General features: G+C 72.1%; 75 protein-coding genes and 4 pseudogenes (1 of these 79 running past the window's edge). 28 read left to right on the forward strand and 51 right to left on the reverse strand.

Annotated elements, in window-relative coordinates; translation table 11 throughout:
- Positions 1 to 153: 153 nt before the first annotated feature.
- The 3 genes from ACH4D5_RS04600 to ACH4D5_RS04610 form a co-directional block, all read right to left on the reverse strand.
- Positions 154 to 2,184, reverse strand: coding sequence for an ATP-binding protein (locus tag ACH4D5_RS04600; RefSeq protein ID WP_398298563.1), 2,031 nt, complete (start codon positions 2,182 to 2,184; stop codon positions 154 to 156).
- 254 nt (positions 2,185 to 2,438) lie between these two features.
- Positions 2,439 to 2,903, reverse strand: a complete 465-nt coding sequence (locus ACH4D5_RS04605; RefSeq protein ID WP_398298565.1) for an SRPBCC family protein — start codon at positions 2,901 to 2,903, stop codon at positions 2,439 to 2,441.
- Between the two features lie 41 nt (positions 2,904 to 2,944).
- A complete protein-coding gene (locus ACH4D5_RS04610; RefSeq protein WP_398298567.1) occupies positions 2,945 to 3,745 on the reverse strand; it encodes an SDR family NAD(P)-dependent oxidoreductase in 801 nt (266 codons plus the stop codon).
- 284 nt (positions 3,746 to 4,029) lie between these two features.
- Here ACH4D5_RS04610 and ACH4D5_RS04615 point away from each other — a divergent pair, with 284 nt between their 5' ends.
- Positions 4,030 to 4,722 carry a TetR/AcrR family transcriptional regulator gene (locus ACH4D5_RS04615; protein ID WP_398298569.1) on the forward strand — a complete coding sequence of 231 codons (693 nt, stop codon included), beginning with the start codon at positions 4,030 to 4,032 and terminating at the stop codon, positions 4,720 to 4,722.
- Positions 4,723 to 4,924: 202 nt separating this feature from the next.
- Entirely contained in the window at positions 4,925 to 5,902 is a 978-nt protein-coding gene (locus ACH4D5_RS04620; RefSeq protein ID WP_398298571.1) for a VOC family protein, read from the forward strand.
- A gap of 200 nt (positions 5,903 to 6,102) precedes the next feature.
- On the opposite strand, the pseudogene ACH4D5_RS04625 reads toward ACH4D5_RS04620, so the two are convergent.
- Together ACH4D5_RS04625 and ACH4D5_RS04630 are read right to left on the reverse strand one after the other, a co-directional pair.
- Positions 6,103 to 6,808 (reverse strand): annotated as a pseudogene (locus ACH4D5_RS04625) (IS5 family transposase); the annotation flags it as partial.
- A 101-nt stretch (positions 6,809 to 6,909) separates the two neighbouring features.
- Entirely contained in the window at positions 6,910 to 7,374 is a 465-nt protein-coding gene (locus ACH4D5_RS04630) for a Crp/Fnr family transcriptional regulator (RefSeq protein WP_398298573.1), read from the reverse strand.
- Positions 7,375 to 7,645: 271 nt separating this feature from the next.
- On the opposite strand from ACH4D5_RS04630, the gene ACH4D5_RS04635 reads away from it, so the two are divergent.
- The 4 genes from ACH4D5_RS04635 to ACH4D5_RS04650 all read left to right on the forward strand — a co-directional run bounded on the left by ACH4D5_RS04635 (position 7,646) and on the right by ACH4D5_RS04650 (position 10,863).
- A complete protein-coding gene (locus ACH4D5_RS04635) occupies positions 7,646 to 8,629 on the forward strand; it encodes a universal stress protein (protein WP_398298575.1) in 984 nt (327 codons plus the stop codon).
- A 305-nt stretch (positions 8,630 to 8,934) separates the two neighbouring features.
- Positions 8,935 to 9,804 carry a universal stress protein gene (locus ACH4D5_RS04640; RefSeq protein WP_398298577.1) on the forward strand — a complete coding sequence of 290 codons (870 nt, stop codon included), beginning with the start codon at positions 8,935 to 8,937 and terminating at the stop codon, positions 9,802 to 9,804.
- A 45-nt stretch (positions 9,805 to 9,849) separates the two neighbouring features.
- The gene (locus tag ACH4D5_RS04645; protein ID WP_398298579.1) at positions 9,850 to 10,194 is read left to right on the forward strand and encodes an STAS domain-containing protein; all 345 of its coding nucleotides are present in this window, start codon (positions 9,850 to 9,852) and stop codon (positions 10,192 to 10,194) included.
- 144 nt (positions 10,195 to 10,338) lie between these two features.
- On the forward strand, positions 10,339 to 10,863 hold the full coding sequence (locus tag ACH4D5_RS04650) for a pyridoxamine 5'-phosphate oxidase family protein (protein WP_398298581.1): 525 nt from the start codon (positions 10,339 to 10,341) through the stop codon (positions 10,861 to 10,863).
- Between the two features lie 24 nt (positions 10,864 to 10,887).
- Here the strand turns inward: ACH4D5_RS04650 and ACH4D5_RS04655 are convergent, their stop codons facing one another.
- Together ACH4D5_RS04655 and ACH4D5_RS04660 are read right to left on the reverse strand one after the other, a co-directional pair.
- Positions 10,888 to 12,585, reverse strand: coding sequence for a GAF domain-containing protein (locus tag ACH4D5_RS04655; protein WP_398298583.1), 1,698 nt, complete (start codon positions 12,583 to 12,585; stop codon positions 10,888 to 10,890).
- 217 nt (positions 12,586 to 12,802) lie between these two features.
- Entirely contained in the window at positions 12,803 to 13,519 is a 717-nt protein-coding gene (locus ACH4D5_RS04660) for a response regulator (protein ID WP_398298585.1), read from the reverse strand.
- Positions 13,520 to 13,861: 342 nt separating this feature from the next.
- On the opposite strand from ACH4D5_RS04660, the gene ACH4D5_RS04665 reads away from it, so the two are divergent.
- Entirely contained in the window at positions 13,862 to 14,443 is a 582-nt protein-coding gene (locus tag ACH4D5_RS04665) for a CBS domain-containing protein (RefSeq protein ID WP_398298587.1), read from the forward strand.
- A 234-nt stretch (positions 14,444 to 14,677) separates the two neighbouring features.
- Positions 14,678 to 15,292: a hypothetical protein gene (locus tag ACH4D5_RS04670; protein ID WP_398298588.1), complete on the forward strand. Its 615-nt coding sequence runs from the start codon at positions 14,678 to 14,680 to the stop codon at positions 15,290 to 15,292.
- Here ACH4D5_RS04670 and ACH4D5_RS04675 read toward each other — a convergent pair.
- Entirely contained in the window at positions 15,255 to 15,695 is a 441-nt protein-coding gene (locus tag ACH4D5_RS04675; protein WP_398298590.1) for an OsmC family protein, read from the reverse strand. The genes ACH4D5_RS04670 and ACH4D5_RS04675 overlap by 38 nt on opposite strands.
- A gap of 49 nt (positions 15,696 to 15,744) precedes the next feature.
- Complete coding sequence (locus tag ACH4D5_RS04680) at positions 15,745 to 17,034, reverse strand: DUF6777 domain-containing protein (RefSeq protein WP_398298592.1); 1,290 nt, start codon at positions 17,032 to 17,034, stop codon at positions 15,745 to 15,747.
- Positions 17,035 to 17,219: 185 nt separating this feature from the next.
- Between ACH4D5_RS04680 and ACH4D5_RS04685 the strand changes: the two genes are divergently transcribed.
- Positions 17,220 to 18,518, forward strand: a complete 1,299-nt coding sequence (locus ACH4D5_RS04685) for a streptophobe family protein (RefSeq protein WP_398298594.1) — start codon at positions 17,220 to 17,222, stop codon at positions 18,516 to 18,518.
- A gap of 83 nt (positions 18,519 to 18,601) precedes the next feature.
- On the opposite strand, the gene ACH4D5_RS04690 is transcribed toward ACH4D5_RS04685, so the two are convergent.
- From ACH4D5_RS04690 to ACH4D5_RS04700, 3 genes are read right to left on the reverse strand one after another with little or no spacing between them, the layout of a single operon-like run.
- Positions 18,602 to 19,618 (reverse strand): serine/threonine-protein kinase, encoded by a 1,017-nt coding sequence (locus ACH4D5_RS04690; RefSeq protein ID WP_398298596.1) that lies wholly within the window; start codon positions 19,616 to 19,618, stop codon positions 18,602 to 18,604.
- Positions 19,618 to 20,535, reverse strand: a complete 918-nt coding sequence (locus ACH4D5_RS04695) for a hypothetical protein (RefSeq protein ID WP_398298598.1) — start codon at positions 20,533 to 20,535, stop codon at positions 19,618 to 19,620. Before ACH4D5_RS04695 ends, ACH4D5_RS04690 begins: the two co-directional genes overlap by 1 nt.
- An 11-nt stretch (positions 20,536 to 20,546) precedes the next feature.
- Entirely contained in the window at positions 20,547 to 22,913 is a 2,367-nt protein-coding gene (locus tag ACH4D5_RS04700; RefSeq protein WP_398298599.1) for an FHA domain-containing protein, read from the reverse strand.
- 230 nt (positions 22,914 to 23,143) lie between these two features.
- Between ACH4D5_RS04700 and ACH4D5_RS04705 the strand changes: the two are divergent.
- A pseudogene (locus ACH4D5_RS04705) lies at positions 23,144 to 24,023 on the forward strand (alpha/beta fold hydrolase).
- Here the strand turns inward: ACH4D5_RS04705 and ACH4D5_RS04710 are convergent.
- From ACH4D5_RS04710 to ACH4D5_RS04725, 4 genes and pseudogenes are all read right to left on the reverse strand, one after another.
- A pseudogene (locus ACH4D5_RS04710) lies at positions 24,017 to 24,354 on the reverse strand (glycoside hydrolase family 6 protein); the annotation flags it as partial. The pseudogenes ACH4D5_RS04705 and ACH4D5_RS04710 overlap by 7 nt on opposite strands.
- Positions 24,355 to 24,475: 121 nt before the next feature.
- Complete coding sequence (locus ACH4D5_RS04715) at positions 24,476 to 25,057, reverse strand: snapalysin family zinc-dependent metalloprotease (RefSeq protein WP_398298601.1); 582 nt, start codon at positions 25,055 to 25,057, stop codon at positions 24,476 to 24,478.
- Positions 25,058 to 25,224: 167 nt separating this feature from the next.
- Positions 25,225 to 25,464: a hypothetical protein gene (locus ACH4D5_RS04720; RefSeq protein WP_398298603.1), complete on the reverse strand. Its 240-nt coding sequence runs from the start codon at positions 25,462 to 25,464 to the stop codon at positions 25,225 to 25,227.
- 49 nt (positions 25,465 to 25,513) lie between these two features.
- Positions 25,514 to 25,678 (reverse strand): hypothetical protein, encoded by a 165-nt coding sequence (locus ACH4D5_RS04725; protein ID WP_398298605.1) that lies wholly within the window; start codon positions 25,676 to 25,678, stop codon positions 25,514 to 25,516.
- Between ACH4D5_RS04725 and ACH4D5_RS04730 the strand changes: the two genes are divergently transcribed.
- From ACH4D5_RS04730 to ACH4D5_RS04745, 4 genes are all read left to right on the forward strand, one after another.
- Positions 25,662 to 26,975 carry an RHS repeat-associated core domain-containing protein gene (locus tag ACH4D5_RS04730; RefSeq protein ID WP_398298607.1) on the forward strand — a complete coding sequence of 438 codons (1,314 nt, stop codon included), beginning with the start codon at positions 25,662 to 25,664 and terminating at the stop codon, positions 26,973 to 26,975. The genes ACH4D5_RS04725 and ACH4D5_RS04730 overlap by 17 nt on opposite strands.
- 24 nt (positions 26,976 to 26,999) lie before the next feature.
- Positions 27,000 to 27,470, forward strand: coding sequence for a hypothetical protein (locus tag ACH4D5_RS04735; protein WP_398298609.1), 471 nt, complete (start codon positions 27,000 to 27,002; stop codon positions 27,468 to 27,470).
- A 16-nt stretch (positions 27,471 to 27,486) separates the two neighbouring features.
- Positions 27,487 to 27,954 (forward strand): hypothetical protein, encoded by a 468-nt coding sequence (locus tag ACH4D5_RS04740; protein WP_398298611.1) that lies wholly within the window; start codon positions 27,487 to 27,489, stop codon positions 27,952 to 27,954.
- Positions 27,955 to 28,211: 257 nt separating this feature from the next.
- On the forward strand, positions 28,212 to 28,595 hold the full coding sequence (locus ACH4D5_RS04745; protein WP_398298613.1) for a hypothetical protein: 384 nt from the start codon (positions 28,212 to 28,214) through the stop codon (positions 28,593 to 28,595).
- 463 nt (positions 28,596 to 29,058) lie between these two features.
- Here the strand turns inward: ACH4D5_RS04745 and ACH4D5_RS04750 are convergent, their stop codons facing one another.
- Both ACH4D5_RS04750 and ACH4D5_RS04755 read right to left on the reverse strand, forming a co-directional pair.
- Positions 29,059 to 29,589 carry a VOC family protein gene (locus tag ACH4D5_RS04750; protein ID WP_398298615.1) on the reverse strand — a complete coding sequence of 177 codons (531 nt, stop codon included), beginning with the start codon at positions 29,587 to 29,589 and terminating at the stop codon, positions 29,059 to 29,061.
- Positions 29,590 to 29,894: 305 nt separating this feature from the next.
- A pseudogene (locus ACH4D5_RS04755) lies at positions 29,895 to 30,609 on the reverse strand (hypothetical protein); the annotation flags it as partial.
- Between the two features lie 162 nt (positions 30,610 to 30,771).
- On the opposite strand from ACH4D5_RS04755, the gene ACH4D5_RS04760 reads away from it, so the two are divergent.
- Together ACH4D5_RS04760 and ACH4D5_RS04765 are read left to right on the forward strand one after the other, a co-directional pair.
- A complete protein-coding gene (locus ACH4D5_RS04760; RefSeq protein ID WP_398299938.1) occupies positions 30,772 to 31,569 on the forward strand; it encodes an IS5 family transposase in 798 nt (265 codons plus the stop codon).
- A 132-nt stretch (positions 31,570 to 31,701) separates the two neighbouring features.
- Positions 31,702 to 32,532, forward strand: a complete 831-nt coding sequence (locus ACH4D5_RS04765) for a nucleotidyltransferase domain-containing protein (protein WP_398298617.1) — start codon at positions 31,702 to 31,704, stop codon at positions 32,530 to 32,532.
- Between the two features lie 610 nt (positions 32,533 to 33,142).
- On the opposite strand, the gene ACH4D5_RS04770 is transcribed toward ACH4D5_RS04765, so the two are convergent.
- The 5 genes from ACH4D5_RS04770 to ACH4D5_RS04790 all read right to left on the reverse strand — a co-directional run bounded on the left by ACH4D5_RS04770 (position 33,143) and on the right by ACH4D5_RS04790 (position 39,940).
- Complete coding sequence (locus ACH4D5_RS04770) at positions 33,143 to 33,790, reverse strand: LuxR C-terminal-related transcriptional regulator (RefSeq protein WP_398298619.1); 648 nt, start codon at positions 33,788 to 33,790, stop codon at positions 33,143 to 33,145.
- The gene (locus ACH4D5_RS04775) at positions 33,778 to 35,016 is read right to left on the reverse strand and encodes a sensor histidine kinase (protein ID WP_398298621.1); all 1,239 of its coding nucleotides are present in this window, start codon (positions 35,014 to 35,016) and stop codon (positions 33,778 to 33,780) included. The genes ACH4D5_RS04770 and ACH4D5_RS04775 overlap by 13 nt, the downstream gene beginning before the upstream one ends.
- Positions 35,017 to 35,087: 71 nt before the next feature.
- The gene (locus tag ACH4D5_RS04780; protein ID WP_398298623.1) at positions 35,088 to 37,607 is read right to left on the reverse strand and encodes an FtsX-like permease family protein; all 2,520 of its coding nucleotides are present in this window, start codon (positions 37,605 to 37,607) and stop codon (positions 35,088 to 35,090) included.
- Positions 37,604 to 38,350 carry an ABC transporter ATP-binding protein gene (locus ACH4D5_RS04785; RefSeq protein ID WP_398298624.1) on the reverse strand — a complete coding sequence of 249 codons (747 nt, stop codon included), beginning with the start codon at positions 38,348 to 38,350 and terminating at the stop codon, positions 37,604 to 37,606. The genes ACH4D5_RS04780 and ACH4D5_RS04785 overlap by 4 nt, the downstream gene beginning before the upstream one ends.
- 624 nt (positions 38,351 to 38,974) lie before the next feature.
- Complete coding sequence (locus tag ACH4D5_RS04790) at positions 38,975 to 39,940, reverse strand: pirin family protein (RefSeq protein ID WP_398298626.1); 966 nt, start codon at positions 39,938 to 39,940, stop codon at positions 38,975 to 38,977.
- 122 nt (positions 39,941 to 40,062) lie between these two features.
- Between ACH4D5_RS04790 and ACH4D5_RS04795 the strand changes: the two genes are divergently transcribed.
- Positions 40,063 to 40,410, forward strand: coding sequence for a tetratricopeptide repeat protein (locus ACH4D5_RS04795; RefSeq protein WP_398298628.1), 348 nt, complete (start codon positions 40,063 to 40,065; stop codon positions 40,408 to 40,410).
- 43 nt (positions 40,411 to 40,453) lie between these two features.
- Here the strand turns inward: ACH4D5_RS04795 and crcB (ACH4D5_RS04800) are convergent, their stop codons facing one another.
- The 4 genes from crcB (ACH4D5_RS04800) to ACH4D5_RS04815 all read right to left on the reverse strand — a co-directional run bounded on the left by crcB (ACH4D5_RS04800) (position 40,454) and on the right by ACH4D5_RS04815 (position 43,530).
- Complete coding sequence (crcB, locus tag ACH4D5_RS04800) at positions 40,454 to 40,828, reverse strand: fluoride efflux transporter CrcB (protein WP_398298630.1); 375 nt, start codon at positions 40,826 to 40,828, stop codon at positions 40,454 to 40,456.
- Positions 40,825 to 41,250 (reverse strand): fluoride efflux transporter CrcB, encoded by a 426-nt coding sequence (gene crcB / locus ACH4D5_RS04805; protein ID WP_398298632.1) that lies wholly within the window; start codon positions 41,248 to 41,250, stop codon positions 40,825 to 40,827. Before crcB (ACH4D5_RS04805) ends, crcB (ACH4D5_RS04800) begins: the two co-directional genes overlap by 4 nt.
- Before the next feature lie 245 nt (positions 41,251 to 41,495).
- The gene (locus tag ACH4D5_RS04810) at positions 41,496 to 42,569 is read right to left on the reverse strand and encodes a M20 family metallopeptidase (protein WP_398299940.1); all 1,074 of its coding nucleotides are present in this window, start codon (positions 42,567 to 42,569) and stop codon (positions 41,496 to 41,498) included.
- A gap of 130 nt (positions 42,570 to 42,699) precedes the next feature.
- Positions 42,700 to 43,530: a PAS domain-containing protein gene (locus ACH4D5_RS04815; RefSeq protein WP_398298634.1), complete on the reverse strand. Its 831-nt coding sequence runs from the start codon at positions 43,528 to 43,530 to the stop codon at positions 42,700 to 42,702.
- 220 nt (positions 43,531 to 43,750) lie between these two features.
- Here ACH4D5_RS04815 and ACH4D5_RS04820 point away from each other — a divergent pair, with 220 nt between their 5' ends.
- Positions 43,751 to 47,032: a cytochrome P450 gene (locus tag ACH4D5_RS04820; protein WP_398298636.1), complete on the forward strand. Its 3,282-nt coding sequence runs from the start codon at positions 43,751 to 43,753 to the stop codon at positions 47,030 to 47,032.
- Between the two features lie 28 nt (positions 47,033 to 47,060).
- Here ACH4D5_RS04820 and ACH4D5_RS04825 read toward each other — a convergent pair whose 3' ends face one another.
- Both ACH4D5_RS04825 and ACH4D5_RS04830 read right to left on the reverse strand, forming a co-directional pair.
- Positions 47,061 to 49,151, reverse strand: a complete 2,091-nt coding sequence (locus tag ACH4D5_RS04825; RefSeq protein WP_398298638.1) for a UvrD-helicase domain-containing protein — start codon at positions 49,149 to 49,151, stop codon at positions 47,061 to 47,063.
- 74 nt (positions 49,152 to 49,225) lie between these two features.
- Positions 49,226 to 50,650, reverse strand: coding sequence for a dihydrolipoyl dehydrogenase family protein (locus ACH4D5_RS04830; protein WP_398298640.1), 1,425 nt, complete (start codon positions 50,648 to 50,650; stop codon positions 49,226 to 49,228).
- 122 nt (positions 50,651 to 50,772) lie between these two features.
- Between ACH4D5_RS04830 and trxA the strand changes: the two genes are divergently transcribed.
- The gene (gene trxA, locus ACH4D5_RS04835) at positions 50,773 to 51,198 is read left to right on the forward strand and encodes a thioredoxin (RefSeq protein ID WP_398298642.1); all 426 of its coding nucleotides are present in this window, start codon (positions 50,773 to 50,775) and stop codon (positions 51,196 to 51,198) included.
- A gap of 42 nt (positions 51,199 to 51,240) precedes the next feature.
- Here trxA and ACH4D5_RS04840 read toward each other — a convergent pair whose 3' ends face one another.
- The gene (locus tag ACH4D5_RS04840; RefSeq protein ID WP_398298644.1) at positions 51,241 to 52,323 is read right to left on the reverse strand and encodes a LacI family DNA-binding transcriptional regulator; all 1,083 of its coding nucleotides are present in this window, start codon (positions 52,321 to 52,323) and stop codon (positions 51,241 to 51,243) included.
- 163 nt (positions 52,324 to 52,486) lie between these two features.
- On the opposite strand from ACH4D5_RS04840, the gene ACH4D5_RS04845 reads away from it, so the two are divergent.
- The 5 genes from ACH4D5_RS04845 (at position 52,487) to egtD (ending at position 58,435) form a co-directional block, all read left to right on the forward strand.
- Positions 52,487 to 53,917: an amidase gene (locus tag ACH4D5_RS04845; RefSeq protein WP_398298646.1), complete on the forward strand. Its 1,431-nt coding sequence runs from the start codon at positions 52,487 to 52,489 to the stop codon at positions 53,915 to 53,917.
- Positions 53,918 to 54,040: 123 nt separating this feature from the next.
- The gene (egtA, locus tag ACH4D5_RS04850; RefSeq protein ID WP_398298648.1) at positions 54,041 to 55,381 is read left to right on the forward strand and encodes an ergothioneine biosynthesis glutamate--cysteine ligase EgtA; all 1,341 of its coding nucleotides are present in this window, start codon (positions 54,041 to 54,043) and stop codon (positions 55,379 to 55,381) included.
- Positions 55,378 to 56,721: an ergothioneine biosynthesis protein EgtB gene (egtB, locus tag ACH4D5_RS04855; RefSeq protein WP_398298649.1), complete on the forward strand. Its 1,344-nt coding sequence runs from the start codon at positions 55,378 to 55,380 to the stop codon at positions 56,719 to 56,721. Before egtA ends, egtB begins: the two co-directional genes overlap by 4 nt.
- The gene (gene egtC, locus ACH4D5_RS04860) at positions 56,721 to 57,476 is read left to right on the forward strand and encodes an ergothioneine biosynthesis protein EgtC (RefSeq protein WP_398298651.1); all 756 of its coding nucleotides are present in this window, start codon (positions 56,721 to 56,723) and stop codon (positions 57,474 to 57,476) included. The genes egtB and egtC overlap by 1 nt, the downstream gene beginning before the upstream one ends.
- Positions 57,473 to 58,435 carry an L-histidine N(alpha)-methyltransferase gene (gene egtD / locus ACH4D5_RS04865; RefSeq protein WP_398298653.1) on the forward strand — a complete coding sequence of 321 codons (963 nt, stop codon included), beginning with the start codon at positions 57,473 to 57,475 and terminating at the stop codon, positions 58,433 to 58,435. Before egtC ends, egtD begins: the two co-directional genes overlap by 4 nt.
- A 54-nt stretch (positions 58,436 to 58,489) precedes the next feature.
- Here the strand turns inward: egtD and ACH4D5_RS04870 are convergent, their stop codons facing one another.
- Positions 58,490 to 59,770: an extracellular solute-binding protein gene (locus tag ACH4D5_RS04870; protein WP_398298655.1), complete on the reverse strand. Its 1,281-nt coding sequence runs from the start codon at positions 59,768 to 59,770 to the stop codon at positions 58,490 to 58,492.
- 245 nt (positions 59,771 to 60,015) lie between these two features.
- Between ACH4D5_RS04870 and ACH4D5_RS04875 the strand changes: the two genes are divergently transcribed.
- On the forward strand, positions 60,016 to 60,228 hold the full coding sequence (locus ACH4D5_RS04875) for a dodecin (protein WP_398298657.1): 213 nt from the start codon (positions 60,016 to 60,018) through the stop codon (positions 60,226 to 60,228).
- 246 nt (positions 60,229 to 60,474) lie between these two features.
- Here the strand turns inward: ACH4D5_RS04875 and ACH4D5_RS04880 are convergent, their stop codons facing one another.
- Positions 60,475 to 60,963, reverse strand: a complete 489-nt coding sequence (locus ACH4D5_RS04880) for an HAD family acid phosphatase (protein WP_398298659.1) — start codon at positions 60,961 to 60,963, stop codon at positions 60,475 to 60,477.
- 141 nt (positions 60,964 to 61,104) lie between these two features.
- Between ACH4D5_RS04880 and ACH4D5_RS04885 the strand changes: the two genes are divergently transcribed.
- The gene (locus ACH4D5_RS04885; RefSeq protein ID WP_398299942.1) at positions 61,105 to 61,644 is read left to right on the forward strand and encodes a hypothetical protein; all 540 of its coding nucleotides are present in this window, start codon (positions 61,105 to 61,107) and stop codon (positions 61,642 to 61,644) included.
- Here ACH4D5_RS04885 and ACH4D5_RS04890 read toward each other — a convergent pair.
- From ACH4D5_RS04890 to ACH4D5_RS04900, 3 genes are read right to left on the reverse strand one after another with little or no spacing between them, the layout of a single operon-like run.
- Entirely contained in the window at positions 61,526 to 62,872 is a 1,347-nt protein-coding gene (locus ACH4D5_RS04890) for an MFS transporter (protein ID WP_398298661.1), read from the reverse strand. The two genes, ACH4D5_RS04885 and ACH4D5_RS04890, sit on opposite strands and share 119 nt — an antisense overlap.
- On the reverse strand, positions 62,869 to 64,878 hold the full coding sequence (locus tag ACH4D5_RS04895; protein ID WP_398298663.1) for a PEP/pyruvate-binding domain-containing protein: 2,010 nt from the start codon (positions 64,876 to 64,878) through the stop codon (positions 62,869 to 62,871). The genes ACH4D5_RS04890 and ACH4D5_RS04895 overlap by 4 nt, the downstream gene beginning before the upstream one ends.
- Complete coding sequence (locus tag ACH4D5_RS04900) at positions 64,875 to 66,263, reverse strand: acetyl-CoA carboxylase biotin carboxylase subunit family protein (RefSeq protein ID WP_398298665.1); 1,389 nt, start codon at positions 66,261 to 66,263, stop codon at positions 64,875 to 64,877. Before ACH4D5_RS04900 ends, ACH4D5_RS04895 begins: the two co-directional genes overlap by 4 nt.
- 227 nt (positions 66,264 to 66,490) lie before the next feature.
- Here ACH4D5_RS04900 and ACH4D5_RS04905 point away from each other — a divergent pair, with 227 nt between their 5' ends.
- Complete coding sequence (locus tag ACH4D5_RS04905; RefSeq protein WP_398298667.1) at positions 66,491 to 67,522, forward strand: PAS domain-containing protein; 1,032 nt, start codon at positions 66,491 to 66,493, stop codon at positions 67,520 to 67,522.
- Between the two features lie 12 nt (positions 67,523 to 67,534).
- Here ACH4D5_RS04905 and ACH4D5_RS04910 read toward each other — a convergent pair whose 3' ends face one another.
- Entirely contained in the window at positions 67,535 to 68,050 is a 516-nt protein-coding gene (locus ACH4D5_RS04910; RefSeq protein ID WP_398298670.1) for a lytic polysaccharide monooxygenase auxiliary activity family 9 protein, read from the reverse strand.
- 206 nt (positions 68,051 to 68,256) lie between these two features.
- On the opposite strand from ACH4D5_RS04910, the gene ACH4D5_RS04915 reads away from it, so the two are divergent.
- Positions 68,257 to 69,261 carry an LLM class flavin-dependent oxidoreductase gene (locus ACH4D5_RS04915; protein WP_398298672.1) on the forward strand — a complete coding sequence of 335 codons (1,005 nt, stop codon included), beginning with the start codon at positions 68,257 to 68,259 and terminating at the stop codon, positions 69,259 to 69,261.
- A gap of 180 nt (positions 69,262 to 69,441) precedes the next feature.
- Here the strand turns inward: ACH4D5_RS04915 and ACH4D5_RS04920 are convergent, their stop codons facing one another.
- The 15 genes from ACH4D5_RS04920 to ACH4D5_RS04990 form a co-directional block, all read right to left on the reverse strand.
- Positions 69,442 to 70,692 carry an ABC transporter permease gene (locus tag ACH4D5_RS04920; RefSeq protein ID WP_398298674.1) on the reverse strand — a complete coding sequence of 417 codons (1,251 nt, stop codon included), beginning with the start codon at positions 70,690 to 70,692 and terminating at the stop codon, positions 69,442 to 69,444.
- The gene (locus tag ACH4D5_RS04925; RefSeq protein WP_398298676.1) at positions 70,689 to 71,453 is read right to left on the reverse strand and encodes an ABC transporter ATP-binding protein; all 765 of its coding nucleotides are present in this window, start codon (positions 71,451 to 71,453) and stop codon (positions 70,689 to 70,691) included. Before ACH4D5_RS04925 ends, ACH4D5_RS04920 begins: the two co-directional genes overlap by 4 nt.
- Positions 71,450 to 72,868, reverse strand: a complete 1,419-nt coding sequence (locus ACH4D5_RS04930) for a peptidoglycan-binding protein (RefSeq protein ID WP_398298678.1) — start codon at positions 72,866 to 72,868, stop codon at positions 71,450 to 71,452. Before ACH4D5_RS04930 ends, ACH4D5_RS04925 begins: the two co-directional genes overlap by 4 nt.
- Positions 72,865 to 73,455: a hypothetical protein gene (locus tag ACH4D5_RS04935; RefSeq protein WP_398298680.1), complete on the reverse strand. Its 591-nt coding sequence runs from the start codon at positions 73,453 to 73,455 to the stop codon at positions 72,865 to 72,867. The genes ACH4D5_RS04930 and ACH4D5_RS04935 overlap by 4 nt, the downstream gene beginning before the upstream one ends.
- Before the next feature lie 170 nt (positions 73,456 to 73,625).
- Entirely contained in the window at positions 73,626 to 74,996 is a 1,371-nt protein-coding gene (locus ACH4D5_RS04940) for a cation:proton antiporter (protein WP_398298682.1), read from the reverse strand.
- Between the two features lie 5 nt (positions 74,997 to 75,001).
- Positions 75,002 to 75,529, reverse strand: coding sequence for a flavin reductase family protein (locus tag ACH4D5_RS04945; RefSeq protein WP_398298684.1), 528 nt, complete (start codon positions 75,527 to 75,529; stop codon positions 75,002 to 75,004).
- Positions 75,530 to 75,538: 9 nt separating this feature from the next.
- Complete coding sequence (locus ACH4D5_RS04950) at positions 75,539 to 77,101, reverse strand: tryptophan halogenase family protein (protein ID WP_398298686.1); 1,563 nt, start codon at positions 77,099 to 77,101, stop codon at positions 75,539 to 75,541.
- Between the two features lie 88 nt (positions 77,102 to 77,189).
- Positions 77,190 to 77,402 carry a ferredoxin gene (locus tag ACH4D5_RS04955; protein WP_398298688.1) on the reverse strand — a complete coding sequence of 71 codons (213 nt, stop codon included), beginning with the start codon at positions 77,400 to 77,402 and terminating at the stop codon, positions 77,190 to 77,192.
- Positions 77,403 to 77,442: 40 nt separating this feature from the next.
- On the reverse strand, positions 77,443 to 78,648 hold the full coding sequence (locus ACH4D5_RS04960) for a cytochrome P450 (RefSeq protein WP_398298690.1): 1,206 nt from the start codon (positions 78,646 to 78,648) through the stop codon (positions 77,443 to 77,445).
- A gap of 8 nt (positions 78,649 to 78,656) precedes the next feature.
- Positions 78,657 to 79,772: a cytochrome P450 gene (locus ACH4D5_RS04965; protein ID WP_398298692.1), complete on the reverse strand. Its 1,116-nt coding sequence runs from the start codon at positions 79,770 to 79,772 to the stop codon at positions 78,657 to 78,659.
- Between the two features lie 71 nt (positions 79,773 to 79,843).
- Entirely contained in the window at positions 79,844 to 81,049 is a 1,206-nt protein-coding gene (locus tag ACH4D5_RS04970; RefSeq protein WP_398298694.1) for a cytochrome P450, read from the reverse strand.
- 65 nt (positions 81,050 to 81,114) lie between these two features.
- Positions 81,115 to 92,403, reverse strand: coding sequence for an amino acid adenylation domain-containing protein (locus ACH4D5_RS04975; protein WP_398298696.1), 11,289 nt, complete (start codon positions 92,401 to 92,403; stop codon positions 81,115 to 81,117).
- A complete protein-coding gene (locus ACH4D5_RS04980; protein WP_398298698.1) occupies positions 92,400 to 106,511 on the reverse strand; it encodes an amino acid adenylation domain-containing protein in 14,112 nt (4,703 codons plus the stop codon). Before ACH4D5_RS04980 ends, ACH4D5_RS04975 begins: the two co-directional genes overlap by 4 nt.
- A 50-nt stretch (positions 106,512 to 106,561) precedes the next feature.
- Positions 106,562 to 111,190: an amino acid adenylation domain-containing protein gene (locus tag ACH4D5_RS04985; protein ID WP_398298700.1), complete on the reverse strand. Its 4,629-nt coding sequence runs from the start codon at positions 111,188 to 111,190 to the stop codon at positions 106,562 to 106,564.
- On the reverse strand, positions 111,187 to 115,343 hold the final stretch of the coding sequence (locus ACH4D5_RS04990; protein WP_398298702.1) for an amino acid adenylation domain-containing protein. It continues 7,147 nt past the right edge of the window; only the last 4,157 of its 11,304 coding nucleotides appear in the window; its start codon lies beyond the right edge, outside the window; the stop codon is at positions 111,187 to 111,189. Before ACH4D5_RS04990 ends, ACH4D5_RS04985 begins: the two co-directional genes overlap by 4 nt.

Genomic DNA, 115,343 nt, shown 5'->3' on the forward strand with positions numbered 1-115,343 from the left:
GCCGGGGGGCCACCGCCCCCCCCCGCCGTGGCCCCCGGCCCCCGTATGGGATGGGGGGTGGGGGGGGGGGGGGGGGGGGGGGGGGGGGGGGGGGGGGGGGGGGGGGGGGGGGGGGCCCCCGGGGGGGGGGGCGCCCCCCCGACTGTCACGCCGTCATGGAGGAAGCAGCGGCAGGCCATTCTCCTCGTGACGCCACATGATCTCCTCGATCCGTGAGACCGCGGTGGTCAGGTGCCGCCGGTACGTGCTGTACGGCATGTCCAGGCGCCGGGCCGCCGCCTCCTGGGTGGGCGCTCCCTCGATGAAGGCGAGCGTGGCGACGCGGAGCGCCTTGTCTCCCCCGCGTTCGGTGACGAGGCCCGCGACGGCGTGGGCGAGCACCTCCCGCAGCGTCATGCCGTGGTCGGTGACCAGGCGGCTGCGGCGCAACGGGTTAGCCTCCAGGGCCCGCGGCTGGTTCAGGTCGCGCAGCGCGGAGCGGACCGCGGCGGTGAACTCCGGGCGGCTCAAGGCCGGTGGGGCGAGGGGGGCGCGGGGCCGGGGAAGAGACGTACCGGAACCGTCCGAGCCCTTGTCGGCGGCGGACAGCAGTGTCTGCTGCTTGGCCGTCAGCCACGCGCGCGGCGGCAGGTCACGCCAGTCGTGGGCGAAGACGCGGTAGGCCGCTCCTCCGACGGTTACGGGCCGCGCCAGCGGTGTCATGTCGCAGAACTCCATGTGCGCGTTCCAGAACCCGTCGTCGCGCAGCACGATGAACGACCACGCCGGCCCGCTGTCCCGCAGGAGCTCGCCGAGCATGCGCCAGAGCATCAGGTCCATCACCGGCGAAGGCCGCTGATAGTGGCGCGGGTGGACGTGGAAGCGGCCGAGGGCGACGTGCTCCCCGGGGCCGAGCGGTCCGTGGGAAGCGACGTGGTCCCAGACCGCGGCGGCGATCGGGTCGTGCTCGCGGCCCTGACCCGGCTCCGGCCGCAGCCAGGCGGAGAACGCCACGGCAGGCGCTGTGCCGCGCAGCCGCTGCACCCGGAAGTCCTGTGGCCGGCCGCGGAGCCAGAAGCGGACCGCCGCTGCCGAGTCGGTGCCCTCCGCCTCCTCGGCGAGGGCCAGCACGTGCTCCTCGTCCGACGGCAGGTACGGGTGGTCCTCGACCAGCCCGGGGAGATGCCACAGGTGGCTCTGAGCCATGTGGCCCTCGCCCCGGTAGAGGAACTGCAGCGAACCGACCTCGTGCAGCAGCCGTTCGGCGGGTACGGAGCCGATCCGTTCCAGCAAGTGCTCGTGCAGGCGCCGGTACAGCTGGTCGTATCCCTCGGGGTCCCGCCACCGCAGGTCGGCCGCGAGTGCCTTGCGGACGATGTCGTGGGGGAAGACCCCTTCGGCGCAGTAGTCCACGTACGGCTGTTCCCGGAGCCACGCGAACAGTTCCGGGGCGTCGTCACCGACCATGGCACGCAGGAGTGCCCCGGTCGTCACATGGGCCTGGGAACAGACCTCGAGAGCCAGGCGGTGCCGGGGGCCCGGCAGATCACCCAGCATCCGCCGCAGCAGCGACGTGACGACGTCGGGGGCGGGGCTCCAGCATCCGGAGTCCGGCAGGTCGCTCCCCTCCGTCCCGGCCACCTGAGCGGCGAGCGCCAGGACGAGCGGGTGACCGGAGGCGAAGGCGAGCAGGGGTCCGCGCCGGGCGGGGGCAACTCCCCGTCGCTCCAGGAAGATCTCCGCCTCGCCCGCGCTGAGCTGCTTCAGCGCCACCACCTTGAGCAGGTCGCTCCAGCCGGGGTCCGCAAACCAGCCGACGTCGGGCGCGTGTCGGCCCGCGACGACCACCAGCACGTCGTCGGCCAGGCTCGGCAGGAACTCCTCGCGCAGCCAGCCCTCCAGGCTCTGGCAGTACTCGAAGGTGTCGATGAGCAGCAGGGCACCGGGCGTGTGCGCGACCGCGGCGGCCGCCTTCTCGAAGGCTTCCGGCACGGCGGGCAGGGCCCGGCCGTCCACGTGGACCACCGGTCGGCCGACGCCGCGCGCCTCCTCGGCGTACCGCCGCATGAGTGTCGACTTGCCGATGCCGCCGGGGCCGTGCACGTACAGCACGGAGGCGGCACCGGGCCGCCCGGCGAGGGCGTCGCGCAGCAGGGCCAGTTCGGTCTCCCTGCCGACGAAGGCGCTGCCTCTCGCCTTGCTCACACGCTCGGCGAGAGTGCGACGTGGCGGTGCTTCCATGTGTGGTCCTGCCCTCTTTCACGGCAGGTGCGTGCCGCATCACTTCCCCGGACCGTCACGACGGCCGGTCCTCCCCGGGCAACCCTAGCCAAGGCCCGTCACCCAGAGGTGAGCGGGCACGGGCGTCCGGGGCGGGTCGGCGAGTCCGAGGGCGGCGCTCTCGGTCAGGTCGTCCAAGAGGGTCCGCTCAGATGGGCCGTCGTATCGTGAGGGCCCGGTCAGCCGACCGGCGCCTCGTGAGAGGGCCGGGAGGCGGCGAAGTGCCGCCGCAGCGCGGACAGTCCGCTGCCGTACAGCTCCTCGACGAGCGTCTGCGCGGCGGCGGAGTCCGCGGCGTCCTCCTCCGACTCGGCCGACCACTCGACGAAGGTCTCGCCGGTGTCCGTCACGGGCAGCACCCGGAGCGTGGAGACGCTGCGCCGGACGGGGAAGGGGTGTTCGACCAGCTCGTAGGTGAAGGTGCGTGCGGTGTCGTCGAACGCGGTCAGGCGTTCCAGCACCGTGGTGTCGCCTCCGGCGAAGCGCAGGCGCCGCAGCGCACCGACCGTCGTGGCCCCACCTTCCTCCAACTCACTGGCGGCGATGGCCGGGTGCCACCGCGGGAGACCGTCGAAGGGGCGGACGAGCTGCCATACGGCTTCGGCGGTGGCGGGAAGGACTGCGCTGACGTACGTGCGTGCCATGGATGCTCCTGTGAGAGGTGGGAAACCAAGAAGGCGAGTGGTCAGACGCCTGCGGCCGTCAGCAGGCGCCGGGTGAGCGCGGCGAGGCGGTTGCGGTACGCGGGGGTGAGGGCGTCCGGCTCCGAGGGGTCGGCCCTCTCCTGACTGTGGAAGTAGGCGCCGGTCACGCCGGCGAGGTCGGCGGCGTCCACCAGTCGGCGCGTGGCGGCCACCCCCTTCTCCAGTGACTCCTGGACCGGCATGCCGGAGGTCTTCGTCATGGTGGTCGCCATGAAGGTCGCGGGATGGATTGCGTTCACGGTGATGCCCGAGTCGGCCAGTTGCTCCGCGAGGTCGACCGTGTGGCTGATCAGAGCGAGCTTGGAGCGGCAGTAGGCGTCGGCCTGAGTGAAGTGGTGTTCGTGCTGCGGGTCGTCGAAGTCGAAGAGCTGCTGGCCGACCGAGGCGACGTTGACGATGCGTGCGTGCGCGGCCTCGCGCAACAGGGGAAGGAGTTCACGGGTGAGCAGCACCGGCGCGAGGTAGTTCACGGCCAACCGGAGTTCGTAGCCGTCCGCGGAGACCTCCCGCGGGGTGTTCCCGCCCTGGAAGCCCACCCCCGCGTTGTTCACGAGGACGTCGAGACTGCGGTGCCGGGCGCGGACGTCGGCTGCGAGCCGCTTCGTCGCGGCGAGGGACGACAGGTCGGCGGGGAAGACCTCTCCGCCTGTGGTGGCGGCGACCTCGGCCAGCCGCCCCGGGTCGCGGCCGTGCAGCAGCAGGCGGTGGCCGTCCGCCGCGAGATCCTCGGCCAGCGCGCGGCCGAGGCCGTCGGACGCTCCGGTGATCAGGATGGTTGCCACGTGGGCCCCTTTCGATGGGATGCGGTGGTGCGTGCGCACAGATATGCGCACCTTGCGAGCGGCCACCGCCCAACAGGTGTCACTTTAACTCAACACCTGTTGATTCTTGGCTCCTGCCTGTGTCCCTGCGTCTGTGCCCCACCGCCCCGGCCCCTCCCCCGCCCCGCCGCGACCGCCGACCAGGAGCCGGAACGGCCTCTCCCGCTGGCTACCCTGAGCAGGGCTCCTCACCGTCTGACGCCGTTCTTCGTGGAGACAGGAGCCGCAGAAGGAGAGGAAGCCGCGTGGCAGCCCGACGCACCGACACGAGCACACCTGAAGAGCCGGCCCAGGCCGCCCCGCGCAGCTGGTCGCGTCCCGCCAGTCGGGGGGACCGTCGCTTGGAAGGGCTGCTCTCCGCCGCGGAGACGTTGCTGACGGAGAAGCCGTTCGCTGAGATCTCCGTAGGAGAGGTCGCCGCCAAGGCGGGCATCTCACGGCCGACGTTCTACTTCTACTTCGACACCAAGCACTCCCTGCTGGCGGCCCTCCTGGAACGGGTCATGCAGGACAAGCTGGAGATCGCGCTGCGCGGCTTCGGCACCACCGAGGCGGATCCGACGCCGCAGCGGACGTTCGAGGCCAACTACACCGAGATCCTGGCGCTGTGGCGGGAGCACGCACCGGTGGTGCTGGCCGCGTCCGACGCCATGGGGGCGGACGCGGAACTGCGAAGCGTCTATACCGGGCTGCTCAATCTGTTCATCGAACCGGCCACGGCGTGGATCGAGCACGAGCGGGCCACGGGACGTGCCCCGGCGGGCACACCCGCCGGCATCCTCGCCACCACACTGGTGTGGATGAGCGAGCGCAACCTGTACGCCGCTCTGCTGGGCATGGAGCCCCGCATCCCCGACGACCAGCGCGTCGCCGCCCTCGCGGAGGTCTGGATCCGCAGCGTCTTCGGCGGCCAACCGCCCGCTCCAGCAACGGCCTGACGCGGCTTCGGCGGATGGCATGGCCAGATCTCCGCGCCATCCTCCTTGAGGAGGGGGTTGCAAGGAGGAGACGGCACACCCTTTTCCACCTGGAGGACCAGGGCCAGGCGGGTTGTCCGGTTCTAGTGTTTGACGAGTCGACACGCTCGGATACACCCGCGGGCTTCTTCACGGAGATGCCCCGCAAAAGGAGAGAGAAAGCATGCCCGACATGGCCGACCAGGTGGCGGAAGAACTGCCTCCTTCGTTTTCCCACACCGCCTTGATCGTGGAAAGCATCGAGAAAGCGGCAGACAGGTTCCGGGAAGTATTCGGTGTGTCCTTCGGAAGCGCCGAAGAATATGCCTTCTCCCGCACCGACGCCTCTGGCCGTACCACACATTCCACTCTGCGCATGAGTGTGTCCCTCACACGGGAGCCCTACTTCGTCCTGGTCGAGGCGGTGGACGAGCAGGACCGTGTGTTCGACCGGGAGCAGTTGGGTTCGCTCGCCTACTGGGGCTGGTGGGAGGAAGACCCCGAGGATCGGTTGCGAAAGCTGCGTCAGGAAGGCGTCGGGATCGCCGCGACCTACGCGACGGCGCCGGGCTGCTCACCAGAAATGATCATCACGGAGCCCGATCTGTACGGAACCCGGATCTGTTACGTGGCACCGGCCTTGAAGAACCGTATGACCGCGCAAGCCGGGCTCGCGGAGGAGGGTTCGCTGCCCGACTCCTATTACCACGTGGGGATGGTCGTACCGGACATCGACGAGGCGATCCAGCGGTGCGCCACGGTGTTCGGCGTATCCTTCACCGCCGCGGCCTGGACCGAATCCCCGCATCAGCAAGAAGGGGATGTCACCCACATACCGTTCCGGCAGCGTCAGGCAATATCCCGTACCCGCGAGCCGTACGTCGAACTGATCGAAGCCACTGGCGACGGCGTCTTCGGTCCTTCCCGCGCGGGCACCCTGCTGTATTACGCCTGTTGGGAACGCGATATGAAGGCCCGGCTCGCCCGGCTCAGGTCCCAGGGCTTCGGCATGGATGCCGTCATACGCATGGACGCCGCATCGGATCCGATCGCCGCCATCACGTCGTACGACCACCACGGCATCAGGCTGGAATTGGCCGACCCCGCCGTGAAGCCGGTGATGGAGCAGTGGGCGAGGGCAGGACAGCTTCCCGGTTCCTGACACCGAGGTCCACCGCCTGCGGCAAGCAACGAGAACACCTGGGCCCGGAAGCACCTTCGGGCAGTGCGCCAACATACGTCCCCACTGATGTCGTCCAATCTCATCATCTCTTGCGCGCCTAGAGAGCCGGAGGACAAGTGAGCCTCGATCGGCCGCAAAACGCCGGCACCACGTCGGCGGCTGAGCCTGGCTCCGCGCGCCCTTGATGTCGCCTTGCGCGGCGGCATCAAGGGCGCGGCCTTGAGCGCCCAGCCGGTGCCGTGCGGCTGGCCGCGTCCGGCGATCGCTGGGCGGATACCACGGACTCGCAGCAGGCGCCGGTACTTGTCATGATCGTAGCCACGGTCGGCGAAGAGCATGTCCGGCCGACACCGGGGCCGGCCGACGAGACCAGCCACGGCCGGGATCTTGACCAGCAGAGGCAGAGGCTGGGTGACGTCGTTGCGGTTCCCGCCGGTCAGCGAGACCGCGAACGGGATGCCCTGCCCGTCGGTGAGAACGTGGCGCTCGCTGCCCGGCCGCGCGCGGTCGACCGGGCTGGACCCACCTTTAGGCCTCGCCGAGCGGCCCGGATGTGCGAGGAATTGATCACCGTCCGAGTCCAGTCCAGCTGGTCGGCCGACCGCAGCTTCTTCAGCAGCGCGACGTGCAGTTGGCCCCAGGCGCCAGCCTCGTTCCGGGCCGCCAGACGTCGCCAGGCGTCGCCAGCAGGTCACGCCCGAGCCGAAGCCCAACTCCCCTGGCAGGCACACCCATTGGATGCCGGTGTAGAGCACGAACAAGATCCCGCACAACGCCTGCCGGTCCGGCACCCGCGGCCTGTTCTGCCCTCTACCTTCTTCGGACCTCGCTCGGCAGCAACGGCTCGACCAGCGACCACAGTTCGTCCGACACGATCCGATGCACCGCCGCCCGCGACGCCGGGCACAGCGTGCTGCGACTACCAGCACGCGCGTGGCCCCGCCACGCCTGTGATCAGTCGCAAGGCCCGCGCGCTCCCTGGCGAGTCACCGATTGCCTCCACTGCCGTACGGCGCATACAGGTCGAGGAGCCTCGTGCGGGCGGCCTGCAGCCGGTGGGCCAGGATTTTGCCGACCCACTGACCCACGTCCCTGCCGAAGGCGGGATCTCGTCCGCACATGCGGCGGACGGCAGCGGCCTCGAACTCGTGGGCGCACACCGGAGATACGGTTTCGGCCCCCAGTTGCCAGACATGTGGCGGGAACAGCCAGGACCAACCGACGAGTTCGTCGAAGCCGAGTCGCTCGATGACGGGTGCCCGGTAGCCGGGAACCCGCATGTCCAGGGCGATGGTGCCGGAGCGGATGATCCAGAAGCGGTCGGCGCGGCCGCCTTCATTGAACAGGCGGGTGCCCGCCGGGAAGGTGACCTCGCGAGCCAGGCTCATCAGCCTTTCCCGGTGCTCGGCCGAGAGTGCCTGCACCATGCGCGGGGTGGTGACGGTGGTCATGGGAATCTCCTGGAGGCCGTGGTCCCGTACTGCCGTGGTCCCGGTACTGCTTACTCACAGCGTCGTACGTCGCGGGCGCCGGAGCGCAGGGGCCGTCCGGGCACCCGCAAAGGCCGACCGGCCCCCTTGGCCCGCCCCTCGATTCCCCCGGATGCTGCAGGGCACCCGGGAGCCGTGACGTGTGAGGCGGCGGCCCGAGGGCCGGCGTGACGTACCAGCGAGCGGGGGCGCAGCCAGGCAAACAGACCGCGGAGCAGGGGAGTTGCGAATCGTGGGGCAGCATCCGCTGGTGGTGGGCGTGGACGGTTCGCAGGACAGCTCGCGGGCAGTTGACTGGGCGCTCGACGAGGCCGTCCGGCGCGGCGGCGGGCTCCGGATCGTGCACGCGTCGAGCTGGGAGTGGTACGAGGGTCACGAACCGTCGATGGGGATCAGCGGTGACTCCGTGCAGGCGTACGCGGAGCGGATCGTGACCCAGGCGGTCGAGCACGCCTCTCGGCGCACCGTGGCCGCGAAGGTCACCTGTGTGGAAGTCATCAGTCAGGTGCCGCCTGAGGACCCCGCGGCCGCCCTGATCCGCGAGAGCCACCGGGCGAGCGCCGTGGTGGTCGGCACCCGGGGGCCCGGCAGTCTCGCCGGGCTGTTGCTCGGGTCGGTGAGCCTGTCGGTGGCCGCACACGCCGCCGCCCCGGTGATCGTGGTGCGCGGCAGCGGGGAGAGCCACGGCAGCCGCTTCGGCCGGGTGGCGGTCGGTGTCGACCTCGCGGAGCGCTCGACCGCGGCACTCGACTTCGCCTTCCGGGCGGCCGAACTGCGCGGCGCCGCCCTGCGGGCCGTGCACGCCTGGCGCTGCCCGGCTCATGAGGTTCCCGACCACTCCCGCGGCGACGATGTCGTCGAGGGCAGTGCCCGCACCGCCCTCCTTGCGGCCGCGTCGGACGCGGACCTGCTGGTCGTCGGTGCCCGTCGGCGCAAGGGGCACGTCGGCATGCAGCTCGGGCCGGTCAACCACGCGGTTCTGCACCACTGCGCGTCTCCGGTCGCGATCGCGGGCACCGGGCCTCCTACCGGCCTTCCACCCCAACTGGCCTCGGACCGGGGCCGTTCGGCCCCCGCACCAGGGCCGTGTGCCACCAGCCATGACGCCCGGTCAGTGAGACATTCAAGGGGCAACAGGCAACCCCTGGCCCTCCTCGGCGCGACGACCGCGAGGCACCACCACGCACAGCGAGGGATACAGACCTCAAGGTCCTGACGCCCGGTAAGCGCCGACGCGGCGCCAGGACCCTCCCGGGGCGGCACGTCCGAGCGCGTCCGCGCTCGGAGGCCGCCCCGCCCGCCCGCGCGACCGGAGGGGAGCCGGTCGCGCGGGCGGGCCAAACCCGAGCCCGCCCCCACCCCCCACCGGGTACGCCCGGTCCCGGCACGGCCCCGAACGGCCACGTCGAGAGGGCCGGTCGGCCCTCCCCCGCCCCCGGCCGACGACGCCATGCTGAGTCGACGGAGCAGCGGCCGACACGGTCGCACCACGCCCCATGAAACCTTTGAGGAAGGTATGCGATGACCCCCGCGATCACCGTAGGAGTGGACGGCTCTCCCGAAAGCCTCGCGGCTGTCGACTGGGCCGCCGACGAGGCCGCGCTCCGTGGAGCACCGCTGCGTCTGGTGCACGCCTGGCTCTGGCAGCCCCTTGAGGTGCCCATCGTGCAGGACCCGGAGGAGCAGGCGAAGTCCGCCCGCGGCATCCTGCGGGAGGCCGAGACGCGTGCGGCAGGCCGGCACCCCGAGCTGCGGTGCGCCTCGGAAGTGGTGTCGGACACCGCCGTCGCCGCCCTGCTGCGCGAGGCCGAGCGCGCCGAAACGCTGGTACTGGGCTCGCGAGGGCACGGCGCCCTCCTCGGGTTCCTGCTGGGCTCGTACGGACAGCAGGTGATCGCCGCCGCCTCCTGCCCGGTCGTCTCCGTCCGTGTCCCGCAGGACGGAGCCCTGCCGGACAGCGGTGACGTCCTCGTGGGGCAGCAGGGGTCCGCGGAGGACAGCGCCGAGGTGCTGGGCTTCGCCTTCCGGGCGGCGGCGGCGCGGGGTGCCGCGGTACGCGCGGTACGGGCATGGAGCCTGCCGTCCGTCTTCGCCTACAGCCCCGGATCACTGCGGCTGGCGGACGAGGCGGGCGGCCTGGTGCAGTACGAGGAGAAGGCGCTGCGGGAGGCACTCGCGCCCTGGCGCGACCGGTTCCCCGACGTGCCAGTGGTCGAGCACGTCGAACTGGGCAGCGGCGGACAGGTACTGCTCGCGGCGGCCCCCGGCGCTCGGCTCCTCGTCGTCGGCCGCCGGACCCGCCGCTCCCCTGTCGGGACCCGCATCGGCTCCGTCGCGCACGCCGTCCTGCACCACGCGCCCTGCCCCGTGGCCGTCGTACCCCACGCCTGAGGCCCCCGTCGCGCCCCGCCCCTCCTTTCTCGTGGAAGGCAGCCCATGACCAGCACCTCCATCGCCCACATCACTCCCATCCACGTGACGACAGAGACACAGTGCGACGGAGTGAGGGGCCTGGCGCTCGCCGGTGAGCTCGACCTCGACACCGTCGCGCGCATCGAGCCCGAGCTGATGCTGGTGTCGGCGGGGGGCGGGACGGAGGTCGTCCTGGATCTGGCGGGCCTCACCTTCTGCGACACCTCCGGGGTGAAACTGCTCCTGCACCTGCACCGGCGGTGCGCGGCGGACGGCGTCCGGCTCCGCCTGTGCCGCATTCCGCGCCGGCCGGGCCGGGTGCTGCGCTCTCTCGGCGTGGACCGCGCGATCCCGTGCTCGTTCGCCTGAGGGTGGCCACGTCCGGGGTGCGGCCGATCCGCGAGGGGCCCGCCGCAGGGACCATTCGGCCCTGGCCCCGTGAGACGCATACAGGAACGCTTGACGTCAGGCCGGGACGGATTGGGCGGACAGCCGCAGTGGAGGGTGCGCACGATGAACGAGTACGCGGACCAGGCGAAAGGTTCCCGCGAAGTGGCGCCGCGGCACCTGACGCCCCTGTCCCGGACCGACGCTCTGAGGCTCCTGGGCGGCGTCTCGCTGGGACGCATCGTATTCACCCACCAGGCGCTGCCCGCGGTACGTCCCGTCAACCACTGCCTCGACGGCGACGACGTCATCGTCGGTCTCCACGACGGCACGACGCTCGCCTCACTCACGGCGCCCTCCGAGGGGCCGGGACTTGTCGTGGCGTACGAAGCCGATGTGATCGATGCCGAGACCCACCTCGGCTGGAGCGTGGTCGTCACCGGATACGCGCGCCTGGTGACGCATCCCGACCAACTGGACCATTACCGCTCCGTCCTGCGGCCGTGGGTGACGGGGGCCATGCAACACGCCCTGCGCATCCAGCCCGACATCGTCACCGGCTTACGGCTGACCGTTCAGCCCTGGACGGCGACTCCAGCGCCCCTCAACGGGACACCCGGCACCGCGGCCGCGAATTCACCCTCCGCGTGAAGGCAGGCGCACAGCCGCCAGACGTCACGTGTTGCCGGAGACGTCCAAGGGGGCACGCCACACGAGTCGCGTGCCGTTCCCGGCCGCCCCTTCGATCTCGAACGTGCCTCCGACCGCATGCGCCCGCTCCGCGAGGTTCCCGAGGCCACTGCGCCGGCCTCCCTCGGGGATGCCCTTGCCGTTGTCCGACACCGTCAGGACGACCTCGTCGGCGGTGGCCTGCACACTGACCTCCACCCGCGTCGCCTGCGCGTGCCGCGCCGCGTTGCTCAGCGCCTCCGTGAGCGCCGCCATGATGTGGTCGGCCACCTGCGCGGGCACATCGGTGTCCAGGAGCCCCTCCATACTGAGCCGGGGCGGATAGCCGAGCGCCGGCGCGGCTTCCCCGACCGCTCGGGCGACCTGGGCGCGCAGGCTGGGGCCGATGTCCTCGTCGCGGGTACGGAGGCCGAAGATCGTAGAACGAATGATCTTGATGGTCTCATCCAGGTCACCGACGGCCCGCTCGACCCTTTCCGCGGCGCCCCTGTGCTCGACGAGACGCGCGGCGCTCTGCAGGGTCATGCCGGTCGCGAAGAGCCGCTGAATCGCCAGGTCGTGCAGGTCGCGGGCGATGCGGTCCCGGTCCTCCAGCAGGGTGAGCTGCTCGGCGTCGTGACGGCGCTCGGCGAGCTCCAGGGCCAGGGCCGCTTGTCCGGCGAAGGCGAGCAGCGGGGCGAGCTCCTCGTCGGTGAACGGCTGGCCGTCCAAGGAGCGCGCCAGGAGGAGGACGCCCCGGGTGTCCTCGCCGCCGGTGCCCAGCGGCACGGCCACCGCGGGGCCGAGGCCGTCGAAACGGCGAGGCCCGGCGTGGTACCGCTCGTCGGCCGCGAGGACGGCGGAGGTGACCGGCGTGCCGGTCTTGTAAGCGGCGCCGGACAGGGTGCCGACCACGGGGACGACCAGACCTCGCCGCTCGCTCTCGTCCGCCCCGATCGCCAGCTCGACTACGAGGTCGTCGGTCCCCGCGACGGGCACCGACACGTCCGCGAGGCGGGTTCCGGTGATCTCCAGGGCGCGGCGGGCGATCAGTTCGAGCACCTGGAGCCGGGGGCTGCCGGAGAGCAGGTGGTTGGTGATCTCCGCGCTGGCCTGCAGCCAGCGCTGCTGGCGCTGCGAGTTCTGGTACAGCCGGGCGTTGTCGATGGCCACGCCGGCGGCCACGGAAAGGGTGGAGATCACGGACTCGTCCTCGGCGTCGAAGTCCTGCTCATCCCGCTTGTCGGTGAGGTAGAGGTTGCCGAAGACCTGGTCGCGGACTCGGATCGGCACGCCCAGGAACGTGCGCATCGGCGGGTGGTGCGCCGGAAAGCCGTACGACGCCTCGTGAGCGCTGAGATCGCGCAGCCGCAGCGGTTCGGGGTTGTGGATGATCTCGCCGAGCAGCCCGTGTCCGGCAGGCAGGTGGCCGATCTTCGCGATCTCCTCCTCCGACAGCCCCGTGGTCAGGAACTGCGAGAGTGTGCGGCCGTCGGGACCGATGACGCCCAGCGCGCCGTACCGCGCGTCCACGAGCTGCGCGGCGGCCTCGACGATGCGGCGCAGCACCTGTGCCAGGTCCAGCTCGCGGCCCACCGAGACGACGGCTTCCAGCAGACTGTGCACGCGGTCCCGGGTGCCGCGAGCGGCGTTGATGCGCGCCTGCAGCTCCTCCAGCAGCTCGTCGAGCCGCATCTGAGGCATCCGGGACAACGGTTCCTCAACGCCCACAGACCCCTCCTCGATCCACCACGCCCTGCCCTTCTCCAGCCTATCCACTCGTACTGCCGCCGAGGGAAACCAACGGGGGAACCAGCCGGGACTTACGGGGAGCCCGCGGTCGGTGGACAGGACGGCATGGGAGGGGAGAAGGGACGGCAGGGTACGGCGTGCCAGGCCCCCCGGGACGCTGCCGGGGGCTCTACTTCGGCGGGTTCGAGGCGTCGTTGTGGGGACGGTCGGTCAGCTGGGTGGCAAGCACGGCGGCCTGCACACGGCGTTCCACCCCCAGCTTGGCGAGGAGGCGGGAGATGTTGTTCTTGACGGTCTTCTCGGACAGGTAGAGCCGCTTGCCGATTTCCCGGTTGGTCAGCCCCTCCCCCACCAGCGCGAGGATGTCCCGCTCCCGCTCCGTCAGTCCGGCGAGGCCGGACGGCTGCTCCTCCTTCTGCTGGCCGCCACCCCGCAGCCGGGCCATCACCCGCGCGGTCGCTCCGGGGTCCAGGAGAGACTGCCCCGCGGCCACGGTGCGTACGGCGGAGACGAGGTCCGTGCCGGTGATCTGCTTGAGGACATAGCCCGACGCACCGGCCATGATCGCGTCGAGAAGCGCTTCCTCGTCGTCGAACGACGTCAGCATCAGGCAGGAGAGTTCCGGCATCCGGGAGCGTAGTTCGCGGCAGACGCTCACTCCGTCACCGTCGGGAAGCCGCACGTCCAGCACGGCCACATCGGGACGCAGGGCAGGGACGCGTACAAGGGCCTGTTCCGCGGTGCCCGCCTCTCCGACCACGGTCAGGTCGGGCTCGCCGTCCAGCAGGTCGTGCACCCCTCGACGTACGACCTCATGGTCGTCGAGGAGGAAGACCTTGATCGGCTCTGGCGCCGAGCCGTCGGCGCCGGCGGTGTTGTCCGTCATCAAGCAGCTCCGTGATTCCTGATCGCCCCCGGAGGCGGGGGCCGACTTGCAGCATGTACCGGACCAGGGTCCAAGGGCCAGGGCCGGATGGCCCATTTCCCGCTCCGCATGCTCCGCTCGGCGCGATCCTCCTGTCCGGCGCCCTTCCGCTCATGGCCCCTGTGCTGTCGAGCGCCGATGGGCCGAAAGGCCCTCCCTGTGGGCCCTGACCGGATCTGCCACGTCGCCCGTCCGAGCGGAAGGGTGGTGCTGCACGACACGAAGCCTCCGGCCGACACGGCCGTACGCCAGTACGACGGAAAAGAGGTGATCGCGGTGAGGACCCGCACCGTAGGTGAAGTGATGACCGACGAGGTGGTCCAGGCACGGCCGGACACCTCCTTCAAGGAGTTGACTGCCCTCCTCACGACACACCGCATCAGCGGGCTGCCGGTCGTGGACGAGGACGACAAAGTGATGGGCGTGGTCTCGCAGACCGATCTCACCCGGCGCCAGGCAACCCGGCACGGCCGTTCTCATCCCGCCTCGCCGAACGCCCCGACGGCACGGACTCTGATGACCACTCCGGCAGTCACCGTGCATCCCGAACAGCGCGTCGTCGACGCCGCTCGCATCATGGAGCGGCGACATGTCGCCCGGCTTCCCGTGGTGGACGAGGAGGACCGACTCATCGGCATCACCACCCGCCGGGACCTCTTGACGGTTTTTCTGCGGACCGATGAGGAGATACACAGGGACGTCGCCGCGGAGCTCCGGGCGCGGACGCCGCTGGCCGACCGGGACGACATCCGGCTACGAGTACGTGACGGGGTGGTCCAGCTGGAGTGCCCGTCTCACGGAGCCGTAGACGCGACGGCGCTCTTGCGAGCCGCCTGGCAAGTGGATGGCGTGGTCGGGGTCGTGCGCGTCACGCATGACGCATGACACCAGCTCAGCGCACCCGCCTCCGCGGTTTCAGCGGCACGTTCGGCAGTTCGGGGGCGGGGAGTGGGTCCCCGTCGCATCCCTTCACCGAGCCGCCTTGTTCGCTGCGAGGGGTCAGCAAAAGGTCAGCATCGCCCACTTGATGTTCGCGCGACCCTGGCCGTGTGGCGGCGATACCCCTCGGGCGGCGAGGCGGGCATCAAGGGGTTCGCCGCCCAACCGATCGAGCCCGGCATGAGGTGGCGAGAATCGCTGTTGCACCCGGGCTGCGCCCGATGGATCTCGATGGCCGAGGCCCTCGGCTGGGGCGCCTGGAAGCCGCACCCGCCCGCCAACTCGACTGTCGGAGTGGCGGGCGGCCGGGCGGAGAGAACCGTCCACGCCGAACACCCCACCGCCCAGGCGACGCCCACCGCGTGGCGCTGGACCCTGCGCAGCAACAACCAGGCCCACGCCGCCGAGCACCGTCCCGGCACCGGATCCGATTCGGGTCACCGCCGCCGAGGCCGGGAACCTGCAGACCTTCCCCGCCGAACTACCCCGGGCAGGGCAACAAGGGTTGGGAAGTTCAATTGGCTCGGGGAGCGCGGCCGCATCCAAGAGCTGAGCCGCCTTGAGGCGCTGTCCGACCGGCTCGTGCTCGCCGGCGGCGAGGACGCCCGCGGCGAACTCCCCTACCGCACAGCCGCGTTCCTGGCAGAACGTCTCGGTACGGAGCTGCTGCGCTTCCCCGGCGGACACACCGGCCTGACCACGTACCTGGCGGCCTTCGTCGAGCGCATGGCGAAGGCGCTGCGCGCCTCACGGTGTGTCAGGCGTCGCCGGTGCCGTCGGAGACGGTCACGGTGACCGGGGTGCCCGCCTCGACCGTGCGGCTGACCGTGCACAGCCGGTCGTGGGACGTCTTCACGGCCCGGGGCAGGATGGTGCGGGCGCGCTCCCCCGACGGACCGTCCGGGAACGTGACGTGGAAGGCGACCCCGAGGTCCGACATCCGGTTGCCGCCCTCGTCCTCGACCTTGGTGCCGGTCACGGTGACGGTGAACGCGGCCGGTTCCTCGTGACGGCTCGTGGCGACCTCCACGTCGGCCGCGCTGCAACCGCCGATCGCTGCGAGGAACAACTCGACCGGCGTGAAGTCGGCACCCCCGCCGGTGCCGAAGGTCAGCGTGCTCCCTTGGGCGTTGGTCGCGGTGAACCGGCCGGGGCCTGCCCGCTCGATGGTGACGGAACGCAGTGCATTGTCAGTCATGCGAGGAGAGTACTGTCCCGCCGTCGCCGGCCCGGCGACATCCACTCGCTCACGGGCTCCCGTCCGCCTCGGGGGACGACGGCGGCGGTGCGGGCCCGGACGCGGGCGACTCTTCCTCGACCGAGGAGGGCGGCTGCGTGGCGGGCGAGGAGGGCGGCGCCGATGAGGAGGGCGGCAGGACCGACGAGGGCGGGCACGAGCTTGCCGGGGGCACCCCGGGGGACCGCGCGTCGCACGGCGGCGTACTGGCCGTCGAGGTCGACTCGTCGGGGGACGGGGTGTCCGGGTGCCGTGAGGGAGGCCTGGTCGCCGGAGGCTTCGTCTTCTTGTCGCCGGTGCCCGTGTCGCCCTTGTCCCGGGTGAACCAGTCACCGCTGTCCGGGTCGTACACGACGAACTGGTTCACGACCTGGGTGGCGGGCGCCACGACCACGACGTTCGAGGGCCGGTACCCGGGCCACGCGTCGCCCGTCTGCCGCGGTGTGCTCTTCTGCGCGACGGGTGGCAGCAGCGGGTTGCCGCAGGCGCAGCGCACCCGCGGCACGCCATGGTCGTCGACCAGTACCGCGGTGCCGGTCTGCAGCACGGCCTGGTAGCCGGTGGCACGGCCGTCGCGGTAGCCGTGGTTGGTCACGCGGGTGTCCAGCCGCAGGTGCACGGGCGTGAGCGAGCGCAGGTAGCGGGGGACGCCGGACGGTTCGATGTCGAGGACGGAGGCGAACGCCTTGTTCTTCGCCGGGTCCTTCTGGAGCGCGCCGACCTGCTTCTCCACGTCGCAGCTGCCGACCTTCCGCGTCCCGCCGTAGAGACCGGGCGCCGCGCCGTCGACGCCGCGCGTCACGTTGGCCGAGGCGGACGAGCTGGGCAGCTCGCTCGGGGAGGGTGGCGTGGAGCCCTCGCGGGCCGTCGACTGGGTGAAGGGGTCGGGCCCCGACTTGCCCGCGGGCTGGAGGAGGACCTCGCCGCCCGACTCCGACGAGCCCTCGGGGCGGGTGAGGACGACGGCCAGGATCACCGCGGCCACCACCGCGGCGGAGATCGCCGCGACGCGGGGCGCCGACTTCCACCACGGGCGACCTCCTCCGCGACCGGCACCGTGGCCGCCCCCGCCCGTGCCGTCGGACCCGCCGCCGCGGCCCCCGCCACCGGCCGGACCGCTCGGCGGGCCGTCGCTCGGCGGGCCCGAGGGCCGCGCACCACCCGGAGGCGGCGTCGAGCCGGCGGCGCTCGCGCCCGCCTGGGTCTCGCCCGGCCCCGAAGGGGTCGGCTGCGAAGGACCCGAGAGCGGGCCCGAAGGGGGTCCTGTGGGGCGTCCTGACGACGGCGGTTCGACGCTCACGAACACTTCCCTGTGTGGGGGGGGGATCGGCGACGTACCTTTTATTCCGGTACGCGCCTATTGTGTGCCCCGACGTCCGGGGCCCCGCAAGCCGACGCCGGTCGGCCCTCCCGAAAGCCCTCTCGAAGCCCTCCCGAAGTCCCTCTCGAAAGGCGGACCGGTCCCGCGCTGCTTAGCGTGGCACCGTGAGCGAGCAGACACCGCCGCGGCGGGCCGGGGCGCAACGCGCGGAGCAGGGCCGACGGGCCCCTCATGGCTGGCCCCATGCCCTTGCGGCCGTGCTCGCCTCCTTGGCGGCCATGGCCGTCGTCGCCGGGCTCGGCCTGTGGGCCGCGGGCGCCGCCGACCTGCCCGGCGGGGCGTTCCCGAGTGTCGTCGCAGCCGTCGTCGTGATGGCGGTCGGCGGTTCCGTCGAGCTCTCCGGCGACGCCGGGATGATCGCCGAGACGGACGCGGGGCTCTCCGTGCTCCCGCTCTCCGTCAGCCTCGTCGGCGCTCTGGTGGTCGCCGCCGGGTTCCTCCGGCCGCTGCGGCACCGGGCCGTGGCCGACGTGCGGGAACTCGCCGGCTGGGCCGCCCGGATCGCGGTGCTGTGGCTGCTGCTGCTCACCGGCCTCGGCCTGCTGGCCCGGCACCGCTTCGCGATCGCGCCCGGCGACGGGCCCGCCGGGGAGATCGGCGATCTGCTGGACTCCTCGCCCGAGGTCGGATTCAAGACGGATGTGCCGCTGACCCTCGTCTTCGGACTGCTGTGGCTCACGGGCGTCCTCGTCGTGGCACTGTCCGTCTCGCGCGGCGCCCCGCTCCCCGCCCGCCTGCTGCGCTTCCAGGAATCAGTGCGTCCCGCGGCGTACGCCATGGTGTTCCTGCTGCTGTCGTACGCCGCCCTGGGGCTCGCCGCCGGCCTCGTCGTGGCGGCGACGCGCGGCCATGCCGCCGAGACGTTCGCGGTGCTGCTGCTCGGGTTGCCCAACCTCGTCTGGCTCGCCTTCACCCTGGGGCTCGGCGCGTCCTGGGAGGGCCGGGTCGACGGGCCGTTCGGGCTGCCCATGCCGCGGGTCCTCGACGAGGTGCTGCGTACGCCGGCCGATTCCACGCTCAGTTTGCGGACTCTCGCCGAGCACGACGGGCGGGTGTGGTGGCTGCTGGTCGTCGCGGCGGTCCTGGTGCCGACGGCGGCGTTCCTGATGGCGGCCCGCTCCCCGGCACGGATGCGGGCCTGGCAGCATGCCGTACACATGGCGGTGGCGCTGGCCCTCACCGTGCTCGCCGTCTGTCTCCTGGCGGGCGTGTCGGCCCACTACGGGCTCTCGCTCCTCGGCATCGGGGATCTCGGCGGGGGTCTGTCCGGCCTCGTGGAGCTGCGGCCGCACCTCTGGAAGGCGCTGCTCCTGGCCGTTGCCTGGGGTCTGGTCTCGGGGTTCCTCGGCGGGGTGCTGGCGCGGCGGGTCCATCGGCGGGGCGAGGTGCGGCCCGGGGCCTGACCTGGCGCGGGCTGTCCTGGCCTGGAGCGGGCTGTCCTGGCCTGGCGCGGGCTGTGCGGTCGGCCGTCGGGAGACCGGCCGCTCTATTCGGTCAGCCGCCGGAAGACCGGCTGGGCCCAGCGGGGCGGGTCGGGGGGCGCGTCCGGGTGGGCCGGAGCTTGCTCGACGCGGCGGTCCACCCACGTCGGGGGGTGGCCGTCCGTACTGCTGCCCATGGCCGCGGCCCGCAGCGTGGCGGCGAATTCCAGGCACGACCCGTACCGGTCCTCCGGGCTCTTGGCCAGCGCCTTGGCGAGGACCCCGTCGAGGCCGGGGGCAACACCCGGCCGCTTCTCCGTCAGGCGGGGCGGCTGGTCGTACTGATGGGCCCAGAGGAGGGCGAAGTCGTCGTCGCGCTGGAACGGCGGCCCGCCCGCCATGGTCTCGTACACGACGCAGGCGAGGCTGTAGACATCGCATCGGCCGTCCACCGGGCGGCCCGATATCTGCTCCGGCGCCACGTAGTCGAGGGTTCCGACGAACTGGCCCACGGTCGTGAATCCGGTCAGCGACAAGGACTTCTTCGTGAGGCCGAAGTCCGTGAGGTAGGCGTGCTCGGGGTGGTCGCTGTCCGTGCCCTTGGCGATGAGAACGTTGCCGGGCTTGACGTCCCGGTGGACCAGGCCGTGGTCGTGCGCCGCGTCGAGCGCGGACGCGACCTGGGTGGCGATGCGGAGCGCAGCCGTGACGGAGAGCGGGCCGCCGCGGTCGAGCAGGTGGCGCAGATCGCTCCCGGGGACATACCGCATGGCGATGTAGAGCACCCCGTCCGTCTCGCCGGCCTCGAAGACGGGCACGATGTGCGGGTGTTCGATCGCGGCGGCGACACGTGACTCGTGCGTGAAGCGCCGCCGGAAGGTGTCGTTGCGGGCGAGTTCGGGGGCGAGCAGCTTGAGGGCGACGGTCCGGTCGAGGCGCAGGTCCCTGGCGCGGTAGACCACGGCCATGCCGCCGCGGCCGATCTCGCCCTCGACTTGGTAGTCCGCGATCCGCTGTCCGATCAGCTCGGAGGGCCGCCCGGAGTGCGGGCTCGGGCCGCCCTCGCCCGGCGCGGCCGCCATCAGGCGTCACCGGGCCGGAGCGGCTGATCGGGTTCGTCCCCCTCGGGCGGGAGAAACGGGGCGGGGTGTCCGCCGTGCGGGGTGTGCAGTTCAGGGGTGTGCAGTTCATCGACCACCTGAGTCTCCCCAGGCCCTACCGCCTCGCCCACCACCCGCGTCGGCTCAGGCCCTACCGCCTCGCCCACCACCCGCGTCGGCTCACGCCCTACCGCCTCGCCCACCACCCGCGTCGGCTCGGGCCCTGCCACCTCATGTATCACCTGCGTCTCCCCCGGCCCCGTCCCGGCGGTCGAACCGTCGGTTCCGTCGGTCGGTTCCTGCGCTGCGGGGACGAGGCGGGTCGGTTCCTCGTCAGGCGGAGGGGAAGCGCCGGGGCCGGTGGCGGCTGCCCGTGGGGGTTCGGCGGCATCGTGGTCATCGCCGTTCCCCTCGGCAGCGGGCCCTTCCGTCGCCGCGTACGTACTGAGCCTCGTTCCGTCGCAGTACACCCACCGCTCGTGGTCGGCGTCGTAGAGCCACAACGATTCGCCCTCCACGACCACGCCCACCCGCAGCCCGTGCGTCCCGCGCCGGAAGGACTCCCCGTCGCCGCCACCCGCCAGTTCCTCCACCGCACTCCGGTAGCGGCCGAGGGCGTCCTCGGTCCTGGTCAGCAGCGGACGCGGGTCCGCCGTGCGGGTCAGGGGGCCGCTCGCGCCCGGTGGATCGCGCGGCACGGCGAGCAGGAGCCGGCCGTCGACCCATGCCGACCAGCCGTTGGCGCACACGATCCGGCCCCAGTCGCCGAGGCGGTCGACCAGCTGCACGGGCAGCAGCGCGTCGAGGGGGGTCGTCGGACGCTCCACGTCGGGTGCCTCCCAGGCGGGCATTCCGTCCTGGGGAACCACATGGGTGGGGCGGAAGTCCGCGGGGGTCATCGCCGGCACTCCTACTTCCGCATCACGGCGGGTTCATGGCGGCGCAGCAGCCTGGCGACCACGTATCCGAAGACGGCCGACAGGACCACCAGCATCCCCATGTCGAGCAGCCAGACCCCCGCGGAGTGCCGGAACAGCGGGTCGGTGGTCAGTTCGCCCGGGACGATCCTGCCGAGGCCGATGGTGCCCGCCATGGCGCCCAACGCCCAGCGCGAGGGCACCAGCCACGCCAGTTGTTCGACGCCGGGCACGCCGTTCAGCTTGAGGAGTGCGCCGCAGAAGACCACCTGGACGATGGCGAGGAACACGAGCAGCGGCATCGTCACCTCTTCCTTGCGCACCAGCGCCGATACGAGCAGGCCCAGCATCATGGCGGTGAACGCCAGCAGGGCCACCGCGAGGGTGACTTCCACCAGCGGTGGCAGCAACACCCCGTCGCCGCCGGGCGCGTTGAGGTCGACGCCGAGGAGAGCGACAAGGGCCAGCACGACGGCCTGGAGCACCGTGACCGTGCCCAGGACGACGACCTTGGACATCAGATACGCCGATCTGGAGAGCCCCACCGCCCGTTCCCGCCGGTAGATGACGCGTTCCTTGACCAGTTCGCGCACCGCGTTGGCGGCACCGGTCAGGACTCCGCCGACGCAGAGGATGAGCAGCGCGTTCATCGCCGTCTCCTGCGTGAGCCGGCTTCCGGCCAGCGCGCGGGCCATGGCGCCCATTACGAACGGCAGGGCGATCATGATGGCGAGGAACGTGCGGTCGGCGCCGAGCGCGGCCGCGTACCGCCGCACCAGCGTGCGCAGTTGGGATCCCCAGCTCTGCGGCTTCGGCGGCGGCGCGAAGGAGCCGGGCGTGGCCGTGCCGTCCTGCGGGAGGGACATCAGGTACGGCTGCGCGGAGGAGTTGACGATGTAGCGCTGGTGCAGCGGAGAGAGGCTGTAGTCCCGTGCCCAGTCCCGGTCGCGGTCGCCTTCGAAGGCCTCGAACGCCTCCGGCCACTGCGGGAAGCCGAAGAACGGCAGCGCGTCCCGCGGCGGCCCGTAATAGGCGATCTTCCCGCCCGCGGCGAGGACGAGGAGCCGGTCGCACACGTCGAGGCTGAGCACGCTGTGCGTGACGACGATGACCGTGCGGCCGTCGTCGGCGAGGCCGCGCAGCATGTGCATCACCGAGCGGTCCATGCCGGGGTCGAGCCCGGACGTGGGCTCGTCGAGGAAGAGCAGCGAGGGCTTGGTGAGCAGTTCGAGTGCGACACTCACGCGCTTGCGCTGGCCGCCGGAGAGGCTGTGGATGGGCTGGTCGGCGCGTTGTTCCAGGCCGAGTTCGCGGATGACCTCGTCGACTCTGGCCCGGCGTTCCGCCCGCTCGGTGTCCTGGGGGAAGCGGAGTTCGGCGGCGTAGCCGAGGGCGCGGCGCACGGTCAGCTGGACGTGCAGGATGTCGTCCTGCGGTACGAGGCCGATGCGCTGGCGCAGCTCCGCGTAGTCGCGGTAGAGGTCGCGGCCGTCGTAGAGGACGGTGCCGCCGTCCGCGGGGCGCAGCCCGGTGAGGGCGTTGAGCAGGGTGGACTTCCCCGCGCCGCTGGGTCCGACAACGGCCAGCAGGCACTTCTCGCCGACGGGGAACGAGACCTGGTCGAGGAGTGTCTTGCGGCCCCGGTCGACGGTGACCGTCAGGCCCTGGACGTCGAGAGACACCTCGCCCGTGTCGACGTACTCCTGCAGCTGGTCGCCGACGAGGCAGTACGCGCGGTGGCCGACGCCGACGATGTCCCCCGGCGCCAGAGGGGCGCGGTCCACCGGCTGGCCGTTGAGGTAGGTGCCGTTGTGGCTGCGGAGGTCGACGATCTCGTACGTACCGTCCGGGAGGACCCTCAGTTCGGCATGCCGGCGGGAGACGACCAGGTCGTCGATGACCACGTCGTTGTCGTCGGCGCGGCCGATGCGGATGGTGCGGGTGGGCAGCGGGCGCACGGTCGTCGGCTGCCGGAAGGTGCCGGTGGCCGAGGGCGTGCTGACGGAGGAGGGGCGTTCGGGAGCGCGGGGTTCGGGCGGAGTGCGGCCGACGACCACCGCGCGCGGGCCGTCGGTGACGCTGCCGAAGCGGATGACGCTGCCCGGCCCGATCTCCCCCTCCTCGACGCGCCGCCCGTCGGCGTACGTTCCGTTGGTGCTGTGCTCGTCCTCGATGGTCCAGTGATCGAGCTCGGCGTGGAGGACGGCGTGATGCCACGAGACGCGGATGTCGTCGATGACGATGTCGCTCAGCGGGTCGCGGCCCACGTGATAATCCCGGCTCGGACTCATCACCGTGGAGCCGGTGTCGGTCTCCAGCACGAGTTCGGGCGCAGTCGGCGCCACAGGCCGCTTCCCCATGCCAAAATTCTACCCATTCGCCCGAATCTCCGCCTGAGGTCGCCGCCACCGGCCTCCGCCGGGCCGGTGAGCACGAGGGCGATCAGCGCATGGGCGATGAGTTCGGCAGTGGATCGGCTCTGCCCAGGCAAGATCTGCCCAGGCAAGAGGCGAATGCTTGAGGTGGCTGCCGCGCCCGACCTCGACCGCGCGACGTGGCCGTCCCACGACGACGTACTCCCGGCGACCCGATGACCACTGTGACCACTGTGACCACGGTCCACACCAATGGGGTCGCCATCGGCATCGAGTCGTTCGGTGACGACGACGCACCCCTCGTCCTGCTCGCGGGCGGGACGACGATGCTTTCCTGGCCCGACGCGCTGTGCGAGCGTCTCGCCGCCGGCGGGCGCCGCGTGGTGCGCTACGACCTGCGCGACAGCGGGGAGTCGACCAGCGCGGACCCGCAGGCACCCTCCTACACCTTGCGCGACCTCGCCGCCGACGCGGTGGCCCTCGCCGGCGCGCTCGGCGGGCGGCCCGCGCACCTCGCGGGCATCGGCGTCGGGGGGATGGTCGCGCAGGTGGCCGTGCTCGATCATCCGGCCGTGTTCTCGGCGCTCACGCTGGTCGGCACCCGCGCGGTGGCCCCCCGGCCCGCCCGACGCCGACCTGCCCGACCATGACCGGGCGACGATGAGCCGGCTGTTCGCCCGCCCGCAGCCCGACTGGACCGACCGCGAGGCGGTCGCGGAGTTCGCCGCCGCCGGCGCGGAGATCCGGGGCGACGACCCCGTTGCCGCGCGCGAGATCGCCGCGCGCGTCTGGGACCGCACGCCCGACACCACGCCCCCGGTCCAGACGGCCAACCAGCTGGGCATGGTGTTCTCCCGGCTCGACTGCGCCCCCCGCTGGCGCGAGCGCCTGCCCGGCATCGACATCCCGACGCTCGTCGTCCACGGCCGCCGCGACCCGTTCTTCCCCGTCGGCAACGGCGAGGCGATCGCGCGCGAGATCCCCGGGGCGCGGCTGCTCGTCCTCGAGGAGGCCGCCACCGCGATCCCCGGGGCGGCGGCCGGTGAGATCGCCGAGGCGATGCTCATCCTCGGACAAGGGTCCCCGGATCAGTAGCCGTAGATCATCTTGTAGGCGACCACGGGGAGGAACTGCCCGGCCGAGGAGCCGATTCCGACGCCGCAGTTGCCGTCGGACTTGCCCGGGGCCTTGATCCACAGGAGCATCTCGGCGCCTCCGCCCAGTTGGGTGGGGTGCCGATGCGGCGGCCCGAGGGGTCGCACCACTGACCGTTGGAGCCGTTGCCGTTGCCGTTGCGGCTGGTGTCCACCACGAACGGTTTGGTGCAGCCGTACCGGGCGCCGAGTTCGCGCGTGATGGCGTTGCCGTACGCGGTGTTCTCGGCCGTGGTCAGGCAGTTGGAGACGTTGAGGGAGAAGCCGTGGGCCTATCGGAGGCCGGCCTTCGTCGGAGGCGTGATCGCTTACCGCCGCACACGCGCGGGTGACGATGCCTGACCGCGATATGGCTGGGGTCAGGCATCGTCACGTCGGGGTGGCCCTCGCCGACTAGGGCGCGTCCACCAGCACGCGGCCGCCGGTCCGGGTGTGTGCCTCGGCGCCGCCCGCGTACGCGTTCTCGACTCGCGTGCGCTCGGCCGCGTCGGGCACCGCGTTACGGCAGCTCGTACCGGCGCTGGAGCCCGACATCAGCTGCGAGCAGGGGCCGGGCTTGGTGTCCGGCAGGCCCAGATTGTGGCCGAGTTCGTGGGCGACGATGCGGGTCTTGTCGTAGCCCTGGGAGACCGCCTGGCTGCCGAGTTCGACCCGCGCCCGGCCGCCCGGCCGGACCGGTCCGAGTGTGGCCTGCGGCCAGCCGGTGGTGGCCACGATCTGGATCTCCGCTCGGCTACCAGGGGCGGCTTTGACCAGCTTGACGTTGCCGACGTTGCCGTTCCATGAGGCGACCCCGGCAGAGATCGCCTGCTCCCAGCCTGCCGCTCGGCTGGCGTCGTAGCTGAGCGTGACCTGCGCGGCCACGCGCTTCGGCATGGTGGGCTCGGCCGCGGACACGGCGTGTGCCGCCGGGACCGCGGTCAAGAGCATCCCTGCTGCGGCACCGGCTATACCCAACCGTAAAAAGTGCACCATCACTGTCCTCTCACACGTGGGGGCTCTCGGACCCTGGGGGGACCGAAAGAGGGGACCAAGACGAGTGTCGCGAACATGCCAACCGTGTCAACTGGTTGGTTGCTGGCCCGTGACGACGACGCAGCACCGAGCCAAGGCGGCGGCGCATGCTTACCCGCTGTCTGTCGTCAGCTGTTGGAGGCGGCGGACTCTATCCAGTCGGTGTACGCGGCGGTGGCCGTGCAGTTCGACTTGGACTGCCGGTCGCTGGTGGAGGCGACATCGAGCAGGGTGCCGCCTACCATCGCGGGCCCGCCGGAGTCACCGCCGTCCGCGACACCGTCGACGCCCTGCATACCGATCGCGGTGCCGCCGTAGTAGTCCGTGGTCAGGCCGGTCACGCGCATGGTGACGGTCTTCAAAATCATCCCGGCACACGTGCGCTCACCCGTCGGACTGCTGACGCAAAACCCCAGCTCAGCGCACCCGGCCCCGCGGCTTCAGCAGCACAGTCGGCAGTTCGGGGGCGGGGAGTGGGCCCCCGTCGCATCCCTTTACGACGCCGAAGCGGTCGCCTGTCATCCAGTCGTCGCGGGCCTGCGCGATGTCCTCGTGCTTGCGGCCGATGAAGTTCCACCACATCTCACTGTCCGGCGCCCGGACCTTCGCTCTCGACCCGGTCGGCCGCGTCACCCGGGTGTCGGCCGCCACCTGGACCGAGACCTACGCCTACGACGACCTCGGCAACCTCACGGCCGCCGAGCACCCGGCCCCCGCCGGCCAGGAGGCGCAGGGTCCGGCACATCACTCCGGGACACGGGTCACCGCCGCGGGCCGTTCGACGTACGAGCACGACGCGCAGGGGCGCCTGGTGCGGGTGATCCGGCGGACGCTGTCCGGCCTCCGCCGGATCTGGACGTACGCCTGGGACGCCGATGACCGGCTCGCGCGGGCCGAGACGCCGGACCGCGGAGTGTGGGCCTACCGCTACGACGCACTCGGCCGCCGAACGGCCAAGATGCGCCTGGCCGACGACGGTTCGGTCGCCGAGGAGACCCTCTTCACCTGGGACGGCGCCAACCTCGCCGAGCGGCAGTCGACGCGGGATGGCGTGGTGGAGACCGACACCTGGGACTGGGAGCCGGGTACGCACCGCGCGGCGGCCCAGGTGCGCAGCCGGTGGCGTACGGCCGACTCGGACGAGGTCGACAGGCGGTTCTACGCGATCGTCACCGATCTCGTCGGCACGCCGAGCGAACTGGTCGGGGAGGACGGCGAGTTCGCCTGGCGGTCCGCCACCACCCTGTGGGGAAGGCGGCTGGGCGGGGTCGACCGGGACGACTGGGACGACGGCGGCCTGTGCCCGCTGGCCTTCCCCGGCCAGTACCGCGACCCGGAGACGGGCCTGCACTACAACCTCTCCCGCTACTACGACCCGGACACGGCGAGCTACCTCACCCCCGACCCGCTCGGCCTGCTCCCCGCCCCCAACCACCACGCGTACGTCGACAACCCGCTGCGCTGGAGCGACCCGCTCGGCTTGGAGGGCGACGAGCCGACCCGCATCTACGACGACTCGACCTACGACAAGCACGGCTCGGGCAGCAGCTCGTCGGCCAAGGGCGAGATCGGGCGAGCACCCGCGAACGGACAGGCGGCGTTGGACCGGTCGATTCCGTTGGGCGACGGGGACAACCCGGATAAGTTCCGGCGCATCGGCGTGGACCACGTGAACAACGAGATCGTGGTCCTGGACCGGCACGAGTACCACACCGACAGGAACGGCAAGATCGTGAAGGAGATCTACCATGGCCACGTGCAGGCGTCCTACCCGTCGAAGAGCGTCGGCGAGAATGACCTGACCAAGCTGGTACGGGCCAAGATGATCAACAACAAGAAGAAGCAGAAGGTGCTTCCGCCGCCCGCGTGCGACGGCTGACGGGTGCGGGAAGGAAGAGTGGCCATGACGGCCGGGTGGAACTGGGAGACCGGAGAAGGTCTGCTGGGAGTCGACGACCCCGCGGACTGGGACGCGGCGTACGAGCGCGGTGAGAACGGTCTGGGTACGGCGGCCATCGGCCTGGCCCGCAACTGCCCGCTGGCCGCGGCCTCGCCGCGCATCATCAAGGCGATGCGGCTGCCGGACCGCGGCCAGCGCGGCTTCGCGTACACCGCGGCCGGCACCGCGGCCCGCCTGAACGGCACCCTCACCCCCGAGCTGTACGCCGCCCTGCGGGCGGAGGGCCACCGCGGCCTCGCCGAAACCGCCGTCGACGACACCCTCGACTACGTGCCGTTCCGCGAACTGCCCCTGTGGTTCAAGTGGCGCACGGTCGCATCGAAGGTAGAGGACAAGCTGAAGACCTGGCGCCTGAACATCACCTACGCGGCCGAGGACGCGCGCGCGGCCCTCCGCCGGCTGCGGCGCCGCTGACGCAAGGGGTACGGCGATGGCGACGGACTGGGACCGGCCGGGCGAGGAGAGCCTGCTCCGTTTCGACGACCTCGCCGCTTGGGACGCGGCGTACGAGCGCGGCGAGGGCTCGCCGGGCTCCGCCGTGATCGGCCTGGCCTTCCACTGCACCCTCGGGGAAGCCTCGCCGCGCATCATCAGGGCGATGCGGCTGAGCGACCCGAACCAGCGGGGATTCGCCTTCACCGCGGCCGGGACCGCCGCCCGCCTCCACGGCCGGCTGACCCCCGAGCTCTACGAGGCCCTGCGGGCGGAGGGCCCGGGCGGTTTCGCCGAGCACGCCATCAGGGACACGCTGACGTTCGTTCCGTTCCGCGAGCTCCCGCCATGGTTCAAGCGCCGGAAGATCGTCACCGGGGTGCGCAACAAACTGGAGAGCTGGTGGCTGCGCTCCGGGGAGTCGATCAGTGATGTCTGGTCGGCCTTGCGGCGGCACCGCTTCTGAAGAGTCAGTGGGTGCAACCCAGCGTGCGGTGGTCCTCCAGCGGCGCACGGCCCAAGTCCCGTGGTCTCCTTCATCAACCACGGCGGAGGCCTTTACGTCCGCTGATACGTTCCCGCAGTGAGCGAACAACTGCCCGGCGGCGGCATTGACCTGTCGCCCGACGAGACCGAAGCCCTCCATGCCAGGTGGTCATGCTGCTGGACCCCGAATGAGGTCGCGCAGCAGCTGACCGGATCTGGGAGGACGCCACACCTGAGGTGCTGGCCGCCGTACATCAGACATGGCTCCGGGATCCGGCGACCGGAAACTACCTGCTCGACGTGTTCCGCGAACCGCACGACGGGGACAGCTGGATCTGTCGGCGAGACGAGAGGATCCGGCTTCCCTACAGCCGCATCATCGCTCACACTCAGGACGGCATCCCGTATCTCGTGCCCGAACTGGTCCTGCTCTTCAAGGCCAAGCACGCCCGCCGGAAAGATCGATCAGACTTCGACGCGATCGTCCCGCACATGTCTGCGGCTCAGCGCGAGAACCTGAACGAACTACTCGGCCGCGTCCACCCGGGACATCCATGGGTGACGGAGCTGCAACACCACCAAGCCCACGAGCACGGCGGCGACTCGGGACGATTGCAGTGATCCGGACCGACCGGCTCGGCAGGCGCCAAGGCCGACGGGCGGGTCACATCGCAACCCATCGCGATTGATCATGCCGGGGCTCGTTCAGTGACTCCCCGGCACATCGCGAACGACTCCCGCTCCAGCACTCCCTTTTGACCGTGCCGTACCGGTCCTGCGGCAGAGGCGCACGCGCGGGGTACTGGGAGTTCTTCGTGATGCCGCCGAGCGCCGCGGGACGTCGGTAGGGCGCATCCTGACGACGGGGGGCCAGAGACCGTGGAGCCGACGTTCAGGTCCCGCGTGATCGCGCCCCTCGCAGCGGCCAGGGACTGGAGTCGAGTCAGGAACCGGCGCCAAGTGCCCTTCCGCTGCTACCGGTGGAACAGGCCGTAGACCGTAGCCTCGGCCCCACGGCCCGCACTCAGCAGGTCGGCGCTGTTGTCGTGGCGGCAATGGGGGCGGGTCTGTTCGGCGGCAGGGGTCAGCGCCAGTGGTTGTTGCTGGTGTGGTCGCCGGCGAGCCAGCGGGCGAGGTCGGCGTGTGCGGTGGCGCGCCGCTCGGCGTCGATCTTCTCCACGTCGGGGTGGTCGACCGCGAATTCCAGGATGAGCCCGTTGGGATCTGTGACGTAGAGCGAGACGCAGAAGCCGTGGTCGAGTACATGGGCGTTGGAATCGGCGTAGCCGGCCTCGTTGACGCGCTCGAGTATCGCTTCTTGGGTCTCCGTCTCGACCTTGAAGGCGATGTGGCGCAGGGGGGTGACGTTGAGGTCCGTCTTGAACTCCTCCTGGTCCTTGGGGTCGGCGAACTGGAAGAAGGCGAGCGCGCTGCCGTCGGCCATGCCGTAGAGGGCGTGGCTGTAGGCGCGTTCGGTGCCGGAGAGCACCTCGCGTTCGGTCCAGGTGGCCACCAGGGGCAGGCCGATGACGTCCTCGTAGAAGTGCCGGTTGGCCTCCTGGTCGTCGGTGATCCATGCGTGGTGGTGGAGGCGGAGGGGCAGGGCCTGGCTCATGTGGGTCAACTCCGTTGATCGGCGGGGAACTTGAACCGGAGACCCGGCTGGTCTCCGTTGCTCCCATCAGCGTGCGCCCTGCACAGGTTGAATGTTAAATCAAAATGAGCCATTGTTGGCGACGTTGCTGCCGGGCGCTCCGTGGGACTTGACCGGCCTTCAGCAGGGGTAGGGGTGCGGTGGTCCATTCACCTTGCGAATCTCGGGGGGATCCAGTGTCGGATTTCGCGTGGGTGGACGTTGAACTGGTGCCGCGACCGGTGCTGCACGGCGCTCAGGACGGTCTGTCCGAGCGCGGAGTGGTGTATGACGGCGTCGATGGGCGTGGCCGGGTTTTGCACTGCCATCTGCTGCGTCTCTTGCACGGTGGACTGGTGGGCACGGTCGCAGGAGTCACCCGGCAGCAGATCGCAGTCGTTTCGCGGGCATTGCGGGTCGTGTACGAGCGGTGTCTCCTCGCGGTCACAGACCAGGAACTGCCGCGCCGGGGGCAGGCGCCCTCGCTGGTGAGCAGCGCCGCCAGGATGGGTGGGGGCGTCGCCTCGTTGGCCGCCGCTGCCCGGCGAACCTCGGCATGCGGATGCCGCGCGAGCCTGCCGGCCACTTCAGATGTAGTCCACAGAGCGAGCTCCGCGACGACCCGTACGTCCGCGTCAGCGGCAAGCGTCTCCACCATCAGATGGGAGACCGGAACAGGCAGCCAGCTTCTCCCGGTGCCCAAAGACTGGATCCGTCGCGAAAAGGCGCGCCCACTCCGGGCTGTCAACATCGGAGCAAGGCGAGGGCGGCGTCCGGTTGTGCTGCGGGATCGATGTCGGCAGTGGTCAGCCGGCCCTCGGACGCAAGCCATGCGGCGCTCTCCTCAACGCGCGATGCCAGGGCAACCGCCTGCGCATGGTTGAGATCCTCGCGACGAGCGAGGTCCGCGGCGATGTCAGCGTCCGCGACCTCGATCAGCCGGTCGACCAGCTCGGGCGGCAGGGCGGCATTGGCAGCCAGTCGGCACAGGACATGATTCACAAAGAGCATCCTGCCTGGATGGTGACCGAATGGCTCGCAGTTTCTGACGTCACCGAGATGTGGTGACATCCGGACTCGTGCTGAGCGCCGTACTTGGCCGAGCTCGCCAACTAAGAGATCGTCTCAACTGGCGTTATCGTTAGGTTGGGTGCCGTGATGGCGATGGTGGAGCGTCTGGTGCCGGACGCGTTGTGGGAGTTGTTCCAGCAGGTGGTGCCGGCCGCTCCGGTGAGGCCGCAGGGCGGGGGCAGACGTCGGTATGGGGACCGGCAGGTGCTGGCGGCCATAGTGTTCGTGGCCACGACAGGCTGCACATGGCGGCAGCTGCCGCCGGGCTTCGGCCCGTCCGGGCCGACCGCGCACCGCCGCTTTACCGAGTGGAGCCGGGCCCGTGTGTGGGGCAAACTCCACCGCCTGGTCCTAGACGAGCTCGGCGCCAGAGGCGAGCTGGACTGGTCGCGGTGCGCCATCGACTCGGTGAACATGCGTGCGATGAAAGGGGGGGACTTGACGGGTCCGAATCCCGTAGATCGCGGTAAGAAGAGTTCAAAGATCCACTTGATCACCGAGCGGACCGGTCTGCCGCTCTCGATCGGTATCTCCGCGGCGAACACGCACGATAGCCAGGGACTTGAACCCTTGGTACGGGGCATACCTTCCATCCGTTCCCGGCGCGGGCCCCGCCGACGGCGGCCCGCCAAGCTCCATGGAGACAAGGGCTACGACTACGACCACCTGCGGAAATGGCTCCGCTCGCGAAACATCACCCCACACCTCGCCCGCAGAAACATCGAGTCCTCCCAGAAGCTGGGCCGCCACCGGTGGACCGTGGAGCGAACGGTGGCGTGGCTGTCTGGGTGCCGTCGCCTGCACCGCCGCTACGAGCGCAAGGCCGAGCATTTCCTGGCCTTCGCCGGTATCGCGGCCACCCTGATCTGCTGCCGCCGACTCGGCGGTTGAGCCATTCCCCTATGATCTCGATCATGGGCAATTTCTCCTGAGCGGTCCGCGACGGTCCACAGGCATCCGCCCGGCAGGTGCCGGGCCCCGTCAGCGTGCCCGCACGCTCACCTCAGGAGACACGACCACACCATGTCCGTTCACTCTGCCCGTTCCGCCCTGGACGACCGCATCGCACGCCTGCGACAGCTCGCCCACGCCGACGCCCGGCTGGAGGGCGTACTGCTCTACGGCTCGTGGACCGTGGGCGAGGCCGACGCCCATTCCGACATCGAGGCGTACCTCTACATCCAGGAAGACCACCTCGCCGACTTCGACGGCCCCGGCTTCCTGGCGCAGCTCGCCCCGCTCAAGCTCTCCTACACCAACATGTACGGCATCCTCGCCGTCGTCTTCGACGACCTGATGCGCGGCGAGTTCCACCTCACCCCGGCCGGCCCGGGTGTCGACGAAGTCCCCACCTGGCAAGGGATGGTGCACCTGCCCCGCCCCGAAGACGCCGTCCTGCTCGACCGCACCGGCCGGCTCACCCAGGCCGCCCGGCAGCTGGCCACCTTCCAGCCGCCGGAGCCGGTGACCACCGCCCAGCGGCTCACCGACGAGCTGACCAACTGGACGCTCATGCTGGCCCACGTCCTGGCCCGAGGCGAGATCGCCCGCGCCCACGCCCTGCTGCACACCGTCATCGCACCCCAGCAACTCCAGCTCTGCCGCCTGTTGCGCAACAGCACAGCCCACTGGCTCACCCCCAGCCGCGCGCTCGAACAGGACCTGCCGGACACTGACCGCCATCGCTACGCATCCACAACGGCTACCGCTCGCGACCAGGACGTGCGCACGGCGGCACACAACAGCTGGCGCTGGAGCCGTGACCTGGCCGCCGAGGCCGCCGACCGCTGGACCATCCACCTGCCGCACGAACTCCACGAACAGATCAGCAGCCGCCTGAACGACCCTCGCTGACCACATCCGGCTGGGGCCACCGGACTCATCCAGTGGCCCCAGCCTGGCGGCCACGGCCGCCGCACAACGCCAATTGAGATCATCTCTAACCAGCCCGGCAAGCAGCCTGACACTCCATCAGAACGAGCGTCAAATGGGCGTCACGAGCGTCATTTCAGCGTCAAGATATCGCCCGTAACGCCCACAGCGCACAGTTTGCGCGCGCTTAAAACCGCAGGTCAGGAGCCCTTTGCGGCCGGTTCAAGGATGACGACACACTCCACGTGGTGGGTCATCGGGAACAACTGCGGGCCCTCCCCCTCCCCTTCCTTATCTGGAGAGCGCCAATGCCGGAGGACGCCGAGTCCACACCCTGAACCCGGCCTCGGGCTGGAGTGGACCGCAGCGTAGCGGCAGCCAAAGGCCGGGTACGGGCCAAGCCGTTGTCGGCGTGGCTCTCACGCGCACTTGTCGTTGAGGGGGCGCTTCGCCCGTTGGACGAGGCGGCTTCGGGATAGGCGTGAAACCCCTGGTCCCAGGGGTGCTGGCGGGATTCCCATGTCGATCTCGAGGGAGGCGGCATGAGCGAAGATCGCGAGTCACTTGTAGCGGCAGTCGCGTGTCAGACGGATCAGGCGTTGAGGTAGGTGAGGACGGCCTGGACGCGCCGGTGGGTGTCGTTGGTGAGGGGGAGGTCGAGTTTGGCGAGCAGGTTGGAGATGTGCTTTTCGACGGAGACCGGCGCGAGGACGAGGCGTTCGGCGATCGCGGAGTTGGACAGGCCCTGGGCCATCAGGGCGAGGACTTCGTGTTCGCGGGGGGTCAGGCGGGCGAGGCCGGTGTGCCGACTGTTGCGGGCGAAGATCTGTGCGACGACATCGGGGTCGAGGGCGGTTCCGCCGGCGGCGACGCGTTCGAGGGCGTCGAGGAACGCGTCGATGTCGGTGACGCGGTCTTTGAGGAGGTAGCCGACGCCGCCCTGGCCGTCGGCCAGCAGTTCGGCGGCGTAGGTGCGCTCGACGTACTGCGACAGGATGATCACCGGCGGAGCGGGGGTGTGTCGGGCGCGGACTTCGATCGCGGCGCGCAGTCCTTCGTCGCGGAAGCCGGGCGGGAGGCGCACGTCGATGAGGGCGAGGTCGGGGCGGTGGGTGTCCATGGCGGCGATAAGGTCGGGGCCGGAGTCGACGGCGGCCAGGACCTCGTGGCCGGTGGCAGTGAGCAGGCGGATGAGTCCTTCGCGCAGCAGGAGCAGGTCTTCGGCGATTACAAGGCGCATGGGATCTCCGCGTGGACGGTGGTGGGGCCGCCCGTGGGGCTGGTCAGGGTGAGGGTGCCGTCGAGGGCTTCGATGCGGCGGCGCAGTCCGGTCAGGCCGGAGCCGTTCGGGTCGGCTCCGCCGTGTCCGTCGTCGGTGACGGTGACGGTCAGGGTGCCGTCGGAGCGGATGTGGACGGTGACGGTGACGGTGGTGGCGTGGGCGTGTTTGGTGATGTTGGTGAGGGCTTCGGCGATCAGGAAGTAGGCGGCGGCTTCCAGTGCCGGTGCCAGACGGTGGGGCAGGCGGATGTCGGAGGTGATGGGCAGGGGGTGGTCGGCGAGGAGGGCGGTCAAGGCGCCGTCCAGGCCGCGGTCGGTGAGGATCGGGGGGTGGATGCCGCGTACGAGGTGGCGTAGTTCGTCCAGGGCGGTGTTCACGTCGGCGCGGGCCGCGGCCAGGTCGGCGCGGGCCTGGTCGGCGGCGGGGCCAAGGGTTTTGAGGCGTCGCTCCGCCAGGGCCAGGGTCATGCCGAGCGCGACGATGCGGGCCTGGGCTCCGTCGTGAAGGTCACGTTCGATACGGCGCAGTTCGGCGGCTTGGGCGTCGATGGCGCGGCTGCGGGTGCGGGTCAGGTGGTCGGTGCGTTCGGTCAGTTGCTGGGTGCGGCCGGGCTTGAGCAACTCGGCGGCCAGGTGGGCCTGGCCGGTGGCCAGGGCGCGTACGACCCACGCGACGCCGGGCAGCAGGACCAGCCCGGCCAGCGCCGTCACGGCCTGTCCCCCCGGTGAGGCCACCGTCATGAACCCCGGATCGCCTCGGCGCTCTACAGGCAGCGCCCAGGCCCAGGCCGGTGAGGTGAGGGCCGCCAGGTCCACGGCGAGGACGACCACGGCGATGACGGCGCAGAGGACGGTCAGCGGGAAGAGGATCGTCAGCCAGGCCATGTCGCGCCAAGTGGCGGGATGGGCAGCTCGTTTCTGGGCACGGCCGGAGGCGACGCTCGCTTCGGCAGCAGGGTAGGGAGTGGGAATCCGGGTGGGCAGGATGAGGGCGGCGCGGCGCCGCTCGAGTCCGGCGAGCCGGCGCATCGCGGAGGTCGTAGCCAGGAAGGCGGGGGCGCCCAGGTGGGTGACGGCCAGGACCGCGCAGCCGGTGACCCCGGCCACGACGGTCACCAGCGCGCCGATGCCCGCGGCCAGGCCCAGCAGCAGGTACTGCAGAGACCGGACGGTGCGCTGGACCATGTCCCGCACTCTACGAACCTCCGGCTGCACAGCAGTGGCACGGGGAGCGGCCGCCGCCTGGCGTGTCGGCTTCACTGCTCGCTCCGTCCGCCACCTGCCGACGCGGTGCGCTGGGCCAGGCGGGTGGGCAGGGCGGCGGCGGCCAGACCGAGAAGGCCGGTACCGGCCAGCAGCCCTGTGTACCAGAGGGGGTCGACGATCATCCGCCACTGACCGTCCTGGGCGTTGCTGAACGTGCCCACGACCACTGCGGCGATCCCCGCACCGACGACGAGGCCGACGGTGACCGTCAGCACCGCTTCGCGCGCGGCCATCCCCCTTACCTGTCGGGCCGTGGCGCCCAGAAGTCGCAGAGCGGCGTACTCACTGCGGCGGCCGAGGGCGGCCATGGCGAAGGTGTTGAGGACGGCGACGGCGGTGAAGACGATGGAGATACCGGTCAGCAGGCGCAGCGCTCCCTGCTGGGAGGCGGTTTCGGCGTCCTGACGGCTGTCCGCCGTGCTGCTGTTTGCGGACAGGTTCGGGAAGTGTGCCCGCAGCTCCGTCACGGCTGCCGTGCCAGGGTTCTGGCCGAGGTGGACGGCGGACAGCAAGGGCCTGGCAGTGTGTGCGGAGGCCAGCGGGCCGGGCAGCAGCATGTCGCCGAATCCAGCAGAACGGGCGTACAAGGCCACCACCGGCCGGGCGACGTGAGTACCGTCCGGCAGCCACAACCCGGCCTTGTCACCCACCTGCCAGTGCTGTGCTCCGGCGAGGTCCGTGCTGACCGCCACACCGTCGGCGAGCCCGTCCAGGGAACCGCCGGTGATCTCCAGATCCAGCACACCGTCTCCGGTGCGGTACAGGCCCTGGGCGGGATAGTGCTGCGGCTTGCCGCCCTTGCGGACCATGACTTCGGTCGGCACGGTCGCATCAACGTCCCGTACTCCCGGCGTCTTGGCCACCTTCTGGTAGGTGCCCAGCGGGAGACCGGGGCCGCCCGCAGCGGTCAGGGTCTGGCGGGCGGGTGCGAGCCGGGCATGGGTGGCCTGGTCGGTGAGGTCGCTGAGCAGGGTGGAGTTCAGCAGCATGGTGGCGTTGAGAGCGAACAACAGGGCCAGCGGCATCGCCGCCCCCGCCGCCCGCACGGGAAAGCGCCTGGTGTTGGCGGCAGCCAGACGGCCGGTCGCTCCCGGAAGGAGACCTCCCAGGGCGGCAGCCACCGTCCGCACCAGCCACGGTCCCAGGGCGGCAGCGGCACAGATCAACAGTGAGCACCCGATGAAGCCCATCCCCACGCCGATTCCGCCACGCATCGGTGTGAACAGCAGCACCGCCGCCGCGCCCGCGACCAGCACCATCCCGGTCACCACGCGCCAGATGCCGCCGCCCGCCGGAGCCGCGGCCGACTCCCGCATCGCCTCCGCCGGAGCAATCCGGGCCACCCGTCTACCGGCGAAGTACGCCGCCAGCCGCGCCACCCCCACCCCGGTCCCGGCCGCTATCAGCAGCGGCAACACACCACCGTCTACCTGGAGAGAGGCGGGGACGGCGCCGGTGGCCACGAACCGGTCGGCCATCCAGCTCGCCAGCCACCGTCCGAGCGGAGCCCCCACCACGGCGGCAGCCACGCCCACCACCCACGCTTCCAGGCCCAGCAGCCTGCGCACCTGGCGTGGTGTGGCGCCCAGGGTACGGAGCAAGGCCAGCTCCCGAAGGCGCTGACGGGCGGCGAAGGCGATGGTCCCGGCAATGACGAACAAGGCGGCGAACACGGTGATACCGGCCATCGAACCGAACACCCCGACCGCGCCCGTATAACTGACCAGCACGGTCGGCGCGTCGGCCCGCACCCGCTCCCCGCCGGTGAGCACACGCGCGTCCGGTCCGGCGGCCGCCCGCACCCTGTCCAGCACTTCATCGGTGTCGGCCGCCGGAGCGAAGCGCAGGGCGAGCGCGGTCGCATCGCCCGGCTGGGCCAGGCGCCCCGCATCCGCAGGGGAGAAAAACACCGCGCCCTGTGAGGAGAGCTGCGGGCTGCCGGGGGCAGCGACGACGCCGGCGAGGCGGAAAGAGGACACCTGTTGTGACAGGGCCATGCGCACCCGGTCCCCGGGATGCACACCGGTACGGCGGGCCAGACCCGCGTCGAGCACCACCTCACCACCACCGGGCGCATGACCCTCGACCAGCCGGAAAGGAGTCAGAGCCGCGGACGACCAGGGATGCCCCATCACCGGCGCCGTGCCCGAACCGCCCCCCACCGGCCTCCCGCCGGCCGTGAGCGGCTGAGCGTGGAACGACGCGTCCTTCGTCACCCGCGCCACTCCGGGCACAGCGGCCAGGCGGCCGGCCAGGCCATCGGGGAGCGCCGGCGCACCTGACAACGGGCGGCTCTTGGTCTTGTCCCCGTCCCGCACGGACACCTGACGCTGGGCGCTCACCACGGCATCAGCGGCGGTGTACCGGTCGGATCCGGCCGGGGAGGACAGTGCGGAGAACAACAGCGTGCCGCAGGCGGCGACCAACGCCACCGCCAGGGCCGTGCCGGCGAAGGTCCCGGCGAAAGACCACCAGCGATGGCGCACGGTGGCGAGAGCGAGACGAATCATCGGGCACTCAGCTCCGTCATCACCGCGGCGATCCGCACGGCCGAAACGTCTTGGAGGGAGGAATGGACCTGGCCGTCGGTGAGAAAGAGGACCTGGTCCGCCCAAGCGGCGGCAGCCGGGTCATGCGTAACCATCACCACCGTCTGACCCAGCTCATCCACCGCCTGCCGCAGCAGCGCCAACACCTCATGCCCGGCAGCCAGATCCAGCGCGCCGGTCGGCTCGTCGGCGAACAGCACCTGCGGGCGTCCGGCCAGTGCCCGCGCGACCGCAACCCGCTGCTGCTGACCCCCCGAGAGCTGATCAGGCCGAGCATGCTTACGCCCGGCCAGCCCCACACGTGCCAGTACTTCGTCCGCCCAACGCCGGTCCGGCCGCACTCCGGCCAGGCGCTGCGGCAGCAGCACGTTCTGCCACACCGACAACGCCGGGACCAAGTTGAACGACTGGAACACGAAACCCGTCCGGCGACGGCGCACCCGCGTCAACGCCGGCTCACGCAGCGCACTGATGTCTTCTCCAGCCAACTGCACACGCCCCTCGCTGGGCCGCTCAAGCCCCGCCGCGCAGTTCAACAGCGTCGACTTACCGGACCCGGAAGGACCCATCACCGCCGAAAACGTCCCCGCAGCCAGCCATGCACTCACTCCCCGCAGGGCAGGCGTCCCGCCACCACCGGGATACGTCTTCGACACATCTTCCAGCTCGACCGCAGCCGCCACTGGATCACTCACGAGGTCCATGCCCCCAGCCTCGCCGGAACGAGACCGCTCGCCTACATGGCCCACTCGTAACCTCAAGGTAGGGATAGCCCTACCTTGCGAGCGGAGCGCCAACCGACAGCCGAATGGACAAACCCCTCACTGCACCGCTGACCGGTCGCGCATGACAACGGCTACCCAACCTCACCTCCTGGAGTGCGGGGCTACCGGTGTTCTGTGCTGCGACCAAGGAACACGATTACGGCCGACCAGACCCGGGGTCGCCGTGCAGGTGCAGGCGGTCGGCGAGGACGTCACGGGCGGCTGTGAGCAGGGAGATGTTGTGGCTGAAGGCGTGGGCGCGCAATAGGAGCAGGGTGTGGCTGGGGGGGGAAGGTCGAGCTGGGAGGTGAGCATGCCGGCGGCCTGGTGGACCTCGGCACGGTGGAGGTCCATCGTCTCGACACCCTGGCCGGGCCCGGCGGGATCCGTTTGGGCGCCGATGAGCAAGACCTGGTCACACGTACCGACACACGCAAGCCGTGACCCGGGGTCGGGCCGATCACATCTGAGATCGGCCCAGCCCTTCCGGTACGCCCGCCGCGAGCGATCACGGCCTCTCCCGAGAGACCTCCCGCTCGCCTGCCACAGACGCAAAACCCCAGGTCAGCGCACCCGTCCCCGCGGCTTCAGCGGCACAGTCGGCAGTTCGGGGGCGGGGAGTGGGCCCCCGTCGTATCCCTTCACCACGCCGAAGCGATCGCCGGTCATCCAGTCGTCTCGCGCCTGCGCGATGTCCGCATGCGTGCGGCCGATGAAGTTCCACCACATCACCAGTTCCTCCTCGAACGGCTCGCCGCCCAGGAGCATCAGGGACGCGTCCGACGCCGCGCGCAGGGGGAGTTCGGTACGGCCGCAGCCCAGGTAGAGCATCGAGCCGGGGAGTACGGGTACGCCGTCGACGTGTGTTTCGCCGGTCATGGAGAGGACGGCGTACTCGAAGTCCGGGTCCAAGGGGAGGCGGGCGTCCGTGCCGTCGGACAGGGCGAGGTCCGCGCCGACGATGGGTGTGTACGTCGTGCCGGGGGAGGTCGTTCCGTCCAGCGTGCCCAGGAGCAGTGTCGCCGTCAGCCCCGGTGCCGTGATCTGTGGCAGCTCCGCGTGGTGTTCGAAGCGTGGGGCTGTGTGCCGGTCGGTGTCGGGCAGGGCCACCCACAGTTGTGCGCCGTGCAGGAAGCGGGCGTGGGACTTGGGGCTCTCCTCGGAGTGGGCGATGGCCCGGCCGGAGGTCATGAGGCCCAGTTCGCGGGGGCGGATGGTCTGCAGGCTGCCAGTGGAGTCGCGGTGCAGCACTTCCCCGTCGTGCAGCCAGCTGACGGTCTGGAGGCCCATGTGCGGGTGCGGCGGGACCTGCATGCCGGGCTCGTCGACGATGTCGTCGGGGCCGTAGTGATCGACGAAGCACCAGGCTCCGACCATGCGGCGGCCGAGATTCGGCAGCAGGCGACGGACCTCCGTGGACTCGCCGAGCTTGACCCGGCGGGGACTGAGGAGTTCCCGTACCGGTTCCGCGACGACGAACCCTCGCCCGCCGCACAAGGAAGGAACCGCCTCGCGATCAAGATTGCTCATGCCGCACAACCTAGCCCCGCGGGGCGCCCGACGGCAGCCGCCCGACCGCCACATAGATGGAGGGAGGCCTGGTGGAATATTCAACTAATCCGGGTCGTTGCAGCCCCCGAAGGAGGCAGACAGTGGACATGACCTATTACGACCACGGGACCGCGGCGGAGCGCTGGGAGCGCGCGCGGCAGTTCTTCGACGCCAAGGAGTACGCGACGGCGGCGCGCATCCTCGACGCCCTGGCCGACGAGGTGCCCGAGCAGGTCGCCCCGCGTCTGCTGCTCGCCCGCGCCTACTACCACTCGGCCCAACTCGGGCGCGCCGAGGCCGAGTTGCGCAAGGTGCTCGACCTCGATCCGGTCGAGAGCTACGCCCGGCTCATGCTGGGCCGCACGCTGGAGCGGCAGAACCGTCCGGACGACGCGGCGCCCCATCTGCGCATGGCCGCCGCGCTGAACGGGGACTTCGCTCAGGGGTGAGTAGGCCTGAGCAGGCCTGCTCAGGCCCCCGGGATGCCGCCCCTCACAGCCACAGGGCCTCGGCAGCGGCCACCCCCGCGCAGGCCGCGCCGAGACCCGCACCTACGCTCACCAGCACGTTCGCCACCGCGAGGAGCCGCGCGCCGCTCTCGGCGAGCCGCAGTGTCTCGTACGAGAACGTCGAGTACGTCGTCAGCGCCCCGCACAGCCCCGTGCCGAGGAAGAGCTGGACGTGCGACGACGCGGCGCCCGCCGCGACCGCGCCGGTGAGCACTCCGAGGATCAGGCAGCCCATGATGTTGACGGTGAGGGTGCCCCAGGGGAAGGCGGTGCCGTGCCGGGCCTGCACGGCACGGTCGGTCAGATAACGGAGCGGGGCGCCGATCATTCCGCCTGCGAGGACGAGCAGCCACGTCATGCCTGCCTCCCCTGCACCGCACGGCGCGTCACCACGCGGCGCGTCGCCCACGTCGCGCCCCAGACGGCCGCGAGCGCCACGAGTGGCGTCAGGGCCAGGTAGAGCAGGGCCGTGCGGACGTGGTCGCCGCTCAAGAGGTGCTCGATGTCCACCGCGTACGTCGAGAACGTGGTGAAGCCGCCGAGGACGCCCGTGCCGAAGAAGGGCCGCACCAAGGGGTGGACGGGCCGCGCCCGCGTGACCAGCACCATGAGGACGCCGATCGCCGCGCACCCCACGGCGTTCACCGCGAGGGTCGTCCAGGGAAATCCGCCGGGGGCCACCGGCCACCACAGCGACGCCGCGTACCGGGCCACCGCGCCGATGCCGCCGCCGACGGCGACCGCCGCGACGACCTGCCACTCGCGCCGCGTCCGCGTCACCACTCCTCCTACTCGCCGTCGCCCTTCCTCGGGCGCACTCGTGCGCAAGTAGGGACCGTTGGCGGCATCCTTCGCCGCGGTTCGGGTACGGCGAGCCCCACCGCCGCGCGGCGCCCGGGGAAGCCCCGAGAGCCCCGAGAACCTCGAGAACTTTCGGCAGCACCCGGGAAAGATCACCGCTCAGTCCACATTAACCGGGGTGCCCGGGCCCCGCGTCATCCGCCCCGCTCACCGGCGGGGAAGGGTCACCGCCCAGTCCCGGTGTCGCGGATCGCGCGTACCAGGCCGGTGACGAGATGTGCCCGCTCGGCCATCGCGTCGACCAGCACGTACTCGTGGTCGGCGTGCGCACCGCCCCCGACCGCGCCGAGGCCGTCGAGCGTCGGCACGCCGATCGCGGCCGTGAAGTTGCCGTCGCTGCCGCCGCCGACCGCCTCGCTCCCGACGCCGGGGAGCAGTCGCTCCGCCATCGCATAGAGCCCGGCCGCCGCCGACTCGGGCATCGGGGGACGGCCGACGGATCCCCGGACCGTGAGCTCCGCCCCTGCCAGGTGTGGAGTCAGCTCCGCGAAAGCGGTCTCGATGCGTTCCTTCTCCTCGGCCGACTCGACCCGGACGTCGACGACGACGGTCGCCTCCGCGGGAACGACGTTGTCCAAGGTTCCCGCGGTCGCGACGGTCGGGGTGACCGTCGTGCCGATGTCGGGGCGGCCGAGCGCCGCGATGTCCAATACCTGGTGGGCCGCTTCGACCAGGGCGTTGACGCCGGCTTCGGGTTCGAGGCCCGCATGGGACGCGCGGCCCGCGACCACGACTTCGAACGTGCCGCAGCCCTTGCGTCCCGTCTTCAGCGCGCCGCCGTCAGCGGCACCCTCGAACACCAGGACGGCACCGCAGGCGCGGGCCCGTTCCTCGATGAGGGCGCGGGAGGAGCGGGAACCGACCTCTTCGTCGGCGGTCACCAGGATCTCGACGCCCGAGCGGTCGTCGAGCGCCGCCAGGCCGTGCACGGCCTGCACCAGTCCGCCCAGCATGTCGAAGACGCCGGGGCCGGTCGCGCGACCGTCCTCGACCTTGAACGGGCGGCGTTCGAGGGTGCCGAGCGGGAACACCGTGTCGTGGTGGCCGAGGATCAGCACACGGGGGTCGCCGCCGCCCGACCAGTGGACGTGCGGCCCGGCTTCGCTCGCGACGAGGGCGGCCCGCCCGCCGAGCCGGCTCTCGATCACCGCGGCGACGGTTTTCGCCGACTCCGTCAGGGCGTCGAGGTCGCGCGACGGCGACTCGACTTCGACGAGAGTCCTGAGGTCCTCGATCATCGCGTCGACACTCACGTCGCTCACGGTATGTACGTCACTTACGGTATGTACGTCACCTACGTCGGCCGTCTCGCGCATCGTCACGCCGGAAGGATACGTGGGCCTGTCAGGAGCCCGGGGGCCTACGGGCTTAGGGCCCGCTCCCTGCCGCGCCGCCGCCGCGGCGTCCGGCCGGCCCCGCCACCCGCGGCGGCCACGCCTCGGGGTCCAGGAGCCCGAGTACGTACGCCCTCGCCACCAGCGCCGTCCGGTTCTGGGCCCGCAACCGGCGGCAGAGCCGCGTCAGGTGGTAGTTGACGCCGTCGACACCGATTCCCACCGCGCGTGCCACGACCGATGTCGTGGCGCCGCCCGCGACCAGCCGCAGGATGCGGGCCTCCTGCGCGCTCAGGGCCGGGTGGGCGAGCTCCTCCCCCGCGCTGTCGGCGCGGGCTGACGTGTCGTTTCCCGGCGTCTCAGCTCGCTCCTCCGCGACGCGCAGCGTCACCAGCAGGGGCGGTGTGTCCGCGAGCGGGTCGGTGACGGGTTCGACGGTGACCTGCCCGTGGCGGGCCGTCCCCCGTGCCGTCCAGCTCACTTCGACCGGGTAGCGGGACCTGCGGCCGGAGCGCATGGCCTCGTCGAGTTTGCGGAGCTGTTGTCTGTTGGTGGGGGTGAGCAGGTCGAGCAGGAGCTGGTTCGCCACCCGGCCCGGCTGGAGGCCGAGGGCCGACGCGAAGGCGGGGTTGGCGACGGAGACGAGGCCGCCCGTGCCGGCTATGGCGGTCGGCACGGGGGAACGGTCGAGCAGGGTGAGGAAACGGCCGCGCCATATCGCCGCGTCCGCCTCTTCGGCCTCCTTCACCTCGTTCACACCCGCAGTTCCCTCGACGCCCCTGGCCCCCTTCGCACCCCTGACGTCCTTCGCTCCCCCGGCCTCCTTCGCACCTCCGACCTCCTTCACACCTCCGACCTCCTTCACACCTCCGACCTCCTTCACACCCCAGTCCTTCACACTCCAGGCCGCCCGAACGCCGCCTCACACCTTGTCGCTCATCGCGCAACCGGCAACGCGCAAAAGAGCCCTACAAGATTATGTAGTTCTCGCGCGGGGCCGCCGCCCCGGGGAGGCCACCGTGGATGCGGCGCCCCGCGTACCGGGCGCTCAACTCCCCCGCGTCCATGGGAAGAGGCACTGCCCGATGAGCGAAGAACCCCCCGTCGAGGTCTGCGGTCTCCGGGACTACCCGGACCTCGTACTGCCCACCGTCGATGTGACGGCGGCCGGGCCGACCAGCACGCCGGTCCAGCAGTCCGTGGAGCTCGCGCGGCGGCACGGCCCTCTCTACGTCCGCCGCTACCACGGCCGTGAGACCGTCTGGGTCAGCTCGCTGGAGCTGGTCGAGGAACTGTCCGACGAGACGCGGTTCTCCAAAGGCGTCGGTCCTGCCCTGCAGAACGTGCGCGGCATCGCCGGTGACGGCCTGTTCACGGCGTACGACGAGGAACCCAACTGGGCCAAGGCGCACGACATCCTGCTCCCGGCGTTCGCCATGAACTCGATGCGGACGTACCACCCGCACATGCTGCGCGTGGCCCGGCGCCTCATCGCCTCCTGGGACGGCCGGTTCACGCCGGGCGCGGCCGAGTCCGCGCCGGTGGAGGTCTCCGAGGACATGACCAGGATGACGCTGGACACCATCGGCCTGTCCGGCTTCGGCTACGACTTCGAGTCGTTCGGCCGCACCGATCCGCACCCCTTCGTCCAGGCGCTCGTACGGGGTCTGGCGCACAGTCAGGCGAAGCTGGCGCGGGACCCCGCCGGTGATTACGCCGCCGACGACGCGGCGTTCGAGGCCGACGCCGCCTTCCTCGCCCGGGTCGTCGACGAGGTGATCGAGGCGCGCAAGGCGTCGGGCGACACCTCCGCCGACGACCTGCTCGGCCTGATGCTCAACTCCCCGCACCCCGACAGCGGAGAGACGCTGGACGAGGCGAACATCCGCAACCAGGTCATCACGTTCCTCATCGCCGGGCACGAGACGACCTCGGGCACGCTCGCCTTCGCCCTTCACCACCTGGTGAAGAACCCCGCGGTCCTGCACCTTGCGCAGGCCGAGGTGGACGCGCTGTGGGGCGACGATCCCGACCCCGAGCCGACGTACGAGGACGTGGGCAAGTTGCGTTACGTACGCCAGGTGCTGAACGAGGCGCTTCGGCTGTGGCCCACCGCGCCCGCGTTCCAGCGCCGGGCCCGCGCCGACACCGTCATCGGCGGGCGGCATCCGATCAAGGCGGGGCAGTACGTGGTGGTGCTCACCCCGATGCTGCACCGGGACCCCGTCTGGGGCGACAACGTCGAGGAGTTCGACCCCGAGCGCTTCGCCCCGGAGGTGGAGGCGGCCCGGTCCCCGCACGCGTACAAGCCGTTCGGCACGGGTGAACGCGCTTGTATCGGGCGGCAGTTCGCGCTGCACGAGGCGACCATGCTGCTCGGGATGCTGGTGCACCGTTACCGGTTCATCGACCACGCCGACTACCGCCTGAAGGTCAAGGAGACTCTGACCCTCAAGCCCGACGGCTTCACCATGACGCTGGCCGCGCGCACCCCCCGGGACCGTGAGCGCAGCCGGTCCGCCCTCGCGGGGTTGAGTGCGCTGGGCGGCACGTCGGGGCCCGGTTCCGCGGGCGGGCAGCAGGACGGGGGCGACCGGCCGGAGAGCGACCTGCCCACGCGGGCCGTGCCGGGCACCACCCTGACGCTGCTGCACGGCTCCAACTTCGGAACCTGCCGGGGATACGCCGAGCAACTCGGGGAGCTCGGCACCGACTTGGGCTTCGACGTGCGCGTCGCCCCCCTCGACGAAGCCGCCGACGCGCTGCCCGTCGGCTCCCCCGTGGTGATCGTCGCCGCCTCCTACAACGGCAGGCCCACTGACGACGCGGGCGAGTTCGTGTCCTGGCTGGCCGGGGCCGCGCCGGACGCCGCCGACGGGGTGCGGTACGTGGTCCTCGGTGTCGGCGACCGCAACTGGGCGGCCACCTACCAGCAGGTGCCGACCCTCATCGACGACGGCCTCGCCGCCTCGGGCGCGACCCGCCTCCTGGAGCGCGCCGAGGCCGACGCCTCCGGAGATCTCGCCGGGTCGGTACACCGCTTCACCTCAGCGCTGCGCCGCGCCCTGCTGCGGCAGTACGGGGACCCGGAGAGCGTGGGAGCCGCCGCCGAGAGCACGCCGCCCGCCAGGGCTTATGACGTCGTGGAGGTCTCCGGTGGGCCGCTGGCCGCGCTGGACGCCCGGTACGGCACGATGCCGATGACCGTGACGGAGACCGCCGACCTCGCCGACCTCACCCATCCGCTCGCCCGCCCGAAGCGTTTCCTGCGCGTGGCGCTTCCCGACGGGGTGACGTACCGCACCGCCGACCACCTGTCCGTACTGCCGGTCAACGACCCCCGCTCGGTGGAGCGCGCGGCGGCGCTGTTCGGCGTCGGCCTGGACGTGGTCCTCAACATCCGTGCGCACCGGCCCGGACGGTCCACCCTGCCGCTCGACCGGCCGGTCACCGTACGTGAACTCCTCAGCCGGTACGTCGAGTTGCGGGACGCCCCGACCGCGGCGCAGGTCACCCTGCTCGCCGAGCACAACCCGTGCCCGCCCGAGCGGACCGCCCTGGAGCACCTGGGCGCCGACCCGACGGCGTTGGCGGCACGACAGGGCGGCATCCTCGACCTGTTCGAGGACCACCCGGCGCTGCGCGGTCAGGTCCCCTGGCCCGTCCTGCTCGAACTGCTGCCGGCGGTGCGCCCCCGCCACTACTCGATCTCGTCCTCGCCCGCCGCCTCGCCGGGCCACGCCGACCTGATGGTCTCGCTCCTGTCGGCACCGGACCGCTCCGGGCGCGGGACGTTCCGCGGCACCGGTTCGTCGTACCTCCACAGCCTGCAGCCCGGCGACACGCTCCACGCGCGCGTGCAGCCCTGCCGCGACGCCTTCCGGATCCCCGCCGACGCGACGAGCCCGGTCATCATGATCGGCGCGGGCACGGGGCTCGCCCCGTTCCGCGGAGCGATCGCCGACCGCCTGGAAATCCTGCGGGGCGGCGCCCGCCTCGCCCCCGCCCTCTGCTACTTCGGCTGCGACCACCCCGACGTGGACTACCTCCACCGAGCCGAACTCGAAGCCGCGGAGCGCGCGGGAGCGGTGTCCATGCGCCCGACGTACTCCAAGTCCCCCGAGGGCGATCTCCTCTTCGTCCAACACCGGATCGCGGCGGAGGCCGAGGAGGTCTGGCGCCTCATGGAGACCGGAGCCCGGGTCTACGTCTGCGGCGACGGCGCCCGCATGGCACCAGGCGTCCGCGAGGCCTTCCACCACCTCCACATGAAGCACACGGGCGGCGACGCCTCGGATGCGGAAGCGTGGTGGCGGGAGCTGGTCGCCGAGGGGCGGTATGTGGAGGACGTGTATGTGAGCGCCTGAGGGGCGGGGGCACCCGCTCGGCCCGGTGCTAGCGCGTGACGCTCCCTAGCCACAGAACGTCACGCGCTCGCGTCATCGCCACGAAAAGCTGGCTGCGCAGGAGCTCTTCGTGCTCCCGTGCCGTTTCGGGCGGGTCCGTGGCCCCCGGGCCGGCTGGGGGTTCGTGCCGCAGGGCGGCATCGTGCTGGGGCAGGTACACACGCTTGAACTCCAGGCCCTTGGCCCTGCGGTACGTGCCCAGCTTGACCGCCTCCACCGGGTGGCCGTCGTAGTGCTCCAGCTGACAGACCGGGATGTCGGCTCGGGCGAGCAGGCGCTGATAGTGAACGATGGCCCGCTTCGAGGGGCACAACACCGCGGCGTCGCCCCGCTCGGCGGCGGACAAGGCGCGCAGGGCATCCAGCAGAGCCTCGTCGTGGTCGGCCACGGTGGGTTTCGCGACCCGGACGACCTGCCCGTCGTGGTAGGTGAGATCGACGTCCCTGCGGCCCGGTGTGCGCAGACCGTCGATGTCTTCGAAGGCGTCGTCGGCGACGACCGCGAGGGCGGCATCGAGGATCTGCCTGCTGTTGCGATAGTTGGTGCGCAGCACCTGTCCGCGGTCGCCGCGGATGTCGATGTCCGCGTCGGTGAGGCGGAAACCGCCCGGATAGACGGCCTGTTGGCCGTCGCCCACCAGCAGCAGTCCGTTGGGGACGTCTCCGACCAGTGCGTGCAGCAGCCGCACTCCGACGAGGGTGAGGTCCTGCACCTCGTCCACGATCACGGCCGCGTACCGGCGCGAGTTCTTGTGCCGTGTCGCTTCCGCCAGGGCGAGGGAGAGGATGTCGTTGAAGTCGTGCACGCCCCGCTCGACACGCAGGGATTCGTACGCCTCGTGCAGCTCCCACACCGCCTGCCGGTGCGGTCGACGGAGGATGGTCCTGCGACGGCGCCGGGGCACGACGGCGTACTCCTCGAACGTGGTGATGCCGCGCCCCTTGATGACGTGGTGGATCTCGTCGCGCCAGTAGGTCGGCGCGGCGTCGATCTGCGCCAGTCGGCTGTCGCGTCCGACGTGCTTCCAGGCGAGACTGAAGGCGGTCTCGGCCTTGTCCGGGTGCAGGCGCACCGGTACGCCGTGCTCCTGCAGGAACTCCTGCGCCCAGGAGTGCAGGCTGCTGAAGTCCACCCGGTCCGCGACCGCCGGGGACATGGTCCTGAGAAAGGTGCCCTGCACCCGGGGCAGGTTGTTGGCGAACGTGACGTACAGGATCCGGCCGCCGGTACGGCGGGCCAGGTGGGCCGCGCGGTGCAGGCCGACGACCGTCTTGCCCGTGCCGGCCGGACCGCTGATGCGGGCCGGGCCCGACCAGTTGCGGCGGACCAGTGCGACCTGGTCGGGGTGGAGGAAGGTCATCCACTGCTCGATCGGCGCGCGTAACGCCTCCTCCAGAGCGGCGTCCCGGAGCCCTTCGAGGTCGAACAGGCCGTCGGGTTCGGCCTGTTGGGGCGGGGGCGGGGGCGTGGCGGCAGGCGGTCGGCCGACCGCCGAGCCCTCGTAATCGGGGAAGACGCGTTCCAGATGGTCGGCGACCGCGCGGACCGACTCCGCACGCAGTCGGTGGCGCTCCGCCAGGAGCGCGGGCCCGACCTCGTGTTCGCCGAGGAGCCGTATCCTGCCCAATCCGGCGTCGAGCCGCCTGCCCGCGAAGACCATGAGCGGCTGGACCGCCACGGGAGACATGCCGAGAGAGGCCACCGCGCCCTCGGCCGCCTTCGTGACGGCCAGGAGCTTGGCGGCGTGTTCGTCGCACGGCCGGCCTCCGGCGCTCAGCTTGCCGCCCGACGTCTCGGGAGCGGCACGCCAGTTCTTGACGTCGATGACGAAGACCCCGCCGGGCCCCACGAGCAGCATGTCCACATTGGCGGACCGCGTGCCGGGCCACCGCCGGTCCACCAGCAGCCGCCACCCGCGCTCCGTCAGCACCAGCAGCTGGGCGGCGACCCGGCGTTCCCCCTCGCTCGCCGCCTCCCACCGGTGCGCCTGGCGGCGGGCGGCCTGCCACTGTTCACGCAGCAGCCGCTCCTGACGCCGCGCCTCCTGCGCCCGTCGCGACGCCGACCAGCCTGCCGCCATACCCAGCCCCCTCCTACGCTGAGTGACGATCATAGGACCGCCCGCGACCGGAGCGGCAGGGGGGCGGCGGGGCCTCAGCCCCGATACGTCTCCAGCAGCCGCAGCCACACCTCGCTGATCGTCGGGTATGCGGGGACCGCGTGCCACAGGCGGTCCAGGGGGATCTCGCCCGCCACCGCCATCGTCGCCGAGTGGATGAGTTCGCCGACTCCGGGGCCGACGAACGTGACGCCGAGGAGGATCTCGCGGTCCAGGTCGACGATCATGCGGGCGCGGCCGCGGTAGCCGTCGGCGTAGAGGCCGGCGCCCGCGACGCCGGACATGTCGTAGTCGACGGCGCGGACGCGGTGGCCGGCGGCTTCCGCCTCCGCGAGGGTGAGGCCCGCGGAGGCCGCCTCGGGGTCGGTGAAGACGACCTGCGGGACGGCGGCGTGGTCGGCGGTGGCGGAGTGGGCGCCCCAGCGGTCGGTTTCCAGGAGCGGGACGCCCTGGGCGCGGGCGGTGATGGCGGCGCCCGCGATGCGGGCCTGGTACTTGCCCTGGTGGGTCAGGAGCGCGCGGTGGTTCACGTCACCGACCGCGTACAGCCAGTCGCTGCCCTCCACGCGCAGGCTCTCGTCGACCGGCAGCCAGGAGCCGGGCTCGAGGCCGACGGTCTCCAGGCCGATGTCGTCCGTGCGCGGGTCGCGGCCCGTGGCGAAGAGGATCTCGTCGGCCTGGAGTGTGGAGCCGTCGTCCAGGGTCGCCGTGACGGTGCCGTTCTCGCGCTTGACGGCGGTGACCGAGACGCCTCGGCGGACCTCGGCGCCCGCCTCCGTGAGGGCCTCCTGCACCAGCTCGCCCGCGAACGGCTCCATACGGGGCAGCAGGCCGTCGCCCCGCACCAGGACCGTCACGTGTGACCCGAGCGCCTGCCATGCGGTGGCCATCTCGACGGCGACGACGCCGCCGCCGACCACCAGGAGGCGGCCGGGCACGTGGTCGGCCGCGGTGGCCTCGCGGCTGGTCCAGGGCTTGACGTCGGCGAGGCCCGGCAGGTCGGGCAGGGCCGCACGGGTGCCGGTGCAGACGGCCACGGCATGGCGGGCCTGGAGCGTGTGCTCCGTGCCGTCCGTGCCGGTGACCGTGACCTTGCGGGGGCCCGCGAGGCGGCCGTGGCCGCGGTAGAGGTCGACGCCGATGCCGTCCAGCCAGCCGACCTGGCCGTCGTCCTTCCAGTGCGAGGTGTAGTCGTCGCGGTGGGCGAGCACGGCCGGGGCGTCGAGGGGGCCCTGCACGGACTGGCGCAGGCCGGGGACGCGGCGGGCGTCGGCGCGGGCGATCACGGGGCGCAGCAGGGCCTTGCTGGGCATGCACGCCCAGTAGGAGCATTCGCCCCCGACCAGTTCGCTCTCCACGATCGCGGCGCTGAGCCCCGCGGCGCGGGCCCGGTCCGCCACGTTCTCCCCCACGGGACCTGCTCCGATGACTACTACGTCGTACGTGATGGCATCCGTCATGAGGACAGTCTGTCGGCAGGTGTGCGCCGTGGCCACACGGGTACGCGCGCGGAACACGCCCATGCACGCACGGCACCGTCCGCGCGTGCGGCGGGCGGAATACGTTCGCACCATCGGCCGTTGTGCACAGCGGCTACGCCCGACAGCAGGAAGTAGGGAACACCATGAGCAGCGCGACAGTGGAGCTCACCAAGGAGAACTTCGACCAGACGGTCACGGACAACGGATTCGTTCTGATCGATTTCTGGGCTGACTGGTGCGGGCCGTGCAAGCAGTTCGCCCCCGTCTACGAGCGGGCCGCCGAAGCCAATCCCGACCTGGTCTTCGCCAAGGTCGACACGGAGGCCCAGCCCGAGCTGGCCCAGGCCTTCGACATCCAGTCCATCCCGACGCTGATGATCGTCCGCGACCAGGTGGCGGTGTTCGCCCAGCCGGGCGCCCTGCCCGAGGCCGCTCTGACGGACGTCATCGGCCAGGCGAGGAACCTGGACATGGACGAGGTGCGCCGGCAGGTCGCCGAGGAGCAGGCCAAGCAGCAGGGGCAGTGAGCGCGGGCGTAGAGCAAGAAGGGCCGTAGCCGTCAGCTGGACTCAGCTGGACTCGCGGTGCACGACGTCGGCCCCGAGCACGTCGTGCACCTCGGGTTCGGCGCCGGGGTCGCGCACCACTCGGTCGACGAGTTCGGCGAGGCCGCGGCCCGACGGCAGCTCGATGCGGACGGTGCTGAGCCGGGGCCTCAGGAGCCTGCCGAGCATCAGGTCGTCCGAGCCGAGCACGGCGGTCTCGCCCGGTATGTCGATGCCCTCGTCCTGGAGGGCGCGCATCAGGAGCATGGCGTACTCGTCGTTGTAGGCGAAGACGGCGTCGATCCCCAGGGTGCGGCAGCGCGTCGCGAGCCGGGCGGCGGACTCCTCGTCATACGCGAGGGGCAGCTCGGTGACGGAGGCGCCGGTGGTGCGCGCGCTTGCCACGGCCTGGCGGACCCCTTCGAGGCGGGGCCGCGAGAAGTGTTCCAGGCCGCCTTCCGCGGGGACGACGACGCCGATGCTGCGCCGTCCGCGGGCGAGGAAGTGCAGGGCGGCGGCTTCGCCGACCCTTCGGCCGTCCATGAGCAGGGCGTGCGCGCCCTCGACGCGGTGGGGCCCGAGCGTGAAGACGGCCCTGGCGCCGGACCGCTTGAGGACCGCGACCCCGCGCGGGTTGAGCGCGGAGGCGTCGGGCGCGAGGACCGCCACGGGGCGCAGCTCGGCCCAGGCGCGTGCGGCGTCCTCGCCGGTCAGGCCGAGGCTGGCGTACTGCACGACGGTGTAGTCGAACCGGCTGAGCGCCCATTGCAGTTCGTTGAAGAACCGGCTGAAGAGCGGGCCCATCGGGATCTCCGACGTGGGCATGAGGACCATGCGGCTGTGTCCGGCGCGGAGGCTGCGGGCGGCCGCGTGCGGGACATAGCCGAGTTCCCTGGCCGCCTCGCGGACGCGGCGCCGGGTGGGCTCGCTGATGCGGACGGCGCTGGTGTTGTTGAGGACGTACGAGACGGTCGCGCGGGAGACCCCCGCCAGGCGGGCGACGTCGGCGCTCGTCGGCACGGAGCGCTGCGTAGGCTGTGTGGGCTGCGTGGGCCGCTGCTTCGGTATCTGTTGCTCGGGTATCTGCTGCTTCGGTATCTGCGCCATGACATGGGCATCCTCGCAGACGGGCGTCGGGAGCCCCGAGGCGGGCGGAGCACCCTCGCGCGGGGCACCGTCGGGCGCGGCAACGCCCCCTGACGCATTCCGCGTTGGGCTACTCGCCGGTTAACGTTCGGGCATCCGTTCGTCGAGCGAAGGTGCCCCCCACATGACTGCCGACCGTGCCGACCGGGCTGAGGGTTTGGCGCGCACCGCCCGCGCGCTGGCCGAGGGAGAGGTGTCCGCGCGTGCGCTGACCGAGCGGACGCTGGCCAGGATCGAGGCGTCGCAGCCCGTGCTCAACGCCTTCAAGCGGGTGCGGGCCGAGGCCGCGCTGGCGGAGGCGGACGCCGCCGACCGGGAGTTGGCGGCGGGCGGTGCCTCTTCGGAGCGGCCGCTGCTGGGGGTGCCGCTGGCCGTGAAGGACGACATGGACGTGGCGGGCGAGCCGACCGCGTTCGGATGCAGGGGTGAATTCCCGCCGAGCGCGGCGGACTCGGAGGCCGTACGCAGGCTGCGCGCCGCCGGGGCCGTGATCGTGGGCAAGACCAACACGTGCGAGCTGGGGCAGTGGCCGTTCACGGAGGGCCCCGGTTTCGGGGACACCCGCAATCCGTGGAACACCGCTCACACGCCCGGGGGCTCGTCGGGCGGCTCGGCGGCCGCGGTCGCGGCGGGGCTCGTCCCCGCGGCGCTGGGCTCGGACGGCGCCGGCTCGGTGCGGATCCCCGCCGCCTGGACACACCTGGTCGGCATCAAGCCACAGCGCGGCCGCATATCGACGTGGCCGTGGCCGGAGGCCTTCCACGGCATCACCGTCAACGGGCCACTGGCCAGGACGGTCGCGGACGCCGCGCTGCTGCTCGACGCGGCGAGCGGCAGCCATGCGGGCGATCTGCACAGGCCGCCCGCCGTGCGGGCCGCCGAGGCCGCGACCCGCGATCCGGGGCGGCTGCGGATCGCCCTGTCGCTGCGGATGCCGTTCACGGCGACGCCCAAGCACCTGCACCCCGTGGTGCGGGACCGGGTGGTGGCGCTCGCGGACCGGCTCGCCGCGCTCGGGCACGACGTGGCGGAGGCGGATCCGCGGTACGGGCAGATCGGCCTGGCGTTCGTGCCGCGGGCCACGGCGGGCATCGCGGAGTGGGCGCGGCAGGTGCCGGACGTCTCCCTCCTCGACCGGCGCACCCGGGAAGCGGCCCGCATGGGGCGGCTGTTGCAGGGCGCCCCGCTGCGGCTCGCGCGCCGCTCGGAGGCGGCGCTGCACCGCCGGGTGGGGGCCATCTTCTCGACGTACGACGTGGTGCTCGCGCCGACGACGGCCGCTCCCCCGCCGCGCGTCGGCACGCTGGCCGCCATGAGCGGCTGGCGCACCGACCGGGCGATGATCGCCGCGTGCCCCTACGCGTGGCCGTGGAACGTGCTCGGCTGGCCCGGCGTCAACGTCCCCGCGGGCCGCACCCCGGGCGGCCTCCCCGTCGGCGCCCAGCTCCTCGGACCGGCGGGCAGCGAGCCTCTCCTGATCTCCCTGGCGGCACAGCTGGAGGCGGACCGGCGGTGGTACGAGGAGTGGCCGAGTCCGGTCGCGAACGCGTCGTGAGCCTCGTGCGGTGGGCGGCGTCACGGAAATTCCTGGTGCGGGAACGGCCTGAGGGGCACTCTTGTGCGGACGCCCGCAAAGGTTTTGGGTGTGACGAGCAGCATCGGAAGGAAGGATCCCGGCATGCCTGAGGGAGACTGTACGGAACACCGCACCGCGCGCCGCACGAAGGCGCGCGACACGGTGTCGGAAGCCGAAGTGGAGGCGCTGGTCCGCGGCATCTGCTTCAAGACGGGACCACCTCGCACCACCGGTGTCGAGCTGGAGTGGCTCGTCCACGCGCCAGGTGCGCCCCACCTGCCCGTGCCCGCCGCCCGCCGTGAAGCGGCCTACGCCGCACTGCGGGCCCTGCCCCTGCACTCGTCCGTCACCGTCGAACCCGGCGGTCAGCTGGAGCTCAGCTCGCTGCCCGCCGCCTCGCTGACGGAGTGCATCTCGGCCATGCGGGCCGATCTCGCCGTCGTACGCGACGTATTACGTTCCCACCACCTCACCCTCAGCGGGGTCGGCGCCGATCCGTGGCGGCCGCCGTCGCGGGTGCTGCGCGAGCCCCGCTATGACGCGCTGGAGTCCTGCCTCGACCGCGGGGGCCCGGCCGGCCGCCGCATGATGTGCTCGACGGCGTCGGTGCAGATCTGTCTCGACGCCGGCCACGAGGAGCCAGGCCCGCTCGGTTACGCGCGGCGCTGGCGTCTCGCGCATCTGCTGGGGCCCGTCCTGGTCGCCGCGTTCGCCAACTCGCCGCTGCAGGACGGCCGGCCCACCGGCTGGCGTTCGACCCGGCAGGCCGTGTGGGCGGGCATCGAGCCCGGCAGATCCGGCGCACCGCCGCTCGACGTGGAGCCGCGGGAGGCCTGGACCCGGCACGCCCTGGACGCGCCGGTCATGTGCGTGCGGAGAGAGCCCGGCGAGGGGCCCTGGACCGTCCCGGAGGGGATGAGTTTCCGTGCGTGGGCCCGTCGCGGCGCGCCGCGCAGACCCACCCGCGAGGATCTCGCCTACCACCTGACCACGCTGTTCCCGCCGGTCCGCCCGCGCGGTCACCTGGAGCTGCGGATGGTCGACGCGCAGCCCGGCGAGGACGGCTGGATCGTGCCGCTCGCCGTGACGAGCGCGCTGTTCGACGACCCGGAGGCGGCCGAGACCGCCTACCGCGCCGTGAAGCCGCTGGCCGAGCGGTCCGGGCCGCCGGGCTCGCCCGCCGCGCCGCACAGCCCGCTCTGGCTGGACGCGGCGCGCCACGGCCCGGCCGACCCCGAACTGCGCGAGGCCGCCGTCGTCTGCTTCGCCGCCGCCGTCGACGCGCTGCCCCGGCTCGGCGCGCCCGCTTCCGTGCGGGACGCCGTGGCGACGTATGCCGCGCAGTACGTCGCGCGGGGCCGCTGCCCGGCCGACGACCTGCTGGACGGCCTGCGTGACGGCCGTCGCCCCCTTGACACACCTGGGAAGGACTCCCGCCGATGACAGGCCCCACCGCCGACCCGGAAGCCCTGCGGGAGCGCGCCCTGGCCGCGCTCCTGGCCGCCCGGGACCGTACGACCCTCCTCACCAGCTGTGTGGAGGACGCCGAACTCACCGCGCAGCACTCCCCGTTGATGTCGCCGCTGGTCTGGGACCTCGCGCACATAGGCAACCAGGAGGAGCAGTGGCTGCTGCGCGCGGTCGCCGGCCGTGACGCCATGCGGCCCGAGATCGACCCGCTGTACGACGCCTTCGAGCATCCCCGCGCCGAGCGCCCGAGCCTGCCGCTGCTTGCGCCCGCCGAGGCCCGCGGCTACGCGGCCGAGGTGCGCGGCCGCGCGCTCGACGTGCTGGAGAGGACGCCGTTCCGCGGCACGCCGCTCACCGACGCGGGCTTCGCCTTCGGCATGATCGCGCAGCACGAGCAGCAGCACGACGAGACGATGCTGATCACGCATCAGCTGCGGTCGGGCCCGACCGCTCTCACCGCGCCGGAACCTCCCGTCGGAGAGCCCTTCGCCGGGCCCTCCGAAGTCCTCGTGCCCGGCGGCCCGTTCACCATGGGCACCTCCACCGAGCCCTGGGCGCTCGACAACGAACGTCCGGCGCACCGGCGCCTCGTCCCGCCGTTCTTCATCGACACGACTCCGGTGACGAACGCCGCGTACCAGCGTTTCATCGAGGACGGCGGCTACGAACGGATCCAGTGGTGGGATCCGGCCGGCTGGGCGATGGTCCGGCGGCACGAGCTCCGGGCGCCGCTGTTCTGGCGGCGCGAGGGCGGCCAGTGGCTGCGGCGGCACTTCGGCACGGTCGAGCCGGTGCCCGCCGACGAGCCGGTGCTGCACGTCAGCTGGTACGAGGCGGACGCCTACGCCCGCTGGGCCGGCCGGCGCCTGCCCAGCGAGGTGGAGTGGGAGAAGGCGGCCCGGCACGACCCGGTGACCGACCGGTCGATGCGCTACCCGTGGGGTGACGCGGACCCCACGCCCGAGCGCGCCAACCTGGGGCAGCGCCACCTGCGCCCCGCCCCCGCCGGAAGCTACCCAGCGGGCGAATCGGCTTACGGCGTGCGGCAGTTGATGGGCGACGTCTGGGAGTGGACGGCCGGCGACTTCCTGCCGTACCCGGGCTTCTCCGCCTTCCCCTACCGCGAGTACTCCGACGTCTTCTTCGGCGGCGACTACAAGGTGCTGCGCGGTGGCGCCTTCTCCGTCGACGCGGTGGCCTGCCGCGGCACGTTCCGCAACTGGGACCACCCGGTGCGGCGGCAGATATTCGCCGGGTTCCGCACGGCACGGGACGCCGGGCCCGCCGACGCGCCGGAACCGGAGACCGCCTGATGTGCCGTCATCTCGCCTATCTCGGCCCGCCGGAGCCGCTGGGCGGCGTCCTCGTGACGCCCGCCCACAGCCTGTTCCGGCAGTCGTGGGCGCCCCGCAGACAGCGCTACGGCACCGTCAACGCCGACGGTTTCGGCGTGGGCTGGTACGCCGAAGGGGACCCGGTCCCCGGGCGGTACCGCCGCTCCGGGCCCATCTGGGGCGACGCGTCCTTCGCCGACCTGGCCCGGGTCGTGCGCTCAGGGGCGCTGCTCGGCGCGGTGCGCGACGCGACCCTGGCGGGCGCGGACGGGGAGGCCGCGGCGGCGCCGTTCGCCTCCGGGCCGTGGCTGTTCAGCCACAACGGCGCGGTCACCGGCTGGCCCCGCTCGCTCGCCCCGCTCACCGGGACCCTGCCGCCCGACGAGCTGCTCTCGATGGAGGCGCGCTGCGACTCCGCGCTGGTGTGGGCGCTCGTCCTGCACCGGCTGCGCCGCGGCGACGAGGAGGGGCAGGCCCTCGCCGACACCGTCCTGGAGGTCGCGGAGGCGGCCCCCGCCTCACGCCTCAACCTCCTGCTCACCAACGGCGAGACGATCACCGCGACCGCCTGGGGCGACACCCTCTGGTATCTCGCGGAGCCCGGCCGCCGCACCGTCGTGGCCTCCGAGCCCTACGACGACGACCCGCACTGGCGCGAGGTGCCCGACCGCACCCTGCTCGCCGCCAGCCGCACCGACGTACTGCTGACCCCGCTCAAGGAGCCCCCTGCGTGAGCCCGTTCCTGCTGACCCGCACCCTGCCCGAGGACGCCACCGACGCCGCGCTGCGCGCCGACGTCCTGCACGGCCTCACCCGCACCCCGAAGACCCTGCCGCCCAAGTGGTTCTACGACGCGCGCGGCAGCGCCCTCTTCGAGGAGATCACCACCCTGCCCGAGTACTACCCCACCCGCGCCGAGCGCGAGATCCTGGTCACCCGCTCGGAGCTGATCGCCGAGATCACGAAGGCACGCACGCTGATCGAGCTGGGTTCGGGATCCTCGGAGAAGACCCGCCACCTGATCGACTCCCTGCCCGACCTGCACACCTACGTCCCCGTGGACGTGAGCGAGAGCGCGCTGACCGGCGCCGCGAACACCCTGCTCGCGCAGCGGCCCCGGCTCGAAGTGCACGCCCTGATCGCCGACTTCACCCGCGGCCTCGCGCTGCCGGGCACGCCGGGTCCGCGCCTGGTCGCGTTCCTCGGCGGCACGATCGGCAACCTGCTGCCCGCCGAACGCACCACGTTCCTGGCCTCGGTACGCGACCTCCTCGCCCCCGGCGACGCGCTGCTCCTCGGCACGGACCTCGTCAAGGACGAGTCGGTGCTCGTCTCGGCGTACGACGACGCGACGGGCGTGACGGGTGCGTTCAACAAGAACGTCCTGGCGGTGATCAACCGCGAACTGGCCGGGGACTTCGACCCGGACGCCTTCGAGCACGTCGCCGTCTGGGACCGCGAGCGCGAGTGGATCGAGATGCGGCTGCGCTCCACGGCCGACCAGACCGTGAAGATCCACGCGCTCGACCTGGCGGTCGACTTCGCCGCGGGCGAGGAGCTCCGCACGGAGATCTCGGCCAAGTTCCGCGAGGACGGCGTGCGCGCCGAACTGGCCGGATCCGGCCTGGAGATGACGCACTGGTGGACGGACGAGAGGGCGCGCTTCGCGCTTTCGCTGAGCACGGTGGCGTAGAGCCGTGCCGACGGGTGCCCGGCCCCGCCCCCCTGCGGCGGGGCCGGGCACCCGTCACAGGCCGCCGACGTCCAGCGCCTCCGTGATCCGGCGCGACGCCGCACGGGCCTCGGTCGCCGGGTCGCCGCCCGTCAGGACCTTCGTCATGTAGCCCTTGATGGGATTGTCCGCCTCGACGGCCGCCCAGCGCGGCGAGTTGGGCGTCGCCCGGCCGTTCGCGGCGCCGACGGCCATCGCAGCGACGCCCTCCTCACCGGTGACCGCGGGGGCCAGCTTCGCCTTGTTCGGGACGTAGTTCATGGTCCGCGCGAGATCGGTCTGCCACTTCTTGCCCGCCAGCGCCTCGATGACCTCGACCGCGCCCTTGTGGTCGTCGCTGTGCTCGGGCACGACGAGGTCGGAGCCGCCGGTGAAGACCGCGCCGGGCTTGCCGGCCTTCTTGCCGGGGATCGGGAAGTAGCCGAGTTTCCCCTTCAGTTCGGGGTTCTTCTCCTCGATGGCGCGGGCCGCGCCGGGCACCGCGATGATCTGGGCGACGTCGCCGCCCGCGAACACGCCGGCCTGCGACGGATGCTCCTCGTCGGCGTCGCGCGGGCCGTCGCCGAGCGCCTGCAGCCGCTGGTAGAACTCCATGCCGCGCAGCGCCGCGGGCGTGTGCAGGGCGCCGCGCCAGTCGCCGGACGACTCCTTGGTCTCCTTGGCGAGGTCGCCGCCCTCGTCCCAGATGAACCCGGCAAGGGTGTACCAGTCCTGGCCGGCGAGGTAGATCCCCTGCTTGCCACCGGTGTTGAGCTTCTCGGTGACCGTGATCCACTCCTCGCGGGTACGGGGCGGCTCGGTGATGCCCGCCTGCGCGAAGAGGTCCTTGTTGTAGATGACGACGCGGTTCGCGGCGTACCAGGGGATGCCGTACTGGGCACCGCGGTAGCGGCCCGGCTCGGCGAGGCCGGGGAGCCAGTCGTCCATGCCGAGGTCGCGTGCGGACTCCAGGGTGAGGTCGTACAGGCCGCCCTCGTCGACGTACTGCGCCACCTGGGTGTTGCCGACCTCGATGACCTCGGGTCCGTCGCCGCCCTCCTCCTTCAGCGCCTTCTTCACCTTGGCGCCGATGCCCGTCCATTCCTGGACGCGGATGTCCAGGTCGATGCCGTCGTGCTCCTTCTCGAAGTCCGCCGTGAAGCGCTCCACGAACTCGGGCGACGCGCTGCCCCGCATCAGCCAGACCGTGACGGTCCTGCTGTCGTCCCCGCCGGGGAGCACGCCGCAGCCGGCAAGCAGGACGGTGGAGGAGAGGGTGAGCGCCAGGGACGCGGTGGCGCGGCGGTGCGGTTTCACGTGGGTCGCTTTCTGCCTGCGGACAGGGAAGGTCAGCCCGACGCGGGGGGTGAGCACGTGGCTCGAACGGGTTACTGGCTTGGAGTTTGGTCCGTACCAATGCGCTGGTCAAGGGGCAGCGGTCATCTTGCGTGCCATCTCGCGCTCCTGGGCGGGTTGGGGCACGGTGGAGTGACGGTACTGCACGGAGTCGTACGACATCGGTCGTACGACCTCACTCCCGACGGCCCGGAGGAATCACCCTCATGTCGAACCACACCTACCGTGTCACCGAGATCGTCGGTACGTCCCACGAGGGCGTCGACCAGGCGATCCGCAACGGGGTCGCGCGCGCCGCGCAGACGCTCCGGTCGCTGGACTGGTTCGAGGTCACGCAGGTGCGGGGCCACATTGAGGACGGGGAGATCAAGCACTATCAGGTGGGGCTCAAGGTGGGGTTCCGTCTGGAGGATGAGTAGCGCTTCGCGGGGCGGGGTGCGACGGAGCGTCGTCGGCTGCGGGTGTTTTGTGGTTGCTCGCGCCGTTCCCCGCGCCCCTGATAGGGGCTCTTTCGGCGCGTCGTCGGCTGCGGGTGCGTTCGTGGATTTCGCGCCGTTCCCCGCGCCCCTTAACGGGGCGTTCTGGTGTGTCGTCTGCTGCAGGCGCGTTCGTGGATTTCGCGCCGTTCCCCGCGCCCCTGGGCGGGGCGCCCCCCAGCGGAGTGGTCAGGTGCGGCCCTCTCGTTCTTGGGCGTCCTTCAGGGGGGCTGATGGTGTTGCCCAGTCGGCTCTGTGGACGGGGAAGCCTGCTCGTTTTGCCTCTTCGCAGACCAGTTCGTCGTCGTCGACCAGGATGCGGATCTCACGCTTGCGGGCGATGCCGCGGAGGATCTCCAGCTTGGTGCGGCGTGCGGGGCGGCGGTCGTCGTTGCGGCGCATCCAGATGCGCCCGGCCGGCAGGCCGTGGCGGGCCAGCCACTCCTCCGTGTCCGCGCGGCAGCGCTCGGGGCGTCCGGTGAGGTAGACGACCTCGCACTCCTCCGCGCTCGCCAGGGCCAGTTCGACGCCGCGGGCCAGCGCCGGATCCTGCGGTGCCGCCGCGAAGAACGCGTCCCAGTCGCGGGGCTTGCGCTCCAGGTACCGCTGGCGGTGCGCGGTGTCCGCGAGGGTGCCGTCCAGGTCGAACACGGCCAGGGGTCTGTTGTCTTCGGTCACGTGGACAGCCTAGAACGGGGGTAGAGCACAGTGGAGCAGTGTGCTTGGGTGGGCGTGAGGGAAGCTGGGGGGGACAAGGCTGTGGCCGTATGGAAGCGAACTGCCTTCAGGGGGCTCGTGCGAGGGAGCCTCGCGTTGAGCGTGGCGCTGGCGCCTGCCGTGCTCTGCGGTCCGGCGCGCGCGGCGGCGCCCGCCTGCCCCATCGTGTACTTCGACCTGGGCGAGACCCTCGTGCACACCGCCGAGGACGGCGGCATCGGCTACCGGCCCGGGGCGGACTCCTACCTGCGTGAACTGCGCGAACGGCACATCCGGGTCGGTCTGATCACCAATGTGCCGTCCGCTTGGGGCGCGACCGACGCCGAGCGTGCCGCCCGGCTGAAGCGGGAGGTCGACGCCACGTGGCACGGGTCCACGCCCTTCGCGTGGCAGGACTTCGGCGACCGCATCCTCACCCCGCGCACCGAGGCGGAGCGCAAACCGGCCCCCGCCCTGTGGCAGCGGGCGAAGGCCGGTTCGGACGGGTGCCGGGTCGTCCATCAGGCGGAGACCGCCGAGGAGGTCAGAGCCGCTTCCGCGGTCGGCTTCGTGCCGTATCAGGTGGGCCGGCCGCACCGGCCCGCGTTTCTTCCGGTTCGGCTGGTGGAACTGCTCGGGGACCGGCACCACTCCCCTGCTTGACCATCCCGCTGCGCAGGAGCAGTTGGAAGACGCCGAGCAGCACCGCCGTCGCGAGCGCGCTGTGCCACAGCAGTGCGTCCAGACGCCCGGCAGCGAGATAGGCGCCCACGGCGATCGCGGCCAGTGCGCACACCGCGCGGTCCACGATGCTCTCGACGGAGAGCAGGGTGGCACGCGGGGCGTGCGCGGGCACCGCGTCGTTCACCAGTTTGCGCTGGATGGGGTACGCGAAGCCGGTCGCGGCGGCGAACAGGCAGAGCAGCGCGACGACGGCCCACGGCCCGCCGAGCGTCATGGCCGCCAGACTGCCCGCGAGGGCGAGGCTGAGGATCGAGACCCAGGCGACCGGCGGCAGGCGGCGGCTCAGCCACTGCGGGCGGGCCGAGGCCACTGCCTCCGCCACCGTCATCGCCGCCATCACACCGCCGTGCGAGGCCTCCGCGATGCCGTGGTCGAGGAGGATCGGCTGGAAGAGGTTGACCTGGCAGATGCGGGAGAGCGTGAAGACAGCAACTCCCTGCACCATGACCAGTGCCAGCCACCGTGAGGCTGCGACGCAGCGGAGCGCGGTGCCCGCGTCCCGCAGGAACGCGCCTCCCCCGCCCACCCTCTTCCCCGCGCCGCCGCCCGCCCCCGCGAGGCGCGGCAGCGCGACCGCGCAGGCGAGGGAGCCCGCCGCGCTCGCGGCGCTGAGCACGTACGGGGTCGGGTGCGCCACGGCCATCAGGGGGCCGACCAGCGGCCAGCACACGACCTTCGCCACCAGCCCCAGTGCCCGTGCGGTCCCCTCCGCCCTCAGGTAGTGCTCGCCGCACTTCTCGGCGCGCAGCCCGTCGTACAGGTAGGCGCTGGCCGCCCCCGAGGTGAGGGAGCGGCCCGCAGCGATGGCCAGGAAGTGGACGAGGAAGCCGGTGTAGGAGGCGCTGAACACCGGAGCCAGGTTCGCCGCCGTCATGACCACCGCGCCGGCCCGCAGGCAGTTGCGGGTGCCGATCCGGTCGGCGATCAGGCCGGTCGGGATCTCGAACAGGCAGAAGGCCACGTAGTAGATGCTCTGGATGCCGAAGATCTGCCCGTCGGAGAGCCCGGCCTCCTTCTGGTAGGCGTAGAAGACGGGCATCCACCACAGCAGGTTGAACAGCAGCTGGAAGCCGTAGTTGAGCCGGATGATGCGTTGGGCGGTCGGCGTGAGGTCGGTTGGCGCCGCCTTGCCGGAGGGCGCCTTCACAGTGCGTACGGGCGGATCTGGACCAGCCGGAAGTCGCCCCGGTCGGTCATCAGCCACTCGATGTCCAGTGGCCGGTCCACGTCGTCCGCGCTGAAGTGAGACTGGAGGAGCCGCCCGGTCAGGGACAGGTCGGCGAGCCGGGCGCGGGTGGCGGCGGAGAGCGCGTCGCCCCAGGAGCCCAGGGCGACGGTGCGGCCGCCGCCCTCCACGGTGTTGTACAGGTACTGCTGCGGCAGGACCGAGCCCTCGACCACCTGTTCCGGGGAGCCGGGGGAACAGTTGAGGTAGACGTTGCGGAAGTCCTCGCGGCGGGTGGGGTTGCAGGTCACCAGGACGCCGCCCAGGGAGGCGGGCACGTACTCCTGGATGATGACGCCCATATAGGTGTCGTCCAGGGAGATGCCGACCTGGTGGCGGAGGCGCACGCTGCGGGGTGAGAGCAGCGAGGCCCACACCTGGCGTACGGCCTCCAGGAGTTCGCCGGTGCCGTGGACGGTGGTGACGGAGTCGTAGACGCCCGCGGCGGAGAAGCCCGGCAGGTCCTCGGCGTTGGACGAGGAGCGCACCACCAGGCGGCCGCGCGACCCGGCGGGGGCGGGAAATGCCTGGCTGATCTGCCGGGTGACCGACTCGGGGACGGGGGTCTGCCGGATCAGGTGCTGGAGTTGCAGGCAGAGCGAGTCCAGGACGTCGGTCGCGTCGAGTTCGAGTGCCATCTTCAGCTTGCCGATGCCCTGTTGGAGTGCGGGCGAGGAGGCGAGGAAGTGCTGCTGGAGCGCGAAGGGCAGCGCGACGCCGTCCGGGGCGCCGACCGTCCGGGACACGAACTCGGCCGCACGCGCGCGGAGTTCGCCTTCGGCGGGTGCGGTCAGGCCGAGGCGGGCCGCCAAGTGTCCGTAGAGGTGCTCTCGCGGCGGGCGGGGCCGTCCGTAGAAGGCGGTCAGGTCGGCCGTACGGCTGTCGAGCACGTGGTGCAGCTCGCCGAGGTTGGCCGCCTTGGTGCCGTAGCGGTCGCGGTCGGCGGCGCGCAGCCGGTGCAGGGACAGGACGGGGGTGTCGTCGAGCAGGGGCGGTTCGAGGCGGATGCGCTGCTGGTGCCAGGCCGGGGCCCGCAGGGCGGGGTCGTGGTCGAGCCGCTCCAGGGATATCTCGTCGTCGCGGACCCGGTAGCGGACCCACGCGCCGTCCAGGCCGTCCTTCTCGACGAGCTGTTCGAGGTCGCGCACGATCGCGTTGGGGATGCCCCAGCCGGAGGCGAGGACGTTGGTGTGGGAGAGCGGGGTGATCGGCGCGGTGTTGAGGAATCCGGCCACCCGGGGCACGTCGTCGGGCAGGCACGGCATGGCCACGATGTCCGCCCAGCCGAGCTCGAACTCCGCCGCCTCGTACTCCTCGGTCGTGCGGAAGAACCGCAGCCGGCCGGTGGCCTCGCCGGGGTTGAGCGGCGTCCGGGTCCGGGAGCCGAAGAGTTCGTGGCTGAGAACGCGCGGCACGCGCTGCTCGCTGATCGCCGCCAGCTCCTCCTCCTGCCCGTGGTTGGCGGGTTTGAGGAGCAGCGGCAGCCTGCCGTCGACCCGGGAGCGTACGAACTCGTAGAAGAAGACGAGCAGTTCGCCGTGCATGGTGTCGGCCTCGGTCGTCTCCAGGACGAGGAAGGTGCGTTCGCGGCCGTCGGCCTCCTCGTCGGCGTGCAGGGAGAGCACACCGAGCAGGAAGCGGCGCTCGGGGTCCATGTAGACGGAGGCGTTGAACGCGTCGAGGTCCGCGTCGAGGGCGGTGAGGTCCATGCCCAGGACGCGCGTGGCGACGTAGTCGACGTGGAAGGGGTGGGCCGCGGTGTCGAGCAGGTGCCAGGTGTTCTCGGCGCGGTCGACGACGACTTTGAGGTACGGGTGTCCCGCGAGGACCCCGGAGAGGGTGCGGAAGAGCGGCAGGGAGAGGTTCTCGCCGACGACCGTGCGGTCCGTGGCCGGTTCGGCGGCGCCGGTGAGCAGGTGGGCGGTCATACCGAGACCTCCTCGGGTTCCACGACAGAGGGCCGGGCGGCGGGCAGGACCTGGGGCAGGGCGTCCACCAGGGTCTCGAAGTCGCGGAGTACGGTCCGCGCGTCGGTGGCGGAGAGCAGGCACAGGGCCGCCATGGTGTTGGCGCCCGCGGCCGGGTCGTACACCGGCACGGCACTCCCGTCGGGGAGCGAGCTCTCCGCGACCACCGACAGGCGGCTGCCTCGGCTGAGGGAGACGTCCGCCGAGACGGCGGGGAAGTCCCAGGTCCTGCGGTCCGGCCAGGCGCGGCCACGCCCGTCGACCGCGAGGACGACGAGGGAGCCCGCCGCGCCGCGCGCCCGCGCGGGGGTGAGAGCCTCCTCGGGCCATTCCACCCGGTGTCCGAGGAGGTGATCGACGAGCATGCCGACCAGGTCGAGTCCGAAGACCTCCTCGATCTGCGGCACGGTCATCGCGCCGCCGAACCGCGCGGCCGTCTCGATCAGCCACATCCTGCCGTCGGCGCCTAGCTTGATCTCGGTGTGGGTTCCGCAGTCGCGCAGGCCGAGGGCGTCGACCGCGCGCCGGGCCAGCTCCACGATCCGGTCCTGGGCGTCCCGGCCCAGCGGGGCGGGGGTGATGCTCGCGCGTTCGGTGAACGGCTCGACCGTGGGCATCCGGCCGCTGAGGCAGACCGGGTGGAAGGTGCCGTCCGTGACGACGCCCTCGACGCTGACGTAGTCGCCCCAGCCCGGCTCGTCGAACCAGTCGGACGCGGTGCCGGTGACGATCTGCTCGACCACGAAGTCCGCGTCGGCCTCGGCCACATGCAGCTCCGCGTAGCCCAGTTGCGCCGATTCGGCCATGACGTCGCGGGAGCGGGCCCAGGCGGCCGACGCCTCGTGCGGGGAGCGGATGATCTGGTGGGCGGTGGACCCGGCGCTCCAGGCGGCCTTGAGCAGCAGCGGTCCCGGCAGGGAGCGAGCGGCCGCGTGCAGGTCCGCCTCGGTGGCGACGGGGCGGAACGCGGGTTGCGGCAGGCCGTGTTGGTGCCAGGTGTGCCGCATCAGCCGCTTGTCGCGGGCGAGCGCGGCGGCGCCGCCCGCCCCCGCGAGTCCGAGCGCCTCGCACGCCTCGGCGACGGCCACGACCGCGTACTCGGAGAAGGTGAGCACCGCGTCCGCGCCCACGGCTTCGGCCCGCCGGACGATCAGGGACACGAGATCGGGGTGGTGCGCGTCGTCGGGCGTCACGACCGAGGCGCACAGTCTGTGCGCGGAACCTGCCACGGCGGGAGGAAGAGCGCTGAGCGCCAGCAGGTGTACTTCCGCCTTCGCGGCCGTCCGGGAGAGGACGTGGCCGAGGGGCGGACCACCCTTGGCATGCACTAACAGCACCTTGCTCACGGAAGTTCGTCTCCATTCGTCTCGGTTGCCACGGATCGCCGTACTCCGTGCGTGATGAGGGACAAGGCCGTGGGAATCAGCCGGTCCACATCGCGGGGCGTGTTCACCCGCTCACTCAAGGGGACCAGGCCACAGACGCCCGTGACGCCTCGATGGGCGCCCACGACTCAGGCAAATGCCTGAGTGACCGCGCGTCGGAGAGTCAGAGACGACGGACGGAGACCGCTGTGGACGATTCCAGCCTCAAGGCACTTCCCCCGAGCGAGAGCCGGGCCCACAGCTTCGCGGACCTGGTGGATCTCGCCCCGGCCGCCGCCTTCATACGGGACGGCGATGGACGCTACCTGTGGGCCAACCACGCCTACGCTCACCTCTACGGCACGGTCCCGGAAGACGTCGTCGGCAAGTACATCGAGGATCTCGACGCGCCCGCCGAAGCCGGCCGGTTCCGCGCCCTCGATCAGGAGGTCCTCAGCAGGGGCGCGCCGGTGCGGCACACGCTCGGCTACCGGCGCAGGGACGGCAGCACGGGCCGGGCGGTGGGCCACCGCTTTCCCGTCCGGGAGAACGCGCGGACCTGCGTCGCCGGGATCTACGTGGACGTCACGGATCAGGCGCGCGTCACGGTCCGGTGGCAGGAGGCGGAGGAGAATCTGCAGGCTCTGCGCGACCACAGCGGGCTGCCCTGCGCGCTGCTCTCGGCGAACGGGCGCGTCGTCGAGGCGAGCGCGGCGGCCGCGGAGCTGTTCCGGCTCGACCCGCACGACCTGGTCGGCCGCCGCGCGCACACGCTGCTCGCCCCGGAGCCGGGGCTCGATCTGCTGCACCGCCGCTGGCAGGGCCTGCTGTCCCGCCGCACCAGACGGACGGAGACGTCCGTGGTGCTCGTGGACGCCCAGGGGCTCAGGCGCCGTGCGCGGCTCCATCTGACGACGATCGGCCACTCCGCCGTACGGGCCCGGTACGTCTGGGCCGTCGTGACCCACCAGAGCCTCGCGCACGAGGCCCACCCGTCGCTCACCGCCGCGCAGATCCGCATCCTCTCCCTGCTGGCGGAGGGCAGCAGCAACGGCGACATCGCCACGTCGCTGAAGCTGTCCCGGCAGACGGTCGACTATCACCTCAGCCGCCTGCGGCAGCTCTTGGGCGCGGCGACCCGGCCGGCTCTCGTCGCCCGCGCCTATGTCCTCGGCATCCTGGCCCCGTGCGCCTGGCCGCCGCGCTCCGCCACGGCGGCCCATCCGCTCAGCGCTGTCTGACGGGGCCGCCGGTCAGCGGATGTTGACGTCGATGCAGGCGTAGAAGGCGTTGGCGGTGTCGCCGATGTTCCACACCGCGAGGACCTTGTGCCTGCCGGTGAAGTTGCCGAGGTTGACCTGGTGGGAGACGGTCGCCGGTGGCTGCTGGTTGCCGCCGTCGATGGTGGCGACCTTGGTGCCGTCGACGAAGTACTCGTAGTTCGCGGTGCGGTGCCGGGCGGTGAACGTCCAGGTGAAGGTCTGCGTCCTGCTGACGTCGCTGACCTTCCAGCCCTTGCTGTCGTTGTCGAGCTCCGCGAACCGGGCGTTGCCGCCGCTGCAGCTGCGCAGGCCCTTGGGCCCCTCGACGCTCTGCGGTTCGTACTTGATGTCGCCGCAGGGCACCGTGCGCGCGGCGCACTGGGCCTGCCGGCTCGCGGGGGCGTTGACGTAGCCGTGCGCGCTGGCCGAACCGGTCGGCAGGGTGAGGGCGAGGACGGGAGCCATGCCTGCGCCGATCGCCGCGGCTATCTTCCGCTTCTTGTCCATGCGTACTCCTTCACGGGGCGCTGCTTCATGGGGGGTGCGGCGTGAAGTGCTCTCGTGGGGGTGAGCGAGTGGGTGGGGAATGGTGGGGGTGATGCGGGCGTTGCGGTCGAGCAGGGCCGGGGGTTCGCGGCTGCCGATTAGTCCAGACCATAGACTTCGGCCAGACGCGGTCAAGGTTGGTTTCCGGCCAGGTGAAGGGGTCTCCTGTGGAAGCAGTCCGGTTCTCTGTCCTCGACCGTTCGCGCACCCGTGAGGGGCACGACGGTCCGGAGGCCCTGCGCGACACCGTGCGCCTCGCCCAGGACCTGGAAGCTCTCGGATATCACCGTTTTTGGGTCTCGGAGCACCACGGTGTGCCCGGTGTCGCGGGGTCCGCGCCGACGGTTCTCGCGGCCGCCGTCGCGGCGGCCACCCGCACCATCCGGGTCGGCACGGGCGGCGTGATGCTGCCGAACCATCAGTCGCTCGTCGTGGCCGAGCAGTTCGGGGTGCTCGAATCGCTCTTCCCCGGCCGGATCGACATGGGGCTCGGCCGGTCGGTGGGCTTCACCGACGGGGTGCGCAAGGCGCTGGGGCGCGACAAGCACGACGCCGAGGACTTCGCGGCTCAGCTGGCCGAACTGCTCGACTGGTTCCGCGGCACGTCCGGCACGGGGGTGCGGGCCCGCCCCGCCGAGGGCCTGAGCGTCCCGCCGTACGTCCTGGCCGTGGGCGAGGGCGCGACGATCGCCGCCGAGGCGGGTCTGCCGCTGGTCATCGGCGACCTCCGGGGCCGCGAGAAGATGCTGCGCGGCATCGAGCGGTACCGCGAGGGTTTCCGGCCCTCGCCGTGGCTGGCCGAGCCGTACGTCATGATCTCGGGCACCGTCGCGGTGGCCGAGAGCGAAGAGGCAGCCCGTCGCCTGCTGCTTCCGGAGGCCTGGTCGATGGCGTACTCCCGCACGCACGGCACGTTCCCGCCGCTCCCGCCGGCCGAGCGCGTGGAGGCGATGGCCATGACGGACAAGGAGCGCGGCTTCTACGAATCGGGGCTGAGCGGCCATGTGTACGGCACCGAGGAGCAGGTGGCGGACGCGCTGCGGCGGGTGATCAAGGAGAGTGCCGCGCAGGAGGTCCTTGTGACGACCAGTACGTACGACCGCGCCGGCCTGCTGGACTCCTTCAGGCGGCTGGCGCGGGTGGCGGGCCTGACTCCGGGCGGGGGCGCGTAGGGCAGGCGCGAGTAAGGCAGGGCCCCGCCCGCGTCGCGGTCCGGGATCGGCCCGGAGGCGGCGCGGACGGGCGCGGTGCCCCCGTGGCACGGGGGACGGTTCCAGCGGAAGCACCGCGGTCCCAGTGGCCCTCGCGGCTGCTTCGCCAGGGCCCTCGGGGGTGGGCTCGGGCGAAGGCGCTCACGTGGTCGCCAGTGCTTCCGTCGGGGGCAGCCGTGCGGCGCGTACGGCCGGGTAGAACCCCGCGAGTCCACCGATGACCAGCGTGGCGCCGACGCCGCCCGCCATCGCCCAGAACGGGACGACGGACGGCCAGCCCTGGTAGGCGGAGTACCCGCCGGTGACGGCGATGCCGAGCAGGACGCCGCCGAGGCCGCCGAGGGCGGACAGGAGCAGCGCCTCGGCCAGGAACTGGGTGCGGATCTGCCCCCGCGTCGCGCCGAGCGAGCGGCGCAGGCCGATCTCGGAGCGGCGTTCGAGGACGGAGATGACCATGGTGTTGGCCACCCCGACGCCGCCCACGAGCAGCGCCACTCCGCCGAGGCCGAGCAGCAGTCCACTGAGGGTGTCGTCGGTGGCTTCCTTGGCGGCCAGCGCGTCCGAGGGGCGCGAGACGTTGGCCTCGTTGGGGCTCTCGGGGTTGGTGGTGGCGCCGAGGACGGCCTGGACGTCGTTGACGGCCGACTCCTCGGCCCGCGTGAAGATGGTGGTCGGGGAGCCGTCGAAGCCCAGTTCGCGCTCCGCCGCGGTCCAGCCCACGAGGGCCGACGAGTCGAGCGAGGGCACGAGTTCGTTGGGGGCGAGCAGGCCGACGACGGTGAACCAGCGGCCGCCGAGCCAGACCTTCACGTCCTCCCCCGCCTGGTGGACACCGAGCTGTTCGGCGGCCTTGGGGCCGAGGACGACGGAGGGATAGCGGCTGTTGGCGGCGTTGAGCCAGCGGCCGTCGACGATCTCGGCGCCGACCGACTTCGGCAGGTCCGTCCTGGCGGCCGAGACGTTGAGGCCGCCGGTCTCCTCCTCGGGCGTGTGGTCACTGCGGTAGACCTTGGCGTCGGTCTTGCCGATGGCGGAGACCGACTCGACGTCGTCCATGTTGGCGATCATGTCGACCGACTCCACGGGGAGACGGGCCTCCCCGCCGCTGAAGTTCTGCCCCGGGGTGACGGTCAGGAGGTTGGTGCCGAGGGCCTGCAGCCTGCGGTTGAGGTCCTCGGTGGACGAGGTGGAGATGCCGACCACGCCGACCATCGCGGCGATGCCGATGGCGATGCCGAGCGCCGAGAGGAAGACCCGCATGGGACGGGAGCGCAGGCCGGAGCCGCCCACCCGCAGCACGTCGGCCGGGTTCATCCGGGCCGGCCGGGGCCGCCGCACGGGTTCGGAGGGTTCGGGAGCGGCGGCCCGCTCCAGTTCCTTGATGCCGGTCATCGCACGGCCTCCTGGTGGGGAACGAGGGACGAGGAGCCGCCGCCCGCGACCGAGTCGTGCTCGATCCGGCCGTCCTTGAGGCGCACCTCGCGGGGCAGGGTCGCGGCGATGTCCCGGTCGTGGGTGATGACCACCACGGTCGTTCCGGCCTCGTGCAGCTCGTGGAGGAGCTCGATGACGACCGCTCCGGACCGTGAGTCAAGGGCGCCGGTCGGCTCGTCGGCGAGCAGCAGCGGCGGGTCGCCGAGCACCGCGCGGGCGATGGCCACGCGCTGCTTCTCGCCGCCGGACAGCTGGTGCGGCTCGTGGTAGAGCCGGTGGCCGAGGCCGACCCTGCGCAGTGCGCGCTCGGCGAGGCGGCGTCGCTCGCCGCGCGGCCTGCCGCTGTACAGCAGCCCGTCCGCCACGCTGTCCAGCGCCGGTACGCCGTACGCCAGGTGGAACTGCTGGAAGACGAAGCCGATGGTGTCGGCCCGCAGCGCGGACAGTTCACGGTCGGACAGGTCGGCCACGTCGTGTCCGTCGATGCGTACCCGTCCGGACGAGGGGCGGTCCAGGGTGCCCATGATGTTGAGCATCGTGGACTTGCCCGACCCCGACGGGCCGACGATGGCGAGGAGTTCGCCGCGCCGGATGACGAGGTCCGCGCCGCGCAGGGCGGCGACGTCCTCGTACGTCTTGGAGACCCCGGTCAGCTCGACCACCGGCCGGTCCTGCCGGTCCGTGGCGGGCGCGGGGAGCTCGCGGCTGGCCAGGCTCACTTGGGAACCCCCACGACGGTGCCTTCCTTGATGCCCTTCCCGGACACCTCGACCCTGCTGTCGGCGAACATGCCGAGCTCGACCGGCCGGTACTCGGTGCCGTCGGCGGTGACGACCTCCACGGCGTACCCTCCGCCGCGCTGTGCCACCAGGGCGGCCACGGGGACGACGAGGACGTCCTTGCGGGACTCCGCCTTCAGCGTGACCTCGACGGCGGCGGCCTGGTAACGGCCGAGGCCCTTCTGGTCCTTCACCGTCAGCTCGACGGGCAGGGTGGCCTTGTCGTCGGACTCCCCGGAACCCGCGTCGCCGGAGCCGCCCGCGGAGTCGTCGCTCTGCCCGGTGGACGGCGTTCCGATGTCCGTCACCTCGGCCTCGACCGTGTTGTCGTCCGGGAGCTGGACGGTGGCCTTGGTGCCCTTCTCGACGAGGTCCTCGAACTGCACGTCGAGGTCGACGCTGACGATCCGCTCGGTGCCGGTCCAGGAGAGCACGTCGCCGCTCAGGGCGGCGCCCGGCGAGGCCTTGACGTCCGCGACGCGCCGGGCGTCGGGGGCGACCACGGCGTCCCCGGCCCGTACCGTGCCGGTCTCCTCGCGGTTCAGGTCGTCCTGCCAGTCCTTGACCGCTTCGGCCGTGGCGGAGTTGTACGTCTCGTCGACGGTGAAGCCCTTGTAGCCGAGGGCGCGGAGGTTCTTCTCCAGCATCTCGACGTCGTCCCCCTCGCTGCCCGACTGCAGGGTGCGGTAGAGGGGGAACGAGCCGTACAGGAGCGGGACCCGCTGCTGGTCGACGCGGTAGACGGTCTCGCCGCGCTCGACGACGGTGCCCTCCTCGGGCACCCAGGTGACGATGCCGTCGCCCGCGCTGCCGCCGGAAGCCCCTTCCTGGCCCGACTGACTGGACTGGCCCGACTGCCCTGACTGCGCGGACTGTCCGTCGCCCGTGCCGGCCGCCGCGGCCGGGGCCTGCACGGTGGTCGCGTCGCCGTAGCCGAGGTTGCCGTCGACGCTCTCGGTGTCGGTCAGCGTCGTGCGCTCCACCTTCGCGGTGGCCGGCGGGCCCGCGGGCGCGGATCCCCCCGAGTCACCGCTGTCGCCGCCGATGGTGCCGGTGGCGGCGACGCCGGCCGCCGCGGTCACGGTGATCGCGGCGAGCGCGATCAGCGAGGTGCGCAGCGGGCGGCGCCTGCGACCGCTGCCGGCCGGTGGCTCCTCCTCGTCCGCACCCGCCACGGAGACGCGGTTCTCCGCGGAGACGGTCTCCAGCTCGGAGGCGGTGTCCGGCGCGGCGGTCGTGTCGAGCGCGGCGCCGCCGGTCCTGTTCGCCGACACCTCGCCGGATCCGTGGCGTTCCAGCGCGCCGGACGGCTCGCCGGAGAGCGGTGGTGCTTCGGTCTCGTCGCGGCCGGTCACTCGGGGACGCCTCCCCCTTGACCGTTGTTCATCATCATGCCGCCACCGGGGTACTTGCTCTGGCAGGCGCCCATGGCCTTGGTGAACTCCGGGCCGCCCGGGGTGATGCCGGTGCCGTTGATGTCGATCTTCATGTTGCTGCCCTCGATCTCCGGGTCGGGGAACTTGTCCAGCCCGTTCTCGCGCAGGCACTTGGCCCACGCCGAGACCTTCTTCGAGTCCAGGGCCTCGCCCCCGCCCCCGCCGCCGAGGCCCTGCGGGGCCTTGTCCCGGCAGGCCTCCTCGGCCTTCTTGTACGACTCCGAGTTCACGTCGACCCCGTCTCCGGGGGTGAGCCTGACGCCGCCCGTGTCCTGCTGCGGGTCGGGGTAGTCGGCCGCCCCGTTCTCGCGCATGCACTTCGAGTACGCGAGGCCCTGGTCGAACGGGCTGGTCGGGGAGGCGGACGGGTCCTTGTCCGACGAGGCGGCCGAGGAGTCTCCCGAGCAGCCCGTGAGGAGCGACCCGGTGACGAGAGCGGACGCGGCGACGAGTACGGGTGCGATGGTTCGCTTGCGGGCGAATGCCCGCTTCTGTGTGGTGAACATGGACCCAACTTCTACGCGGCGGGCGGTCACACGGCGGGCACAAAGCCGGGCGTCCGCACAGTGCCGCCATGGGTGGCGCAGAGCGCGCCGGGGCAGGCCGGAACGGCCGCGTGCCGAGGGCGCGCGGCCGTTCCGGTTCGCCCCCGGTATGCGGGGGCGCGGGGAGCCGGTCAGGGCTCGGCGCGCTCCGGGCTGCCCCGGGCCTGTGGTGCGCCGCGCCACGCCGTGAGCCTGTGCTCCTCCTCCTGCGTGGAGTCGATCCGCTTCATGGCGGCCTTGAGCAGCGGCGGCGCCATGACGGAGGTGACCACCGCGACCAGCACGACGATCGTGTACGTCCTGGTGTCGAGGATGCCGAGCCGCAGCCCGACCATGGCGACGATCACCTCGATGACGCCGCGCGCGTTCATCCCCGCGCCGAGTGCCAGCGCCTCCCAGCGGCTCAGTCTGCTCAGCCGCGCCCCGATGTAGGCGCCCGCGAACTTTCCGAGGATCGCGACAGCGAGGACGAGCAGCGCGGCCGCGAGCACCGGCGGGTGCCGCAGTGCCCGCAGGTCGATGCGGAGTCCCGCGGTCGCGAAGAAGACGGGGGCCAGGACGGCGAGGACGACCATGCGCAGCGACACCGTGCGGGCCCGGTCGAACTCCCCGCTCGAACCGATGAGCATGCCGCAGAGATACGCCCCGAAGACCGCTTCGAGGCCGAGCGCCTGGGTGCCGGCCGACGCGAGCAGGATCATCGCGGCGGCCGCCGAGACAGTCCGCTCGTCCGAACCGCTGCACAGCCGCAGGGCTCTGCGGACGACCGGGCGGCCGATCAGCAGGGCGAGCAGGAGGACCAGCAGGAGCGAGCCGATGGCCTCGGCGAACACGCCCGCGGTCAGTCCGCCGACGGTCATGGCGGAGACCACGGAGAGCATGAGCCAGCCGAAGGTGTCGTCGATCATCCCGGCGGCGAGGGTCAGTTGGCCCACGTCGCGGTGGATGAGGTCCATGTCCATCAGGGTCTTGGCGATGACGGGGATGGCGCTGACGCACATCGCCACGCCCAGGAAGAGCGCGAACATCTGCCGGTCGGCCGCGCCGATGCCGAGCATCCGCGCGAGCGGGAAGCCGAGACCGACCCCGAGGGCGAGGGGCACGAGGAGCCCCGCGAGGCTGACGCGCAGCGCCGTGGCGCCCCGGCGACGGATCATCCGCAGGTCCATCTCGATGCCGGTGAGCCCGACGAGGAGGAGCACCGCGAGCTGTCCGACCGCGTCGAGGAGGTGGACCTGCCCGGGATCGGAGGGCAGCAGCCAGGCCGCGGCGTCCGGCGCCACCCAGCCGAAGAGCGAGGGGCCGAGGAGGACGCCGGCGCTCAACTCCCCGACGATCGCGGGCAGTCCGCAGCGGGCCGCCAGCCTGCCGAGCATGATGGCGAGCAGCAGCAGCACGCCGACCTGCAGCAGGAAGACCAGCAGGGCGTGCGCCGCGATCGGCGGCACGGGCGCGGCCGCCCACACCAGGTCGGCGGCCGCGGTCGGCCCGGTGCTGTGCACCGTGTTCACCTCCCGGGTCTGGATCCGGCGCCCCGTTCACCGGCCGCGGCCGGTACGCCCGGGGAGAGTTCGCTGTACCTGCGGAAGCCGTAGAGGAGCGCGCTCTGGTGGCGGAAGCGCTCGACGGAACGCACCGCCCCGACGACGATCACGTGGTCGCCGGAGGGGTGGGTGCGTTCGACGGTGCATTCCGCGACGGCGTGCGCGGCCTCGATCAGGGCGGGGCTGCGGGTGCGGCGGGACGGCCGCCAGGCGACGCGGTCGAACCGGTCGGGCGCGCCGGAGGCGAAGAGCGCGGCGACCCAGTCGGCCTCCCCGTGCAGCAGGTTGACCGCGAACGCGCCGCTGGCGAGCACCGCGCCCAGGGTCGGGCTGCCGCTGCGCAGGCACGTCAGGAGCGTCGGCGGGTTCACGCTGAGGCTGCACAGCGAGGAGCACGTCATCCCGCGGGGCTCCGCGCTGTCGTCCCGGGCCGTCACGACCGACACGCCGGTCGGGAACGACGCCATCATGTCGCGGAACTCGGTGTCCATGTGCCTCGCTCACACCCCGTCGCGCATGCGCTTGAAGTACTCGTTCTGCGTCGGCAGGGTGCGCACCAGCGACCGCGCCTTGTCCTTGATCGCCTGGAACTCGGCGAGCGCCTCCTTCTCGTCGACCAGGTCGAGTGCGGGCGACGGCTTCACGGGGATGCCGCCGGTGCCGAGCAGGATGCAGTTGTACGAGTAGGGCGGCAGGCCGTGGTAGCGCGGGTAGACCGTGCCGGTGTCGGGGACCTTGCTCTCCCACAGTTCGAGGCGCTCGGCCAGCGAGTCGGGCACCTTCCGGGTCTTGGTGTCCCGCCAGTACTGGTTGTCGGCCCGCTTCGCGCCCCGGTAGTGCAGGACGAGGAACTCGCGTACGCCGTCCATCACATGGGTCAGGGCGCTGTTGTACTGCTCGCGCAGCGAACGGTCCCAGTCGGCCGCCGGGTAGTACTTGACCAGCTGCTCGATCGCGTAGTGGATGAAGAAGATCCCGGTCGACTCGAGTGGCTCGACGAAGCCGCTGGACAGGCCGATGGCCACGCAGTTGTTGACCCAGGAGCGGCGGCTGCGGCCGATCCGCATCCGGATGTGGTTGGCGGGCACGTCGGCCGCGGCGGGCCCGACGAACTCGCGCAGCGTGCGCTCGGCCTCGTCGGGGTCGATGTAGTCGCGCGCGTAGACGTATCCGGTGCCGATGCGGCTGATCAGCGGGATGGTCCAGATCCAGCCCGCGTCCTGGGCGGTGGCCGTCGTGCAGGGCCGGATCGGGTCCTTGTCCATGTCCATGGGGACCTGCAGGGCGACCGCGCTGTCGTTGGGCAGGGTGTCCTGGTACGGCACGAAGGGTTCTTCGAGCGCCTTGTTCAGGAGCAGGCCGCGGAAGCCGGTGCAGTCGACGAAGAGGTCACCCTCCAGCAGGCCGTGCTCGGCGGTCCGCACGTGGGAGAGCCAGCCGCGCTCGTCGAGGCCGACGTCCACCACGTTGTCGACGACGTGCCGCACGCCGCGCTGTGTGGCGTACTTCGTGAGGTACTTGGCCAGCAGGTGCGCCTCGAAGTGGTAGGCGTACGGGAATTGCGCGCCCTGGTACTCGGCGATCGTGTTCGGCGGCGCCTCGCCCTCGACGAAGTCCTGTTCCAGGAGGCGGTTGTCGAGGTAGCGGGGGCTGCGGTCGGCGTCGATCACCGAGGCCATCACGAAGCAGTCCACGTCGAACCGCTCGGTGGTGGGGTGGCGCAGCCACCAGTCGGTCAGGGGGAAGCCCTTGACCGACCTGAGTTGCTCGAAGGGGTGGTAGAAGTGGTGCCCGGGCTCGCGCCAGTTCTCGAAGCGGACGGCGAGTTTGTACGTGGCGTTGCAGGCGGGCATCCAGTCCCGCTCGGCCAGGCCCAGGAACTCGAAGAAGTGCCTGATGTCGCTGAACGTGGCCTCGCCGACGCCGATGGTGCCGACGTCCGCCGACTCCACCAGCGTGATGTTGATCCGGTCGCCGAAGGCCGCCGTCAGATACGCGGCGGTCATCCAGCCTGCCGTGCCCCCGCCGACGATGACGACGTTGCGTACAGGAGCATGCGTCATTTCCCCCACCCCACTTTGATGATTGAGCACCGGTGCGCGGATGCACCGATGCGCCGGTGTGTCGGCGCACCGATCCACCCGCCGCGGCCTACCGGCCGCGTTCGTCCTGACCGCTCAGCGTGATCGCGCCGGCCGGACACCTCGCGGCCGCGCCGCGTACCGCGGCGGCCGCACCGGGCCCGGGCCGTACCGCCTTGAGCAGCACCTTCCCGTCGTCCTCCGACTGGTCGAACACAGCGGGTACGTAGCTCATGCACAGGCCGGAGCCCGCGCACCTGCCGCGGTCGACACGTACCTCCATCTCTCGCCCCTCTCGCCCCTCTCGCCGGGTGGTCCCGGGATCACCAGGTGACCGGCAGCCGCTCCACGCCGTACGCGGTCGACCGGATGCGGAACTCGACGTCCCGCGTGGGCACCGCGAGCCGCAGGCCGGGGAAGCGCCGCAGCAGCGCCGCGTAGGCGATGCGCAGCTCCATCCGGGCCAGCGCGGCGCCGATGCAGTGGTGGATGCCGTGCCCGAACGCGACGTGCGGCACGGGTTCACGGGTCACGTCGAGCCGGTCGGGCTCGGGGGTCAGTGCCGGGTCGCGGTTGGCCAGCGGGATCGAGCAGACGACGGTGTCCCCGGCCCTGATCAGCCTGCCGCCGAGCGTCACGTCCTCGACGGCGGTGCGGGGCGTCGGCGCGTGCGGCACGGACAGATAGCGGAGCAGTTCCTCGACGGCGCGGTCGAGGGCCGCCGGGTCGTCGCGCACCAGGGCGAGCTGGCCGGGGTTCTCCAGGAGCGCGAGGGCGCCGAGGCCCAGCATGCCGGAGATGTTGTCGAGTCCCGCGAGCATCAGCAGGATGCAGATGCCCCGCAGTTCCTTGTCGGTGAACTCTGCTCCGTGGTCGCGCACCAGCATGCCGAGGAAGCCCTCGTCGGGGTCCTTGCGCTGCCGGGCCACCAGTGCGGCGAGGTAGCGGGTGAACGCCGATCCGGCGGCGGTGCGCTCCTGGCGTCCGCTGCCGGTCGCCAGGTGGGCGTGGCAGCGGCGCAGGAAGTCGTCGCGGTCGTCGCGGGGCACGCCGATCAGTTCGCACAGCACCGGCCCCGGGGTCGCCGACGCGAACAGCTCGGCGAGGTCCGCGGGGCGCCCGGCGCGCTCCATGGCGTCGAGGCGCTCGGCGACGATGTCCTCGATGCGCGGCTGGAGTCTGCGCATCCGCCGGACCGTGAACTCCGGCGTCAGCATCTTCCGCAGCCGGGTGTGCTCGGGCGGGTCGTAGTCCATCAGGAGCCCGACGCCCTCGTCGGGCCGCCGGTCGTCCTCGCCGGCCGGCTCGCGCGAGCCGAAGCGGCGGCGGGTCGAGAACCGGACGTGGTCGCCGAGGACCCTGCGCACCTCTTCGTGGCCCGTGACCAGCCACAGGGGCTCGCCACCGGCGCCGGGGGCCAGGCTGACGCGGGTGACGGGCCCGTCGGCGGCGAGGCGGCGCAGGTCGTCGGCCGGGTCGAAGCGGGTGCGGCGGGTGTGCAGCGGTACGGCTGCGGTCTCGTGCGGCATGTCGCCCCTTACCAGGCCACCGGCAGCGTCTCCACGGCCTTCGACGTGAAGCGGAGTTCGTCGCGCGGCACGGCGAGCCGCACCTCGGGGAACCTGCGCAGCAGTTCCGCTATGGCGATGCGCAGTTCCATCCTGGTCAGCGGTGCGCCGAGGCAGTAGTGGATGCCGTGCCCGAACGCCATGTGGCGGCTGTTGTCGCGGGTGATGTCGATGGGCTCCTGCGGCTCCCCCGGCGAGCTGGTGTTGTTGGCGCCGAGCAGGGAACAGGCGATGGACTCCCCCGCCTTGACCGTCTTGCCCGCGAGGGTGACGTCTTCCAGGGCGGTGCGGGGCGAGGCGTGCGAGATGATCGACACGCTCCGGATCAGCTCCTCCACCGCGTGGTCGATCAGCTCGGGACGCTCCTTGAGCAGGGCGAGCTGGTCGGGGTTCTCCAGCAGGGCGAGGATGCCGAGGCCCAGGGTGCCGCCCACGTTCTGGATGAAGGAGGCGAGGAGCGTCGCGGCGGTGCCCGTCAGTTCGGCGGGGCTGAGGTCGGCGCCGTGCCGCTGGATGAGCCGGCCGAGCATGTCCTCGCCGGGGTCGCGGCGCTTTCGCGCGGTGAACTTGCTCAGGTAGATCAGGTACGAGTTGCCCGCCGCGTCCCGCTGCTCCCGGTCGGGGTTGTCGATGCGGTTGGTGTCGAGGTGGCGGGCCAGTTCGGCCTGGTCGTCCCGGGGTATGCCGAGCAGCGTGCAGCCGATGAGGCTCGTGGTGGGCCACACGAAGTGCGGTACGAGGTCGATCGGCTGCTCGGCGCCCTCCATGGCGTCCAGGCGCTCGGTCACGATCTTCTCGACGAGCGGTTCCAGGGTGCGCACCCGCCGCAGTGTGAACTCGCCGGTGAGCATCTTCCGCAGCCGGGTGTGCTCGGGCGGGTCGTAGTGCAGCAGGTTGCCGGGCTGGACGAGGCGTCGGGAGTCCTCGATGGTGTCCGCGGGCGGCAGCGTGGTGAACCGCTCCGTGTCGCCGAGCACCGCCCGCACCTCTTCGTACCCCGTGGCGAGCCAGGCGCGTTCCATGGTTCCCGGCGGGGTCATCTCGACGAGCGGCGACTGTTCGGTTTCGTCCAATGGCTTGGGCATTCTCGGAATCCTTTCGCCCTTTCCTACGAGTCTGAATTCGGTGCCGCGCAACCGTCAAGGATGTCCAAGTGTCACCACCGGACGAGGAGTTCGTCTATTCCGTAGTTCGGTGTCCAGGTGCGGAATCGGATTTCCTCGGCGGGTACCGCGACGCTCAGCTTCGGGAACCGGTGGAACAGGGCCGCGATCGCGATGCGCAGCTCGACCCGGGCCAAAACGGCGCCCAGGCAGTGGTGGACGCCGTGTCCGAAGGCGAGGTGTCCGGAGTTGTCGCGGGTGATGTCGAGGGTGTCCTGCGGCACGCCGTCGACCGGGGTGCGGCTCACCGCGAGCAGGGAGCAGATCACGGACTCGCCGGCCCGGATCAGGTGCCCGCCGACGGTCACGTCCACCAGGGCGGTACGGGGTGTGGCGTTCTGCACGGACGAGACGTAGCGGATGAGTTCCTCCACCGCCGAGGTGATCAGGTCCGGCCGCTCCTGGAGCAGGGCGAGCTGGTCGGGGTGGTCGAGCAGGGCCAGCGGGCCGAGGCCCAGCATGCCGCCGATGTCCTCAAGGCCGGAGCCCATGATGGCGGCGGCCATGCCCGTCAGTTCCTCGTCGGTGAGCTCCGCGCCGTGCCGGCGGATCACCATGCCCAGCAGGTCGTCGCCGGGGTCGCGGCGCTTCTGCCGGACGAGCCTGCGCATGTAGATCATGTACGCGTTCACGGCCGCCCGCTGCCGCTCCCGCTGCTCGCGGCTTGTGTGCCGGCCGAAGCCGGTGCCGGTCCTGCTGATGTTCAGGTTGCGGGCGAGTTCCGCCGCGTCGTCGCGGGGCACGCCGAGCAGTGCGCAGCCCACCAGGCCGGGGATGGGCCAGGCGAAGTGCCGCACGAGGTCGGCGGGTTGCCCCGCGCCCTCCAGGGCGTCGAGGCAGTGCGCCACGATCTCCTCGATGAAGGGTTCCAGCCTGCGGATGCGCCGGAGGGTGAACTCGGGGGTGAGCATCCTGCGCAGCCGGGTGTGCTCGGGCGGGTCGTACTGGCGCAGGTTGCCGACCTCGATCTGTGGTTTCCCGCCGCCCCTGCCGTCGTCGAGCGGCAGCATGCTGAACCGGTCGTCGCCGAGGATCGCCCGCACCTCGTCGTAGCCGGTGGCGAGCCAGTGGCGGGCCGGGGCGCGCCCGCCGGTGTCCAGTTCGACGAGCGGTGTGCGGGCGCTGAGTTCGGTCAGTTCGGGTACGGGTTCCAGTCCGTTCCTGCGCGTGTGCGCGGAGGTGCTCACTGCCTTCGACATTCAGGGTCCCTTTCGCCCTTGCCCTGTGCAATTTGCCCTGTGAAATACACGGCAATATTCCGGTGTCACTCCTTTCCGGTGCCGGTCGCGGCCCTGAGCTTTTCCGCGACGATTCCTCCGATCTGTGCCGAAGGCGCGGGCTGCAGCATGGTGTAGTGGCCGGCGGCGATTTCGTGGGACTCGATGTCGCCGCCGATGTACGGCCGCCAGCTCTCGCCGGAGACGGCTGCCGGGGTGTCAGCGGGCCGGTCCTCGGCCGCGACGAAGAGCAGCAGGTCGCCCTGGAAGCGGCGGGGTGTGTGGTGCGGGGTGAGCCGACCCACGTTGTCGATGACCTGGCGCATGTTCGCCCTGAGTCCTTCGTCCATGTCCTGGCCGATGTTCTCGTCGGGCGGCAGTCCGAGGTCGCTCGCCCTGGGCGTGGAGGTGTCGTCCCGGCCCGCCGCGGGTTCGACGTTGCTGTACTGGGCTCCGCCGAAGCCCTCGGGGTAGCCGTCGATCACCGCGAGGAGGTCGACCTGTTCGCCCTGTTCCTCCAGGTGGGTGGCGACCGCCTGGGCGATGAGGCCGCCGAGGGACCAGCCGAGCAGGTGGTAGGGGCCGGTGGGCTGGACGGTCCTGATCCGCTCCGCGTAGTCGGCCGCCATCTCCGCAAGGCTCTGCGGCAGCGGTTCCGGTTCGGCGAGTCCGCGCGCCTGCACGCCGTACACGGGCCGGTCCTGCGGCAGGTGCCGCAGCAGGGCGGCGTACGCCCAGCTCAGTCCCGTACCGGTGTGCATGCAGAACAGCGGCGGGAGGCTGCCCTTGGGGCGCAGCGGCAGCAGCATCTCCAGGTCGCCGTGGTCGCCGCCCGCGCGCCGCCCGGCGGTGCGGGTGCCCGCACGGCCCTTGCCGCGGAGCGTGAGGAGGCCGTCGGCGGTCCGCCTGGCCCGTTCGCCCGTGCGCAGCATCCGCTCGCCCGCGGTCCCGAACGGGCAGGCGACGAACCGTTCACCGGTCGTCCCCGGCGCCTCGGCGTAGCCGCGGGCGAGGGACGATCCTGCGACGTACAGGTCTCCCGTGGCGCCCGGCGGGACCGGTCGCAGGAAGTCGTCGAGGACGAGGGCGCGGGTGTTGGGCACGGGCCTGCCGGCGGGTGCCGGGTCGGGCAGGGACTCGCCGGGCCCGGTCCGGTGGCCGAGCCACGGGCCACCGGTCTCCGCGGCGCCGTGGGCGCCGACCAGGGTGGTCCCGGGGTGGTCCGCCAGCCATGCCCGGGTGTCGTCGACGGCCGCGGGGCCGCCGGTGTCGACCACCGTCACCTCCGCGAACGGCGCCTCACCGGCCGCCCTGTCCGGCGCGGTCGGCAGCAACTCCCGTGTGGTGACGAGGTGTTGCGCGCCGGCGGGGCCCGCGGTCGGTGCGGCGCCCTCGCCGGGTGTGCCGAGGCGGACGCCGCCGCCCGCGCACAGGGCGGAGAGCAGTGGTGTCAACAGTGCGGACACCGGGGCCCGTACGTCGAGGAGCGTCACCCCGTGGTGTGCGGGGGCGGCGTGCTGGTGGTGCACCGCGTGGTCGACGAGCGTGCGGTGCTCGACGACGGCGCCCGCGACGGTCCCGTCGCCGCTGTCCGCCGCGGTGGCGCCGAGCACGAGTGCCGCCTGCCGGGGCAGGGGCGGCGCGAGCGGTGGACCGGCCTGCGGGGAGGCGCCGTTGGTCGCGGCGAGCCGCGGGTCGTCGAGCAGCAGGACGGGCACCGTCACGCCGTCGCCGAGCAGCGGCGCCAGGGCCGTCGCGCAGATCAGAGCGGCGGGGGTGACCTGCCGCAGACAGGAGGCGACGTCCTCCATGGGCCGGTTCGGGTCGGCGATCAGGCAGGCGGCACCTGACCTGAGCACGCCCAGCAGCGCGACGACGAGGCCGGTGGTGGGCGGCAGCGCGAGGACGACCACGTCCTCGGCGCCGATGCCCCGGTCGGCGAGGCGCCGGGCGAGCCGGCCGGACGCGTCGTCCAGCGCGCCGTGGGTGAGCAGACCGTCGTGGTCCATGACGGCGACGGCGTCGGGGGCCAGCGCCGCCTGCTCGGCGAGCAGTTCGACGACGGTTCCGTCCGGGACCCGCGCCGCCGTGGCGTCGTGGGTCTCCAGTACTCGGCGGTGCTCCTCCTCGTCCAGGAGGATTTCGACCTGGCTCAGCCGCAGTTCGGGATCGTCGGCGACCTGCTGGAGGACGCGGGTGAGCCGCTGGGCGAGAGCGGTGGCGGTGGACCGGTCGAACAGTTCGGTGGCGTAGCGGATCGTGCCGTCGACGCCGTTCGGACCGCTGTCGGAGCCGTGCCGTTCGGTGAGACCGACCACGAGGTCGGCCTCAGCCGCCGGTGTTCCGACGGGCAGGCGGGTGGTGCGCAGGCCCGGCAGCTCCGGCGACTCCCACATCTCGGCGGAGTCGCCGAGGATCTCGAGGACCGCCTGGAAGACGGGGTGATGACCCGCCTCGGGCAGCGCCAGCGCGTCCACGAGGCGGCCGAAGGGCACGTCGGGGTTCTGGACCGCGCGCTGATAGGTGTCGCGTGCGCGCCGCAGCAGTTCGCGGTACGTGGGGTCGCCGGAGGTGTCCGTGCGCAGGGCCAGCGGGTCGGCGAACGGGCCGACGAGACCGTCCAGGTCGCCCTCCTCGTCCCGGCGCGGCAGCACCGTGCCGAGCGTGACGTCGGTGCCGGCGCCGAGCCCGGACAGGAGCAGCGCGAGCGCGGCCTGCACGACCATGAAGAAGGTCGCGCCGTCGGCCTCGGCGATCTCCGTGAGCCGGATGTGCGTGGCGCTGTCGAGGGCCAGCGGCACCTCGTCGGCGCGGTGGGACGGCAGGGGCGGCCGTGGCCTGTCGGCCGGCAGCTCCAGTTCGGTGGCGGCGTCCGCCAGGGCCTTCTTCCAGTAGGCGAACTGCTCGCCGATCAGGCTGTCGCGGTCCTCCTCGTCCCGGAGCATCTCCTGCTCCCAGAGCGCGTAGTCGGCGAACTGCAGGGGCAGCGGGGCCCGTTCGGGTGCGCGGCCCTCCCTGCGCGCGCCGTACGCGGCCGCCAGGTCACGGACCAGGACGATGAGTGAGGCGTCGTCCGTGGCGATGCGGTGCACGACGAGGAGCAGCACGTGGTCGGTCTCCGCGAGCGCGAACAGGCGCGCCGCCCAAGGCGTTTCCCTGGCGAGGTCGAACTCGTGCGCGGCATGGTCGGCGAGGAGGCGCGGCAGCTCGTCCTCGGTCGTGGCGGTCACGGGCAGGACGGGACGGGCGGCTTCGGTGCCCAGAACACATTGGCGCACGTCGTCCTGGCCGGCGTTCTCGGGGCGTACGTCATCGCCCGCGCTGTCGGCACCTGGGCCGACGAACGTCGTCCGCAGGATGTCGTGCCGTGCCGCGACGTCTCCCAGTGCGGCCTCCAGCGCCTCCCGGTCGAGCCTGCCGCCGAGGCGCAGCGCGATCGAGGTCCGCTGGGCGGCGGAACCGGGGTTGGCCCTGGCGAGCCGCCAGGTGCGCAACTGGCCCGCGGTGACGGGGATCTCGTCGGGGTGGTCGACCGGCCGCAGCTCCGGGAGCTCCTTCGAGGTCAACATGCGGGCCACGCCCAGCGGGGTGGACTCGCCGAAGAACCGCCGCATGCTCAGTTCGAGGCCGAGCTCCTCGCGGATTCGCGCGGAGAGGCGCATGGCCAGGCCCGAGTCGCCGCCCAGGTCGAAGAAGTTGTTGTCGACGCCGACCCGCTCCAGGCCGAGGACCTCGGCGAACAGCGCGCACAGGGTTGCTTCGAGCTCGGTCTCCGGCTCCCGGCCCGAGATGCGTCCTGCGAAGTCGGGCCGGGGCAGCGCGCCGCGGTCGACCTTGCCGTTGGCGGTGAGCGGCAACGTCTCCAGGACCACCACGGCGGCGGGCCGCATGTACTCGGGCAGTTCCTTGGCCAGGTGGTCGTGGACGGACTGGATCTCCAGGTCCTTGGTCTCCGGCACGATGTAGCCGACGATGCGTTTGTCGCCGGGCCGGTCCTCGCGGGCGATCACCGCGGCCTGCCGCACGCCGGGGTGCGCCGCGAGCGCCGCCTCCACCTCGCCCGGCTCTACGCGGAACCCGCGGACCTTCACCTGCTCGTCCGCCCGGCCGACGAACGACAGCTGTCCGTCGGCCGTCCAGCGGGCCAGGTCGCCGGTGCGGTACATGCGGCCGCCGCCCTCGACGAACGGGCACGCCACGAAGCGTTCCGCGGTCAGGTCGGGCCGTCCCACATATCCGCGGGCCACGCCGGGCCCCGCGACGTACAGCTCGCCCGTCGCCCCGGCCGGGACGGGGTGCAGGAAGCCGTCCAGGACGTACGTCCGTACGTTGTCCAGTGGGCGTCCGATGGCCGGGGGCTTGTCCTGCGGCCTGATGTTCTCGTCGACGGGTCCGGCGGTGGCCATGACGGTGGCCTCGGTGGGGCCGTAGGTGTTCCACACCCGCGCCTGCGTCGTCCACCGGCTCGCGAGGCCGGCGGTCATGAGCTCAGCGCCGAGGACCCAGTTGCGCACTCCGGGGACGGATGCGGGGTCGAGCATCGTGAGCAGGGAGGGCACGACGCTGGCCGTGCTCACTCCGGCCGTCTCGATCATCTCCGCCAGCGCCGAAGGTTCCGCACGCTCCTCCGACGAGGCGATCGCCAACGTACCGCCACCGGACAGCGTCACCGCCACATCCAGCACCGCCGCGTCGAAACTGAACGACGCGAACTGCAGGACGACAGTCCCCTCGGAGACGCCCAACACCGGACGCATCGCCGCCGCGAGGTTCGCCACGCCACCATGCGCCACCGCGACGCCCTTGGGGCGTCCCGTCGAACCCGACGTGTAGATCACGTAGGCGAGTCGATCCGGTCCCGCGGCCACGGCCAGCGGTTCGGCGGACTCGGCCGCCAGGGACTCCGCGATGTCCGCAGCGTCAAGCGGTACGGTCCGTGCCTCGCCGAGCGACACCTCGGCCAGGCTCTCCGCGACGCCCAGCACGACGGCCGCACCACTGTCGGCCACCATGAACGACAACCGGTCCACCGGATACTCCGGATCCAGCGGGACGAAAGCACCACCCGCCTTCCACACCGCCAGCTCCGCCACCACCATGTCCACACCACGCGGCAGACACAGACCCACACACGACTCCGGCCCCACCCCGAGCCGAGTCAGGTAACGCGCCAGCCGATTCGCCCGCGCCTCCAACTCCCCGTACGCCACGACATCCGCACCACACCGCACCGCCACCGCCTCCGGCGTGCGCACCGCCTGCGCGGCGAACAGTTCGGGGACGGAGGTGTCCGGGTGGGTGACGTCCGTGGTGTTCCAGGTCTCCAGGACGCGGGTGCGTTCCGCGGCGTCGGAGATCTGGAGCCTGCCGACGGGGGCCTGCGGGTCGGCGGCCATCTGTCGCAGGGCGCGCAGCAGCCGGTCGAGGAGGGCGCGGGCGGTCTCCTCGTCGAAGGCGTCCGGGCGGTAGGTGAGCCGCATCCGCAGCCCGTTCAAGGGGTCCACCACCAGGCCGAGCGGGTAGTTGATGGACTCGCGCATGCCGGCTTCGGTGAGCTCCACTCCGGCCGGTCCCGGCTCGCGGGTGCTCCCGTCGTCCTCCGTCGACGCGTCCATGCCGGTGGGGAAGCTCTCGAACGCCATGAGGGTGTCGAACGTCGCCCCGCGGCCGGCCACGCGCTGGATGTCGCCCAGGCTCAGGTACTGGTGGTCCATCAGGACGGACTGCCGGGTCTGTACGTCCGCGAGGACGTCGGCGACGGTCGTCGCCGGGTCGAACCGCACCCGTACGGGGACGGTGTTGATGAACAGTCCGAGCATGTTCTCCATGCCGGGCAGGTCCGCGGGCCGGCCGGCAACGGAGGCGCCGAACACCACGTCCTGGCGGCCGGCCAGCTGGCCGACGACCAGCGCCCACGCGGTCTGGACGACCGTGTTCAGGGTGACGCCGCGGGCGCGGGCCAGCTCGCCGAGCGCGCGGTCGAGTGCGGGGCCCGCCACGGCGAAGACCTCGCCGGACGTCGCGTTCGGGTCCGTCCCCGCGACCGCGCCGGGTGCCATGGGGACGACCTGCGTCGGCTCGTCCGTGCCGGCCAGCTCCGCCCGCCAGGCCTCCTGTGCCGCTTCCTTGTCCTGCTGTGCCAGCCAGGCCAGGTACTCACGGTAGGGCGTCACGGGCGGCAGTCCCGCCGCGGTGCCGCCGGCTTCGTAGCACGCCCACAGTTCGCGCCGCAGGACGGGCAACGACCAGCCGTCGAGCACGATGTGATGGAGCGTCACCATCATGCGGTAGCGGTCCTCACCGATCCGGGCGAGGAGCACCTTCACCAGGGGCGGCTTCGCCAGGTCGAAGCCCTTGGCCCGCTCCTCCCTGCCGATCCGCTCGGACTCCTCCCACGCCGCGTCCTCGTCGAGCCCGCAGAGGTCCTCCTCGCGCCACGGCAGGGTCGCGCGCTCGGCGACGACCTGCACGGACTGACCGGAGCCCGCCACCTGACGGAAACCCACCCGCAGGCTGGCATGCCGATCGAGGAGCGCCTGCCAGGACGCACGCAGCCGTGCCGTGTCGAGCGGTCCTTCGAGGCCGACGATCATCTGCTCGACGTACACGTCGGTGCTCTGCCGGTCGAACAGGGCGTGGAAGAGGAGGCCTTCCTGCAGCGGCGACAGCGGCCAGATGTCCACCAGGTCCGGGGCCGCCGTCTCCAGCTTCTCGATCTGTGCCTGGTCGAGGGTGACCAGCGGGAAGTCGGAGGGGGTGTGGCCGCCGGCGGTGGGCTCGTCGACGTGTGCGGCCAGGCCGGCCAGCATCGCCGCCCAGGCCTCGACCAGTGCCCGTGCCGCCGTCTCGTCGAGCAGCCGCCGCGGCCAGGCCAGGCTCAGTGTGAGCCGCGGCCCGCCGGTGGCGTCGTGGACGACGCCGGTGACCTCCAGCGGATGCGCCACGGGGAAACGGCCGCCAGCCGGGTCGCCCGCGGGTGCCTCGGGGTCGTCCGGCGCGCTGCCGGGGATCCGGCCGAGGTAGGTGAAGCCGATCCGGGCGGTGGGCAGGGCCGCGAGGCCGGCGGCGGTGTCCGCGTTGAGCCGGCGCAGCAGGCCGTGGCCGAGCCCGTCGCCGGGCACCGCGCGCAGTTGTTCCTTGACTCGCTTGACGGCGTCGCCCGCGGTCGGGCCGCCGTCGCGGAGGTCTTCGAGGTCGTCGGCGTCGGCCGTTCCCACGTCGATGCGTACCGGGTGGGTGCCGGTGAACCAGCCGATGGTGCGCGAGAGGTCCATGGTGTCGGTCAGGGCCTCGCGGCCGTGGCCCTCCACGTCCACGAGGAATCCGCTGTCCGGCGTGCCACCGTCGCACCACTCCGCGACGGCGGCGGCGAGCCCGGTCAGGAGCACGTCGTCGACGCCCGCGTGGAACGCCTCGGGCACGCCGGTCAGGAGCGCCGACGTGACGTCGGCGGGGACGGTCACGGACACCCGCCGCACGGTGTCGGCGAGGTCGAGCGCCGGGTCCATGGGCACCGCGGTGAGCTGCGGGTCGGGTCCCTGGAGCAGCTCGGTCCACGCGTCGAGCTCCGCCGTCCGTGCCGCGTCCGTCGCCTGCTCAGCCAGGGCGCGCGCCCAGTGGCGGAACGAGGTGGGCACCGGCGCCAGTTCGGGCGTACGGCCCGCGGCTGTCGCGGCGCACGCCTGCTCCAGGTCGGGCAGCAGGATCCGCCACGACACGGCGTCCATCACGAGGTGGTCCACGACCAGGACGAGGCGTCCGGCGGTGTCGGGGCCCAAGTCGAGCCAGACCACCTGCAGCATGACGCCGCCCCGCGGGTCGAGCCGCTCCACGGCGGCCCGGGTCTCCTCGGCGATGGTGCGCGGGAGGTCGTCGAGGGCCGTGCCGGTCGCGTCGAAGCGGCGGACGAACGATCCGGCGGGCACGGTGCCGGGCCCGGACACCACGAGGCGGCGCTCCGGTCCGGTCTCCAGGCGGGCCCGCAGGGCGTCGTGGTGGTCGACCAGCGCCCGCACCGCGTCGGCCAGGGTCTCGGCGCGCAGGTTCGCGGGGGCCTCGACCACGGCGGACTGGACGACCCGGCCCACCGCGTCGGCGCCGACCCGATCGATCAGTTCGTGCATCACGGGCGTCAGCGGCACCTCTCCGATGCCGGAGTCGCCGCCGCCGGTGCCGACGGTGTCGGACGGGACGGCGACCAGTGCCAGGGCCGCCGGGGTGCGGTGCTCGAAGACCTGCCGGGCGGTGATCGCGAGGCCCGCGCGGCGGGCGCCGGACACCAGCATCATCGACGAGATCGAGTCGCCGCCGAGCGCGAAGAACGAGTCCTCGGCACCGGCCCGCTCGACGCCGAGCACCTCGGCGAACAGGTCGCACAGGACGGCCTCGACGGGCGTCCGCGGGTCGCGGCCGCCGGGTACGGCGAGTTCGGGGGTGGGCAGCGCGGAGCGGTCGAGCTTGCCGTTGACGGTGAGCGGCAGCGCGTCGAGCACGACCACCGTGGCCGGGACCATGTATTCGGGAAGCCGGGTGGCGGCGAAGGCGCGCAGCGCCTCGGTGTCGAGGGTGGGGCCTTCGGCGCCGTCCTGCCCCTGCGCGGGCTGCGGGGCGTCCGTCGCGGGGACGACGTACGCGACGAGGCGTTTGTCGCCGGGCAGGTCCTCGCGGGCGATCACCGCCGCCTCGCGCACGGCCGCGTGTCCGGCGAGGACGGCTTCGACCTCGCCCGGCTCGATCCGGAAGCCGCGCAGCTTCACCTGCTCGTCCGCGCGCCCCGCGAACGACAACTGTCCGTCGGCGGTCCAGCGGGCCAGGTCACCGGTGCGGTACATGCGCCCGGCGTCCCGGAAGGGGCACGCCACGAAGCGTTCCGCCGTCAGGTCGGGCCGTCCGACGTAGCCGCGCGCGACACCCGGCCCTGCGACGTACAGTTCGCCGGTCACGCCCGGTGGCACCGGGCGCAGGAAGCCGTCGAGGACGTAGGTCCGCATGTTGCCGAGCGGGCGGCCGATGGCCGGCGGGGCGTCCACCGGTTTGATGCCCTCGTCGACCCGGCCGACGGTCGCCATCACGGTGGCCTCGGTGGGCCCGTAGGTGTTCCACACCCGGGCCCGCGTCGTCCACCGGCTCGCGAGGTCGGCGGTCAGCCACTCGCCTCCGAGGACCCAGTTCCGTACGCCAGGGACCGTGTCGGGGTCCAGGGCGCGCAGCACCGACGGCACGACGCTCGCGGCCTCCACGCCGGTCGTGCGGATCATGTCCGCAAGGGCGGTCGGCTCGGTGCGCTCCTCCGCGGAGGCGATGGCGAGCGTGCCGCCGGCCGCCAGGGTGACGGCGACGTCCAGGACCGCTCCGTCGAAGCTGAAGGACGCGAACTGCAGCATCACGACGCCGTCGCGCAGGTCCAGTGCGGGCCGCATCGCCTCGGCGAGGTTCAGCAGGCCGTGGTGGGCGAGGGCGACGCCCTTGGGGCGGCCGGTCGAGCCCGATGTGTAGATGACGTAGGCGAGTTGGTCGGCGCCGACCGGGATGCCCAGTGGTCCGGCGGGCTCCGCCGCGATGGCGCGCGCGGTCCCCGGCTCGTCGAGGAGGACCACTCGGGCGGTGCCCACGGGTACTTCGGCGACGGCGGTGCCGGTGGCCAGGACGACGTCGGTGCCGCTGTCGGCGATCATGTAGCCGAGCCGGTCGGCGGGGTGGTCGGGGTCGAGCGGGACGAAGGCGCCGCCCGCCTTCCACACCGCGAGCTCCGCCACGATCATGTCGGTGCCGCGCGGCAGGCAGAGGCCCACGCGGTGTTCGCGGCCGATGCCGAGTCCGGTCAGGTGCCGGGCGAGCCGGTTCGCCCGCTCATCCAACTCGCGGTAGGTGAGGGCATCGTCGCCGCATCGCACGGCTGTCGCGTCGGGTGCCCGGCGGGCCCGTCCCTCGAACGCCTCGACGACCGAGCCGGCCGGCAGGGGGCGGTCGGTCGCGTTCCAGTGCTCGATCACCGAGGCCCGCTCGGCCTGTTCCAGTACGTCGATGTCGCTCACGCGGGCCGACGGGTCGGCCACGACCTGTTCGAGGACGCGTACGAACCGCTGGACGACGGACTCCGCGGCGGCCCGGTCGAACAGGTCGGGCCGGTAGTCCAGCTTGAAGCGCATCCGGTCGCCGCCGGGCACGGCGACCAGGGTGAGCGGGTAGTGCGAGGCGTCGCGCGACGCCCCCGAGGGCCTGATGGTCACGGCGTCCGGGCCGGGCTCGGGGCCCGCGGGCGGCAGCGGGTAGTTCTCGTACAGGACGAGCGTGTCGAAGACCGCGGCGGGCCCGGCGAGCTTCTGCACCTCGGCGAGGCCGACGTGCTGGTGCGCGATCAGGCCGGACTGGGCGGCCTGCAGCCGCGCCAGGAGGTCGGCCACGGGCTGCGCGCCATCGAGGCGTACGCGCACGGGAAGCGTGTTGATGAACAGGCCGACCATCGATTCCACGCCCGGCAGCTCCGCCGGGCGGCCCGCGACGGTCGCGCCGAAGACGACGTCGGTGCGCCCGGCGAGCCGGGCCAGGACCAGCGCCCACGCGCCCTGCACCACGGTGTTCACGGTCAGGCCACGGCCGCGCGCCAACTCCACCAGGCCTGCGGTGAGTTCCTGCGGGAGGTCGGTGAGCACGTGGTCGGGCAGCACCGGGGCACGGCTCGGGTCCGTCGGTGCGACGAGCGTCGATCCGTCGGCGCCCGCCAGCTCGGCGCGCCAGGCGGCGCGGGCCGCGTCCTTGTCCTGGCGGGCCAGCCACGCCACGTACTCGCCGTAGGGTGCCACGCGTCCGAGGACGGAGGCGTCGCCGTCCGCCTCGTACACCTGGGAGAGCTCGTTCAGGAGGACCGGCATCGACCAGCCGTCGAGCAGGATGTGATGGAACGTCATGACGAGCCGGTGCCGTCGGTCGCCGAGCCGCACGAGCAGGAGCCGCAGCAGCGGCGGGACGGCGAGGTCGAACCGCTGGGCGCGCTCGCGGGCCGCGAGGCGGTCTATCTCGGCGAGGGCCTCGGGCTCCACGAGCCCGCTGACGTCCGCCTCGTGCCAGGGCAGCGCGACCTCTCGCGGGATGACCTGCACCATCCGGGCGCCGGTCACCGGGCGGAAGCAGGCCCGCAGCGCGGCGTGCCGGGCCAGCAGCGCCTCCCACGACGCCCGCAGCCGATCCGTGTCCACGGGCCCGTCGATGTCGAGGCCCGACTGCACGGTGTAGACGTCCGGGCCCTGGTCGTCGTAGGAGGCGTGGAAGAGCATCCCCTCCTGCAGCGGCGAGAGGGGCCACACGTCCTCGACGAGGGATCGGGATCGGGTCGTCATCGGTCTGTCTCCTCATAACGGCTGGTGGCTGTGGGCCATGGCTTCTCGCCGGCGAATCCGGCTTCTAGTTCCTCGATCTGGTGTTGTGCGAGGTTGAGGAGGTGGAAGTCGGATGGGGTGTGTCCGCCCGCCGTGGGGTCGGCGGTGTGGTCCGCCAGGCCGGCCAGCATCGCCAGCCAGGCCCTGCCGAGCTGTTCGGCGTCGGCCTCCTCCAGCAGCCGGCTCGCCCAGCTCAGCGTGATGGTCAGTGCGGGCCCGTCGGCGGTGTCCCGGACCACGGCGCTCGCGTCCAGTGGGTGGGTGGCGGGCATGTCCGGGTCCACCGAGCCGCCGATCGCGGTCTCACCGGCCATCTCCCACGGCCCCGGCGGTCCCGCGGCGCGGCCACCGCCCGCGGCGAACCGGCCCAGGTAGTTGAAGCCGATCTGCGCGGCCGGCGCGGCCTCGAACACGGGACGCGTCCCGGGGTTGAGCCGGCGCAGCAGTTCATGGCCGAGTCCGTCGCCGGGCACCGCCCTGGCCTGCTCCTTCACGGCCTTCACCAACGTACCGGCAGCGGGCCCGCCGGCCCTAGCGGCGTCCAAGTCGGCGCCGGTCACCTCGAGCCGCACCGGGTGCACACCGGTGAACCAGCCCACCGTCCGCAACAGGTCGACGTTGCCCAGGGGTTGGCGGCCGTGGCTCTCGATGTCGACAAGGAGTCCGGACGCGGTCTCCGGCCGCCACTGCCCGACCGCGCCTGCGAGGGTCGCGAGGAGTACGTCGTCGACGCCGCAGTGGAAGGCGGTGGGCGTGCGGCCCACGAGGGTGGCGGCGTGTTCGGACGGCACGGTCCATGAGCGGTGGCGCAGGGTCCGTACGGTGTCGACGGCCGGGTCCAACGCGCGGGCGGCGACGGCTTGTTCGTCCTTGCCGAGCAGGGCGAGCCAGTCGTCCGTCTCCGCGACCCGCCGTTCGTCGGCCGCCTCGGCGGTCAGCAGCTCCGCCCAGCGGCGGAACGACGTGCCGACGGGCTCCAGTCGGGGCGCGCGGCCCGCCGCTGCCGCTTCGCAGGCGGCACGCAGGTCGGGGACGAGGACGCGCCACGACACGCCGTCGACGACGAGGTGGTGCACCACCAGCACGATCCGGCCGGTGCGGCCGGGGCCCGCGTCGACCCAGACCGCCCGGGCCAGCACTCCGGCGGACGGGTCGAGCTGTCGCGCCGCTTCCTGGGCCGCGTGGCCGGCGATCTCGTCGAGGGTGACGGCGGCGGTGGCGTTGGGCGCTTGGGCGGCGGTGGCGTTCGCGGCTGCGGTGGTGGCGGCGGTGGCGTTCGCGGCTGCGGTGGTGGCGGTGGTGGTGGTCGTCGTCGCGTCGACGCGTGACACCAGGTCCGCCGCGTCGACCGACCCCCGCTCCCCGACGACCAGCTTCGGCTCGCCGGGCACGGTCCGGGCGCGCAGCATGTCGTGCGTGTCCAGGACGGCGGCGAGACCTGTCGAGAGGACGTCGAGGCCGAGTCCGGCCGGCGCACCGACGATCACCCACTGCGCGAACGCGGGGCTGGTCGCCCGCTCGCCCAGCGCGTGCATCACGGGGGTCCAGGGCACCTCGCCGACGCCGATGTCGTCGGGCGTGGTCTCCGGTTCGGCGGCCACCGTCACCTGCGCGAGGCGTTCGGGCGTCTTCTCGTCGAACACCTGCCGCGAGGTGAGTGTCAGTCCTGCCCTGCGTGCCCGTGACGCGAGCTGCATCGACATGATCGAGTCGCCGCCGAGTTCGAAGAAGCTGTCGTCGACGCCGACCCGTTCAAGGCCGAGCACCTCGGCGAACAGGTCGCACAGCGTCCGCTCGGTCGCCGTGCGCGGCGCACGGCCGGTGACCCGCCCGGCGAAGTCGGGAGCCGGCAGGGCGGCCCGGTCCACCTTTCCGTTGGGGGTGAGCGGCAGCCGCTCCAGGGGGACGAAGGCGGTCGGCACCATGTACTCGGGCAGCCGCTCGCTTACGTACGCAGGGAGGGCGGTGGACCCGAGGGGTCCGTCGGGGCCAGGAGGCTGGGTAGGCCGCTCGCCGTCGGTGACCACCACGTACGCCACCAGGCGGTGGGCGTCGTCGGGGCCGTCGCGTCGCGCGACGACCGCGGCCTGCGCGACGTCCGGGTGCGCCGCGATGACCGCCTCGATCTCGCCCGGCTCGATCCGGTGGCCCCGGATCTTGATCTGGTCGTCGGCGCGGCCCACGAAGCGCAGTTCGCCCCGGTCGGTCCACCGGGCCAGGTCACCCGTGCGGTACATCCGCACCCCCGCCCCGAACGGGCAGGCCACGAACCGCCGCGCCGACAGTCCCGCACGTGCCAGGTAGCCGCGGGCGAGCCCCGCGCCGGTCACGTACAGCTCGCCGGTCACTCCCGGAGGCACGGGCAGCAGGAACTCGTCCAAGACGTAGACCTGTACGCCGGTCATCGGCCGCCCCAGGGGGACGATGTCGCGGCCGGGCGTCAGCGGCTCGCTCATCGCCGCGCAGACCGTGGTCTCGGTCGGCCCGTACGCGTTGATCATGCGCCGGCCCGGCGACCACCGGTCCACCAGGCCTGGCGGGCACGCCTCCCCGGCCACCACCAGCGTCTCCAGCTCGTCCGGCAGGGCGTCCTCGGCCGCCAGTACGCTCGGCGGCACCGTCACATGCGTCGCACGCGTCTCCCGCAGCGCCGCGTCCAGCGACACCCGCGGCGGCAGTTCGTCCGCCCCCGCGACGATCAGCGTCCCGCCCGAGAGCAGCGCCATGCACAGCTCGGAGACGGCGGCGTCGAAGCTCAGCGACGCGAACTGCAGCACGCGCGACTTGGCCCGCACGCCGAAGCGGTCGATCTGGGCCCGCGCGAGGTTCTCCAGGCCCGCGTGGGTGACGACGACACCCTTGGGCGCGCCGGTGGAGCCCGAGGTGTAGATGACGTACGCGGCATGGGCGGCCGTCAGCGGCACCGACCGCTCCGCGTCCCGCACCGGACCGGCCGGAAGCCGCCCGATCTCACGCGCCACCACCGGGTCATCCACCACCACGACCCGCCCCGCGAATCCCTCGGGCACCACACTCCGCGAGGCCGTCGTGCACACCACCACCGCCGGATCCGCGTCACGCAGGACGTACGCGACCCGCTCCGCCGGATATCCCGCGTCCACCGGCACGAAGACACCTCCCGCCAGCGACACCGCAAGCAGGGAGACGAGCAGGGAAACGGACCGCTCCCCCACCACGGCCACCCGGACCTCGGGCCCCACGCCCGCGGCCACCAAGTGCCGGGCGAGACGGCTCGCCTCCGCACTCAACTGGGCGTAGGAGAGCCGCTGTTCACCCGCCTCCAGCGCCACCTCGTCCGGTGATGCCACCACCTGTCGCCCGAACAGCTCCGGAAGCGGCGCCGGGGCCGCCGGCGCTCCTGTGGCGTTCCACTGGCGCAGGACCCGGTCGCGCACGTCGGTGTCGGCGACGTCGACGCGGCCCACGGGAACCGACGGGTCGGCGACCAGCTGTTCAAGGACCCGCACCAGTGAGGCGACCATCCGCTCGGCGCGGGCGCGGTCGCACACATCCGGCCGGAAGACGAAGTCGCCCTGCATGCGTTCGCCCGGCGAGACGACGAAGGTCAGCGGGTAGTGGCCCATGTCCTGCGGCATGCCCGCGGGGCGGATGGTGAGGGCCCCGGGGGACGCGTCGGTCGCGGGCGGGTGGGGGTAGTTCTCGTAGACGACGAGCGTGTCGAAGTCCGCGCCCGCTCCGGCGAGTTGGCGGATCTCGGAGAGGCCCACGTGCTGGTGGGCCATGAGGGCGACCTGGCGTTCCTGGAGTCCGGCCAGCATCTCGGCGGCGGGCTGCCGGGCGTCGAGGCGGACCCGCACGGGGAGGGTGTTGATGAAGAGGCCGATCGCCGATTCCGCGCCCGGCAGGTCGGGGGGCCGCCCCGCCACGGTGGCGCCGAACACCACGTCGGTGCGCCCGGCGAGGCGTGCGAGCAGCAGCGCCCACGCGCCCTGCACCAGCGTGTTCACCGTCAGTCCGCGGTCGCGGGCCAGTGCGGCGACGCCCCGCGACAGCTCCTCGGGGAACGCGAAGCGCACCCGGTCGGGCACGACAGGCACGCGCACCGAATCCGCGGGCACGACGAGCGTCGGCTCGTCCAGACCCGCCAGTTCCGTGCGCCAGGCCTGCCGCGCCTTCTCCTTGTCCTGACGGTCGAGCCAGGCCAGGTACTCGCGGTACGACGTCACCGCCGGCAGGTCCCGTTCGCCGCCGCCCGTCGCCAGGGCCTCGTACGCGGCGGACAGGTCGCCGATCAGGACGGGCAGGGACCAGCCGTCCATGATGATGTGGTGGCTGGTGATGACCAGGTGGTGACGGTTGTCGCCGAGGCGGATCAGGAGCAGCCGCATCAGCGGCGCCCGCGTGACATCGATCCGTTCCGCGCGTTCGCTCGCGGCGAGGCGCTCGGTCTCGGCCTGCGCCTCGTCCTGGGCGAGGCCCGTCAAGTCGGCCTCGTGCCAGGGAAGTTCCACGTCTCGCGCCACGACCTGCGCGGCCTCACCCGATGCCAAGCGGTGGAAGCTCGCACGCAAGGTCGGATGCCGGCGCACCAGGGCCCGCCACGCGTCGCGCAGCCGGGCCGCGTCCAACGGGCCGTCGAGCTCAAGTGCCCGCTGGCCTTCGTAGACGTCGGGGCCGTCCTCGTCGTAGGTGGCATGGAACAGCATGCCTTCCTGCAGAGGCGACAGCGGCCATACGTCGGTCAGCCCGGGCACCGCGGCAGCGAGGTCCTCCACATCGCCCTGCGTCAGGGCGGCGCCCATGAGGGGGAAGTCGGAGGGTGTGTGCCCGCCCGCGGCGGGGTCGGCGGTGGTATGTGCGGCAAGGCCGTCCAGCATCGCCGCCCAGGTCCGGCCGAGCCGCTCGGCCCCGGCCTCCGGCACCAGTTCGCCCGCCCAGCTCAGCGTGAGCGTCAGCTCCGGCCCTTGGGGGGTGTCGCGCACCGCGGCCCCGGCGTCCAGGGCGTGTTGCAGGGGCATGTCGGGGGCGACGGTTCCGCCGATCGCGATCTCGCCGGTCAACTGCCAGGCGTCGGGGGCTGCTTGGAGCTCCTTGGACGCGCCCCCGGCGAAGCGGCCCATGTAGTTGAAGGCGATCTCCGGGGCGGGGCGGGCGCGGAGCAGAGGCGCCGTATCCGGGTTGAGGTGGCGGAGGAGTTCGTAGCCGAGTCCGTCGCCCGGGACCGCGCGCAGGTGCTCCTTGACCGTCTTCAGCAGCGTCCCGGCCGCGGGCCCGCCAGCCTTGACCTGGGTGAGGTCGATACCGGTCGTGTCCACCCTGACCGGGTGTGCGCTGGTGAACCAGCCGACCGTGCGCGACAGGTCCACGTCGCCGATCGGCTCCCGACCGTGTCCCTCGACGTTGATGAGGAGGCCGGACGCCGCTGCCTCCGGTCCGCAGTGCGCGACGGCGGCCGTCAGTGCCGCCAGCAGGACGTCGTCGACACCGCAGTGGAAGGCGGTCGCCGTACGGCTGAGCAGCACCTCGGCCTGCTCCGGTGGCACCACCCAGGTACGGCGGCGCGCGGTCCGCGCAGTGTCGACGTCGGGGTCCAACGCTCGTCGCGTGACGGGGTGTTGGCTCTGCGGAGCCTGTTGCGACTGCTGGGCCTCACCCAGTAGGGCCAGCCAGTCTTCCAGCTCCGCGACCCGGCTCTCGTCGGTCGCCTGGGAGGCCAGCAACTCCGCCCAGCGGCGGAACGACGTGCCGACCGGGTCGAGCCGGGGCGTCCGCCCGTCGGCCGCCGCCTCGCACGCGGCCCGCAGGTCCGGGACCAGGACGCGCCAGGAGACACCGTCCGTGACCAAATGGTGGGCGACGAGGATGAGTTGACCGGTTCGTCCGGGGCCCGCGTCGGCCCATACCGCCTGCAGCATCACGCCCGATGCCGGGTCGAGTCGGCCCGCTGCGGACCGGGCCAGCTCGCCCAGGTCCGGGCCCTCCGCGCCGACGTCCGACGCGTCCACGCGGACGATCAGGCTCTCGGCGTCCGGCGTTCCCGGCTCACCGACGAACAGCTTCGGCTCGCCCGGGACGGTGCGGGCCCGCAGCATGTCGTGCGTGTCGAGGACAGCGTTCAGACCCGTCGCGAGGACGTCCGGGCGCAGCCCGGCCGGGGTGGCAAGCACCACCCACTGCGCGAATTCGGCGCTGGTGACGCGGTCGCCCAGCGCCCGCATGACCGGCGTCCAGGGCACCTCGCCCACGCCGACATCGGCGGGCGCGATCTCGCGGGCCGCCGTCTCCACGACGAGCGCGAGCCGTTCCGCGGTCTTCTCCTCGAACACCTGGCGGGGCGTGAGGACGAGGCCCGCCTGACGGGCCCGGGATGCCAGCTGCATGGAGCTGATCGAGTCGCCGCCCAGCTCGAAGAACCCGTCCTCGACCCCGACCCGCTCCAGCCCCAACACCTCGGCGAACAGATCACACAGGATCCGCTCCGCCTCCGAGCGCGGCTCACGCCCCGACACCCGCTCCGCGAAGTCCGGGGCGGGCAGAGCCGCCCGGTCCACCTTCCCGTTCACCGTCAACGGCAAGGTGTCCAGCACCACCACCGCCACCGGCACCATGTACTCCGGCAGCACCCCCGCCACGTACGCGCGCAGCTGCTCGGGATCGGCGTCCTCCTGGTCATGAGGCGCGACGTAACCGACAAGGCGCTTCTCGCCGGGGCGGTCCTCGCGGGCGACCACCGCCGCCTGACCGACCGACTCGTGTCCGGCGAGTGCGGCCTCGATCTCGCCCAGCTCCACACGGAACCCACGGACCTTGACCTGCGCGTCCGCACGCCCCACGAACAACAACTCACCCTCACCGGACCAGCGCACGAGGTCGCCGGTCCGATACATACGCCCGGCCCCGCCGAAGGGGCACGCCACAAAGCGCTCCGCCGTCAGGCCGGACCGGTGCAGGTAGCCGCGCGCGAGGCCGGGCCCCGCGACGTACAGCTCGCCCACGGTCCCCGGGGCCACCGGTTTCAGGAAGTCGTCGAGCACGTAGGCACGGGTGTTGGCCAAGGGGCGGCCGACCGGCACGGGGCCCTCCCCCGCCGCCGGTCGCAAGGGCTCGCTCATCGCCGCGCAGACGGTCACCTCGGTGGGGCCGTACGCGTTCACCAGGCGACGGTCCGACCAGCGTCGCGCCAGCCAGGAGGGGCACTCCTCGCCTGCCACCACCAGTGCCTCCACGGTGTCCGGCAGGGCGTCGACGGTCCCGAGGACCGACGGGGGCACGGTCATGTGGGTGACGCCGAACTCGGCGGCGACCTGCTCCAGCCTGCCGTGCGGCGGCAGCCTTTCGCCGTCGACCACGACCAGTGCGGCGCCGGACAGCAGCGCCATGCACATTTCGGAGACGGCGGCGTCGAAGCTCCACGAGGCCAGTTGCAGGACACGTGAGTCCGGTCGTACGGCGAAGCGTTCGATCTGGCCGGTGGCGAGGTTGCCGATGCCGCCGTGCGTGACGACCACGCCCTTGGGCGTACCCGTCGAACCCGAGGTGTAGATCACGTACGCGGGGTCCTCCACGCGGCACGCGGGCCGAACCGGCCAGGTTGCACTCCTGGCGGGCGCGGAGACGGACACCGGGGTGTCCAGCACCCAGCGGGGGGCGCGGGTGGCGCCCGTGGGGATAACCGGCTCGGTCGTGGTCGTGCACACGACCAGTGCGGGGTCCGCGTCGGCGAGCACGTGCGCGATTCGCTCCGCCGGGTACGCGGGATCGACCGGTACGAACGCCGCCCCGGCCCGGGCCACGCCCAGCAGCACCGCGACCACGTCCACGGAACGCTCCATGATCACGCCGACCAGGTGCCCCCGGCGTACGCCGCGCGTCACCAGCTCGTGCGCCACACGGTCGGCCGCCCGGCCGAGTTCGGCGTACGTCCACTGCCGGTCCGCCCCGAGCACGGCCGGCGCGTCCGGGGAGCGGCGCACCTGCTCGTCGAAGAGCGCACCCAATGTCCCTGTGCGGACCGGGCCGGCCGTGTGGTTCCACCGCTCCACGACCAAGGTGCGCTCGGCCGTCTCCAGTACGTCGATGTCGCTCACGCTCAAGGCCGGGTCGGCCGCGATCTGTTCGAGCACCCGCATGAGCTGCCGGCCCACCTGAAGGGCCCGCTGCCCGTCGAACACGTCCGGCCTGTACGTCACCCTGACCTCGATGCGGTCGTCCGGGACGACGCCGATGGCCAGCGGGTAGTGGGTTCCCGCCTGGCTGCTGAGCTGGGTGAGGGTTACGGGGGTGGGGGCGGTGCCGGCGGTGGTGTCGGGGCCGGCAGTGGTGTCGGTGCTGGTGGCTGTGTCCGTGAGCCGGGAGGTGTTCCGTGGGTAGTTCTCGACCATCAGCATCGTGTCGAAGACCGCGCCGGGCCCGCCGAGGGCCTGGATCTCGGCAAGGCCTGTGTGCTGGTGGGGGAGCAACGCGGCCTGTCGCTCCTGTAGCGCGGTGAGCAGCTCCGCGACGGGCTGCGCGCCGTCGAGGCGTACGCGTACCGGCAGGGTGTTGATGAACAGGCCGATCATCGACTCGATGCCGGGGATCTCCGGTGGCCGCCCCGCCACCGTCGTACCGAACACGACGTCCGTACGCCGGGCGAGGCGGGCGAGGACCAGCGCCCACGCGCCCTGCACGACGGTGTTGACGGTCAGCCCCTGGGAACGGGCCCATTCGGTGAGGGCCCGCGTCGCCTCCGTGGACAGCCGCACCGAACGTTCCTCGGACAGGACGAGGCCGCCGCCGAGGTCCGCGGGCGCCACGAGCGTCGGCTCATCGGTCCCGGCAAGCTCCGCCCGCCAAGCGGCCCGCGCGGCCTCCTTGTCCTGGCCGGCCAGCCAGGAGAGGTAGTCGCCGTACGAGGCCGAGCGGGTCGGGGGCGTGGCGGTCGTTTTGGCAGTGACGGCGGCGACGGCGGCACTGGTGGTGGTGGCGAGCGTGGTGGCCGCCGCGTAGGTCGCCGAGACCTCGTTGAGCATGACCGGCGTCGACCATCCGTCGGCCACGATGTGGTGGCTGGTGACGACGAGCCGGTACCGGTCCGCACCGAGGCGGATCAGCAGCAGGCGCAGCAGTGGCGCAACTGTCAGGTCAAGCCGCTCCGCCGCCTCGTTCTCGGCGAGTCGGTCCGCTTCGGCGAGGGCGTCCTCCCAGGCGAGGCCCGTCAAGTCGACCTCGCGCCAGGGAAGTTCGGCGCTCTGGGCCACTGCCTGCACGGCCTCGCCCGAGGCGAGACGGTGGAAGCCGGCGCGCAGCGCATCGTGCCGGGCGACCAGCGCTTCCCAGGCCGCCCGCAGCCGCTGGGCGTCCAGCGGGCCGTCGACTGCGAGCACACGCTGACTCTGGTAGGCGTCGGGGCCTTCCCGGTCGTACGTGGCGTGGAACAGCATGCCTTCCTGCAACGGCGACAACGGCCATACGTCGGCCAGGCCCTGCACCGCCGCCTCCACCCTGTCGACGTCGGCCTGCGTGAGGGCAGCGCCGAGGAGGGGGAAGTCGGAGGGTGTGTGTCCGCCCGCGGCGGGGTCGGCGGTGGTGTGCGCGGCGAGGCCGGCCAGCATCGCCACCCAGGTACGGCCGAACCGCTCGGCCTCGTCCCGCGTCAGCACTCCGCCCGGCCAGCTGAGCCGGATCTCCAGCTCGGGCCCTTGGGCCGTGTCGCGAACGGACGCGTTCGCCTCCAGGGCATGCGGCAATGGCAGGTCCGGGGCGACGGTGCCGCCGATAGGGGTCTCGCCTGCCAACTGCCAAGCAAGCGAGGCGCCTTGGAGGTCATTGGGTGCGCTCCCGGCGAAGCGGCCCATGTAGTTGAAGCCGATCTCGGGGGCGGGACGGGCGCGGAGAAGCGGGGCTGTTTCCGGGTTGAGGTGGCGGAGCAGTTCGTAGCCAAGTCCGTCACCCGGGGCCGCGCGCAACTGCTCCTTCACCGTCTTCAGCAGCGTCCCGGCCGCGGGCCCGCCCGCCATGATCTGGGTGAGATCGATACCGCTCGCGTCCACCCTGACCGGGTGTGCGCTGGTGAACCAGCCCACCGTGCGTGACAGATCCACGTCGCCGATCGGCTCACGACCGTGCCCTTCGACGTCCACCAGTAGGCCGGACGCCGCCGCTGCCTCCGGCCCGCAGTGCGCGACGGCGGCCGTCAGTGCCGCCAGCAGGACGTCGTCGACGCCGCAGTGGAAGGCAGCAGGTGCCGGACCGAGCAATGCTTCGGCCTGCTCCGGCGGCACCACCCAGGTCTGCTGGTGCAGGGTCCGGGCGGTGTCGACGTCGGGGTCGACGGCCCGTTGGCCGATGGGCTGTTGGGCCTCGCCCAGCAGTTCAAGCCAGTCCTCCAGCTCCGCGACCCGGCTCTCGTCGGTCGCCTCCGTCGCCAGGAGTTCCGCCCAGCGGCGGAACGAGGTCCCGGCCGGTTCCAGCTTCGGCGCACGCCCCTCGGCCACCGCCTCACACGCGGCCCGCAGGTCCGGAACCAGCACCCGCCAGGACACACCATCCACCACCAAGTGATGCGCTACGACGATGAGTTGCCCCAGCCGCTCAGGCCCCGCATCCACCCATACGGCCCGCACCATCACCCCGGACACCGGATCCAGCCGCCCCGCCGCCTCCTGCGCGGCCGCCACCCCGATCTCCCCCAACACATCCGGATCGGCGCCCACCGCGTCGACACGCGAGACCAAAGCCCCGGCATCGACCGACCCCGGCTCACCCACGACCAGCTTCGCCTCACCGGGAACAGCGCGCGCCCGCAACATGTCATGCGTATCGAGAACGGATGCGAGGCCTGCCGCAACAACATCCAGGCCCAGTCCGGCCGGGGCACCCAGCACCACCCACTGCGCAAACCCCGGCTGTGCGACCCGCTCACCCAGCGCCCGCATGACCGGCGTCCACGGAACTGGGCCGGTACCGACGTCCGCAGTCCGCACTTCACGGTCGGCCGCCGTCTCCACGACCAGCGCCAGCCGTTCGGGGCTCTTCTCCGTGAAGACCTGGCGGGGTGTGAGGATGAGCCCGGCGCGGCGGGCCCGGGATGCCAGCTGCATCGAGCTGATCGAGTCGCCGCCCAGCTCGAAGAACCCGTCCTCGACCCCGACCCGCTCCAACCCCAGCACCTCGGCGAACAGATCACACAGGATCCGCTCCGCCTCCGTACGCGGCTCACGCCCCGACACCCGCTCCGCGAAGTCCGGCGCGGGCAGTGCCGCCCGGTCCACCTTCCCGTTCACCGTCAACGGCAAGGCGTCCAGCACCACCACCGCCACCGGCACCATGTACTCCGGCAACACCCCCGCCACGAACGCACGCAACAGCTCCGGATCCACGTCGCGCCGGTTATCAGGAACGACGTAACCCACCAGGCGCTTCTCACCGCCCGGGGTGTCCCGGCGAGCCACCACCACTGCCTGCCCCACGGACTCATGTCCGGCAAGTACGGCCTCGACCTCGCCCAGCTCCACCCGGAACCCACGGATCTTCACCTGCTCGTCCGCACGCCCCACGAACAGCAGCTCGCCCTCGCCCGACCAGCGCACGAGGTCGCCGGTCCGATACATCCGCCCGCCCCCGCCGAACGGGCACGCCACAAAGCGCTCCGCCGTCAGGCCGGGGCGCCGCAGGTAACCGCGTGCCAGGCCGGACCCGGCGATGTAGAGCTCGCCCGTGACACCGGGCGGGACCGGGCGGAGAAAGGCGTCCAGGACGTATACCTGCCGGTTTGTGAGCGGGCGCCCGATCGGCAGGGCCGGACGGCTGGGCGCACCCACCGGCAGCACATGCCATGTCGCACACAAGGTGATCTCGGTGGGGCCGTAAAGATGCCGCACTGCCACGTCCGGGCACACCTCCCGCACCCGTGCCACCGCGCCGACCGGCACCACATCACCACCGGTCAGCACTTCCTTCAGCCCGGCGAAACACTCCGGGGACTCCTCCGCAAGCACCCGGAACATCCCTGCCGTCACATGCAGCACCGACACACCGCCGGCAATGGCGGTACGAATCCGACCGGCATCCACGACACCCGGCCCGGCCACCACCACACGGCCACCCGCCACCAGCGGCACCCACACCTCGAACAGCGACACATCAAAGGCATGCGGCGCATGCATCAACACCGCATCGCCCGCACCCACCGACCAGCCCGGATCTGCCACCAGCCCCGCCACAGCACCGTGCGGAACCGCCACACCCTTCGGCACCCCCGACGACCCCGACGTATACATCACATACGCCACGTCCTCCGCCCCGATACCGACAACCGAGCGGCCAACCGGGCACCCCGCAACAGCCGCACGCACCCCCGGACCGTCCAGCACCACCAGCCGCGCCCCGACATCCGCGGGAACCACACCCCGATAGGCCTCCGTGCAGACGACCGCTACCGGCGCCGAGTCCTCCAGCAGGAACGCCACCCGCTCCGCCGGATACTCCACATCCACCGGCACATACGCCGCCCCCGCACTCCACACCCCCAACAGAGCGACCACCAGATCGACCGACCGCTCCATCACCACCGCGACACGATCACCACGCCCCACCCCCACACCCGCCAGATACGACGCCAGACGCCCCGCCGCCACATCCAACTCCGCGTAGGAGATGGCCCGTTCACCGTCCGCGATCGCCACCGTGCCCGGTGCGCGTTCCACCAGGCGGGCGATCAGTTCAGGGACCGTCCCCACCGGTGCCGGCCGTTGTGTCGCGTTCCATCCCTCCACCACCAGCGACCGCTCCGCCGCGCCCACCACGTCGACGTGTCCCACTGGCAGCGACGGGTCTGCCACAAGTTGTTCGAGGACCCGCGTGAGCCGGTCGATGACCGACTGGGCGGCGGCACGGTCGAACAGGTCGGGGCGGTAGTCGAGCTTGAAGCCCATCCGGTCGGCCTCGGGCGCCACGACCAGCGTGAGCGGGTAGTGCGCCGCCTCCTCGCCGCCGAGGAACCGGATGGCGAAGGTGCCGGGGGCGGGCTCCTCCTCCGGGGGGCGCGGGTAGTTCTCGTACACGACGATCGTGTCGAAGACCGCTCCGGGGCCCGCGAGTTTCTGGATCTCGGGCAGCCCGAGGTGCTGGTGGGCCATGAGGCCGGCCTGGCGTTCCTGGAGGGCGGTGAGCAGCTCCGCGACGGGCTGCGCGCCGTCGAGGCGTACGCGTACCGGGAGGGTGTTGATGAACAGGCCGATCATCGATTCCACGCCCGGCAGTTCGGCCGGGCGACCGGCCGCTGTGGCGCCGAAGACGACGTCGGTACGCCCGGCGAGGCGGGAAAGGACCAGCGCCCACGCGCCCTGGATCACCGTGTTCACCGTGACTCCGACGGCACGAGCCGCCTGGGCGAGGCCCTGCGTCAGCTCCTCTGAGACGTGGGTGATCAGGCTTTCGGGGGTCACGGGCGTCCGGCCCGGGTCCGCCGGTGCCACCAGCGTCGGCTCGTCGGCCCCGGCAAGCTCCGCCCGCCAGGCGGCCCGTGCGGCACCCTTGTCCTGCCGGTTCAGCCAGGCCAGGTAATCGCGGTAGGACGTCGTGCGGGGCAGGCCGCGGGTGTGGCCGCCCGCCGCGTACACGGCGGGCAGTTCGTTGAAGAGCACCGCCATGGACCAGCCGTCCATCACGACGTGGTGGCTGGTGACGACCAGCCGGTGCCTTTCCTCGCCCAGCCGGACCAGGAGGAGCCGCAGCAGCGGGGCGTTCGCCGGGTCGAAGCGTTGCGTCCGCTCCCGAGCCGCCAGCCGCTCGGTCTCTGCGAGGGCCGCGTCCTCCGGAAGGCCGGAAGCGTCCACCATGTTCCACGGCAGCACGGCCTCGCGCGCGATGACCTGCACCGCCTCCCCGGACTTGCGGCCCCGGAAGCTCGCCCGCAGCGCGCCGTGCCTGGCCAGCAGTGCCTGCCACGACCGTCGCAGCCGTTCCACGTCCAGAGGTCCGACCAGCTCCAGCATGCGCTGCCCCTGGTAGACGTCCGGTCCCTGGTCGTCGAAGGCGGCGTGGAACAGCAGCCCTTCCTGCAACGGCGACAGCGGCCAGACATCCTCGACAAGGGATCGGGTCATCGTCTCTGTCTCCTCACAGCGGCAACAGCGGAAGGGTCGGTCAGTCGGGGTCAGTGGCCTTCGAACTCGTCGACTTCGTCCTGCGCGAGGTCGAGGAGAGGGAAGTCGGAGGGCGTGTGGCCGCCCGCTGCGGGAGCTTCGGTGTGATCGGCGAGGCCGCCCAGCATCTCCACCCAGGTGCGGCCGATGCGCTCGGCCTCGGCGTCCGTCACGAGGTGGCCGGGCCAGCTCAGGGTGACCGTCAGCTCCGGCCCACCCGGCGTGTCCCGAACCATCGCGCCCGCCTCAAGGAGGTGGTGAAGGGGCATGTCCGGATCGATCGAACCGCCGATGGCGCTCTCCCCCGACAACTGCCAGGCCTCAGGCTGCCCCTGGTTCGCTTCGGCCGCGAAACGGCCCATGTAGTTGAAGCCGATCTCGGGGGTGGGCCGGGCGCGCAGTACCGGACCGGTCTCCGGGTTGAGGTGGCGCAGCAGCTCATAGCCGAGTCCGTCGCCAGGTATCGCGCGCAACTGCTCCTTGACCGTCTTCAGCAGCGCGCCGGCCGCGGGTCCGCCTGCCATGACCTGGGTGAGATCGATACCGCTCGCGTCCACCCTGGCCGGGTGGGTGCTGGCGAACCAGCCGACCGTGCGCGACAGATCGACTTCCCCGATCGGCTCGCGGCCGTGTCCCTCGACGTCCACCAGGAACCCTGAAGCAGCTGGACCGGAAGTCGCTGGTGCTGCCACCTCAGGCCTCCAGCGCGTGACCGCGCCGGCCAGGGCTGCCAGCAGGATGTCGTCGACGCCGCAGTGGAATGCGGTCGCCGTGCCGCCCAGCAACGTCGCGACCTGCGCCGACGGCACGGACCACGCCTTGTGGTGCAGCGTGCCTACGGTGTCGATGTACGAGTCCAATCCCCGTCGCGCTAGCGCGGGTTGGGTGTCACCCAGCAGCCCCAGCCACTCGCCCAGCTCTCCGACCCGGCTTTCCTCGGTCGCCTCCGTCGCCAGGAGTTCCGCCCAGCGGCGGAACGAGGTCCCAGCCGGTTCCAGCTTCGGCGCACGCCCCTCGGCCACCGCCTCACACGCGGCCCGCAGGTCCGGAACCAGCACCCGCCAGGACACACCGTCCACCACCAAGTGATGCGCTACGACGATGAGTTGACCCAGCCGCTCAGGCCCCGCATCCACCCATACGGCCCGCACCATCACCCCGGACACCGGATCCAGCCGCCCCGCCGCCTCCTGCGCGGCCGCCACCCCGATCTCCCCCAACACATCCGGATCGGCGCCCACCGCGTCGACACGAGAGACCAAAGCCCCGGCATCGACCGACCCCGGCTCACCCACGACCAGCTTCGCCTCACCAGGAACAGCACGCGCCCGCAACATGTCATGCGTATCGAGAACGGATGCGAGCCCTGCCGCAACAACATCCAGGCCCAGTCCGGCCGGAGCACCCAACACCACCCACTGCGCAAACCCCGCCCGTGCGGCCCGCTCACCCAAAGCCCGCATGACCGGGGTCCAGGGCACCTCGCCCAAGCCGACATCGACTGCGGGGCGCGCCTCGCCGGGCGTCTGCACCACAGCCGCCAGCCGTTCCGGAGTCTTCTCCTCGAACACCTGGCGAGGCGTAATGACCAGTCCGGCGCGGCGGGCCCGGGATGCCAGCTGCATGGAACTGATCGAGTCACCTCCCAGCTCAAAGAACCCGTCCTCGACCCCGACCCGCTCCAGCCCCAACACCTCGGCGAACAGATCACACAGGATCCGCTCCGCCTCCGTACGCGGCTCACGCCCCGACACCCGCTCCGCGAAGTCCGGCGCGGGCAGAGCCACCCGGTCCACCTTCCCGTTCACCGTCAACGGCAACGCGTCCAGAACCACCACCGCCACCGGCACCATGTACTCCGGCAACACCCCCGCCACGTACGCACGCAACAGCTCCGGATCCGCATCCTGCTGACCATCGCGTACGACGTAACCGACAAGGCGCTTCTCGCCGGGACGGTCCTCGCGCGCCATCACCACCGCCTGCCGCACGCCGGGGTGCGCCGCGAGTGCCGCCTCCACCTCGCCCGGCTCGACTCGGAAGCCGCGGATCTTCACCTGCTCATCGGCCCGGCCGGCAAAGGCCAGCTGCCCGTCGGCCGTCCAGCGGGCCAGGTCACCGGTGCGGTACATCCGGCCGCCGCCCTCGCCGAACGGGCACGCCACGAAACGTTCCGCCGTCAGCCCAGGCCGGCCCACATACCCCCGGGCCACCCCCGGCCCCGCGATGTACAGCTCCCCCGTCGAGCCCACGGGGACCGGCCGCAGGAAGGCGTCCAGGACGTACGTGCGTACGTTCCCGAGCGGGCGGCCTATCGGTGGTGGGGCGTCGGACGGGCCGGTCGTGGCGTCCACCGGTCCTGCGGTGGACATCACAGTGGCTTCGGTGGGGCCGTAGGTGTTCCACACCCGCGCCCGCCCGGCCCAGCGGCTCGCAAGTTCACCGGTCAGCAGCTCCGCGCCGAGGACCCAGTTGCGTACGCCTCGCACCGCCGACGGGTCCAGGACGCCCAGCAGGGAGGGCACGACGCTGGCCGTGCTCACTCCGGCCGACTCGATCATCTCCGCCAGCGCCGAAGGCTCCGCACGCTCCTCCGACGAGGCGATCGCCAACGTGCCGCCGCCCGACAGCGTCACCGCCACGTCCAGCACCGCCGCGTCGAAACTGAACGACGCGAACTGCAGGACGACAGTCCCCTCGGAGACGCCCAATACCGGACGCATCGCCGCAGCGAGGTTCGCCACGCCACCATGCGCCACCCCCACACCTTTGGGGCGCCCCGTCGAACCCGACGTGTAGATCACATACGCCAGTTGCTCCCGCGGCACGCGCAGGCCTAAGGGGGCTGCACTCTCCGTGGTGAGGGTCCGGGCGACCTCCGGATCGTCGAGCCTCACCGTCTGCGCCTCGCCGAGCGACACCTCGGCCAGGCTCTCCGCGACGCCCAGCACCACGGCCGCACCACTGTCGGCCACCATGAACGACAACCGCTCCACCGGATACTCCGGATCCAGCGGGACGAAAGCACCACCCGCCTTCCACACCGCCAGCTCCGCCACCACCATGTCCACACCACGCGGCAGACACAGACCCACACACGACTCCGGCCCCACCCCAAGCCCGACCAGATAGCGCGCCAGCCGATTCGCCCGCGCCTCCAACTCCCCGTACGCCACGACATCCGCACCACACCGCACCGCCACCGCCTCCGGCGTCCGCACCGCCTGCGCGGCGAACAGTTCGGGGACGGAGATGTCCGGCACTGCGGCCGCCGTGTCGTTCCAGCGGTCCACGACCAGTCCGCGCTCCGGTGCGCCTAGTACGTCGATGCGGGCCACCGGTGTCGACGGGTCGGCGACGATCTGCTGGAGGACCCGGATGAGCCGTCGGCCCATGGCGGCGGCATCCTCCCGGGCGATCAGGTCCGGCCGGGAGGTCACGCGGAGGTGGAGGCGGTCGGTGGTGAGGATGCCGAGGGTCACCGGGTAGTTGGTCGCCTGGTGGCCCGCGGATGCGGAGAAGGTGGGCACGTCGCCGGTCGTCGGGCGGGCGGGTGGCGCGGGGTAGTTCTCGTAGACCACGAGGGTGTCGAAGACCGCTCCAGGTCCCGTGAGCCGCTGGATCTCGGCGAGGCCCAGGTGCTGGTGGGCGATCAGGCCGGACCGGCGTTCCTGCAGCCGGGTCAGCATGTCGGCGACGGGCTGCGTGCCGTCGAGGCGTACGCGGACCGGCAGCGTGTTGATGAGCAGGCCGATCATCGACTCCGCGCCCGGCAGTTCGGCCGGGCGGCCCGCGACGGTCGCGCCGAAGACGACGTCCGTGCGGCCGGCGAGACGGGCGAGTACGAGCGCCCACGCGCCCTGGACCAGCGTGTTCACCGTGAGTCCGTGGGAGCGGCCCGCCTCCGTCAATGCCCGCGTCTCCTCTTCGGAGAGCCACAGGGTGGTCTCTTCCGGCAGGACGAGGGCGCCGCTCGGGTCCGCCGGTGCCACGAGCGTCGGCTCGTCGGCCCCGGCGAGCTCGGCCCGCCAGGCGGCGCGCGCCGCCTCCTTGTCCTGGCGTCCCAGCCAGGCCAGGTAATCGCCGTAGGAGGCCGCCCGCCCGAGTACGGACGGGTCACCGCCCGCCTCGTACACCTGGGAGAGCTCGTTCAGGAGGACCGGCATCGACCAGCCGTCCATCAGGAGGTGATGGGACGTCACGACGAGGCGGTGCCGTCGCTCGCCGAGCCGTACGAGGAGGAGGCGGAGCAGCGGGGGCACTGTCAGGTCGAGACGCTGGGCCCGTTCCTGTGCGGCCAGCTTCTCCGCCTGGTCGGTCATGTCGGGCTCGGCGAGGCCCGAGAGGTCGACGTCTCGCCAGGGCAAGGTCACTGTCCGGGTGATGAGCTGCACCGCTTCGCCGGACTTCCTGCGGTGGAAGCTGGCCCGCAGCGCCGCGTGCCTGCCGAGCAGCGCCTCCCAGGAGGCGCGCAGGCGGTCGGCGTCCAACGGTCCTGTCACGTCCAGCAGGAACTGGACGGCGTAGACGTCGGGGCCCCGGTCGTCGAAGTCCGCGTGGAACAGCATCCCTTCCTGCAGCGGGGACAGCGGCCACACTGCGGCCAGGGCCGAGCCGTGCGCGGCGGTTGAAGACTTCACCGGGACAGACCTCCCTCGAGGTTCGCTGCGATCGCTTGGAACTGGTCGACCTCGTCCTGCTCCAGCTGGAGGAGGTGGAAGTCGGACGGGGTGTGCCCGCCCGCGGTGGGGTCGTCGGTGTGCGCGGCCAGGCCGGTCAGCATGCGCACCCAGGTCCGGCCGATACGTTCCGCGTCGGCCTCGGCGAGGAGCCGGCCCGGCCAGCTGAGCGTGACGGTGAGTTCGGGTCCTTCCGGTGTGTCCCGGACGGCCGCGATTCCTTCCAGGGCGTGTGGTGCGGGGGTGTCCACGGCGTCCGTGCCGCCGGCTGCGGCGGGTCCTGCCTGCTGCCAGGGTCCGACATGCCCGGCCCGCCCGGCCTCGCCTGCCTGGCCGGCTTGCCCGGCCTGCTCGTCTTGCCCGGCCTGCTTGCCTTGCCCGGCCTGAGTCGCAGACCCCTCCTGCGCCTCCGCCTCTGGCCCCGCGCCCGTTCCCGCTCCCGCCCCTGTGGCGAACCGGCCGAGGTAGTTGAAGCCGATCTGTGCCGTCGGGGCGGCTTCGAGGGCCGGAGCCGTCCGGGAGTTGAGGTGACGCAGCAGGCCGTAGCCGAGGCCGTCGCCGGGGACCGCCCTCACCTGCTCCTTGACGGCCTTCACCAACGTACCGGCAGCCGGCCCGCCCGCCATAGCGTCGTCCAGATCGGCGCCGGTCACGTCGAGCCGCACCGGGTGCGCGCTCGTGAACCAGCCCACCGTCCGCAACAGGTCGGTTCCGTCCAGGGGTTCGCGCCCGTGCCGCTCGATGTCGAGCAGCAGCCCGGCTGCCCGGTCGGAGCGCCAGTGCGCCACCGCGCCAGCCAGGGTGGCGAGGAGCACCTCGTGGAGTCCGCAGTGGAAGGCGGCCGGTGTCCGGCTCACCAGGGTCTCCACCTGTTCGCACGGGACGGTCCACGACCGGCGGCGCAAGGTTCGTGCGGTGTCGATTGCCGGGTCCAACGCGCGGTGGGTCAAGGGTGGTTGGTGCTCACCCAACAGGTTCATCCAGTCCGGCAGCTCGGCGACGCGGCGCTCGTCGGTCGCCTCCTGGGCCAGCAGTTCCGACCAGCGACGGAACGACGTTCCCACCGGGTCGAGTCGCGGTGTCCGCCCCGCGGCCACGGCCTCGCACGCGGCCCGCAGGTCCGGGATCAGCACGCGCCAGGACACGCCGTCGATTACGAGGTGGTGGGCCACCAGGACCACGCGTCCTGTGCGCCCGGGGCCGGCGTCGATCCACACGGCCCGCACCATCTCCCCGGCCGCCGGATCGATCCGCCGCGCGGCCTCCCGTGCCGCCCTGCCCGCGACCACGTCCACGTCCAGTGTTTCGGCGGCGGCGTTACCCGGGCCCGCAGCCATGACCGTCGCGTCGACGCGCGACACCAACCCCGTCGCGTCGACCGATCCCGGCTCGCCGACGATCAGTTTGGGCTCCCCGGGCACGGTGCGGGCCCGCAGCATGTCGTGCGTGTCGAGGACGGCGTTCAGGCCTGCCGCGAGAACGTCCAGGCCCAGACCGGCCGGCGCGCCCACCGTCATCCACTGGGTGAACCCGGGGCCCGCGACCTTCTCGCCGAAGGCTCGCATCACCGGTGTCCACGGCACCTCGCCGACGCCGGTGTCGTCCGCCGCGGCCTCGTCCCCGGCGGGCTCCGCCACCTCCGCGAGGCGTTCGGGGGTCTTCTCCTCGAAGACCTGCCGGGGCGTCACGACAAGACCTGCCCGGCGGGCCCGTGACACCAACTGCATCGAGCTGATCGAGTCGCCGCCCAGCTCGAAGAAGCTGTCCTCGGCGCCCACCCGGTCGAGTCCCAGCATGTCGGCGAAGAGGTCGCACAGGATCCGCTCGGTCGCCGTCCGCGGCTCCCGGCTCGTGGCGCGCCCGGCGAAGTCGGGGGCGGGCAGCGCGGCCCGGTCGACCTTGCCGTGGGCGGTGCGCGGCAGGGCGTCCAGGACCAGCACCGCCGTCGGCACCATGTACTCCGGCAGCACCCCGGCGACGTACTCGCGGACCGTCCCGCCGTCGACCGTCCGCCCGTCGGCGGCCACATAGCCGATGAGGCGGCGCTCGCCGGGCCGGTCCTCCCTGATCGTCACCACGGCGTGGCGCACGCCGGGGCAGGCCGCGAGGGCCGCCTCTATCTCGCCGGGTTCGACGCGGTGCCCGCGGATCTTGAGCTGGTCGTCGGCGCGGCCCGCGAAGACCAGCCGGCCGTCGTTGGTCCAGCGGACGACGTCGCCGGTGCGGTACATCCGCCGGCCGGGTTCGAAGGGGTCCGGTGCGAAGGGGTTCGCCACGAAGCGCTGAGCGGAGAGCCCCGGTCGTCCGAGGTAGCCGCGGGCGAGTCCGGCACCGGCGACGTACAGCTCCCCCGGCACGCCCACCGGCACCGGGCGCAGGGACGCGTCCAGTACGTACGCCTGGGTGTTGGTGACCGGAGCGCCGATCGGCGGTGGTCCTTCGCCGTCGGGGGCTCCGTGCCGGATGAGTCCGGCCGTGGAGATGATCGTCGACTCGGTGACCCCGTACTGGTTGTACATGGCGCGGCCCTTCGACCACCGCCGCCGCACCTCCGCGGGCATGGCCTCGCCGCCGGTGATCAGCAGGCGGAGGTCCGGCAGTTCCTCCGGGGGCATCTGCGAGAGGAAGGTCGGCGGGATCGCGGCGTGGGTGATGCGCCGGGTGCGGACCAGGCGGGCCAGTTCCTCGCCGGAGATGTCGAGCCGTGTCGGGGCGAGCACGAGCCGGCCGCCCGCGCACAGGGTGGGCCAGATGTCCGCGAGGGAGACGTCGAAGCTCGGCGAGACCAGTTGCAGCACGCGGCTGTCCGGGTCGATCGCGTACCGCCGCACGTTCTCCGCCACGAGGTTCCGCAGCCCGTGGTGCGACACGGCGACGCCTTTGGGTGTGCCGGTGGAACCTGAGGTGTAGATGACGTACGCGGCGTGGGCGGCCGTCAGCGGCACCGACCGCTCCGCGTCCCGCACCGGACCCGCCGGAAGCCGCCCGATCTCGCGCGCCACCACCGGGTCGTCCACCACCACGACCCGCCCGGCAAAACCGTCGGGCACAACACCCCGCGAGGCAGTCGTGCACACCACCACCGACGGATCCGCGTCACTCAACACATACGCGAGCCGCTCCGCCGGATATCCCGCGTCCACCGGCACGAACACGCCACCCGCCGACGACACCGCGAGCAGTGACACCACCAGCTCCGTCGACCGCTCACCCACCACGGCCACCCGGACCTCCGGCCCCACCCCGACGCCCATCAGGTACCGGGCAAGACGGCTCGCCTTTCCACCCAACTCGCCGTACGTGAGCCGCTCTTCGCCCGACACCAACGCCACCGCGTGCGGGGACGCCGCCACCTGTCGGCCGAACTGCTCGGGTGCCAACTCGTCCGGGACCGGGGACGCCGTGTCGTTCCAGTGCTCGACGATGCGGATGCGTTCGGCGGGCGTCAGGATGTCGATCTCGCTGAGGCGGAGGCCGGGATCGGCCGCGACCTGTTCGAGTACGTGGGTCAGGCGCTCCGCCAGGGCCCGCGCGGTGTGGTCGTCGAAGAGGTCGGTCGCGTAGAGGATCTCGCCGTCGAGGCCGGCGGGCGCGCCGCGTTCGTCGCGCCGCTCGACCATAGATACCGCCAGGTCGAAGCGGGCAGAGAGTTCGGGTGGCAGCGGTGCGGGCCGGACGTCGACGCCCGGCAGTTCCCAGGCGACTTCGGGGACGTTCTGGAGGGCCAGCATCACCTGGAAGAGCGGGTTGCGGGAGAGCGAGCGGGTCGGGTTCAGCTCTTCGACCAGGCGCTCGAAGGGGACGTCCTGGTGGGCGTACGCCGCCAGGTCCGCGGCCCGGACCCGCTCAAGGAGCTCGGCGAAGGTGGGGTCCCCACTCACGTCGGCACGGAGGACGAGGGTGTTGACGAAGAACCCGGCCAGCTCCTCCAGCGCCGCGTCCCCGCGGCCCGCCGCCGGGGTTCCCACAGCGATGTCGTCGCCCGCTCCCAGGCGGGACAGCAACAGCGCCACCGCCGCGTGCACCACCATGAACATCGTCGCCCGGCCCTGCCCGGCCACCTCCACCAGCCGGCCGTGCGTGAACGCATCGGCTGCCACCGGGACCAGTCGCC

Origin of the sequence: Streptomyces sp. NPDC018029 (genome assembly GCF_044327655.1) — a bacterium.
Taxonomy (GTDB): Bacteria; Actinomycetota; Actinomycetes; order Streptomycetales; family Streptomycetaceae; genus Streptomyces.

Bases quoted from the DNA above. Each gene is read 5' to 3' on its own strand.
- ACH4D5_RS04845 (WP_398298646.1), top strand. From the start codon at position 52,487: ATGACTGCCGACCGTGCCGACCGGGCTGAGGGTTTGGCGCGCACCGCC.
- ACH4D5_RS04785 (WP_398298624.1), bottom strand. From the start codon at position 38,350: ATGGACCTCGTGAGTGATCCAGTGGCGGCTGCGGTCGAGCTGGAAGAT.
- ACH4D5_RS04775 (WP_398298621.1), bottom strand. From the start codon at position 35,016: ATGGTCCAGCGCACCGTCCGGTCTCTGCAGTACCTGCTGCTGGGCCTG.
- ACH4D5_RS04955 (WP_398298688.1), bottom strand. From the start codon at position 77,402: ATGGAGGTACGTGTCGACCGCGGCAGGTGCGCGGGCTCCGGCCTGTGC.
- ACH4D5_RS04975 (WP_398298696.1), bottom strand. From the start codon at position 92,403: ATGACGACCCGATCCCGATCCCTCGTCGAGGACGTGTGGCCCCTCTCG.
- ACH4D5_RS04620 (WP_398298571.1), top strand. From the start codon at position 4,925: ATGCCCGACATGGCCGACCAGGTGGCGGAAGAACTGCCTCCTTCGTTT.
- ACH4D5_RS04970 (WP_398298694.1), bottom strand. From the start codon at position 81,049: ATGTCGAAGGCAGTGAGCACCTCCGCGCACACGCGCAGGAACGGACTG.
- ACH4D5_RS04875 (WP_398298657.1), top strand. From the start codon at position 60,016: ATGTCGAACCACACCTACCGTGTCACCGAGATCGTCGGTACGTCCCAC.
- ACH4D5_RS04725 (WP_398298605.1), bottom strand. From the start codon at position 25,678: ATGTGGTGGAACTTCATCGGCCGCAAGCACGAGGACATCGCGCAGGCC.
- ACH4D5_RS04920 (WP_398298674.1), bottom strand. From the start codon at position 70,692: ATGACCGGCATCAAGGAACTGGAGCGGGCCGCCGCTCCCGAACCCTCC.
- ACH4D5_RS04825 (WP_398298638.1), bottom strand. From the start codon at position 49,151: ATGGCGGCAGGCTGGTCGGCGTCGCGACGGGCGCAGGAGGCGCGGCGT.
- ACH4D5_RS04650 (WP_398298581.1), top strand. From the start codon at position 10,339: ATGAACGAGTACGCGGACCAGGCGAAAGGTTCCCGCGAAGTGGCGCCG.
- ACH4D5_RS04980 (WP_398298698.1), bottom strand. From the start codon at position 106,511: ATGACCCGATCCCTTGTCGAGGATGTCTGGCCGCTGTCGCCGTTGCAG.
- ACH4D5_RS04630 (WP_398298573.1), bottom strand. From the start codon at position 7,374: ATGACCACCGTCACCACCCCGCGCATGGTGCAGGCACTCTCGGCCGAG.
- ACH4D5_RS04790 (WP_398298626.1), bottom strand. From the start codon at position 39,940: ATGAGCAATCTTGATCGCGAGGCGGTTCCTTCCTTGTGCGGCGGGCGA.
- ACH4D5_RS04765 (WP_398298617.1), top strand. From the start codon at position 31,702: ATGTCCGTTCACTCTGCCCGTTCCGCCCTGGACGACCGCATCGCACGC.
- ACH4D5_RS04780 (WP_398298623.1), bottom strand. From the start codon at position 37,607: ATGATTCGTCTCGCTCTCGCCACCGTGCGCCATCGCTGGTGGTCTTTC.
- ACH4D5_RS04730 (WP_398298607.1), top strand. From the start codon at position 25,662: ATGAAGTTCCACCACATCTCACTGTCCGGCGCCCGGACCTTCGCTCTC.
- ACH4D5_RS04670 (WP_398298588.1), top strand. From the start codon at position 14,678: ATGAGGTGGCGAGAATCGCTGTTGCACCCGGGCTGCGCCCGATGGATC.
- ACH4D5_RS04770 (WP_398298619.1), bottom strand. From the start codon at position 33,790: ATGCGCCTTGTAATCGCCGAAGACCTGCTCCTGCTGCGCGAAGGACTC.
- ACH4D5_RS04700 (WP_398298599.1), bottom strand. From the start codon at position 22,913: ATGGGGAAGCGGCCTGTGGCGCCGACTGCGCCCGAACTCGTGCTGGAG.
- ACH4D5_RS04715 (WP_398298601.1), bottom strand. From the start codon at position 25,057: ATGGTGCACTTTTTACGGTTGGGTATAGCCGGTGCCGCAGCAGGGATG.
- ACH4D5_RS04695 (WP_398298598.1), bottom strand. From the start codon at position 20,535: ATGACCCCCGCGGACTTCCGCCCCACCCATGTGGTTCCCCAGGACGGA.
- ACH4D5_RS04675 (WP_398298590.1), bottom strand. From the start codon at position 15,695: ATGACTGACAATGCACTGCGTTCCGTCACCATCGAGCGGGCAGGCCCC.
- ACH4D5_RS04660 (WP_398298585.1), bottom strand. From the start codon at position 13,519: ATGACGGACAACACCGCCGGCGCCGACGGCTCGGCGCCAGAGCCGATC.
- ACH4D5_RS04935 (WP_398298680.1), bottom strand. From the start codon at position 73,455: ATGTTCACCACACAGAAGCGGGCATTCGCCCGCAAGCGAACCATCGCA.
- ACH4D5_RS04760 (WP_398299938.1), top strand. From the start codon at position 30,772: ATGGTGGAGCGTCTGGTGCCGGACGCGTTGTGGGAGTTGTTCCAGCAG.
- ACH4D5_RS04735 (WP_398298609.1), top strand. From the start codon at position 27,000: ATGACGGCCGGGTGGAACTGGGAGACCGGAGAAGGTCTGCTGGGAGTC.
- ACH4D5_RS04810 (WP_398299940.1), bottom strand. From the start codon at position 42,569: ATGATCGAGGACCTCAGGACTCTCGTCGAAGTCGAGTCGCCGTCGCGC.
- egtC (WP_398298651.1), top strand. From the start codon at position 56,721: ATGTGCCGTCATCTCGCCTATCTCGGCCCGCCGGAGCCGCTGGGCGGC.
- ACH4D5_RS04960 (WP_398298690.1), bottom strand. From the start codon at position 78,648: ATGCCGCACGAGACCGCAGCCGTACCGCTGCACACCCGCCGCACCCGC.
- crcB (WP_398298630.1), bottom strand. From the start codon at position 40,828: ATGACGTGGCTGCTCGTCCTCGCAGGCGGAATGATCGGCGCCCCGCTC.
- ACH4D5_RS04665 (WP_398298587.1), top strand. From the start codon at position 13,862: ATGACCGACGAGGTGGTCCAGGCACGGCCGGACACCTCCTTCAAGGAG.
- ACH4D5_RS04690 (WP_398298596.1), bottom strand. From the start codon at position 19,618: ATGGCGGCCGCGCCGGGCGAGGGCGGCCCGAGCCCGCACTCCGGGCGG.
- ACH4D5_RS04950 (WP_398298686.1), bottom strand. From the start codon at position 77,101: ATGACGCATGCTCCTGTACGCAACGTCGTCATCGTCGGCGGGGGCACG.
- ACH4D5_RS04830 (WP_398298640.1), bottom strand. From the start codon at position 50,650: ATGACGGATGCCATCACGTACGACGTAGTAGTCATCGGAGCAGGTCCC.
- ACH4D5_RS04655 (WP_398298583.1), bottom strand. From the start codon at position 12,585: ATGCCTCAGATGCGGCTCGACGAGCTGCTGGAGGAGCTGCAGGCGCGC.
- ACH4D5_RS04910 (WP_398298670.1), bottom strand. From the start codon at position 68,050: ATGGACAAGAAGCGGAAGATAGCCGCGGCGATCGGCGCAGGCATGGCT.
- ACH4D5_RS04945 (WP_398298684.1), bottom strand. From the start codon at position 75,529: ATGGACACCGAGTTCCGCGACATGATGGCGTCGTTCCCGACCGGCGTG.
- ACH4D5_RS04645 (WP_398298579.1), top strand. From the start codon at position 9,850: ATGACCAGCACCTCCATCGCCCACATCACTCCCATCCACGTGACGACA.
- ACH4D5_RS04965 (WP_398298692.1), bottom strand. From the start codon at position 79,772: ATGCCCAAGCCATTGGACGAAACCGAACAGTCGCCGCTCGTCGAGATG.
- ACH4D5_RS04720 (WP_398298603.1), bottom strand. From the start codon at position 25,464: ATGATTTTGAAGACCGTCACCATGCGCGTGACCGGCCTGACCACGGAC.
- egtB (WP_398298649.1), top strand. From the start codon at position 55,378: ATGACAGGCCCCACCGCCGACCCGGAAGCCCTGCGGGAGCGCGCCCTG.
- ACH4D5_RS04820 (WP_398298636.1), top strand. From the start codon at position 43,751: ATGAGCGAAGAACCCCCCGTCGAGGTCTGCGGTCTCCGGGACTACCCG.
- ACH4D5_RS04740 (WP_398298611.1), top strand. From the start codon at position 27,487: ATGGCGACGGACTGGGACCGGCCGGGCGAGGAGAGCCTGCTCCGTTTC.
- ACH4D5_RS04895 (WP_398298663.1), bottom strand. From the start codon at position 64,878: ATGACCGCCCACCTGCTCACCGGCGCCGCCGAACCGGCCACGGACCGC.
- ACH4D5_RS04750 (WP_398298615.1), bottom strand. From the start codon at position 29,589: ATGAGCCAGGCCCTGCCCCTCCGCCTCCACCACCACGCATGGATCACC.
- ACH4D5_RS04840 (WP_398298644.1), bottom strand. From the start codon at position 52,323: ATGGCGCAGATACCGAAGCAGCAGATACCCGAGCAACAGATACCGAAG.
- egtA (WP_398298648.1), top strand. From the start codon at position 54,041: ATGCCTGAGGGAGACTGTACGGAACACCGCACCGCGCGCCGCACGAAG.
- ACH4D5_RS04605 (WP_398298565.1), bottom strand. From the start codon at position 2,903: ATGGCACGCACGTACGTCAGCGCAGTCCTTCCCGCCACCGCCGAAGCC.
- ACH4D5_RS04640 (WP_398298577.1), top strand. From the start codon at position 8,935: ATGACCCCCGCGATCACCGTAGGAGTGGACGGCTCTCCCGAAAGCCTC.